The sequence below is a fragment of the Flavobacterium tagetis genome, assembly GCF_016735615.1.
GTDB lineage: Bacteria > Bacteroidota > Bacteroidia > Flavobacteriales > Flavobacteriaceae > Flavobacterium > Flavobacterium tagetis.
The window spans coordinates 1-115,343 of the sequence record NZ_JAERSF010000004.1; the positions used below are offsets into that span (position 1 = coordinate 1).

The 115,343-nt window shown below is 33.0% G+C and carries 121 protein-coding genes and 2 tRNA genes; 78 read left to right on the forward strand and 45 right to left on the reverse strand.

The genetic code is table 11. The annotated features are described in order from the left end of the window. The 4 genes from JI750_RS22065 to JI750_RS17670 all read left to right on the forward strand — a co-directional run. On the forward strand, positions 1 to 264 hold a 264-nt coding region (locus JI750_RS22065), incomplete at its 5' end, for a hypothetical protein (RefSeq protein WP_236673089.1). Between the two features lie 138 nt (positions 265 to 402). Beyond that, the gene (locus JI750_RS17660) at positions 403 to 966 is read left to right on the forward strand and encodes a Crp/Fnr family transcriptional regulator (RefSeq protein ID WP_202005253.1); all 564 of its coding nucleotides are present in this window, start codon (positions 403 to 405) and stop codon (positions 964 to 966) included. Positions 967 to 1,029: 63 nt separating this feature from the next. Then, entirely contained in the window at positions 1,030 to 1,803 is a 774-nt protein-coding gene (gene lpxA, locus JI750_RS17665; RefSeq protein WP_202005256.1) for an acyl-ACP--UDP-N-acetylglucosamine O-acyltransferase, read from the forward strand. Positions 1,804 to 1,849: 46 nt separating this feature from the next. Continuing rightward, entirely contained in the window at positions 1,850 to 2,443 is a 594-nt protein-coding gene (locus tag JI750_RS17670) for a YdeI/OmpD-associated family protein (RefSeq protein ID WP_202005259.1), read from the forward strand. 60 nt (positions 2,444 to 2,503) lie between these two features. On the opposite strand, the gene JI750_RS17675 is transcribed toward JI750_RS17670, so the two are convergent. Then, a complete protein-coding gene (locus JI750_RS17675) occupies positions 2,504 to 3,394 on the reverse strand; it encodes a DMT family transporter (protein ID WP_202005262.1) in 891 nt (296 codons plus the stop codon). 344 nt (positions 3,395 to 3,738) lie between these two features. Here JI750_RS17675 and JI750_RS17680 point away from each other — a divergent pair, with 344 nt between their 5' ends. Beyond that, entirely contained in the window at positions 3,739 to 4,833 is a 1,095-nt protein-coding gene (locus tag JI750_RS17680; RefSeq protein WP_202005265.1) for an acyltransferase family protein, read from the forward strand. A gap of 21 nt (positions 4,834 to 4,854) precedes the next feature. Continuing rightward, positions 4,855 to 5,289 carry a hypothetical protein gene (locus tag JI750_RS17685; RefSeq protein WP_202005267.1) on the forward strand — a complete coding sequence of 145 codons (435 nt, stop codon included), beginning with the start codon at positions 4,855 to 4,857 and terminating at the stop codon, positions 5,287 to 5,289. A gap of 67 nt (positions 5,290 to 5,356) precedes the next feature. Here JI750_RS17685 and JI750_RS17690 read toward each other — a convergent pair whose 3' ends face one another. Next, positions 5,357 to 5,920, reverse strand: a complete 564-nt coding sequence (locus tag JI750_RS17690; protein ID WP_202005270.1) for an adenylate kinase family protein — start codon at positions 5,918 to 5,920, stop codon at positions 5,357 to 5,359. A 167-nt stretch (positions 5,921 to 6,087) separates the two neighbouring features. Then, the gene (locus tag JI750_RS17695; RefSeq protein ID WP_202005273.1) at positions 6,088 to 7,215 is read right to left on the reverse strand and encodes a DUF4932 domain-containing protein; all 1,128 of its coding nucleotides are present in this window, start codon (positions 7,213 to 7,215) and stop codon (positions 6,088 to 6,090) included. A 314-nt stretch (positions 7,216 to 7,529) separates the two neighbouring features. Here JI750_RS17695 and JI750_RS17700 point away from each other — a divergent pair, with 314 nt between their 5' ends. From JI750_RS17700 to JI750_RS17710, 3 genes are all read left to right on the forward strand, one after another. Beyond that, positions 7,530 to 8,585 (forward strand): hypothetical protein, encoded by a 1,056-nt coding sequence (locus JI750_RS17700; RefSeq protein ID WP_202005276.1) that lies wholly within the window; start codon positions 7,530 to 7,532, stop codon positions 8,583 to 8,585. A gap of 215 nt (positions 8,586 to 8,800) precedes the next feature. Then, positions 8,801 to 9,163 (forward strand): MerR family transcriptional regulator, encoded by a 363-nt coding sequence (locus JI750_RS17705; protein ID WP_202005279.1) that lies wholly within the window; start codon positions 8,801 to 8,803, stop codon positions 9,161 to 9,163. A 216-nt stretch (positions 9,164 to 9,379) separates the two neighbouring features. Beyond that, positions 9,380 to 10,087 (forward strand): DUF6090 family protein, encoded by a 708-nt coding sequence (locus JI750_RS17710; RefSeq protein ID WP_202005282.1) that lies wholly within the window; start codon positions 9,380 to 9,382, stop codon positions 10,085 to 10,087. Positions 10,088 to 10,132: 45 nt separating this feature from the next. On the opposite strand, the gene JI750_RS17715 is transcribed toward JI750_RS17710, so the two are convergent. The 6 genes from JI750_RS17715 to JI750_RS17740 form a co-directional block, all read right to left on the reverse strand. Continuing rightward, entirely contained in the window at positions 10,133 to 10,696 is a 564-nt protein-coding gene (locus tag JI750_RS17715; protein ID WP_202005285.1) for a hypothetical protein, read from the reverse strand. Between the two features lie 79 nt (positions 10,697 to 10,775). Beyond that, positions 10,776 to 11,210, reverse strand: coding sequence for an NUDIX domain-containing protein (locus tag JI750_RS17720; protein WP_202005288.1), 435 nt, complete (start codon positions 11,208 to 11,210; stop codon positions 10,776 to 10,778). Between the two features lie 128 nt (positions 11,211 to 11,338). Continuing rightward, positions 11,339 to 11,656 carry a DUF5713 family protein gene (locus tag JI750_RS17725; RefSeq protein ID WP_202005291.1) on the reverse strand — a complete coding sequence of 106 codons (318 nt, stop codon included), beginning with the start codon at positions 11,654 to 11,656 and terminating at the stop codon, positions 11,339 to 11,341. Positions 11,657 to 11,850: 194 nt separating this feature from the next. Further along, positions 11,851 to 11,925 (reverse strand) — tRNA-Val (locus tag JI750_RS17730). A 155-nt stretch (positions 11,926 to 12,080) separates the two neighbouring features. Then, positions 12,081 to 12,155: transfer RNA gene (locus JI750_RS17735), tRNA-Val, on the reverse strand. A 178-nt stretch (positions 12,156 to 12,333) separates the two neighbouring features. Further along, entirely contained in the window at positions 12,334 to 13,560 is a 1,227-nt protein-coding gene (locus JI750_RS17740) for a bifunctional folylpolyglutamate synthase/dihydrofolate synthase (RefSeq protein ID WP_202005294.1), read from the reverse strand. Positions 13,561 to 13,690: 130 nt separating this feature from the next. Here JI750_RS17740 and JI750_RS17745 point away from each other — a divergent pair, with 130 nt between their 5' ends. Continuing rightward, positions 13,691 to 14,386: a MotA/TolQ/ExbB proton channel family protein gene (locus JI750_RS17745; RefSeq protein WP_202005296.1), complete on the forward strand. Its 696-nt coding sequence runs from the start codon at positions 13,691 to 13,693 to the stop codon at positions 14,384 to 14,386. 3 nt (positions 14,387 to 14,389) lie between these two features. Beyond that, positions 14,390 to 14,785: an ExbD/TolR family protein gene (locus JI750_RS17750; protein ID WP_008464192.1), complete on the forward strand. Its 396-nt coding sequence runs from the start codon at positions 14,390 to 14,392 to the stop codon at positions 14,783 to 14,785. A 257-nt stretch (positions 14,786 to 15,042) separates the two neighbouring features. On the opposite strand, the gene JI750_RS17755 is transcribed toward JI750_RS17750, so the two are convergent. From JI750_RS17755 to JI750_RS17765, 3 genes are all read right to left on the reverse strand, one after another. Next, positions 15,043 to 15,948, reverse strand: a complete 906-nt coding sequence (locus tag JI750_RS17755) for an energy transducer TonB (RefSeq protein WP_202005299.1) — start codon at positions 15,946 to 15,948, stop codon at positions 15,043 to 15,045. A 361-nt stretch (positions 15,949 to 16,309) separates the two neighbouring features. Next, a complete protein-coding gene (locus JI750_RS17760; RefSeq protein WP_202005302.1) occupies positions 16,310 to 17,536 on the reverse strand; it encodes a Glu/Leu/Phe/Val dehydrogenase dimerization domain-containing protein in 1,227 nt (408 codons plus the stop codon). A gap of 142 nt (positions 17,537 to 17,678) precedes the next feature. Further along, positions 17,679 to 18,254: a chalcone isomerase family protein gene (locus JI750_RS17765; protein ID WP_111364538.1), complete on the reverse strand. Its 576-nt coding sequence runs from the start codon at positions 18,252 to 18,254 to the stop codon at positions 17,679 to 17,681. A gap of 498 nt (positions 18,255 to 18,752) precedes the next feature. Here JI750_RS17765 and JI750_RS17770 point away from each other — a divergent pair, with 498 nt between their 5' ends. The 5 genes from JI750_RS17770 (at position 18,753) to JI750_RS17790 (ending at position 22,741) form a co-directional block, all read left to right on the forward strand. Continuing rightward, positions 18,753 to 19,895: an acyl-CoA dehydrogenase gene (locus JI750_RS17770; RefSeq protein ID WP_202005305.1), complete on the forward strand. Its 1,143-nt coding sequence runs from the start codon at positions 18,753 to 18,755 to the stop codon at positions 19,893 to 19,895. Between the two features lie 144 nt (positions 19,896 to 20,039). After that, positions 20,040 to 21,017, forward strand: a complete 978-nt coding sequence (locus tag JI750_RS17775; RefSeq protein WP_202005308.1) for a M20/M25/M40 family metallo-hydrolase — start codon at positions 20,040 to 20,042, stop codon at positions 21,015 to 21,017. Positions 21,018 to 21,052: 35 nt separating this feature from the next. Beyond that, positions 21,053 to 21,730 carry an SDR family NAD(P)-dependent oxidoreductase gene (locus JI750_RS17780; RefSeq protein WP_202005311.1) on the forward strand — a complete coding sequence of 226 codons (678 nt, stop codon included), beginning with the start codon at positions 21,053 to 21,055 and terminating at the stop codon, positions 21,728 to 21,730. 27 nt (positions 21,731 to 21,757) lie between these two features. Further along, positions 21,758 to 22,126, forward strand: a complete 369-nt coding sequence (locus tag JI750_RS17785) for a four helix bundle protein (RefSeq protein WP_202005314.1) — start codon at positions 21,758 to 21,760, stop codon at positions 22,124 to 22,126. Positions 22,127 to 22,138: 12 nt separating this feature from the next. After that, positions 22,139 to 22,741, forward strand: a complete 603-nt coding sequence (locus JI750_RS17790; protein ID WP_202005317.1) for a SprT-like domain-containing protein — start codon at positions 22,139 to 22,141, stop codon at positions 22,739 to 22,741. A gap of 71 nt (positions 22,742 to 22,812) precedes the next feature. Here the strand turns inward: JI750_RS17790 and JI750_RS17795 are convergent, their stop codons facing one another. From JI750_RS17795 to gcvP, 6 genes are all read right to left on the reverse strand, one after another. Beyond that, positions 22,813 to 23,574, reverse strand: a complete 762-nt coding sequence (locus JI750_RS17795) for an ABC transporter ATP-binding protein (RefSeq protein ID WP_095931813.1) — start codon at positions 23,572 to 23,574, stop codon at positions 22,813 to 22,815. Beyond that, positions 23,574 to 24,320: an MlaE family ABC transporter permease gene (locus tag JI750_RS17800; RefSeq protein ID WP_202005320.1), complete on the reverse strand. Its 747-nt coding sequence runs from the start codon at positions 24,318 to 24,320 to the stop codon at positions 23,574 to 23,576. Before JI750_RS17800 ends, JI750_RS17795 begins: the two co-directional genes overlap by 1 nt. 79 nt (positions 24,321 to 24,399) lie before the next feature. Further along, a complete protein-coding gene (locus JI750_RS17805) occupies positions 24,400 to 25,248 on the reverse strand; it encodes a glycosyltransferase family 2 protein (protein ID WP_202005323.1) in 849 nt (282 codons plus the stop codon). An 85-nt stretch (positions 25,249 to 25,333) separates the two neighbouring features. Continuing rightward, the gene (locus tag JI750_RS17810; protein ID WP_202005336.1) at positions 25,334 to 25,855 is read right to left on the reverse strand and encodes a methyltransferase; all 522 of its coding nucleotides are present in this window, start codon (positions 25,853 to 25,855) and stop codon (positions 25,334 to 25,336) included. 285 nt (positions 25,856 to 26,140) lie between these two features. Further along, on the reverse strand, positions 26,141 to 27,199 hold the full coding sequence (locus JI750_RS17815) for a 3-oxoacyl-ACP synthase III family protein (RefSeq protein ID WP_202005339.1): 1,059 nt from the start codon (positions 27,197 to 27,199) through the stop codon (positions 26,141 to 26,143). Between the two features lie 354 nt (positions 27,200 to 27,553). After that, positions 27,554 to 30,403 (reverse strand): aminomethyl-transferring glycine dehydrogenase, encoded by a 2,850-nt coding sequence (gene gcvP, locus JI750_RS17820; RefSeq protein WP_202005342.1) that lies wholly within the window; start codon positions 30,401 to 30,403, stop codon positions 27,554 to 27,556. Between the two features lie 194 nt (positions 30,404 to 30,597). On the opposite strand from gcvP, the gene JI750_RS17825 reads away from it, so the two are divergent. Further along, positions 30,598 to 31,410 (forward strand): UbiA prenyltransferase family protein, encoded by an 813-nt coding sequence (locus JI750_RS17825; protein WP_202005345.1) that lies wholly within the window; start codon positions 30,598 to 30,600, stop codon positions 31,408 to 31,410. Positions 31,411 to 31,516: 106 nt separating this feature from the next. Here JI750_RS17825 and JI750_RS17830 read toward each other — a convergent pair whose 3' ends face one another. The 6 genes from JI750_RS17830 to JI750_RS17855 form a co-directional block, all read right to left on the reverse strand. Next, complete coding sequence (locus JI750_RS17830; protein WP_202005347.1) at positions 31,517 to 31,912, reverse strand: DUF1090 family protein; 396 nt, start codon at positions 31,910 to 31,912, stop codon at positions 31,517 to 31,519. Positions 31,913 to 32,180: 268 nt separating this feature from the next. Continuing rightward, on the reverse strand, positions 32,181 to 33,086 hold the full coding sequence (locus tag JI750_RS17835; protein ID WP_202005351.1) for a TIGR01777 family oxidoreductase: 906 nt from the start codon (positions 33,084 to 33,086) through the stop codon (positions 32,181 to 32,183). A 136-nt stretch (positions 33,087 to 33,222) separates the two neighbouring features. After that, a complete protein-coding gene (locus JI750_RS17840; RefSeq protein WP_202005354.1) occupies positions 33,223 to 33,609 on the reverse strand; it encodes a hypothetical protein in 387 nt (128 codons plus the stop codon). 12 nt (positions 33,610 to 33,621) lie between these two features. Beyond that, complete coding sequence (locus tag JI750_RS17845; RefSeq protein ID WP_202005357.1) at positions 33,622 to 33,975, reverse strand: hypothetical protein; 354 nt, start codon at positions 33,973 to 33,975, stop codon at positions 33,622 to 33,624. A gap of 19 nt (positions 33,976 to 33,994) precedes the next feature. Then, the gene (locus JI750_RS17850; protein WP_202005360.1) at positions 33,995 to 34,732 is read right to left on the reverse strand and encodes a YqjF family protein; all 738 of its coding nucleotides are present in this window, start codon (positions 34,730 to 34,732) and stop codon (positions 33,995 to 33,997) included. Between the two features lie 62 nt (positions 34,733 to 34,794). Next, the gene (locus JI750_RS17855; protein WP_202005363.1) at positions 34,795 to 35,298 is read right to left on the reverse strand and encodes a GbsR/MarR family transcriptional regulator; all 504 of its coding nucleotides are present in this window, start codon (positions 35,296 to 35,298) and stop codon (positions 34,795 to 34,797) included. A 138-nt stretch (positions 35,299 to 35,436) separates the two neighbouring features. Here JI750_RS17855 and JI750_RS17860 point away from each other — a divergent pair, with 138 nt between their 5' ends. Then, entirely contained in the window at positions 35,437 to 36,699 is a 1,263-nt protein-coding gene (locus JI750_RS17860) for a cation:proton antiporter (RefSeq protein ID WP_111424351.1), read from the forward strand. A 100-nt stretch (positions 36,700 to 36,799) separates the two neighbouring features. Here the strand turns inward: JI750_RS17860 and JI750_RS17865 are convergent, their stop codons facing one another. The 9 genes from JI750_RS17865 to JI750_RS17905 form a co-directional block, all read right to left on the reverse strand. After that, positions 36,800 to 37,459 (reverse strand): SanA/YdcF family protein, encoded by a 660-nt coding sequence (locus JI750_RS17865; RefSeq protein ID WP_202005366.1) that lies wholly within the window; start codon positions 37,457 to 37,459, stop codon positions 36,800 to 36,802. A 131-nt stretch (positions 37,460 to 37,590) separates the two neighbouring features. After that, complete coding sequence (locus JI750_RS17870; RefSeq protein ID WP_202005368.1) at positions 37,591 to 39,618, reverse strand: M3 family metallopeptidase; 2,028 nt, start codon at positions 39,616 to 39,618, stop codon at positions 37,591 to 37,593. A gap of 103 nt (positions 39,619 to 39,721) precedes the next feature. Further along, the gene (gene purE, locus JI750_RS17875) at positions 39,722 to 40,207 is read right to left on the reverse strand and encodes a 5-(carboxyamino)imidazole ribonucleotide mutase (protein WP_111424354.1); all 486 of its coding nucleotides are present in this window, start codon (positions 40,205 to 40,207) and stop codon (positions 39,722 to 39,724) included. A 73-nt stretch (positions 40,208 to 40,280) separates the two neighbouring features. Next, positions 40,281 to 40,859, reverse strand: coding sequence for an HNH endonuclease domain-containing protein (locus JI750_RS17880; protein WP_202005371.1), 579 nt, complete (start codon positions 40,857 to 40,859; stop codon positions 40,281 to 40,283). Positions 40,860 to 40,861: 2 nt separating this feature from the next. Continuing rightward, positions 40,862 to 42,136, reverse strand: a complete 1,275-nt coding sequence (locus JI750_RS17885) for an AAA family ATPase (RefSeq protein WP_202005374.1) — start codon at positions 42,134 to 42,136, stop codon at positions 40,862 to 40,864. 80 nt (positions 42,137 to 42,216) lie between these two features. Then, positions 42,217 to 43,368: a 5-(carboxyamino)imidazole ribonucleotide synthase gene (locus JI750_RS17890; protein ID WP_202005376.1), complete on the reverse strand. Its 1,152-nt coding sequence runs from the start codon at positions 43,366 to 43,368 to the stop codon at positions 42,217 to 42,219. A gap of 176 nt (positions 43,369 to 43,544) precedes the next feature. Continuing rightward, entirely contained in the window at positions 43,545 to 44,096 is a 552-nt protein-coding gene (locus JI750_RS17895) for a HEAT-like fold family protein (protein ID WP_202005379.1), read from the reverse strand. A gap of 21 nt (positions 44,097 to 44,117) precedes the next feature. Next, on the reverse strand, positions 44,118 to 46,220 hold the full coding sequence (locus tag JI750_RS17900; protein ID WP_202005382.1) for a TonB-dependent receptor: 2,103 nt from the start codon (positions 46,218 to 46,220) through the stop codon (positions 44,118 to 44,120). Positions 46,221 to 46,434: 214 nt separating this feature from the next. Then, positions 46,435 to 47,706, reverse strand: coding sequence for a PQQ-dependent sugar dehydrogenase (locus JI750_RS17905; RefSeq protein ID WP_202005385.1), 1,272 nt, complete (start codon positions 47,704 to 47,706; stop codon positions 46,435 to 46,437). A gap of 186 nt (positions 47,707 to 47,892) precedes the next feature. Here JI750_RS17905 and hpt point away from each other — a divergent pair, with 186 nt between their 5' ends. From hpt to obgE, 4 genes are all read left to right on the forward strand, one after another. Continuing rightward, the gene (hpt, locus tag JI750_RS17910) at positions 47,893 to 48,423 is read left to right on the forward strand and encodes a hypoxanthine phosphoribosyltransferase (RefSeq protein ID WP_202005389.1); all 531 of its coding nucleotides are present in this window, start codon (positions 47,893 to 47,895) and stop codon (positions 48,421 to 48,423) included. Between the two features lie 66 nt (positions 48,424 to 48,489). Further along, complete coding sequence (locus JI750_RS17915) at positions 48,490 to 49,062, forward strand: adenylate kinase (RefSeq protein WP_202005392.1); 573 nt, start codon at positions 48,490 to 48,492, stop codon at positions 49,060 to 49,062. 201 nt (positions 49,063 to 49,263) lie between these two features. Then, positions 49,264 to 50,538: a hemolysin family protein gene (locus JI750_RS17920; RefSeq protein WP_202005395.1), complete on the forward strand. Its 1,275-nt coding sequence runs from the start codon at positions 49,264 to 49,266 to the stop codon at positions 50,536 to 50,538. 59 nt (positions 50,539 to 50,597) lie between these two features. Continuing rightward, positions 50,598 to 51,599: a GTPase ObgE gene (gene obgE / locus JI750_RS17925; protein WP_202005398.1), complete on the forward strand. Its 1,002-nt coding sequence runs from the start codon at positions 50,598 to 50,600 to the stop codon at positions 51,597 to 51,599. Positions 51,600 to 51,713: 114 nt separating this feature from the next. Here the strand turns inward: obgE and JI750_RS17930 are convergent, their stop codons facing one another. Beyond that, positions 51,714 to 52,244: an outer membrane beta-barrel protein gene (locus JI750_RS17930; protein ID WP_202005401.1), complete on the reverse strand. Its 531-nt coding sequence runs from the start codon at positions 52,242 to 52,244 to the stop codon at positions 51,714 to 51,716. Between the two features lie 314 nt (positions 52,245 to 52,558). Here JI750_RS17930 and JI750_RS17935 point away from each other — a divergent pair, with 314 nt between their 5' ends. The 5 genes from JI750_RS17935 to JI750_RS17955 all read left to right on the forward strand — a co-directional run bounded on the left by JI750_RS17935 (position 52,559) and on the right by JI750_RS17955 (position 58,533). Beyond that, positions 52,559 to 54,703: a S46 family peptidase gene (locus JI750_RS17935; RefSeq protein WP_202005404.1), complete on the forward strand. Its 2,145-nt coding sequence runs from the start codon at positions 52,559 to 52,561 to the stop codon at positions 54,701 to 54,703. Between the two features lie 192 nt (positions 54,704 to 54,895). Next, positions 54,896 to 56,251, forward strand: coding sequence for a UDP-N-acetylmuramate--L-alanine ligase (locus JI750_RS17940; protein ID WP_202005407.1), 1,356 nt, complete (start codon positions 54,896 to 54,898; stop codon positions 56,249 to 56,251). Positions 56,252 to 56,389: 138 nt separating this feature from the next. Next, a complete protein-coding gene (gene radC, locus JI750_RS17945) occupies positions 56,390 to 57,079 on the forward strand; it encodes a RadC family protein (protein ID WP_202005410.1) in 690 nt (229 codons plus the stop codon). Between the two features lie 3 nt (positions 57,080 to 57,082). Beyond that, on the forward strand, positions 57,083 to 57,769 hold the full coding sequence (locus tag JI750_RS17950; protein ID WP_202005413.1) for a YjjG family noncanonical pyrimidine nucleotidase: 687 nt from the start codon (positions 57,083 to 57,085) through the stop codon (positions 57,767 to 57,769). Beyond that, positions 57,769 to 58,533 carry a hypothetical protein gene (locus JI750_RS17955; RefSeq protein ID WP_369410039.1) on the forward strand — a complete coding sequence of 255 codons (765 nt, stop codon included), beginning with the start codon at positions 57,769 to 57,771 and terminating at the stop codon, positions 58,531 to 58,533. The genes JI750_RS17950 and JI750_RS17955 overlap by 1 nt, the downstream gene beginning before the upstream one ends. A gap of 14 nt (positions 58,534 to 58,547) precedes the next feature. Here the strand turns inward: JI750_RS17955 and JI750_RS17960 are convergent, their stop codons facing one another. Then, complete coding sequence (locus JI750_RS17960; RefSeq protein ID WP_202005416.1) at positions 58,548 to 59,825, reverse strand: replication-associated recombination protein A; 1,278 nt, start codon at positions 59,823 to 59,825, stop codon at positions 58,548 to 58,550. A gap of 176 nt (positions 59,826 to 60,001) precedes the next feature. Between JI750_RS17960 and JI750_RS17965 the strand changes: the two genes are divergently transcribed. Then, positions 60,002 to 60,766 (forward strand): rhomboid family intramembrane serine protease, encoded by a 765-nt coding sequence (locus tag JI750_RS17965; RefSeq protein ID WP_202005419.1) that lies wholly within the window; start codon positions 60,002 to 60,004, stop codon positions 60,764 to 60,766. Positions 60,767 to 60,823: 57 nt separating this feature from the next. Beyond that, a complete protein-coding gene (locus tag JI750_RS17970) occupies positions 60,824 to 61,327 on the forward strand; it encodes a hypothetical protein (RefSeq protein ID WP_236673092.1) in 504 nt (167 codons plus the stop codon). 1 nt (position 61,328) lies between these two features. Here the strand turns inward: JI750_RS17970 and JI750_RS17975 are convergent, their stop codons facing one another. The 9 genes from JI750_RS17975 to JI750_RS18015 all read right to left on the reverse strand — a co-directional run bounded on the left by JI750_RS17975 (position 61,329) and on the right by JI750_RS18015 (position 76,052). Next, a complete protein-coding gene (locus tag JI750_RS17975; protein WP_202005423.1) occupies positions 61,329 to 62,132 on the reverse strand; it encodes a DUF2490 domain-containing protein in 804 nt (267 codons plus the stop codon). A 52-nt stretch (positions 62,133 to 62,184) separates the two neighbouring features. Then, positions 62,185 to 62,919 (reverse strand): 23S rRNA (guanosine(2251)-2'-O)-methyltransferase RlmB, encoded by a 735-nt coding sequence (rlmB, locus tag JI750_RS17980; RefSeq protein ID WP_202005425.1) that lies wholly within the window; start codon positions 62,917 to 62,919, stop codon positions 62,185 to 62,187. Positions 62,920 to 63,006: 87 nt separating this feature from the next. Continuing rightward, a complete protein-coding gene (locus JI750_RS17985; RefSeq protein WP_202005428.1) occupies positions 63,007 to 63,507 on the reverse strand; it encodes a lipid-binding protein in 501 nt (166 codons plus the stop codon). Positions 63,508 to 63,517: 10 nt separating this feature from the next. Continuing rightward, positions 63,518 to 64,276: a BT_2262 family domain-containing protein gene (locus JI750_RS17990; RefSeq protein WP_202005431.1), complete on the reverse strand. Its 759-nt coding sequence runs from the start codon at positions 64,274 to 64,276 to the stop codon at positions 63,518 to 63,520. Between the two features lie 14 nt (positions 64,277 to 64,290). Then, a complete protein-coding gene (locus JI750_RS17995) occupies positions 64,291 to 65,739 on the reverse strand; it encodes a SusD/RagB family nutrient-binding outer membrane lipoprotein (protein ID WP_202005433.1) in 1,449 nt (482 codons plus the stop codon). Positions 65,740 to 65,755: 16 nt separating this feature from the next. After that, the gene (locus JI750_RS18000; RefSeq protein WP_202005449.1) at positions 65,756 to 68,950 is read right to left on the reverse strand and encodes a SusC/RagA family TonB-linked outer membrane protein; all 3,195 of its coding nucleotides are present in this window, start codon (positions 68,948 to 68,950) and stop codon (positions 65,756 to 65,758) included. A 562-nt stretch (positions 68,951 to 69,512) separates the two neighbouring features. Continuing rightward, positions 69,513 to 70,973 (reverse strand): SusD/RagB family nutrient-binding outer membrane lipoprotein, encoded by a 1,461-nt coding sequence (locus JI750_RS18005; RefSeq protein ID WP_202005452.1) that lies wholly within the window; start codon positions 70,971 to 70,973, stop codon positions 69,513 to 69,515. Between the two features lie 11 nt (positions 70,974 to 70,984). After that, a complete protein-coding gene (locus JI750_RS18010; protein ID WP_202005468.1) occupies positions 70,985 to 74,263 on the reverse strand; it encodes a SusC/RagA family TonB-linked outer membrane protein in 3,279 nt (1,092 codons plus the stop codon). Positions 74,264 to 74,351: 88 nt separating this feature from the next. Further along, a complete protein-coding gene (locus tag JI750_RS18015) occupies positions 74,352 to 76,052 on the reverse strand; it encodes a BamA/TamA family outer membrane protein (RefSeq protein ID WP_236673093.1) in 1,701 nt (566 codons plus the stop codon). Positions 76,053 to 76,234: 182 nt separating this feature from the next. Between JI750_RS18015 and rpsL the strand changes: the two genes are divergently transcribed. From rpsL to ctlX, 37 genes are all read left to right on the forward strand, one after another. Beyond that, on the forward strand, positions 76,235 to 76,618 hold the full coding sequence (rpsL, locus tag JI750_RS18020; RefSeq protein WP_007136570.1) for a 30S ribosomal protein S12: 384 nt from the start codon (positions 76,235 to 76,237) through the stop codon (positions 76,616 to 76,618). 24 nt (positions 76,619 to 76,642) lie between these two features. Further along, positions 76,643 to 77,119: a 30S ribosomal protein S7 gene (gene rpsG, locus JI750_RS18025; protein ID WP_026727879.1), complete on the forward strand. Its 477-nt coding sequence runs from the start codon at positions 76,643 to 76,645 to the stop codon at positions 77,117 to 77,119. A gap of 11 nt (positions 77,120 to 77,130) precedes the next feature. Continuing rightward, positions 77,131 to 79,287, forward strand: coding sequence for an elongation factor G (fusA, locus tag JI750_RS18030; protein WP_111364460.1), 2,157 nt, complete (start codon positions 77,131 to 77,133; stop codon positions 79,285 to 79,287). A gap of 10 nt (positions 79,288 to 79,297) precedes the next feature. Then, positions 79,298 to 79,603, forward strand: coding sequence for a 30S ribosomal protein S10 (rpsJ, locus tag JI750_RS18035; RefSeq protein WP_007803605.1), 306 nt, complete (start codon positions 79,298 to 79,300; stop codon positions 79,601 to 79,603). Between the two features lie 394 nt (positions 79,604 to 79,997). Then, the gene (gene rplC, locus JI750_RS18040; protein WP_144217592.1) at positions 79,998 to 80,615 is read left to right on the forward strand and encodes a 50S ribosomal protein L3; all 618 of its coding nucleotides are present in this window, start codon (positions 79,998 to 80,000) and stop codon (positions 80,613 to 80,615) included. Beyond that, entirely contained in the window at positions 80,615 to 81,244 is a 630-nt protein-coding gene (rplD, locus tag JI750_RS18045; protein WP_202005471.1) for a 50S ribosomal protein L4, read from the forward strand. Before rplC ends, rplD begins: the two co-directional genes overlap by 1 nt. Before the next feature lie 7 nt (positions 81,245 to 81,251). Further along, a complete protein-coding gene (gene rplW, locus JI750_RS18050; protein ID WP_008464286.1) occupies positions 81,252 to 81,542 on the forward strand; it encodes a 50S ribosomal protein L23 in 291 nt (96 codons plus the stop codon). Between the two features lie 9 nt (positions 81,543 to 81,551). Beyond that, complete coding sequence (gene rplB / locus JI750_RS18055) at positions 81,552 to 82,376, forward strand: 50S ribosomal protein L2 (RefSeq protein ID WP_008464287.1); 825 nt, start codon at positions 81,552 to 81,554, stop codon at positions 82,374 to 82,376. A 6-nt stretch (positions 82,377 to 82,382) separates the two neighbouring features. Then, complete coding sequence (gene rpsS, locus JI750_RS18060; RefSeq protein WP_008464288.1) at positions 82,383 to 82,661, forward strand: 30S ribosomal protein S19; 279 nt, start codon at positions 82,383 to 82,385, stop codon at positions 82,659 to 82,661. Between the two features lie 8 nt (positions 82,662 to 82,669). Then, positions 82,670 to 83,083, forward strand: coding sequence for a 50S ribosomal protein L22 (gene rplV / locus JI750_RS18065; RefSeq protein ID WP_007803631.1), 414 nt, complete (start codon positions 82,670 to 82,672; stop codon positions 83,081 to 83,083). Positions 83,084 to 83,088: 5 nt separating this feature from the next. Then, positions 83,089 to 83,847 (forward strand): 30S ribosomal protein S3, encoded by a 759-nt coding sequence (rpsC, locus tag JI750_RS18070; protein WP_008464292.1) that lies wholly within the window; start codon positions 83,089 to 83,091, stop codon positions 83,845 to 83,847. Between the two features lie 19 nt (positions 83,848 to 83,866). Continuing rightward, a complete protein-coding gene (gene rplP / locus JI750_RS18075; protein WP_008464295.1) occupies positions 83,867 to 84,292 on the forward strand; it encodes a 50S ribosomal protein L16 in 426 nt (141 codons plus the stop codon). A gap of 13 nt (positions 84,293 to 84,305) precedes the next feature. Then, positions 84,306 to 84,497 carry a 50S ribosomal protein L29 gene (gene rpmC / locus JI750_RS18080; RefSeq protein ID WP_008464297.1) on the forward strand — a complete coding sequence of 64 codons (192 nt, stop codon included), beginning with the start codon at positions 84,306 to 84,308 and terminating at the stop codon, positions 84,495 to 84,497. 17 nt (positions 84,498 to 84,514) lie between these two features. Beyond that, positions 84,515 to 84,775, forward strand: coding sequence for a 30S ribosomal protein S17 (rpsQ, locus tag JI750_RS18085; protein ID WP_012022485.1), 261 nt, complete (start codon positions 84,515 to 84,517; stop codon positions 84,773 to 84,775). 2 nt (positions 84,776 to 84,777) lie between these two features. Beyond that, on the forward strand, positions 84,778 to 85,146 hold the full coding sequence (rplN, locus tag JI750_RS18090; protein ID WP_007803649.1) for a 50S ribosomal protein L14: 369 nt from the start codon (positions 84,778 to 84,780) through the stop codon (positions 85,144 to 85,146). 11 nt (positions 85,147 to 85,157) lie between these two features. Continuing rightward, positions 85,158 to 85,472 carry a 50S ribosomal protein L24 gene (gene rplX / locus JI750_RS18095; RefSeq protein ID WP_007803650.1) on the forward strand — a complete coding sequence of 105 codons (315 nt, stop codon included), beginning with the start codon at positions 85,158 to 85,160 and terminating at the stop codon, positions 85,470 to 85,472. Between the two features lie 2 nt (positions 85,473 to 85,474). After that, positions 85,475 to 86,026, forward strand: a complete 552-nt coding sequence (rplE, locus tag JI750_RS18100; protein ID WP_012022484.1) for a 50S ribosomal protein L5 — start codon at positions 85,475 to 85,477, stop codon at positions 86,024 to 86,026. Between the two features lie 3 nt (positions 86,027 to 86,029). Continuing rightward, complete coding sequence (gene rpsN / locus JI750_RS18105) at positions 86,030 to 86,299, forward strand: 30S ribosomal protein S14 (protein WP_031456037.1); 270 nt, start codon at positions 86,030 to 86,032, stop codon at positions 86,297 to 86,299. 104 nt (positions 86,300 to 86,403) lie between these two features. Then, complete coding sequence (gene rpsH / locus JI750_RS18110; RefSeq protein WP_008464306.1) at positions 86,404 to 86,802, forward strand: 30S ribosomal protein S8; 399 nt, start codon at positions 86,404 to 86,406, stop codon at positions 86,800 to 86,802. An 18-nt stretch (positions 86,803 to 86,820) separates the two neighbouring features. After that, entirely contained in the window at positions 86,821 to 87,363 is a 543-nt protein-coding gene (gene rplF, locus JI750_RS18115) for a 50S ribosomal protein L6 (protein WP_202005474.1), read from the forward strand. 11 nt (positions 87,364 to 87,374) lie between these two features. Then, the gene (gene rplR / locus JI750_RS18120; protein ID WP_109190655.1) at positions 87,375 to 87,725 is read left to right on the forward strand and encodes a 50S ribosomal protein L18; all 351 of its coding nucleotides are present in this window, start codon (positions 87,375 to 87,377) and stop codon (positions 87,723 to 87,725) included. A 3-nt stretch (positions 87,726 to 87,728) separates the two neighbouring features. Next, positions 87,729 to 88,253, forward strand: a complete 525-nt coding sequence (gene rpsE, locus JI750_RS18125; RefSeq protein WP_111364454.1) for a 30S ribosomal protein S5 — start codon at positions 87,729 to 87,731, stop codon at positions 88,251 to 88,253. A gap of 11 nt (positions 88,254 to 88,264) precedes the next feature. Then, a complete protein-coding gene (rpmD, locus tag JI750_RS18130) occupies positions 88,265 to 88,447 on the forward strand; it encodes a 50S ribosomal protein L30 (protein WP_008464315.1) in 183 nt (60 codons plus the stop codon). Between the two features lie 11 nt (positions 88,448 to 88,458). Continuing rightward, positions 88,459 to 88,911: a 50S ribosomal protein L15 gene (gene rplO, locus JI750_RS18135; protein WP_109190654.1), complete on the forward strand. Its 453-nt coding sequence runs from the start codon at positions 88,459 to 88,461 to the stop codon at positions 88,909 to 88,911. Between the two features lie 13 nt (positions 88,912 to 88,924). Continuing rightward, entirely contained in the window at positions 88,925 to 90,271 is a 1,347-nt protein-coding gene (gene secY / locus JI750_RS18140; RefSeq protein WP_007803669.1) for a preprotein translocase subunit SecY, read from the forward strand. Between the two features lie 7 nt (positions 90,272 to 90,278). Then, a complete protein-coding gene (gene infA / locus JI750_RS18145; RefSeq protein WP_007136545.1) occupies positions 90,279 to 90,494 on the forward strand; it encodes a translation initiation factor IF-1 in 216 nt (71 codons plus the stop codon). Positions 90,495 to 90,506: 12 nt separating this feature from the next. Continuing rightward, positions 90,507 to 90,623: a type B 50S ribosomal protein L36 gene (gene ykgO / locus JI750_RS18150; protein WP_002987490.1), complete on the forward strand. Its 117-nt coding sequence runs from the start codon at positions 90,507 to 90,509 to the stop codon at positions 90,621 to 90,623. Between the two features lie 2 nt (positions 90,624 to 90,625). After that, positions 90,626 to 91,000, forward strand: coding sequence for a 30S ribosomal protein S13 (gene rpsM, locus JI750_RS18155; protein WP_008464322.1), 375 nt, complete (start codon positions 90,626 to 90,628; stop codon positions 90,998 to 91,000). Between the two features lie 8 nt (positions 91,001 to 91,008). Beyond that, the gene (gene rpsK / locus JI750_RS18160; protein ID WP_026727866.1) at positions 91,009 to 91,392 is read left to right on the forward strand and encodes a 30S ribosomal protein S11; all 384 of its coding nucleotides are present in this window, start codon (positions 91,009 to 91,011) and stop codon (positions 91,390 to 91,392) included. A gap of 92 nt (positions 91,393 to 91,484) precedes the next feature. Next, positions 91,485 to 92,090 carry a 30S ribosomal protein S4 gene (gene rpsD / locus JI750_RS18165; RefSeq protein ID WP_008464326.1) on the forward strand — a complete coding sequence of 202 codons (606 nt, stop codon included), beginning with the start codon at positions 91,485 to 91,487 and terminating at the stop codon, positions 92,088 to 92,090. A gap of 21 nt (positions 92,091 to 92,111) precedes the next feature. After that, complete coding sequence (locus JI750_RS18170; RefSeq protein WP_008464329.1) at positions 92,112 to 93,104, forward strand: DNA-directed RNA polymerase subunit alpha; 993 nt, start codon at positions 92,112 to 92,114, stop codon at positions 93,102 to 93,104. Positions 93,105 to 93,166: 62 nt separating this feature from the next. Continuing rightward, a complete protein-coding gene (gene rplQ, locus JI750_RS18175; RefSeq protein WP_008464331.1) occupies positions 93,167 to 93,658 on the forward strand; it encodes a 50S ribosomal protein L17 in 492 nt (163 codons plus the stop codon). A gap of 247 nt (positions 93,659 to 93,905) precedes the next feature. Next, positions 93,906 to 95,015 carry a glutamine-hydrolyzing carbamoyl-phosphate synthase small subunit gene (gene carA / locus JI750_RS18180; protein WP_202005492.1) on the forward strand — a complete coding sequence of 370 codons (1,110 nt, stop codon included), beginning with the start codon at positions 93,906 to 93,908 and terminating at the stop codon, positions 95,013 to 95,015. A gap of 113 nt (positions 95,016 to 95,128) precedes the next feature. Next, positions 95,129 to 96,421 carry a phosphopyruvate hydratase gene (gene eno / locus JI750_RS18185; RefSeq protein WP_008464336.1) on the forward strand — a complete coding sequence of 431 codons (1,293 nt, stop codon included), beginning with the start codon at positions 95,129 to 95,131 and terminating at the stop codon, positions 96,419 to 96,421. Positions 96,422 to 96,574: 153 nt separating this feature from the next. After that, positions 96,575 to 97,852: a citrate synthase gene (locus tag JI750_RS18190; protein ID WP_111379752.1), complete on the forward strand. Its 1,278-nt coding sequence runs from the start codon at positions 96,575 to 96,577 to the stop codon at positions 97,850 to 97,852. A 62-nt stretch (positions 97,853 to 97,914) separates the two neighbouring features. Continuing rightward, on the forward strand, positions 97,915 to 98,829 hold the full coding sequence (locus JI750_RS18195; protein WP_202005495.1) for a dimethylarginine dimethylaminohydrolase family protein: 915 nt from the start codon (positions 97,915 to 97,917) through the stop codon (positions 98,827 to 98,829). 37 nt (positions 98,830 to 98,866) lie between these two features. Beyond that, on the forward strand, positions 98,867 to 99,802 hold the full coding sequence (ctlX, locus tag JI750_RS18200; protein WP_202005498.1) for a citrulline utilization hydrolase CtlX: 936 nt from the start codon (positions 98,867 to 98,869) through the stop codon (positions 99,800 to 99,802). A gap of 82 nt (positions 99,803 to 99,884) precedes the next feature. Here ctlX and JI750_RS18205 read toward each other — a convergent pair whose 3' ends face one another. Continuing rightward, the gene (locus tag JI750_RS18205) at positions 99,885 to 100,511 is read right to left on the reverse strand and encodes a MarC family NAAT transporter (protein ID WP_095931487.1); all 627 of its coding nucleotides are present in this window, start codon (positions 100,509 to 100,511) and stop codon (positions 99,885 to 99,887) included. Between the two features lie 152 nt (positions 100,512 to 100,663). On the opposite strand from JI750_RS18205, the gene JI750_RS18210 reads away from it, so the two are divergent. The 12 genes from JI750_RS18210 (at position 100,664) to JI750_RS18265 (ending at position 115,327) form a co-directional block, all read left to right on the forward strand. Further along, the gene (locus tag JI750_RS18210) at positions 100,664 to 101,029 is read left to right on the forward strand and encodes a CoA-binding protein (RefSeq protein ID WP_202005501.1); all 366 of its coding nucleotides are present in this window, start codon (positions 100,664 to 100,666) and stop codon (positions 101,027 to 101,029) included. Between the two features lie 95 nt (positions 101,030 to 101,124). Further along, entirely contained in the window at positions 101,125 to 101,745 is a 621-nt protein-coding gene (recR, locus tag JI750_RS18215; RefSeq protein WP_202005503.1) for a recombination mediator RecR, read from the forward strand. 71 nt (positions 101,746 to 101,816) lie between these two features. Next, on the forward strand, positions 101,817 to 102,608 hold the full coding sequence (locus JI750_RS18220; protein WP_202005506.1) for a polysaccharide biosynthesis/export family protein: 792 nt from the start codon (positions 101,817 to 101,819) through the stop codon (positions 102,606 to 102,608). A 15-nt stretch (positions 102,609 to 102,623) separates the two neighbouring features. Continuing rightward, complete coding sequence (locus tag JI750_RS18225; RefSeq protein ID WP_202005510.1) at positions 102,624 to 105,071, forward strand: polysaccharide biosynthesis tyrosine autokinase; 2,448 nt, start codon at positions 102,624 to 102,626, stop codon at positions 105,069 to 105,071. A 10-nt stretch (positions 105,072 to 105,081) separates the two neighbouring features. After that, positions 105,082 to 106,065 (forward strand): SDR family oxidoreductase, encoded by a 984-nt coding sequence (locus JI750_RS18230; protein WP_202005513.1) that lies wholly within the window; start codon positions 105,082 to 105,084, stop codon positions 106,063 to 106,065. Positions 106,066 to 106,092: 27 nt separating this feature from the next. Then, positions 106,093 to 107,484 (forward strand): UDP-glucose 6-dehydrogenase, encoded by a 1,392-nt coding sequence (locus JI750_RS18235; RefSeq protein ID WP_202005515.1) that lies wholly within the window; start codon positions 106,093 to 106,095, stop codon positions 107,482 to 107,484. Between the two features lie 64 nt (positions 107,485 to 107,548). Beyond that, on the forward strand, positions 107,549 to 108,013 hold the full coding sequence (locus tag JI750_RS18240) for a UpxY family transcription antiterminator (protein ID WP_202005520.1): 465 nt from the start codon (positions 107,549 to 107,551) through the stop codon (positions 108,011 to 108,013). A 283-nt stretch (positions 108,014 to 108,296) separates the two neighbouring features. After that, complete coding sequence (locus JI750_RS18245; RefSeq protein WP_202005540.1) at positions 108,297 to 109,586, forward strand: nucleotide sugar dehydrogenase; 1,290 nt, start codon at positions 108,297 to 108,299, stop codon at positions 109,584 to 109,586. A 32-nt stretch (positions 109,587 to 109,618) separates the two neighbouring features. Then, a complete protein-coding gene (locus JI750_RS18250) occupies positions 109,619 to 110,626 on the forward strand; it encodes a mannose-1-phosphate guanylyltransferase (RefSeq protein WP_202005543.1) in 1,008 nt (335 codons plus the stop codon). 16 nt (positions 110,627 to 110,642) lie between these two features. Beyond that, positions 110,643 to 111,689 carry a dTDP-glucose 4,6-dehydratase gene (rfbB, locus tag JI750_RS18255; RefSeq protein WP_202005546.1) on the forward strand — a complete coding sequence of 349 codons (1,047 nt, stop codon included), beginning with the start codon at positions 110,643 to 110,645 and terminating at the stop codon, positions 111,687 to 111,689. A 50-nt stretch (positions 111,690 to 111,739) separates the two neighbouring features. Then, entirely contained in the window at positions 111,740 to 114,244 is a 2,505-nt protein-coding gene (locus JI750_RS18260; RefSeq protein ID WP_202005549.1) for an SLBB domain-containing protein, read from the forward strand. A gap of 9 nt (positions 114,245 to 114,253) precedes the next feature. Further along, the gene (locus tag JI750_RS18265; RefSeq protein ID WP_202005552.1) at positions 114,254 to 115,327 is read left to right on the forward strand and encodes a Wzz/FepE/Etk N-terminal domain-containing protein; all 1,074 of its coding nucleotides are present in this window, start codon (positions 114,254 to 114,256) and stop codon (positions 115,325 to 115,327) included. Positions 115,328 to 115,343: the final 16 nt, after the last annotated feature.

The following is a 115,343-nucleotide window of genomic DNA, read 5'->3' on the forward strand; positions in this document are numbered from 1 at the left end:
TATGTCGTCGCCTTTCTTTTGAAAACCCTATCCAATTCGGATGGGGTTTTCTGTTTTTATATGATTTTGGAAAAAGCTGTCTCAGCCAGCCGCGTTAGTGATGGAAGCGGCATCCTTTTGCGGAGTATGCAGGGCTTCTCTTCCCCGCAGACATCCAACCGCAAAAGATACAGCGGACAGCACGGCCCAGAGGGAAACGCCAAAGAAATAAAACTATTTATTCTTGTAGTTGATTTTTGTCTTTTAATTTACATTAATTTTTAGTTTACAAGTAACTTCGTCAGTTTTTTATTAATAGTTCTTTAAAACTATTGTAATAAGCTAAAAATTGCAGTTTCTCGATCGAGTTTAGTTTTTGTATTAATTTCGTTTTAAATTTGATCTATCATGAAAATAAAATAAATGGAAGAGCTAATTCAGATTATAAATAGTTTTCAAGAATTAGATGTGGAAACAGAGGTTGCTATAAAAAGGAGTTTTATCAAAGAAACTTTTCGAAAAGATCAATTTATTATAGTTGAAGGAAAGATTTGTAACAAAATCTATTTTATAAAATCAGGAGCGGTTCGAAGGTTTTGCATCGAAGATGGGGCAGAAGTTACGAAGTGGATTTACACAGAGAATCAATTTGTAACTTCAATGAGCAGTTTTTTTGAGCAAAAACCATCTTACGAGAATTTTCAAACTTGCGAGGATACAATTGTATATTCTCTGTCTTATTCAGCTGAGCAGGTTTTATTAGAATATCCGTTATTTGTAAAGTTTCACATTAAGCAACTTCGATATTATCTTTCTAATATAAATGAATTTAATCACTTATTTCGATTAATGACTGCAGAGAAAAAGTACTTATTGCTTTTAGAATCATTTCCCCAAATTATTAAAAAGGCCAAATTAAAGCACATTGCATCATTAATTGGTGTAAGTCAAGAAACTTTAAGTAGAATTCGAGCATCAATTATTTGATATTACATCAATAAAAAGTATTTAAAGTTTTTCAATTTTTGTATCTAATTAAAATTATAGGAATTGAAAAATACTTTTATTCATAATAATGCTTTTCTTGGAGATAATGTTTATATAGGAAATGGTGTAACGATTGAACACGATGTTATTATTGGTAGTAATACCCAAATAGGAAACAATGTCACGATTCTAAGTGGGTCAAGGATTGGAGAAAATTGTCAGATTCATTCAAATGCAGTTTTGGGCGGTTTGCCACAGGATTTGAAATATAAGGGTGAATATACTCTCTTAGAAATTGGGGATAGCAATATAATTAGAGAATTTGTAACAATTAATAAAGGGACAGTTTCTAAAGGAAAAACTTGTATTGGCAATTCTAATCTCATTATGTCTAATGCTCATATTGGCCATGATTGTACAATTGGCAATAATTGTATTATAGGTTTTAGTGTTGGAATGGCTGGTGAAGTATGTGTTGAAGATTGGGTAAATATAAGCGGATTGACTGCAATACACCAATTTTCGATTATAGGTGAACATGCAATGATTAGCGGTTTGAGTCGAGTAGTTAAGGATGTTCCACCTTACATTGTTGCGGCTCATGAGCCTTTGAGGTTTTCAGGGGTAAATACTATTGGCTTAAAAAGAAGAGGGTTTGACTCTCGCAAAATTGATGAGCTTCGATCAATTTATAGGATTTTATTTCAAGAGAAGAGAAATACTAAATTTGCTTTAGAATTAATTGAAGAAACGTTTGAAGATACTGATGAAAAGATCAAGATTTTAAATTTTGTTCGTCAATCTAAAAGAGGAATTATTAAAGGTCTTGAATTTTAAATATATAAAAACACTAAATTTATATGTTTAATAAATAAACCCATCAATGACAAAATATAGTACAAATTCTAAGGTTGACTTTTATTTTGAAAAGGCAGAAAAGTGGAAGGACGAAATCGAACAAATGAGAGAAATTGTTTTAGACTGTCATTTGTCTGAAGAATTGAAATGGGGATCTCCTTGTTATACTTTCGAAAAGGCTAATATTGTTTTAATTCATTATTTTAAAGAATATTGTGCTTTTTTATTTTTCAAAGGTGCTTTAATGAAAGATCCCGATAATGTTTTGATTCAGCAGTCAGATAATGTTCAGGCGGCTCGTCAAGTGCGATTTACTAATGTTGAAGATGTTTTAGCTAAAAAGGAAATTCTGAAAAAGTATATTTTTGAAGCTGCTGAAATTGAGAAATCTGGGCAAAAAGTAGAACTGAAAAAAGTTTCTGAATTTGAAATTGCTGAAGAACTTCAGAATAAATTTGATTCTGATGTCGATTTTAAGAGAGCTTTTTACGCTTTAACTCCTGGAAGACAGCGAGCATATTTACTTCATTTTTCTCAACCTAAACAATCTAAAACCAGAGAAGCTAGAGTAGAGAAAAATATTTCGAGAATTTTGGACGGGAAAGGATTGAACGATTAAGGAAATATTGATAGAAAGAAAAACTCCTTTGAATAAAAGGAGTTTTTTGTTTTTATAGTTCTAAGAAATTTGCTGTTGAATGGTATTTTTCTTTCTAATAGAAATGATAGATTGAAATAAAACTGAAGTCATCACTAAACTTATTCCAATATAAAAAGAGAAATTGACCGATTGCCCTTCATTAAAAAATAAAAAGGCTAATATTATCGAATAAATTGGCTCTAAGTTGAATGTTAGATTTATAGTAAACGCAGGAATCTTTTTGAGTGATTCTGCAAACATTACATAAAGAGCAACCGTACAGCATGAAGCTAAAATCAATAAATAGAAAATGTCTTTTAAACTTGGAATGAAGATCTGCTCTGGAAAATTATAAAAATAAAATGGCAGAGCAAGTCCTAATACTAAAGTTCCGCCGAGCATCTGATAAAAATTAATGAGTTTGCTATCGTAAAATTGTACCAGTCTTTCATTGTAAATAGTATACAAGGCTGCAAATGCTGAAGAAATTACTCCAAGTAAAATTCCAAGTTGGTAAGAAGAATCAAAATGGAAAATTAGACTTATTCCTAATAAGGTGAGCATGCTTAGTAAAACTTGAGCTAGATTAAATTTCTTTTTATTGAGAATTGGTTCAAAAAAAGCAGTAAAAAAGCTAGTCAGGCAGTAACAAACCACACCAATTGATATGTTAGAATATTTAATGCTGGCATAAAAGAAAATCCAGTGTATAGTAATCAATACTCCAGCCTTAGAGATTTTTAGCGCTTCAGAAAATGACTTCAGCATTTTCAGGTTGTATATTTTTAGAATAAAAAATAGAATAATCGAGGCAAAGAATACTCTATACCAAACTAAAGTGATTTCGTTAAGAGAAATAAGTTTTCCGAAAACGCCAGTAAAACCAGCAAGTAAAACTGCGGAATGCAGTATCAAATAAGACTTTTTCATAAGAAGTTGTCTATCCTTTTTTGAAGGATATATTTTGAATATTAATAATGTAATTGAGGTAAAGACACAAGAAATCGGACTGAAGATTCAGTCAAGTGTCAATACTAAAGAAGAGTATTAATATTTATGGAGGAGGAAGACAACCTTTAAAACTCATGATAAATTTGATTTTTAGCAAAATTAGGAAAAAAGCATTCTGTGAAAAAACGTAAAAAGTTATTTAAATGTGAAACTTCAAACATTTTAACAGTTGAATCTAATAAATCTGATTTTGATTTGAATATTTATTTGTAGAACTTGCAACGTCACCAAATTACCTAATTTATTAAGTATACTACAATCTAATGAGTACAAGCCAATCAACTACAGCAGTTCTTGAAACAAAACAGCATTTTGAAATTTTAGACGGATTAAGAGGTATCGCAGCTTTTGCTGTTGTTGTGTTTCATTTTATGGAATGGATTTTTACCGATCCGAGTCAAAATTTTATTGGACACGGATTTCTAGCGGTTGATTTTTTCTTTTGTCTTTCGGGATTTGTAATCGGATATGCTTATGATGATCGTATTGCAAAAATGGGGCTTCGTAATTTTTTTATATCTAGAATTATAAGGCTACATCCGTTGGTTATTGCAGGATCAATATTAGGATTGCTAGCGTTTTTATTTGATCCTTTTGGAGGTCATTTGGAATTATACAGCACAGGAAAAATTATTTTGACATTTATCTGTTCTATATTTTTAATTCCGTTTCCGGTTATTGCTGATCGTGGTTTCAATTTATTTAGTTTTAATGCGCCAGCATGGTCATTGTTTTGGGAATATATTGCCAATATCGTTTATGCATTTTTCCTTTACCGAATTGCCAGAAGTTTTTTATTGCTACTAACTATAGTGGCTGCAATTGCGATCTGTTATGTCGGGTATAATTCTGGTAATTTGTTAGGAGGTTGGAGTGGTCCAACTTTTTGGGATGGATGTGCGAGAATTTCGTATTCTTTTTTAGCAGGATTGCTTATTTATAGATCCAACTGGATTATTAAAAACAAGCTTGGTTTTGGCGGATTAACTATTTTATTGCTACTGGCTTTTATTATGCCGTCATCTAAATACAATTGGATTTCAGAACCTTTGATTGTATTGCTATATTTTCCGTTGCTAATTTCTTTAGGAGCAGGTGCTGTCTTAAAACCTGGATTAAAAAAAGCATGCATCTTTTCTGGCCAAATATCTTATCCGCTTTATATGACGCATTATGCGGTTTTATGGATGTTTGGAAATTATTATACCAATTATAAACCAGATACAACGCAATTGACTTTGATTATAGTAACTTCTGTGATTCTGTTGGTTGGATTTGCATATTTAGTAATGGTGGTTTATGATATTCCATTTAGAAATTATTTGAATAATAAAAGAAAGCAAAAACTTGTAAGATAAAATTCTAAAAAATAATGAATTATGAGTTTGATAAAAAAGAATCTACTATCATTTGTTTTATTTTTTATATTATTTCAAAATATTGAGGCAAAAGATATAGAGATTACGAGTCATAATTGTAAAGAAAAAGAAGTTAATCAAAGAATTGAATTTAAGTCAAGATATAAATATTTCTTCTTTAGAAGAACTAATCATAAAAAGGTTAAACGGATTGATGAGATTATAGATGAAAATGGAAAAATATTAATAAAAGCTATAATGAAATCAACTGAAAGAGGTGATGAGTATCTGTTTCAAAAATTCCATAGATTATTAATTACCGATAAAGAGATACACGAGGTTACTTGCGTTGTAGGCAAAGAATCGGGAAAAGTGATAGTTTATAATTTTTGCGGTGAAAAGATAAAAGAGTTTAGTTTAAAGTCTGAAGAATTATTCGAAAAGTATAAGTTTTAATGCTTGAAAATGTAAAACTAAAAAACTATCCGAAAAATTAGGCAGTTTTTGGGTTTCATATGCTCTTTTATAAATTATCTTTAATTCGTTTTGTTATTTCTTCAATTGTTCCCATTCCGTCAAAAGTCAAAACTTTAATCTTTGTCTTCATATATTCTATTGCAGGTCTGGTAGAATTTTCAAAAACTTTAATTCTTTTAAGATGAATATTAGCATCTTTATCATCTTTTCTGTTAGAAGTTTCTGCTCTTTTCTTTGCTCTTTTTAGAAGTTCTTCTTTCGGAACATCAATATTAATTACTTTTCCAATTTCCAGATTTTTAGATTTTACAAGTTCCAGTAAATCATTTACCTGTGGTTCGGTTCTTGGATAGCCATCTAAAATTATTCCTTTTGAGGTTAAGTTTTCGTCCAATATTTTACTGAAAAGATCTTTCATAATAGAATCAGGAACCAAATCTCCTTTTTCTTCATATTGAGACATTATTTTTCCGATTTCTGTTTCATTTTGTTTTTCCAAACGGCATCTGTCTCCAGTCGAAATATGCTCAAATTTGAGTTCATCTTTTAAAATTTCACATTGTGTACCTTTTCCAGAATACGGAGGGCCTGTTATTATTAATATTTCCATTTTATTTATAATGTTTTTAATTCTATGTCAATCTTCAAGATTGTCAATGATTTCTTCTTTTTGGCAAGAGTAACGAATTTACGAGAAAAACTAAAGATTCTTTCAAGACCTAAAAAATAAAAAACTCCATTTTTATAAAATGGAGTTTTTTATTCAAAAATTTGCAATTACTGTAAACTACACCATTTGATTAGCTCAGGATATAACTGATCGATTTTCTTTTTCTTGTTTTTATTTCTAATATTTTTCAATTCTTCATTAAATTCTTTCATTTTAATAAAACCCCTGTCAATCATTACCGCATTTACCTCATTGTTGATTTCGGTAAGTAGCTTTGGGTCATTTTTGTATATTTCTTCAGCATATAATATAAAAGCACCGTAAGTCATATATTCATTAAAAACTTTAAAACCATCAGGATAATATTCAATTCCATACGCTTTTGTATTGACCCATTTTTCCCTGTCTTTCAATGCAATGTTTAATTCTTCCTTATGTTTTACACTCGGCTTTTCGACATAATTGTGATCAATTTCAGTAAACATGCTTCTTGTATTAAAAGCTTCACTATTTTTTTCTGATCGCCCTTCTACTTTTTGTATAGTAGGCAAAACCATTTCTATAAGATGAAAATTGTTGTTTTCGTAGCCTCCAGTATAATTAAGGCCATTTATTAATGCAGAAGTGTAGACAATATAACTATCGATTTTTGTGTCGAAGTTCTTTTCTAACCAATTCCATTGTTTGCGAAGATTTGAATATTTCTCATAATCAGAAATTATCTTGTCATAAAAAGCTTTTTCAGAATTATAGAATTCACTAAAATGAGATTTTTTGGCAAAATCTTCGATTTCTTTTTTATAAGTCGTAATCGGATTTACTTCAATTTTAACATTAGCTACTTTATTGGCAGGTAAAATGTAGGCATTGTTTGGGATAAGAACATCATTTTTTAAAAAATAGGTTTGAGCATTTCCAGTAAAGAAAATATACTCAAGCGGATTTTTCATTAAAAGAGAATTCATCGTTTTGATGATTTCTTCCTCTTTATAAGGCTTGAAGTGTTTGAGAACTCGTTGGTAATAATCACCTTTTTGTTCAAACATATCGTCGTTTTCTAAACCAAAATCAGTAATAGCCAACATGATTGTTAGAAGCTCTTTTACTTCGTTGATTTCAACAGTAGATTTCCCTTGATTTTCTTTTTTGAATTCTTCTGTGAAATTTACTTTTTCTTGAGCGAATGCTGTAATAGATAAAATTAAAAAGAAGGCAGATAAAAATTTTGTTTTCATAAAATGGTATTTGTTTTTTTGGGTTCAATTAATTCAAACTTTTGATGATATTAATCAAAAGAATAAAAAATTAGTGTTGTAAATGTCTTATAAAAACTAGTGTAATTCAATATGTTTTTTGTGTTTTTGATGTGGGATTTGTAAGTTTTTGATTTCTAGTAGTTTTGTTTGTTTCTTCGAAAAATGGATTCAGTAATTTTCAAAATAAAAGACAATTCATCTGCTGGAAATGACAATTCGGTCAATAAAAATTGAATGTTGTATTGAATAAAAATACTTTTACATCAAAATCAAAACAACCATAATCCATAACCATGAAGAAAATTTTAAAATTTATCAAAATCACGTTTATTAGTCTGTTGAGTATTATTTTGCTTTTTGTTACCTATTTGTATATCAGCAATAAGTTATTTTTAGAATCTAAGGATGATGATAATGTAAAGTATTTGACAGAAAATAATGTTCAGATAGGAGCTTCTGTCAATGAGAAGTTGTTTGATGCAGATTTTTATAAGTCACAAGTTTTTTTATTAGGAGAAATTCATGGTTATGCCGATAATCAAAAAATAGATCAAGAAATGCTTTTTTTCTTGAATAAAAAAGAGGGGATCAAATATTATATTGCCGAGATGGATAGTTTGACAGCTAAAAAGTTAAGTGTCTTTTTACTTGAAAAACAAAAGAATAAAGCGATTTTGAAAGAAGTTGTCGAATCTATTAAGAGAAGAATCCCGCAGCAAGCTAGCCAGGAATTATTTGATAAATGGAGCGCTGTTCATGATTACAATCAAAATTTGGCTGATTCTCTGAAAATTACGGTTATCGGAATTGATAAAAATTTTGATGATGAATCTAAAGGTTCTAGAGACGAAGCGATGGTAGTTAATTTTAAAAATTCAATTAAAAAGAGGCATCTTGAAAATGAAAAGTTTTACGGACTTTTCGGATATTTTCATACACTGCAAAAGATAACAGAATCGGGTAGAGCAACTTTTGCTGCAGGATTAAAAGATTCGGGAGTAAAAGTAACAAGCTTTGTAAGTTATACAATTGACAGCGAAATGTATCTTCCAAAAAATCCTCAGTTTCCAACTCCTAAAGATGAAAAAGTAGATTGGATAAACGCTGATGGCCCATTAATGTTAGTAAAAGGGATTAATGATTTAAAAGAATTGAGCAAACCAGAATCTATCACGCTTTTTAAGCTTAATTCGAAAAATTCACCTTATCTGAAATCACAAAATTTGATAACGGTAAAATCTAGAGCTTTTGGAGAAAATATTGTGCCTTTAAAAGATGCTTCTGCATCTGATTATTTTCAATATGTGTTTTTGCTAAGAAATTCTAAAGCGCTAACGAAGTTGAAATAAAAATTTTAGGTTGATTTCAAAAAGCTCCATTAGAAATAATGGGGCTTTTTTATGTAAATATTTTTAATTCGATATAACTCCCTGCTTTTGAAATTGATTATATTTCATTTCTTGTGTTTAAAAGTCTTATAAATAAAAACAATTATTATATTTGTAACAATAAAGTGTAGACTATACTCTATGATTTATTGTTTTGTAAAAAAAAATATATAGTTATGCTTGTAAACGAATTATCAAAAAAAACAGGATTGTCAATCCATACTATTAGATATTACGAAAATTTAGGAATGATCAAGGGATTGGCTGATGAAAATGTGACTTCTAATAATTATAAACATTACGATGCTAATACTATTGAGCGTTTAGAAATTATTATAGAAGCAAGAGAAGTGGGGTTTACTTTGGCAGAAATAAAGAAAATATTAATTAGCTGGTTCGAGACAACAGATTCGAAACCAGAAACATTGGAGCTTTTTCAAGCCAAAATAAAAGAGATTGATGATAAAATGAAATATTTTAAACAAACCAAAAGTCTTCTTGAAAAAGTATGTGAAAAAATACAAAGTAATAATGATTGATTTTAAAGTTTAAAAGCGTGTAGAGAACTCCTTAAGAAATTAAGGATTTTTTTATGGTTCTTATTTTGACTATTTAAGAAAAGTTTTATACGGAATTTAAGAAATTAACAAGAGATTTTGCAAATAGTCTTATATTCGCTTTTGAACTCATAGAATTGAATAATGCACTAAAATAAGCTACAAATACAACCAAAGTTAAAATTAGAAAACTAAATTATGCAAGAAGAAATAACCAAACATTCAAACAAAATTTACAAAGCTGTAAAAAAACCAGAACACACATTGGGAGAGAAAGTAAAAGAAATCATAATAGAAATATTTATAATCGTTTTTGCTGTAACGCTTTCAATATGGCTTCACGGTTGGAGCGAGCATAGACACCAGCAAGAAGAAGTGTCTGTGTTTCTTGCTAATTTGAAGAATGATTTAAAGAATGATATAGAAAGTATCGACAGAGAAATACACGCATATCAAGAGACAAACGTAGACTACGAAAAAATTTTGGCATTAACGCCTTCTCAACTTGACAGTATTTATAAATCTAATAGTAAAGTTAATTTTCCAATTCATTCGCATGGGCAAACATTGACGATAGGTAATTATGAAAGTTTTAAATCAAGTGGTAAACTTGGCTATATTGAAGACGAAAAATTGAAACAGAAAATCTTAAACTATTATCAAATATTTGTGCCAGCAGCTAATGAAGTTGATAAAATGTACACTGAGTTTTTGTTTAAGTGTTTTGATAAAGAAATAGAAAATGCCGATAAACCAGAAAAAGAATTATACTCAGATCCAAAATATAAAAAGACACTTTCATATCTTGTTAAACTAGGTAAAAATAACATAAGGGTTTATAAAGAAAATACAAAACCACTTGCAGTTGAGCTTATTAAAGAAATTGAAAAAGATTTGAATAAATAATAATATAAAAAAACTCCATTATTTCTAATGGAGTTTTTTTATGCTTTACTCTTCTATTTCTTCATCTTCATATTTCCAATATTCTGTTCCGTATTTTTCTCTTAACAAATGATATTTTTTAAGACCATTAGCTATAGCTTCGAAATCTTTTTGGTTGCAAAAACCTAATTTTATGTGGTCTTTTGGTCTCGTGTCTCCATGAGTTTCTTCTTTATGTAATTTGAAAAGTATTTTAGGGATCTCATTTTCAAATTTAAAAACTAATAAATTTTTGTGACCGTTATCAACGGTATCGGTTGGTGCCCAGCCTTCATAGATTGATTGAGTTAAAGTGAATTTCTCAAAAACAAACTCATCAGGATCGTTAATGTTGAAAATGCAATCGAATTCTTTATTTATCTTTAAATCTGCATAAGCATACAGTGTAAAAATAATAATTTCGTTTTCTTTTCTTTTCCAGTTTATGTATCTATGATAAAACTCATCTTTATTGCGATCTGCGAATCGTTTAATTGTTGCTTTCTTTGATAATTCAATCGCTTTATCAGACAGATACATGTCAGAAAATAAATATCGATGAATTTTTGAGCAATCTTCTTCGTTTCTCATGTATGTTTTTTAATTAATCCAAAAGTAGAATATTGACAGATATAAAAATACCTGTTGGCAAGAGGAAAGTCTAATGAAATTATTTTATTTGATTAGTAGCTTTTTCTTTCAATTTATCAAACGCAATTATATCTGCTTGTAAAACAAAAGGATTGTTTTTTGATCCAATATCTATCCATTCTAATTTTTCCAATCCCGGAATTTGAACATTTAAATCTTTAATGTTAAGTATTTTGACAGTATAATAAATATTAAGAATCTGTTTGTTGTCTTTGATACGAGATTCAATGAAATCTTCCTGTGTATAATGATGATCTAATATTTCAATCTTTAAGTTTAGTTCTTCATGAAATTCTCGATGAAGACATTCAATAGTGCCTTCTCCAAATTCAAGACCGCCTCCAGGTAATTTGCATATTTGTGTTCCTGCATATTTTTCATGCAATGCTAAAATTTTATTTTCATTTATGCAAAAGGCATAAACTCTAACATTAAATCCTATTAGCTCACTCATAATTTGAATTTTTAATGTTGATGAAAACATTGCTAGCGTGAGAGTTTCCTGTGTGAACTCAATTGTTTTTTTATTATGCGCAATTTTATGCACAAAACTATCTTTAAATATAGTTTAATCCCTGATTTTTACCATTCTCTAGGTGCGATTATTTCTTCTGTATCAGAATCAAATCCGTAAGATTTTGAAATAATATCAAAATCTTGTCCAATTGATTCTCTTGCAACAGTTTCAATTTCACTATTATTCTCGTAAAAATCATCTTGTAATTCGTTTATTTTTATTGTTGCAGAATGTGTTAATTTGTAGAATTCATCAAGATTTTTTGGTGATGTTTTCTCGATCTCAAAACATAGGTCGACAAGTATTATCTTTACTTTGTCAACGAGAAATTTTGGGTAGTACGAGTCTCCATACATATCTTTTAAAAAGATGTACTTTTTCATTTTTTCATTTTTTAAATCTTTCTGGGTTATGATATCTTGATTTTTCGATTGCTGACCATTGCAAGAAATTAGGATCAGAGAAATTATTACTATTATATAATTTTTCATTTTTATAAGTTTTTTGTCGTGTTTGTAAAAGTATTTTTTGAAAAAAGGCATAAAAAAAACTCCTTAATTTCTTAAGGAGTTTTTTGTGGGCGATGAGGGGTTCGAACCCCCGACCCCCTCGGTGTAAACGAGGTGCTCTGAACCAGCTGAGCTAATCGCCCTATTTTACTAGGTTGCTATCGTTTGTGATTGCGAGTGCAAATATACGTTTGTTTTTGAGTTCTGCAAAGAAATTTAAACTTTTGTGAATTTTTAAATATTCTTTTTGGTCTTCTTATTTAAAAGAAAACTCCTTAAATTTCTTAAGGAGTTTTTGTGGGCGATGAGGGGTTCGAACCCCCGACCCCCTCGGTGTAAACGAGGTGCTCTGAACCAGCTGAGCTAATCGCCCTATTTTACTAGGTTGCTATCGTTTGTGATTGCGAGTGCAAATATACGTCTGTTTTTGAGTTCTGCAAACAAAAAACAATAAAAAATAAAACTTTTTTAAAAATAACTTATATCTATTTGTTTATGAATTTGTTATTAAAATGAATTTTTTAAGTTTTTTTCTAAATCAAAAGTATATTTTAGTCCAAAGGCAATTCGGCAACAACAAAAGTGCTTCCGCCAACGTAAATAAAATCATTTGCTGAAGCATTTTTCTTTGCTTCCGCGAAAGCGATTTCAACAGAATCGTATTTTTCTCCAATTAAACTGAATTTTTCAGCCGCATTTTTTAAAGTTTCTGCAAGCAAAGCTCGTGACGAATTCGGATGGCAGAAATAATATGTTGCCTCTTTTGGGAAAAGTGGTAAAATCGATTCTAAATCCTTATCATTTACAACCCCTAGAACAATATGCAGTTTCTCAAATTTTTCGTTTTTAAGCTGATTCATAACAACTGATAATCCATGTTTGTTATGTGCCGTGTCGCAAACAATTTTTGGGTTTTCTCCCAATTGTTGCCATCTGCCTTGTAAACCAGTATTTTTTACCACATGCAATAAACCTTCTTTCAATTGTTCTACTGAAATTTTAAAATCGGTTTCATTATTCAAAATCGAAATCGTCTGCTGAACCGTTTTTTTATTGTGAAATTGATAATCTCCAATCAAATCAGACAAATAAATCTGATCAATCAAATCTGACGCAAAAGAAATAGGCGCATTATTTTGTTCGGCTTTAGCCAAAAAAACAGGTTTAGTTTCATTTGTATATTCGCCAATTACAACAGGAACATTCGGTTTAATAATTCCAGCTTTTTCGCCTGCAATTGCTTCTAGAGTATTTCCTAAAAACTGAGTATGATCTAAACCAATATTAGTAATGACCGAAACCAAAGGCGTAATAATATTCGTTGCGTCCAATCTTCCGCCAAGGCCCACTTCGATAATGGCAATATCTACTTTTTCTGCAGCAAAATAATCAAATGCCAAACCAACCGACATTTCAAAGAAACTCATATCATTGGCTTCAAAAAAAGATTTGTGTTTTGCGATAAATTCAATCACGAATTTTTCTGAGATTTCTTTACCGTTTATTTTAATTCTTTCCCTAAAATCTTTCAAGTGCGGAGAAGTATATAATCCCACTTTATAGCCTGCTTCTTGTAAAACAGACGAAAGCATGTGCGAAGTAGAACCTTTTCCGTTTGTTCCCGCTACATGAATACATTTTAGCTCGTTTTGCGGATTATCAAGATGAGCTGCCAACAATTTGATATTCGTTAAATCTTCTTTATACGCAGAAGCACCTTGCAATTGGTACATTGGAAGCTGATTAAACATCCAATTGGTAGTCTCTTGATAGTTCATTTGTTTAGATAAAATGGTTGTTCATTGAAATAAATTTCGATTTTTGTAGTTTAATATTACAGCGAAAATTATCTTTATTGCAAATTTCAAATATTTTTTAGAATTAATTATTAAAAACCAGAATTAATATATGTTTACTTTTATTCAGTTACAAACAGATACAATCGCAAATGCTTCAAATGTAGTGGTCGAAAAGATCGCGGCACCGCAAAATGAAATTTCAATGTTTGGTTTCATTATGAAAGGGGGAGTGTTCTTAATTCCAATCGCGTTGTTGCTGTTTTATACAATCTACCTAATTTTTGAACGTTACATGTACATTAGTCGAGCGTCTAAAATTGACAGTAGATTAATGCAAGATATTGGTGAAAAATTACATTCTGGAAACATTGAATTAGCAAGAACGATAGTAGAAAGAAATAATACTGCAGCTGGAAATATTTTAAAAGAAGGTGTTTTGGTAATTGGACGACCAATTTCGGAAATAGAAGCTAACATGGACCGCGCTGCCGATATCGAAATTGGCGAAATGGAAAGACATTTAGGTCATCTTGGGCTTATTGCTGGTATTGCGCCAACGCTAGGTTTCATCGGAACGATTTCTGGAGTTATTAAAATTTTCTACAGTATTTCGGTTACTGAAAATATTAGTATCGGAAACATTTCTGGAGGTTTATACGAAAAAATGATCAGTTCTGGTTCTGGATTAATCGTGGGTATTATTGCTTATAGCGCTTACCACTTATTGAACGGAAAGATTGATAATTTTGCTTTAAAAATTCAGAAACAGATTTTAGAATTTGTCAATATAATTCAAAGAGCATAAGCCATGTCTATTAAAAGAAAAAGAAGATTTCACGCCGAAGTTGCGACTTCATCTTTGAGCGATATCATGTTTTTCCTGCTGTTGTTTTTCTTAATTATCTCAACACTGGCAAATCCGAACGTGATTAAGATGACATTGCCAAAAGCTAAAGCGAATGAAAAGACCAATAAACAGTTAATTAGTTTATCGGTTACCGAAGATAAAAAGTTCTACATTGATAAACAGGAAGTCGATTTTGAAAATCTAGAAACCAGTTTAATGTCAAAAATAGGAACAGATAAAGAGCAAACTGTTGTAGTTCGAATTCCGTTTAATCTGCAAGTTCAAGACTTGGTAGATGTTTTACAGATAGGAGTAAAGAACAATTTGAAGTTTGTAATTGCAACTAGTCCGAAATAGTCATTGCGAGGAACGAAGCAATCGCATTAAGGAATGTGCCACAATCTTGTCATTTCGACGAAGGAGAAATCTCCACAAGTAACTCCGTAACGAAAATCCAATCTTTGTAGAGCTTCTCGCGAAGATTTTTCCTTCGTCGAAATGACAAACTGAACGAAAGAAATGAGTCAAACAAGTTCAACAAAAAAGGCTTTCAGATTTCTGAAAGCCTTTTTCTATAATAGCAGATTTAGTGTAAATCTGTGAAATTTGTTTTTTTAATCCAAACTAAAATTATAAATAATTTTTCCAACTTGTTTTGCAGGAGCATCACTATCAGATTCCCATTTTGTATTCATTGCTGCAATTCTTGCTTGATCTAGTAAACATTTTGCGGTATTGGTAGTTCCTTTAATTCCAGCTGTTGCACTTATCGTTTTTCCGTTTTGGTCGACACTTACTTCAACGACAACTTTTCCTTCTTCATTACAAGTATATTTTGGTGCAGGTTTAGATAATGCTTTTCTGTTTCCTAAAGAATATCCAGTTCCTCCTCCAGAACCGCCGCCACTTCCTGCTCCGTAACCGCTTCCGGTGCCAATACCATTTCCGGTTCCGTTACCGCCTCCAGTTCCTCCGCCAGAACCACCACTTCCGTAGTAACCGTTAGAGTTTAAACTCCCGTTTGCTTTTCCTTTATTTCCTGCTGCTTTATCGTCTCCGTCACCACCTTTGTTCGAACCCTTCATAATACTTGCTAATGCATCGTTTGTTGAGTTGGAAACTTTTGGTTTTTCCGGTACAGGTTTTTGTATCGGTTTTTCAACAGGAACAGGTTTCTTCGGTTTCTCTTTTGTCGGAATTACAACATCATTATCGGCAGTTGTATTTTCTTGTGTAATTATCGATTCTTCTTCTGGAGTAGCTTTTGCAGGAGCTTGTTTTACGTTGTTTTTTACATCCAGAACTTCACTTTTATAATTGGCTCCAGAGCCTAAATCGCTGTCTCCAAAATTTATGGTTACACCACCGCCACCTCCGCCGCCATCAGCAAGAGCTACATTATTTTCTGGATTGTATGGAGGCCAGAAACGTATAAAAAACAGCAATAAAATTATTACTGCATATATAGCTGTTGTGAATAGCAATGATTTCTTTTGATCTGAAGAAATTGAGGAACTCATTTAGATACTAAATTTTGAAATGTATTATTTTAAAAACGTTTAAAAGTAGTAAAAATTGTTTAGAATGAAAGAGAGAATTTAATCGCAAAGGGCGCTAAGTTTTTTTAAAATTATAACGCAAAGCACGCAAAGGTTTACGCAAAGCAAAGAAGCGCAAAGTTTTAGTTGACTTAAATTTGAGTGAATCTTGAGATTAAAAGTTCACAAAGCTTTGTCAAGATAAAGCTTTGCGAACTTAATATTTAGATATTGCTTGCGTTTCAAATTAAAATACCTTAGCGTACTTTGCGTTAAAAAATCTATGACAAAAAAAACGAGCCAAACAATAATGTGGCTCGTTTAGAATAAAAGTATAAAAAAATTACACTAACTGTTTCAATGCAATTTCAAAAGCAGTTGCACTGATATTTGTTTTAGATGAATTTAAAGCGTGTGCTTTTACAATCGCATTTTTGATAATTTCTGAAGTATCATTAAAAATTGCCTCATCTGTCATTTGAACTTTTTTCTCCATGAAATAAGCAAAAACTCTTGCCATTCCGCAGTTTGAAATAAAGTCAGGAATCAAACTTACTTTGCTGTCTACTTCTTCCATAATAGAACCGAAGAAAATTTCTTTGTCAGCAAAAGGAACATTCGCTCCACAAGAGATTACTTCTAATCCGTTTGCAACTAAACTGTCAATTTGAGCTTGTGTTACCAATCTTGAAGCAGCACAAGGAGTGAAGATCTTAGCACCAATTGTCCAGATTTTAGAATTGATTTCCTCAAACGGAATCATATTGTCGGCAACTAATTTATTTCCGTCTTTATTTAAAAACAAAGTTCTTATTTCTTCAAAAGAAAAACCTTCTTCTTTTATTAATCCACCATCACGGTCAATAATTCCGATAACTTTCGCACCCATTTCTGCTAAATAAAAAGCTGCTGCAGAACCTACGTTTCCAAAACCTTGCACGATTGCTTTTTTACCTTTAATGTCTCCGCCATAAGTCGCGTAAAAATGACGAACAGCTTCAGCAACACCAAAACCAGTAATCATATCGGCAACAGTATATTTTCTAGTAACGTCTGGTGAGAATTTTGGGTTTTCAATCACTTTAATTACACCTTGACGTAATTGCCCAATTCTATTAATTTTATCTGCTTCTGTTGGTTTAAAGTGTCCATTAAAAACACCTTCCTGCGGATGCCAAACACCACATTCCTCTGTCATTGGAATTACTTCGTGAATCTCATCAACATTCAAATCTCCTCCAGTTCCATAATAGCTTTTCAATAACGGAGAAACGGCTTTGTACCAACGTTGCAAAACACCTTTTTTGCGAGGATCGTTCGGATCAAAATTTATTCCAGATTTAGCTCCTCCAATTGCAGGACCAGAAACTGAGAATTTAACTTCCATAGTTTTAGCCAAAGACAAAACTTCATTCATGTCTAAGCCTTTTCTCATTCTCGTTCCTCCACCCGCAGCTCCTCCACGAAGTGAATTAATAACAGTCCACCCTTCGGCTTCTGTTTCTGAATCTTTCCAATTGAAAACAATTTCAGGTGCTTTGTTTTCAAATTGTTGTAATAAATCTTTCATTTTGTTGTGATATGTTTATTTTGCGTAAATGTATAAAATAGAATAATGCGAATAATGTATTTCGCATCAAATTTATAAAACAAAAAAGAAAAGCCGAAAACTATTTGGTTTTCGGCTTTCGGAATATTTAAAAAATTAAGATTTATTGTCCTAATAAGTGTTTTTTCAAAGTTTCGTCTACTGGTTTATCAGAAAGCCAGATTCCGAATAATGCTTTTTTGAAATCGAATCCAGGAATTTTTCCTTTTAGAACTTCATTTTTACTCACATAAACATTTTGATCTAACGGATTGTATGCTAAAATGAAAACATCTTTTTCAGTAATAGCATCGCTTAAATAACTTTTTAACTGCTCAATTCTTGGACGCAATTGCTCAAGATTTGCTCCCGCAGATTTTTCAAAACCTGTGTTCATAGCTTTTGTCAGCTTGTTTGAAGAAACCATAGAAGAAGTAATTTCGATTCTAACAGCCATTTCAGTATCACTATCAATAATGAATTGCGGATCTTGAGTTAGTTGTGATAAATAAAGTGCTTGAACATAAACTTCCAACCACATTTTTGATCTTCCGCCTGCTCCGTTTAATTGTAATGGTTTGCCTTGAAATTCTATTTTTCTAGGAACTGTCACACCATTAACATCAATTTGAGTTTGAGCTGAAACAGTAGAAAATTGCAAACTAAAAAGGACTGCCAGTAAAAGTAAAATCTTTTTCATATTCTATCAAATTTTTATTTTTAAGGCAAAAATAATAGTAATTTATTAATATTTAGGTCATATTTAAAATGTTTTTTTACTAAAATTTTTATGTTTAATTTTTGTATTACATTAACAATCAATTTAGTAAGAGTAGGTTTACGTACTTTTACTCATTTTAAGAATTGTCTAACTTTTTAGGCAATTGAAAATGGCTTTTTTTAGATTAAAAACACACATTAAGGGCTAATTTTTCAATCAGAAATTTTATAGAAAATGTTATCAAATTAATGCTCTTTTGAAAAAAAAGTTAAATAATAACGAAAACGTTATCGTAATCTTTGCTGATCTATTAATTTTATATGCGCGCATTGTAATTTAAACATTTAAAAAGTATCTTTGGAAGCCTTTGTATTATAAATTAAGGCATCGAAAAATCACAAAAAAACATAAAAAAACAATCAACTAAAGAAATCTGTTTTGAAATCTGGTTGAGAAAAACATTTAAAGTAAACTACTATGGATTTTAATCTTACCGAAGAACATTTAATGATTCAGCAGGCAGCAAGAGATTTTGCTCAAAATGAATTATTGCCGGGAGTTATTGAACGTGACGAAAAACAAATTTTTCCAACTGAGCAAATCAAGAAAATGGGTGAGCTTGGATTTCTTGGAATGATGGTTGATCCTAAATATGGAGGAAGCGGTCTTGACGCTATTTCTTATGTTATTGCAATGGAAGAAATTTCTAAAGTCGATGCTTCTGCTTCTGTTGTTATGTCGGTAAACAATTCATTAGTTTGCTGGGGATTGCAAGAGTTTGGGACTGAAGAGCAAAAACAAAAATACTTGCCAGGTTTAGCTTCTGGACAAATTCATGGCGCATTTTGCTTAAGCGAACCTGAAGCAGGAAGTGATGCAACTTCGCAAAAAACGACAGCAATTGATATGGGAGATCATTATTTAGTTAATGGTACAAAAAACTGGATTACAAACGGAAACACGGCATCAGTATATTTAGTAATTGCACAAACTCATCCAGAATTAAAGCATAAAGGAATCAATGCTTTGATTATGACGAAAGATATGCCAGGTTTTTCAGTTGGTCCAAAGGAGCAAAAAATGGGAATTCGCGGATCTGATACGCACTCTTTAATGTTTTCTGATGTGAAAGTTCCAAAAGAGAATAGAATCGGTGAAGATGGTTTCGGATTTAAATTTGCAATGAAAACTCTTGCTGGAGGTAGAATCGGTATTGCTTCTCAAGCTTTAGGAATCGCTTCTGGAGCTTATGAATTGGCTCTGAAATATTCTAAAGAGCGTAAAGCTTTTGGAACTGAAATTTGCAATCATCAAGCAATTGCTTTCAAATTGGCTGACATGGCAGTTAATATTGAAGCAGCTCGTCATTTATGTATGAAAGCGGCTTGGGATAAAGACAATCATAAAAATTACGATGTGAGTGGTGCGATGGCAAAATTATTTGCTTCGCAAGTTGCAATGGACACTGCAGTTGAAGCTGTTCAGATTCATGGAGGAAACGGATATGTAAAAGAATATCATGTAGAACGTTTAATGCGTGATGCAAAAATTACTCAGATTTATGAGGGTACTTCTGAAATTCAGAAAATCGTAATTTCTAGGGCAGTTATTGCTGGATAAATAAAATTTTAGAATTTAATTTTTAAACCCTTTCGGCTTTTTAGTTTGAAAGGGTTTTTTTATGAATATTGTATTACTTTTCATAAGTTTATGCCTTAAAGTAAATTTTTGTTTCTTACTCAATATTAAATCAAACCAAACATTATGAAAAAGCTATACTTTCTGCTTCCCCTTATTTTTTTAGCGTGTAAATCGGGAACTTCAACGACAAAAGAAAATGAAGTAAAAACAGATTCGAAGCCAATAGAAATTAGCTATAAAGTAAAAGAAAATGAAATCTCAGATTTTCTGAAATATCTTTCTTCTGATGAAATGGAAGGACGTGAAACAGGAACTCAAGGAATTGAAAAAGCAGCAGTTTTTTTGGAAGATTTTTTAAAGAAAAATAAAATCAAACCCTATTTTAAAACCTATAGAGATACGTTGACAAATTTTCAGCCGTCAGCTTTTAATATTGTTGGAGTTATTGAAGGAACAGATCCCGAACTTAAAAAAGAATTTGTGGTATTGAGTGCGCATTACGATCATATTGGTATTGAAAAAAAAGATCAGGCAGATAAAATAAATAATGGTGCAAACGATGATGCTTCGGGCGTAACTTCTGTAGCGGCAATGGCAAAATATTTTAGCGAAACTAAAGTAAATAAGCGTAGCATACTTGTTGTCTTTTTTGCTGGCGAAGAAAAAGGATTATTAGGATCTAAAAGTTTAGTTCAGAAATTGAAAAAACAGAATTTTAATCTTTATACCCAATTAAATATTGAAATGATTGGTGTTCCTATGAAAAGGGATTATCTAGCTTATATTACTGGTTTTGATAAATCGAATATGGCGCAAAAAATAAACGAATATACAGGAAAAAATACAATCGGATTTTTGCCAAAAGAAGCAGAATATCAATTATTCTATCGTTCAGATAATTATTCGTTTTACGAAGTTTTCAAAAAACCATGCCAGTCTATAAGTACTTTTGATTTCGAAAATTTTGATTTCTATCATCATGTTTCAGATGAATTTAAAGTAATGGATATTCATCATATTACTGCATTCACACAAGAATTATTGCCAGCGGTAACAAAAATTGCGGTTTCGCCTACGCAAGAAATAACCATGAATAAATAAGACGCTGTTTTACAGCATTTGATTATTTTTGCGACATGAAAAATATTATCGTTACAGGAACAAGCAGAGGAATTGGTTATGAATTAGCCTTGAAATTTGCTGAAGCTGGTCATCAAGTTTTGGCCATTTCCAGAAAAATACCGCAAGCACTTTTAGAACATCAAAATGTAACTTGTCTATCTGTTGATTTGGCAGATGAAACGGCTTTAGATCAAGTTGAAAATTTCCTTTCTTCAACTTGGAAAAAAGTAGATGCAGTAGTTCATAATGCGGGAGCCTTGCTTCTAAAACCTTTTGCAGAAACTACTCAAGCAGATTTTGAAAGTATTTATAAAGTGAATGTTTTTGCAGTAGCAAATTTGACTCGCATCTGTATTCCGTATTTAGAAAAAGGAAGCCATGTTGTTACCATAAGTTCTATTGGCGGAGTTCGCGGAAGTTTGAAATTTGCTGGATTGGCAGCTTACAGTTCTAGTAAAGGAGCTGTAATTACTTTGACTGAATTATTAGCAGAAGAATATAAAGAAAAAGGAATCTCATTTAATGTTCTGGCTTTGGGTTCTGTTCAAACCGAAATGCTAAACGAAGCTTTCCCGGGTTATCAAGCTCCAATTTCAGCAGAAGGAATGGCAACTTATATTTATGATTTTACGCTTAACGGAAATAAATATTTTAACGGGAAAGTTTTAGAAGTCTCTTCAACTAACCCTTAGTTAATTATAAATTATGAGTTATGAATTATGAGTGAGAGTATTGTGAAAACTAAAAGTTTTGAGTTAGCTGTAAGAGGAGTTAATTTTTATAAATGGCTAGTCATGGAAAGGAAAGAATTTATAATGAGTAAACAATTTTTGCGTTCTGTAACTTCTGTTGGGGCGAATGTTCGTGAAGCTGTCAACGCGCAAAGTAAGCCTGATTTTATTCATAAATTGTCAATCGCTCAGAAAGAATGCGATGAATCAATGTATTGGCTTGAAATTTTAAAAGAAACAAATTATATTTCTTTGATTGAATTTGACTCCATCCATCAGCAATGTAATGAAGTTCTCAAAATCATCAGAAGTATTATAATAACATCAAAGAGAAAACTTATAACTCATAATTCATAACTCATAATTATTTTGAGCGAAACTTTAGCTAAATATATTCCAGAACATGCGGTAAAACCTGTTTTCGATTTGATAGTGGCCAATCAGGTTCACTTGAAAATTGTAAACGAGCGTCAGACGCGTCACGGAGATTATAGAAGAGGGCCAAGTGGAAAGCATGAAATTACGGTTAATGCAAGTTTGAATAAATACCGGTTTTTAATTACGCTGATTCATGAAATTGCTCATTTAGTTGCTTTTGAGAAATTCGGAAGAAATATAAAGCCACATGGAAATGAATGGAAATTCACTTTTCAGCGTCTGATGATTCCGTTTATTCGGCCAGAAATATTTCCAGGACAAATTTTGCCTTTATTGGCAAGACATTTCAAGAATCCTTCAGCGAGTAGTGATACCGATACGACTTTGTCTTTGGCTTTAAAACAATATGACAAGGATAATGATAAGAATTATGTTTTTGAAATACCGTATGGAAGTGTTTTTAGGATCAAGAATGGAAAAATTTTTAAAAAGTTGGCCGTTCGTACCAAACGTTTTGAATGCATCGAAATAAGCTCAGGAAAAACATATCTTTTTAATCCGAATGCAGAAGTGGAGCTAATTAATGTTCAATAAAAAAATCCCAAATTCCAAAGTTTACGACAATAGGAATTTGGGATTTTTTAATATTGAAATTCTAAAAGGTTTTAGCCTTTCAAATATGCTTCTCTTACTTTTTTGAAAAGGTTTGAAGAATAAACAAATTTAACTACCGCCTCATTGTCGGTTGTAAAAATTTCTTCTTTTGTTCCTTGCCAAGCTTTCAGACCTTTCTTTAAGAAAACAATATTCTCACCGATTTCCATTACAGAGTTCATATCGTGAGTATTAATTACAGTTGTAATGTTGTATTCTTTAGTGATTTCTTGAATCAAGTTATCAATCAAAGTCGAAGTGTTTGGATCTAAACCAGAGTTAGGTTCATCACAAAACAAATATTTCGGATTGTTTACAATTGCGCGAGCAATAGCCACACGTTTCTGCATTCCTCCGGAAATTTCAGAAGGCAGTTTCTTGTGTGCATCAATTAGATTTACCCTTTCTAAAACAAAATCAACTCGTTCTTTAATTTGCGCTTTGTTGTTATTAGTAAACATTTTTAGCGGGAAAGCCACATTTTCTTCAACAGTCATCGAGTCAAATAAGGCACTTCCCTGAAATACCATTCCGATTTCAGTTCTCAAGTCACGTTTTTCATCTTTGTCTAAATCAGAATATACTCTTCCGTCAAATTCAATTGTTCCTGAATCTGGCGTGTGAATTCCTAATAACGTTTTTAATAAAACTGTTTTTCCAGATCCACTTTGTCCAATAATCAAGTTGGTTTTTCCAGTTTCAAAAACAGTCGAAACGCCTTTTAAAACTTTGCTGTCGCCAAATGATTTTTCTATATTTTTTACTTCTATCATTATCCTAATAATAATTGAGTTAATATATAATTAAAAAGAATGATACAAACAGAAGTCCATACAAATGATGTCGTACTTGCCTTACCAACTTCTAATGCGCCACCTTTCATGTAATAGCCATGAAAAGATGGAATTGTTGCCAATAACATGGCAAAGATTAAAGTTTTAATAAAGGCATAAGTAATATGAAACGGTATGAAATCTTTCTGAGCTCCCATTATAAAATCGGCACCAGTTGAAAATCCTCCGTAGGCGCAAGCCATCCATCCACCAAAAATTCCTAAAAACATACTAATTCCGATTACGAAAGGATACATTAATAGAGCGATTATTTTTGGAAAAACAAGATAGTTTACTGAGTTTACTCCCATAACTTCTAAAGCATCAATCTGTTCTGTAACACGCATTGTTCCGATACTTGAAGTAATGTAAGATCCCATTTTTCCGGCCATAATTACCGAAATAAAAGTAGGGGCAAACTCCAAGACTACAGATTGACGTGTAGCAAAACCAATTAAATATTTTGGAATTAAAGGGTTAGTTAAGTTTAATGCTGTTTGAATGGCAACAACTCCTCCGATGAAAAAAGAGATGAAGCAAACAATTCCAAGAGAATCAATAATAAGATCATCAATTTCTTTTAGAATTAGATTTTTCATGACAGGCCATTTGGTCTGTTTATTGAAAATTTCTTTCAGCATTAAAAAATATTTCCCGATTTGGGATAAATAGCGAATTAGCATCATAATTTTTAAATATTGGCTAAATTAAGGATTAGTTTACAGTTTACCGTTTCGGCTAGGCAGTTTTTTAATTTTTTTAAGATTAAAAAAGCTTTTGTTTCATTTTTGCAAAACGATATTTTCTAATAAATTTAGCCTGTTCTGGGGTAACTAATAAAGGAGTTTTGGCGCTTTTTGCTTTCATAAATCCTTTAATGTAATCTAAAAATAGAAATGGTTTTTTCTTCATCATAGCCAATTTTGCCGAAGCAATTGCTGTGATCCAAAAACCATATCCTATAGTATAAAAAGCTTCGCCTTGTTTATATCGAGCTGTTTTGTTGTAATTGGCACCAGTTGGTTTTAGATGTTTTACTTGTAAAGATTCGTCTGTAACAATTTTCCAATCGTAATATTTACAAAGTAATTCATCAACAGTATCCCAGCCCATTGCAGGTCGTAAGCCACCAATTTGCTGAAAGGTTTCTTTTCTGTACGCTTTTAAAGCTCCGCGAATATGATCTTTGTCGGTAAGATTTTCTAAAACCCATTCGCCATTTTTATCAATGTAGCAGAATCCGCCAGCCATTCCAATTCTAGAATCTGATTCGAAATGTTTAATAATCGTTTCAAAATAATTTGAAGGAAAAATTAAATCGCCGTCTATTTTTACAATAATATCGTAATCAGAATCCAGTGTTTCAAAGCCTTTCTGAAAAGCCTGAATTACTTTGCTTCCTGGCAAATGAATCGCATCAGAAGTTTTGTTTACAATAGAAATGTATGGATTTTCTTTTGCGAATCCTAAAACAACTTCTTCCGTTTTATCGGTTGAATTATCATTTACGACCACAACTTTTGAAGGCAAAACGGTTTGTGTAATCAAAGATTGTAAAGTCAAGCCAATTAAGTCTTGCTCATTATGTGCCGGAATGACGATGTAATATTTCATAAATTTTCAATTTAAAATTCCAAATTCCAATCTTAACAAGATTGCTAAAATTGGAATTTGGGATTTTTTTTATTGGAATTTGCCGTTAGGCTCTTTCAGCAACAACAATATAATATCTCGGAGTGAAATATCTTAATAATGGTCTGATTCCAAGTTTTTTTACTGGATGCGTAAATTGCAGACGATCTGTTATTTTCCATCCTGTTTTTTCTAAAAGCCAGTCCAGTTGCCAGTCTTCGAATTCATGGTAATGTCTGTCCCACATGTCAGTTTTAGAACGATATGCTGGTGAAAACCATAAACGTAATGGAATTGAAATTAATATTTTATCACATTTTACGTTTTGTAAAATGGTATACGGATTTAGTAGATGTTCGAAAATCTCAAATGCAGTAAAAACAGTATAATCTTCAGTTTGTAAAGCATTATGATCGTTGTCTAAATCTTCGCCCTTTGTATTTTTTACGGTATAGCCATTTTCTTCCATTATTTTAGAAAACGGATTTGGAACTCCAAAATCAAAAATGGTCTCTGATGTGCTAACGTGTTTTTGTAAAAACTCTAATGTAAGTTTGAATCTTTTATTCGGAAACGTTTTTTCGTACATAGTTATTGCGAACGAATCTCTCGTTCATGAATTGTTAATTTGGTCGCAAATATACTAAAAAAGTAATCAGTGTTCAGTTTTTAGTATTCAGTTGCGGTGCTAAGTTTTAAAATGAATTTCTCACAATCCCGATAGCTATCGGGAGCGAAGTCGCAAAGTTTTGATAAAAAAATAAACCATATAAGTAATACAAGTTCAATTAAGAGAAAACTTAATATGTCTTATATTACTTATATGGTTAGAAAACCTTCGCGACTTCGCGATGTTATTTTCTCGACTTTAAATTTAATATCGATAAACAAAGGCATTAATATTCATTCCCGCTCCAACTGAAGCAAAAATAAGAACATCACCTTTATTGATTTCATGGCCTTCAACTTTTCCCTGAAGAATTAAATCATATAAAGTTGGTACAGTTGCAACACTACTGTTTCCTAAATCGTGAATGCTCATTGGCATAATGTCTTTAGGAGCTGTTTTGTCGTATAATTTGTAGAAACGTTCGATGATCGCTTCGTCCATTTTTTCGTTTGCTTGATGAATCAGAATTTTTTTCACTTCATCAATTCCGATGCCGCTTTTATCTAAACAGCTTTTCATAGCGCAAGGGACATTGCTTAACGCAAATTCGTAGATTTTGCGTCCGTACATTTTGATGTATTTTGTATCTGGATCTAAATCTTTATTGTATGATTTTCCGAAGAAAAGGTAATTAGCTTCATCAGTTGCAAAAGTGGCACTCTCGTAAGCTAGTAATCCCGCCTCATCTGTTGAAGCTTCTAAAATTGAAGCTCCGGCGCCATCAGAATAAATCATTGAATCACGATCATGGTCGTCAACAACCCTTGATAACGTTTCGGCTCCAATTACCATTACTCTTTTTGCCATTCCAGATTTGATGAAAGCATTGGCTTGCAAAACACCTTCAATCCATCCTGGGCATCCAAAAATAATATCATAAGCCACACACTTAGGATTTTTAATTCCTAGTTTGTTCTTAACACGTGTTGCCAAACTCGGTAAAATATCAGATTGAGTAGTTCCTGGCTTTACATCTCCAAAATTATGGGCAATGATAATATAGTCTAATGTTTCAGCATCAATTGCAGCATTTGCAATTGCTTTTTCAGCAGCAAAGAAAGCTAAGTCAGAAGCATTGTATTGTGGTTCAGCATAACGGCGATTTTCAATTCCCGTAATGCCTTTAAATTTTTTAATTACAACTTCGTTCGGGTAACCAAATGGAGTTCCATCCTCATTTAAAAAAATATGTTTGTCAAAGTCTGTGTTTTTTACTTCTAGGTTGGGAATGTAACTTCCAATACCGATTATTTTTATTTTCATTTTTCCCTTTAATTATCCGATAAATTTAGTGCTAATGTATAAATAATATTATGATAACTATCATAAAAAATAGTATGCATGCATATAATTATGAAATAACTATTTTTCGGTTGATATATTGTTTTTTCTCTAATGATTTTTTAATATTTCCTAGATTTCAAACGATTGAAGACGATTTTTAAGGTGAAGTTTTTTTGCTTTAATTTTAATTTCGTGATAATAATTTCACAAAAGATTAGCAGAAAGTTATGTTTCTTTAAATCAGATTTCTTCTTTGGTGTTTTGTTTAAAAAAATAAAACCCGACAAGTTTTAAAAACCTGTCGGGTTTGAATATTTATAAGAAAACTAAATTTTAGCTTTCCATGTAAGCTTCGATTGGAGCACAGCTGCAAACTAAATTTCTGTCACCATAAGCATCATCTACACGACGAACCGATGGCCAGAATTTATTGTCAGCAATGTAATCTAATGGATAAGCTGCTTTTTCTCTAGAATAAGGGAAATCCCAAGCATCATTAGTCAACATTGCTAATGTGTGAGGTGCATTTTTTAATACATTGTTTGTGTCCTCAGCTGTTGCAACTTCAATCTCTTTTCTGATTGAGATAAGAGCATCACAGAAACGATCTAACTCAGCTAAATCTTCAGATTCTGTCGGCTCGATCATTAAAGTTCCTGCTACTGGGAAAGAAACCGTAGGAGCGTGGAAACCGTAATCCATCAAACGTTTAGCGATATCACCAACTTCGATTCCGTTTTCTTTAAATGCACGACAATCTAAAATCATTTCGTGAGCCGCTCTTCCGCATTCTCCAGTATAAAGAATTGGGTAGTGTCCTTCGAAACGAGATTTCATGTAGTTTGCATTCAAGATTGCGTGTTCTGTAGCACTTTTTAATCCTTCAGCACCCATCATTGTAATGTAACCGTAAGAGATTAAACATACTAAAGCAGATCCGTAAGGTGCAGATGAAATAGCAGTAATTGCTTGTTCACCGCCTACTTTTAAGATTGGATTTGTTGGCAAGAACGGAACTAATTTTTCGTTCACACAGATTGGTCCAACTCCAGGTCCACCACCACCGTGAGGAATAGCGAATGTTTTGTGTAAGTTTAAGTGACAAACGTCAGCACCAATTGTAGCAGGATTTGTTAATCCAACTTGTGCATTCATGTTTGCACCGTCCATATATACTAAACCACCATTTTCGTGGATTAATTTTGTGATTTCAATAATTGAAGATTCGTAAACTCCGTGAGTCGAAGGATAAGTAACCATTAAACAAGATAAATCATCTTTGTGTTCAATCGCTTTTGCTCTTAAATCTTCTACGTCAATATTTCCTTCTGGAGTAGTTTTCGTAACAATGATTTTCATTCCGGCCATCGCTGCAGAAGCAGGATTTGTTCCGTGAGCAGATGAAGGAATCAAACATACATTACGGTGACCTTCGTTTCTTGACATGTGGTAAGCACGAATAGCCATTAAACCTGCATATTCTCCTTGAGCTCCAGAGTTCGGCTGTAAAGTTGTTCCAGCGAAACCAGTAATTACATTTAATTGCTGCTCTAATTTTTTAAGCATTGTGATGTAACCTTCAGCTTGTTCAACTGGTGCAAATGGGTGAATGCTGTTCCAGTTTGGCATTGAAAGAGGTAACATTTCAGAAGCTGCGTTTAATTTCATTGTACAAGAACCTAATGAAATCATCGAATGATTCAACGATAAATCTTTACGCTCTAATTTTTTGATATAACGCATTAACTGGCTTTCTGAATGATGATTGTTGAAAACATCATGCGTTAAGAAAGAAGAAGTTCTTTCTAATGAAGCTGGTAATTGGCTAGCTTCAGTTAATTCAGAAGCGATGAAAGTTTCTTTACCTAATGCTTCAGCAAAAATTGCAATAATTTGGTTGATGTCAGAAATCGAAGTTGTTTCGTTAAATGAAATCGAAACTGATTCAACATCAGGATAGAAGAAGTTTACTTCGTTTTTCTCAGCAACTGCTTTTACTTTTTGAGCATCAGCTTTTACTAAAATGGTATCAAAGTAAGCTGTGTTGGTTTGGTAAACTCCTAATTTATTTAAAGCTTCAGCAGTAGTAACTGCAGATGCGTGAACTTTGTTTGCAATGTATTTCAAACCTTCTGGTCCGTGGTAAACAGCATACATTCCTGCCATAACAGCCAATAAAACCTGAGCAGTACAAATATTTGAAGTTGCTTTTTCACGTTTGATGTGTTGCTCGCGAGTTCCTAAAGCCATACGTAAAGCACGGTTTCCATTTGTATCAACAGAAACTCCAATGATACGACCCGGCATAGAACGTTTGTACTCATCTTTAGTTGCAAAGTAAGCAGCGTGAGGACCACCGTAACCCATTGGCACACCAAAACGTTGTGTAGTTCCAACAACAACTGCAGCTCCCATTTCTCCCGGAGAAGTTAAAGTTGCTAATGATAAAATATCAGCAGCAAAAGCCACCTTAATCTCATTTTCTTTTGCTTTAGCAACAAAAGAACTATAATCGTTTACCTGACCATATTTTCCTGGATATTGTAAAATCGCTCCGAAGAACTCATTTGAAAAATCAAATGTTTCGTGATTTCCAACAACTAATTCAATTCCGATTGGAGTTGAACGTGTTTGTAAAACTGATAAAGTCTGTGGTAAAATTTCTTCAGAAACGAAGAATTTGTGTGTATTGTTTTTCTTTTGATCTCTTGTACGAACATCAAATAATAAAGCCATCGCTTCTGCAGCAGCAGTTCCTTCATCAAGTAAAGAAGCGTTGGCGATTTCCATTCCTGTTAATTCAATAACTGTAGTTTGGAAATTTAAAATAGCTTCTAGACGACCTTGAGCAATTTCTGCCTGATAAGGTGTGTAAGCTGTATACCATCCCGGATTTTCAAAGATATTTCTTTGAATTGGAGCTGGAACAATAGTTGGGTGATAACCCAAACCGATATACGATTTGAATACTTTATTTTTCTTTCCTAATTCCTGAATATGATTTGCAAATTCATATTCTGTCATTGCAGGATCTAAATTCAAAGGTGCTTTTAAACGAATATCATCCGGAAGGGTTTCGTAAACAAGTTGCTCAATTGAGTCAACTCCAATTGTTTTCAGCATATGCTGAAGATCGGTTTCTCTTGGACCAATGTGTCTTAAAGCAAAAGCATCTGTTTTCATGTAGCTATCTAATGTTTTTAATTGATGTGTTCGTGCACCATTTTACTGTACGAATCACATTTAAAAGTAAATGTGTTGTTTTTTGTGGCGCAAAATTAAGTATTATTAATAATTTAATAGGTATTTTTAACTTCATTTTTTATCAAATTTCTAATCAAAGACTTGGTTTGTTAATAAAATATTAGATTTGAGGTATGATAGTATCAAAACGCTTCTTAGATTTTTACCTGAATAGCAGTATTCATGTGGCTTTGTCATGTTATGCACTTGTACGAATAACGTTTCATGTGTTTCATATTCAATATGATGAGCCGATGGCACTTTTTGTTTTTTTTGGAACAATTGTAGGATATAATTTCGTAAAATATGATGCGCTAGTTCGCGTAAAGAAAAATCCGATTGGGACTCAGCTAAAAATTATTGCTGTTTTGAGTTTTATTTCGGTCGTTTTGGTCGGTTATTATTTTTTCCATTTAAAGAGAATTACGCAAATTGTCTCTGTCGGAATTTTTGCCATAACGGCGCTTTATACATTACCGTTTTTTCCAAATAGAAAAAATGCTAGAAACTGGGCTGGTGTAAAAATTTATATTGTCGCACTTTGTTGGGTTGGAGCAACTTTAGTTTTACCATTAATAAATGCTGAAATTCCGTTTACCACAGATTTTTTCATTAAGTGCATTCAGCGTTTTATACTGGTTTTCGTATTGATTCTCGTTTTCGAAATCTTAGATTTAGCCAACGATGATCCGCATTTGCAAACCGTTCCGCAGACAATCGGAGTGAAACGGACTAAGATTTTAGGATTTCTATTATTGATTCCGTTTTGGTTTTTAGAAGTTTTTATTTCAACATTCAATTATCATGATGCCGTAATAAATTTGATTATGGTCGTCATGCTGATGTTGTTTATTGCTTTCGCGAATCCAAATCGTTCCAAATATTATACTTCCTTTTGGGTAGAAAGTGTTCCCATCCTTTGGTGGCTGATGGTCGTTTTTCTGTAAAGATATTTTGGTCGAGCTATCCGCGCTACTTCAGTAGCCAGCTCCTATCCCTCACGCAAAACGTAAAACGAGAAGATTTATTTTTTAAAAGAAAATCAGCAATAATCTATTTTGTTTTTTGTTCTGCCAAAGCTTTGTTTAATTCAGCTTTAGCTTCATTTAGTTTTTTCCTTTTCTTGTCGATTTTTTCTTTGCTTTCATTGTCTTTGATCGCTTCATTTAAATCTGCAGTTCTTTCGTTTACTTTTTGTTGTTTCTCTTTTACCTTTTTGTCAAGATCTTTATTAACTGTTTTTGTGGTACAGTTTTTCTTGGTCTGCGCAATAGCTTCTTCAACACCTTTTATCTGATTTTGATTTCCCGCTTTTTTTGCAGCAGCCAATTTTGTGTTCAATTCACATAATTTTCTTTCACATCCTTTTAAGGTTGTGCAATTACTTTGAGAAAATCCTATAAAAGAGATAGTAAAAAGAGCTACAGTTAATATCGTTTTTAATTTCATAAGTATATTTTTTTGATTTGTAATTATTCGTTTTTAAGGATAATACTTATAAAATTAAGCAATTTATTTTAATAGCGTTTTTTAGTATCTTATTAATTTAAGTTTGCTTTTTCCACAATCTTGTCATTTCGACGAAGGAGAAATCTCTATAAGAAGCTCGACAAAGATTGGCTTATTGGAGCGGAGTTACTTACGAAGATTTACTTCGTCTGTTCGCTGTCGCTCGGGTCTCCTTAGTCGAAATGACAAAACTGCTTGAATTTAGGTTCTAAATTAAATCTCGAAAAGCCTCATCAATATCTCCAAACTTAAATCGAAACTCATTTTCCAAAAGTCGTTTCGGAATCACATTTCGACTTTTTAAAACCAATTCAGTTTCTGTTCGAATCAAAAAAGACCCAATTTCAAGAAAGAATTTATTCATCGGAATTCCGAAAGGAAAACCAACAGCTTTTCTCATTTTTTGCATAAAATCAACATTTCGAATCGGTTCTGGAGAAACTACATTTATAACTCCAGTAATTTCTTTTTGAATAATAAGATCAACAGCATTAGCAAAATCTTCTTCATGAATCCAGCTTACAAACTGATTGCCAATTCCTTGTTTTCCTCCAAATCCCATTTTTGCTAAAGTTTTTAAAGGAATTAAAGCACCGCCATTTTTACCCAAAACAATTGAAGTTCGAAGAGCCGTTTTTAAAGTCTTTGGTGTTTCAGTTTTAAAAAATGCCTTTTCCCAAGAAAGTGCCACGTTGATAGAAAAGTCATTCCCGATTTCTCCACTAACTTCATCCATTTGTTTGTCTAATGAAAAACGATAAATAGTTGCTGTAGATGAATTAAGCCAATGTTTTGGTGGGTTTTGGCAATTTAAAACTGCTTTATTTAGAATTTTTGTACTGTCAATTCTAGACCAGAGAATTTCTTTTTTGTTCTTTTTCGTATAACGACAATCAACAGATTTTCCAGCAAGATTAATTAAGACTGAAGCATTTTCTAATTCCTTTTCCCAGCCAGTAAAAGTTCTGGCATTCCAGTTTATATATTTAATTCCGTTAATTGTCTGCGATTTTCCTCGGGTTAGAATTACAATTTCTTCAAATTTATCTTTGAAATGATTGACTAAAACTTGTCCAAGAAAACCAGTTCCAGCTGCGATTATGAGTTTTTTCATTTGATGTTTTTTTAGCCGCGACCCGAGCGATAGCGAATAGGCGAAGCAATCATACGAATTTTCACAAATTTAAAAAGTGCATAAAGGAATCTGAAAATTAATTCGTGAAAATTCGTGCGATTCGTGGCAAATAATTTTAAGCTTTAAAAACCAATCTCTCTTCTCCCTGAGCTTCTTTAGCTTTTCTTTTTCCTCTAAAAAAGAAATACAAATTAAAGAATAACATAATGCCAAGATAAATAGAAAATCCACCTATTTTATAACTTAGTCTTTCAATTAATTCCTGATAGCTATCTTGATTTAATTGAAGTTCTAAAATCATTAATGCAAAACCGATATTTAAAAGATAGAATCCGGTTTCAAAAAGTTTATTAGTTGCCTCAGCAATTTCTTCACGGCCTTTAAATATGTCGAGCATAAAGATTTTTCCGTTTTTGAAAAGGGTTTTAGAAACGTAATAAGTTAAAAATAAAGCGACTGGTAAATAAATTCCGTAACCGATTAAGATTTTTGTAGTTTCCATAATATTTGAATTTTAGTTTTTGTGAATTAATTTTTGAACGTATTTGGTTATAATCAAAATGTTGAGGTAATGCAGTATTGAGATAATAAAAATTATGACAGCTGTTTTGATGCAAAGTATTTCGATCAATTGAGCCGAAGAAATAATTTTTTGCCAGGAAATTAAAGTCATTGCACAATAGCCAATGTTTAAAAGATAATAGGCTAGAAGTAAAACCTGATTAATTTTTTGGCAGAGATCTGCGTGGTTTGGAATTAATTCTAAAACAAAAATATTTCCGTTTTTGTAGCAGATTTTTCCAACTTTTAGGATAATGAAAATGGTTATACTGAGGTAAACAAAATACCCAATGATATTAAAATTCATGATTTCCCGATTTATGAGGTTAATACATTTCTTCGAGAACTGTAAGGACCTGCAATTTCCTTTTGTTGTTCACTGTAATTTTTGAACCTTGAGCTAATAAAACAGAGGTTGGCTTTTGAGTTTGAAGAAATCCAAAATCGCTTCCATAATTTTTTTCGAAATCAATATCAATTCGATGATTTAAAACCTCAAATTGTTCCCATCTCGGATGCGTCACTTCATATTCAAAAGTCGTTTCTTCATCGATTTTCGTATATCCGAAGTAATGTTCTGTGATGAATTCAGCTTCAGAGTCAATTTCGATTTTACTTAAATCTTTTTTGGCTGCAATTTCAATCGTGTTCCATTCTTTGCCATTCTTCCATTGATAAATAAAAGTATTGGTATTTTTATTTTCAATGATTTCATGTTTCATTTTCTGAGTTTCATAATGCTCCTGATACAAAGTATTGGCAATAAAAGTGATGGTTTTTTTGGGAACAATTTCTTTAATGAAAACTACTCCGCGTTTCCATTCACCATTTTCGAAACGTTTGACATAAAATCTCAAATTTACTTCTTCAAAATCGACATGAAATGGAACTTTCAATCCCAAAACTTTAGTGTTTTTAAACATAAATCCAACTAAGCTCACATAGCATTTGTTGTTCCAGATATCAATCTCAGTTCCTGCAGGAAGATATTTTTCTAAAATTTCAGCATCGATTTCATAATTGAAAAGTGCTAAGTTTTTCCATTCTGCTTTTAAGAAGTTCATATCAATTGTTTTTTTAAATTTTTAAACTTTCAGAAAAAAATGAAAGTTTGAGTTAAATTTTTTTATTTCATCATTTTCATAACTAGTTTCCCTAACCAGTTATCATTGAATTCAGTCATTTTGTCCAACATATTATCTGCTTTTAAAACAAAGTCATATAATTTAGTCGTCTGATCCACAAAATGTTTTTCCTCTGCCGAATCTTTTGCTTCGATTGTCGAAACTTCTTTTAAGATTTTAAGCGTAGGTTTAATTTCTCTTTTGCTTCTTTCTCTGGAAATTTTAACTGCCAATTCGTCTAAATCTTTTTCAGCTGTGAAAAATTCTTTTCTTTCTCCTGCTTTGTATTCTTTATAAACAATTCCCCAATCCATTAAACTTCTTAAATTCATGCTCGCATTTCCACGGGAAATCTGCAATTCTTCCATAATGTCTTCCATAGAAACAGGTTCGTTCGAAACCATTAATAAAGCGTGAATCTTTGCCATCGTTTTATTAATTCCCCATTGAGAACCTAACGCTCCCCAGGTTTGTACAAACTTATTTTTTGCTTCTTTGAATTCCATGAGTCAAATGTAAGTAAAAGTTTTTAAACTTTCAAAAATAATTGAAACATATTTAACAAATAATAAAGTTATGTTAATTCAACGCACGAAATTTTCGATTAAATAATGACGCGGCTATTTTTGTAAAAATCACATTTTATGGAATTATACTACACATTTTCGGTGCTAATTGTACTAGCATCTTTCTTCGCCTATTTGAATTTAAGATTTTTAAAACTTCCAGGAACCATCGGAATCATGATTATTGCTATGTTGGTTTCAGTTGGAATTCGTCTTTTGGGGGATTCTTATTTTCCTGCAACGACAAAACACTTTTTCGATTTGATAAAAGAATTTGATTTCAACGAAATCCTAATGGGCGCGATGTTGAACTTTCTTTTATTCGCTGGAGCTTTACACGTAAACATGTTTGACCTTAAAGAACAAAAAGTTCCAATCATGATTTATTCGACAGTCAGTGTCGTTTTATCAGCCTTAATTATTTCTGTTTTACTTTATTATATCGCACCGCTTCTCGGAATTACTATTCCTTACATATTTTGCTTGGTTTTCGGAACCTTAATTTCTCCAACAGATCCAATTGTAGTTTTAGGAGTTTTAAAAGAAGCCAAAGTTCCTAAAAGAATAGAAACTAAAATTGTTGGTGAATCATTGTTTAATGATGGAGTTGCAGTTGTAATGTTTGCAGTTGTTCTTAAAATGGCAACCGACCCAACATTTGATGCTACTTTTAGCTCAATTAGTTGGTTGTTTATCAAAGAAGGAATTGGCGGACTTTTATTAGGAGCGGTTTTCGGATTTACAGCGTCTAAGGTGATGAAGAAAATTGACGATTATAAAGTTTCTGTTCTTATAACACTTTCTATTGTAATGGGAGGATTTTTAATTGCCCAAAGTTTACACGTTTCTAGTCCGCTAGCAATGGTGGTGGCCGGATTGATTATTGGGAATTATGGCAAAAAAGTCGCAATGAGTGAAGTGACTAAAGATTATTTAGGGAAATTTTGGGAACTTATAGATGAGATTTTAAATGCTATATTATTCTTATTTATTGGTTTCGAATTGCTATTACTGCCAGATTTGAACAAACAGTTGCTGACAGGATTCGTAGCGATTTTTATAGTTCTTTTTTCAAGACTAACTTCAATAGTTTTACCATGGAAATTCTTTGATATATTTAAATTCTTCGGAATCAAATCAGCATACAATAAAGGTTCTTTGATGGTTTTGGTTTGGGGAGGAATTCGCGGTGGAGTTTCTATTGCCTTAGTGCTTTCTATGCCTGAAGGAGAATATAAAAACCTGCTTTTGGAAGTAACTTATATTGTCGTATTATTTTCAATTGTGGTTCAAGGATTGACAGTTGGGAAATTAGCTAATAGAGTTTTGGAGAAGGAGTAAAGATTTAGAAATAGATACAAGAGCAAAGAAACAAGACTTATGTTCTTTGTCATTAAATTTTTAATTAAAAACCCTGCAAGTTCTTTGCAGGGTTTTGTTTTTATCGTTTATCGTCTTTCGAATAATTCGATTCTCTATTAATATTAATTTCTTCACCTAAAAACTTCGGTTCGCGATTTCTTAAAACATCGAAAAAAGATTTGCATCTCGAAAGAGATTCTCTAAACTGAACATAATTATAACCCAAGTATTCTCCTTTGTTTGCAGAATACCCAGCTGATTTTATGCCCAATTTATTTCCAATGTAAATGGCGCGATTTAAGTGATATTCTTGCGAAATTAAAGTTGCTTTTTTAATCTTAAAAATATGTTTTGCACGATACATGGTTGAATAGGTGTCGAAACCAGCATAATCAATAAATATCTTTGTGGTATCAACACCATGATTATAGCAGTAGTTTTTCATGACTGTTAATTCATCATATTCATCACGGCCGTTATCTCCAGAAAGCAGAATTTTATTGATGCGTTTTGCTTTCCAAAGCATAATTCCGGCATCTAGACGATCTTTTAAATATTTACTTGGCTGATTTCCGTTAATTCCTGCGCCAAAAATAATTCCGACATCATTTTTAGGGAACTTTTTTATGGAATAATAAATGTTCTTTTTAGTTGAAGATTTTACGTAATAGTTTACAGAAACAATGGCAATCAATCCGATAATGGCAAGATAAAGCGCTATTTTAAAATATTTTTTCACGGCTGGTATTTGTAAGATTAAGATTTAAAATACGAAGATAGCTAAAGTAAAATCAAATAAAAAACCGAAGCAGGAAAGCTTCGGTTTCAAAAATATCTAACAGTCTAAGAAGTCTAAAAATCTAAGAAAGTCTAAAGTAATCCTGCTCTTTTCAACAAAGCTTCCGGTTTTGGCTCTTGTCCTCTAAAACGTTTGTATAAAACCATCGGATGTTCTGTTCCTCCTTTAGAAAGTACATTGTCTTTGAATTTTTTAGCGATTTCTTCATTGAAAATCCCATTTTCATGGAAATATTCAAAAGCATCTGCATCCAGAACTTCAGCCCATTTGTAGCTGTAATATCCAGAAGAATATCCGCCCTGGAAAATATGAGAGAATGCTGTACTCATCGCATTTTCTTTAACATCAGGATACAATTGTGTGCTGGCAAATTGTTCTGTTTCGAAAGCTTTTAAGTCAGTGATAGAAGAAGGATCTTGTCCATGCCAAGCCATATCTAATAATCCGAAACTTAATTGGCGTAATGTCGCTAAACCTTCTTGGAAACTAGCACTTTCTTTAATTTTCTGAACGTACTCAATCGGAATAATTTCTCCCGTTTCATAATGATTCGCAAACAAAGCCAAAGCTTCTGGTTCATAACACCAATTTTCCATAATTTGACTTGGCAATTCTACGAAATCCCAGTAAACAGAAGTTCCCGATAAACTTGGATAAACCGTATCAGCTAACATTCCGTGTAATCCATGACCGAATTCGTGGAATAAAGTCGTAACTTCATTAAAAGTCAACAACGAAGGTTTTGTTTCGGTTGGTTTTGTAAAATTACAAACGTTTGAAATATGCGGTCTTTCGTTAACACCGTCTTTTACATATTGCGATTTGAATGAAGTCATCCAAGCGCCGTTTCTTTTTCCTTTTCTTGGGAAGAAATCAGCGTAGAAAATAGAAACTAAATTGTCGTTAGCATCTTTTACTTCGTAAGTCGTAACTTCTTCGTGATATTTATCGATATCAAAAACCTCGGTAAAAGTTAAACCGTATAAATTTTTGGCAACTGTAAAAGCACCGTCTAAAACCTTCTCTAATTGAAAATAAGGTTTCAGTTTTTCATCGTCTAAATTAAAAAGCTGCTGTTTTAATTTTTCAGAATAATAAGCTCCGTCCCATTTTTCTAATTGATCGATTCCGTCCAGTTCTTTCGCGAAAGCGGTTAATTCTGCAAATTCTTTTTGAGCTGCTGGTTTTGCTTTTGCTAATAAATCATTTAAGAAAGAGAAAACTTTCTCTGGACTTTCGGCCATTCTTTCTTCCAAAACAAAATGAGCATGCGTTTTATATCCTAACAAATTGGCTCTTTCATGACGAAGTTTAGCAATTTTCAGAACGTTTTCTTCATTGTTGAATTCGTTCTTTTGAAAACCTTTCGCACCAAAAGCAATTGCCATTTTTTTACGCAATTCACGATTGTCAGCATAAGTCAAAAACGGAACATAACTTGGATGATCTAAAGTAAAGATCCAGCCTTCTTTTTCCTGATTTTTAGCTAATAGTCTTGCGGCTTCGATTGTTCCTTCTGGTAAACCCGATAAGTCTTTTTCATCCGTTAAATGCAATTCGAAGTTGTTGGTTTCTGCTAAAACATTTTCGCCAAATTGCAAACTCAATTTCGATAATTCTTTGTCGATTTCTCTTAATTGGTTTTTCTTTTCTTCGGGAAGATTCGCTCCGTTTCTCGAAAAGCTTTTGTATTTTTTATCTAATAAAGTAGTTTGTTCCGGGTTGAGGTTCAAACTTTCTTTTTGATCGTAAACGGCTTTTACTTTCGCAAATAATTCCGCATTCAAACGAATGTCATTTCCAAATTCTGAAAGCAAAGGAGAAATTTCTTGAGCAATTTTCTGCATTTCGTCATTCGTTTCAGCCGAATTCAAATTGAAGAAAATACTCGAAAGACGGTCTAAAATATCGCCAGAATAATCCATCGCTACAATGGTATTTTCAAAAGTCGGCGCTTCTGGATTATTTACGATTGCATCAATTTCGGCTTTAGCCAAAGCGATTCCTTCCTGAAAAGCAGGAACGTAATCTTCGATTTTAATTTGCGAAAAAGGCGCTGTGTTATGTTTGGTGTTGAAATATTGTGTTAATACGCTCATAAGTAGAGTTTTTTAAAAGTAGTCAGTGGTCAGTTTTTTTAGTGTTCAGTAGTTGTCTTTATGAGAACTGAACACTAAAAAAACTGACCACTGATCACTAAATTTATTTATTAAGACCTTCAGCAGCTTTATTAACCGCCGCTTTCAATTCTTCTTTATAAGAAATAATAGTATCTAAAACTTTTTTGTCGTGACTTCCGATGATTTGCGCCGCTAAAATCCCAGCATTTTTTGCGCCGTTTAAAGCTACCGTTGCAACAGGAACGCCGCCCGGCATTTGTAGAATCGATAATACAGAATCCCAGCCATCAATTGAGTTACTTGATTTTACTGGAACCCCAATTACAGGAAGCGGAGACATCGAAGCCACCATTCCTGGTAAATGCGCAGCGCCACCCGCACCGGCAATAATTACCGAAATACCGCGATTGTGTGCATTTTTGCTGAAATCGAATAATTTTTCTGGCGTTCTATGTGCCGAAACGATATCTACTTCAACTTCTACATTAAATTGTTTTAATATGTCGATTGCATCCTGCATAACTGGCATGTCTGAGATGCTTCCCATTATAATAGCTACTTTGCTCATGTGTGTTTTTGTTTTGTTTGTTTCAAGTTTCAGGTTTCAAGTTTTGCTGAGACTTAAAACTAAGACTGATTTTTTATTTTAGTTCAGGAATCATGTTCCAAATATCAATTTCAAATTCTTCTTGAATTGCTCTTAGATATTTTAAAGATTCTATTTCGTTTTCTATTTTCTCAGTAAAATAATCAAAAGCAGAAATTCCTTTTTCAGCGATTCTTTCTTTTCTTCTTTGAATAAATCTTTTTCTGTTTTTTACAAAAATTTCGTCATTCAAATTCAATAGTTCTATTAAGTTTTTTGCTTCAGTATCTTCAGGGTTATGAAGAAAATAACCGTCATTATATATTAATCTGTTTTCAAAATTTTCATCAATCGGATAAAGAATTGGTTCAATCCAATTGGTAGTTTTAAGATTGTTAGGTTTGTGTTTTACCATAAACCAGTTTTCATATGAATCTTCTTTTAAATACTTTATATTAGGATTGAAATGTTCTATATCGACAGCATCATTAACTCCAATATATTCTTCTGTGTAAGCACAAAAGCTTTTTTGTTCCTTTAGAAGAATCGTAGCTAATTTTTTATTGCTACCTTTTTTATAAATTATTTTTTGAACGACAATTTCTGAATTTGGATTTTTAAAAACTCTTCTCATATTTAGAAATTGTATTCATCACCTAATTTTTCTAACTGTTCTGAAATTTCTTCTTTCTTTTTTGGGTCAGTTTCGAAGTAAATTTTTTGTTTTAAATCTAAATATTCTTGATATTTTTCTTGCCCATATTTGTTGATATAATTAATTCCAAAATCATTGTAAAGCATGTCATTTGGATCATCTCCAATAGGAGAACTTCCTCTGCGAACGGCAACTTTTCCTTCATTATCGAAATATAAAATAAAACGTTCGTCTGGTTCAAATGATGCTGCAAGAAAAGGAGAGTGTGTTGCAACAATAAATTGTGCTTTTGGAGCAAGATTTTGATAATGATCCATTAAATCCATTTGCATGTCTGGATATAATGATCTCTCAGGTTCGTCTATTAAAATTATAGAGTCTTTAGTTTCTAATTTGAACAGAGGTAAAAATGAAAGTAATAATCCTTTAGTTCCTGTGCTAGTATTTTGGATTGGAATTATTTCATCATTTTTTTTGTTTTTAATTGGAATTGAATATTCAGCATTAACTAAATCAACTTCTAAGTTTAGTTTTTTTATTATAGGATTAAATTTTTCAGCAAAAAGATCTAATTGATTGCTATTGTTTTTCTGCCATTTCTGAAATTCGGAACTTAGCTTTTCAGGATAAGCAATAAGGCCTTTGTGAATTAATTCAGACATTTTTTGAGTAAAGTTTTTTCTGTACTCCAGTATGTCATGTATTAGATATAACCAAATTTTGGGATCAGCTTCTTTGTCAAAAATTAATCCATAATTATTAGTTTGATAATAATTGGAAATATCTGTAAGCTCATTACTATGTTTTTCAATTAAATCAACGGGATTATTTGTGAATATATTAATGTTAGTGTCTGAAATTAAATTCGCTTTAAAAAAGAAAAAATCTTTGAGTAAATCTTCGGAAATTAGAAATTCATTAGTTTTGTCCGAAAGCCTACTTGTAAATTTTTTTTTCCTGAAATAAACTTCATTATCTTTTATTTTTAATGAAGATTTGTTAAATAAGAAGTTTATTTCGCCATTGAAATTTATTTCTTCATTTGTATAAACATTTTCGTCAACTTCTAGTTCTATAGCAAAACGTAAACAATCATAAATTAATTCCAATAATCCAGTCTTACCAGTAGCACTTTGTCCAATAAAACATATTTTATCTAAAGGTTGACCTTTACGTTCACCACTTTGATAAGTAAAATCAAACTCTAGATTTTCTAAATGTCTAAATTGATCGATATATAATTTTGAAATTTTCATTTATTGAATTTTTACAAAGCTAATTAAAAAATGACTGTTATTGTAAACTGAGACTGCGACTAAAAACTGACCACTAAAGATTACTGACCACTGATCACTCTAATCGTGTTCTTAACTTCCTGTGCAATTCTTCTTGCTTCAGCCATATTTTCGTTTACGATCGTTACGTGACCCATTTTTCTAAAAGGTCGAGTTTGTTTTTTACCGTAAATATGCGGCGTAACACCGTCCCATCCTAAAATGGTTTCGATGTTTTCATAAATTACATTTCCAGAATGACCTTCGGCACCTACTAAATTTACCATAATTCCAGCAACTTTACTGTCGGTGTTTCCTAAAGGAAGATCTAAAATAGCGCGCAAATGATTTTCGAATTGTGAAGTATAACTAGCTTCAATTGAATAATGTCCAGAATTGTGCGGACGAGGAGCAACTTCATTGACTAAAATTTCATCGTCCTGAGTTTGAAACATCTCTACTGCCAAAAGTCCAACATGATTAAAATTCTCTGAAACTTTTAAGGCAACTGCTCTCGCTTTTTCGGCTACTTTATCATCGATTCTTGCTGGGCAGATTACATATTCAACTTGGTTTGCTTCTGGGTGAAATTCCATTTCTACAACCGGATACGTTTTCATTTCGCCCGATGGATTTCTTACCACAATTACCGCCAATTCGTTTTTGAACGGAACCATAGTCTCTGCAATGCATTCTACATTTGGAAGCGTATCTAAATCTGAAGCTTGACGAACTATTTTTACGCCATTTCCATCATAACCAAATTCAGTGCATTTCCATACAAAAGGTAATTGCAAATCGTTGATTTTAGATTTTAGTTGATCTAAATTTTCGAATCTTTCAAATGGTGCAGTTGGGATATTATTTTTAGCGTAAAAATCTTTTTGAACACCTTTATTCTGAATTCCTTTTAAAGTTTTTGGAGATGGATATACTTTTACACCTTCATTTTCTAATTGCGTTAAAGCTTCAAGATTGACCAATTCGATTTCGAAAGTCAAAACATCGACTTGTTTGCCAAAATTGTAAACTGTTTCATAATCCATTAAATCACCTTGAAAAAATTTGTTGCAGGCAATTTTGCTCGGTGCTTCGTCGCTTGGATCCAGAACGTAAGTTTGTATATCAAATTTTCTGGTGTCAAACAAAAGCATTTTACCTAATTGTCCGCCACCTAATATTCCTAATTTAAAATCAGAAGAAAAATAATTCATTTTGTGTTGTGTTTTTGCAAAGATACTTTTTAATCTTTTTTCAACCAAAATTTCGTTTTGTACTAGTTTTTTCTGCCACGAATTCACGAATTTTTTCTTTCCTTACATTATATATAAAAAAATAATTCGTGAATTGCTTCGCCAATTCGCTATCGCTCGGGTCGTGGCTATTAAAACTATTTTATTTTCTTCAAAACTTCTTTGGCAACGGCCTTGTAAGCTGCGGAATGATCACCGAAATCTTTATCAAGAATCACTTTTAGTTCGGGATGAATCCAGTCGTAGTAATTTCCTAGAATGTATAAAGTTCTGATAGAATACGCTTTTGTGGCAACTTTTGTATCATTAATGAGCCAATCAAAAGAAGCTTCAATACAGTCTTGAAGATTTTCTTCGGAGAGTTTTATTCCGTTTTCGTTTTTCTTATAATGTGATTTTACCAAAAGCTGCGTCACTTTTGCAATCGGACGCATAGCACTTTCATCCCTTAGAATTTTTAAATTCGAACAGAAAAAGTCAAGATGTGGCTGAAGCCAATGCAATTCTTCGTACGAAACAAATTCTAAAATCCAGCAGGCTTTATGATTGTTTTTGTCTTCGGGCGAAAAGCAAATCGAAACCAATTCACTAAAAAGTGAAGGATTTTCTAAAACATTCTGCGCTGCTTTTAGACGGTTTTCTCTATAAGCATTGACATAATCCAGTTTTTTTTGCAGTTCAGAAAGCATTGTTTGAGATTTAATACGTTGCTAAAATAAGTAATTTAATGAGATAATTCCGTAATAGTTTATTGGTAAGCCCGGATAATAAAATCTCGGTTGTGCATTTCCAACTCCTATTGCATTGGTTAAAATCATCGAAGCATATTTTTCATTTGTAACATTATTTATTCCTGCATCCAAATGTGCTTTTAATCCAGATAAAATCTCAAATTGATATCCCGTTTTTAAATTTAGCAAAGAATAAGAATCTGAAAAATTGGCATTTGAATCGTTCATCGGAATTTTATCTGTAAACTGAAAATCGGCAGAAAAATAAAATCCTGAATTGGTATTCAAATTAAAACCAGCACTTGCGGTATTTGCTGGAACTCCAGTTAATTTGTTTCCTGAATAATCATTTCCGTTATCGACAAATTCTTTGAATTCATAATTTCCGATTGAAGCTCCGAGATAAGAATTTAAATTAAAAGTTCTATTGATTAGCCAATTATGATTTAATGAAACTTCGACTCCTTCATGAAAAGTTTTTCCAGCATTTACACCTTCGTATTGATCATCTCCGATTCTTTTGGCAACCAATAAATCTTTAATTTCCATTCTGTAAATGGCAATTTGTGTGTAAAGTTTTTTATTGAAGAAATGCAGTTTTCCGCCCAATTCAAAATTATAACCAGTCTCGGGTTTAATGTCAGAATTGATATTTCCTGTTGAGGTTAAAGTTTCTTCGGTTGCAGGAAGAGAAAATCCTCGGCTTGCGGAAAAATAGAATGTCTGAACTTCATTTGGCTTAAATAAAAAAGAAAGCTGTGGCGAAAAAATGCCATCATAACTATATTTCTCCTTCGGATTATTCGCGGAAGCGGGAAAATCATTCTGAAGTTTGAATTTTGTTTTGTTGTAATTTAATCCTGCTTGAATCTCAAATCGATCGGAAAGCAAAGTTCTGATTTGCGAAAAAATATTGTAAAAATGCCTTTTCTGGTTCGTTGCTGTAAGTTGATCGCCTTGTAAACTTCCATTTCCATTATTTTGTTGATACAGATTTTCGAAAGTATTTCCGCTGTAATTATCTCTGAAATATTCCAGCCCAGTAATAAACTGATTTTTGATTTTTCCGATATTAAAATCTCCCGAAAATTGTGTTCTCGCGCCAGAAGCAAAAGTATATTGACGCAAAATATCAAACGGACGCGGTTCGTTGCTGTCTTTATAGTTGATAAAAACTGAAGTCGAATTTTTTAAGTTTTCATTAATTGAAAAATCATAAGCCAATCCGCCCAAAGTCGATTTGTATTCTTTGAATCCTTTTGAAGCGACCCAAGTTGGAGCTCCGGCTTGCGGATTATTTTCGAAAGTCGTTTTGTTGATTGAACTCGGAATGTACGCTTTCAAATAAGTATAATTCGAAAAATAAGTCAGTTTGCTGTTTTTCTTTCTAAATAATTCTCCGCCAAGCGTAATTCCTTCACGATTGTAAGCGCTGTTTTCACGCCAGCCGTCTGTTTTTAAATTGTGATAACTCAGATTTAAAGAAGCACTTTTTTCATTCAAATTAAAACCGACTCTGTTTTTCAACAATCCAAAAGATCCAAAAATAGAACTTATTTCAGTTTGATGTTTTCCTTTATTGAATGTTTCTGGCGAAATCAAAATCGCTCCGCCCAATCCAGCACCATAAATACTAGAAAGCGGACCCTTTATAACTTCAATTTGATTAATATTTTGAAGATCAATATCGTCAATTACCGTTTCACTGTTTCCAGAAGTTAGCGGAATAGTTCCATAAAAAGCTCTGATTTTATTGGTTCCATATGGAGTTCTCGCGCCAATTCCGCGAATCGAAATTCGGGTTGTAGTAATGTTTGATGATTGCATAAAAACACCAGGAATCGTATTTATGACATTGCTGATATCTGTGGTATTATTTCGAAGTAATTCTTTTTCGGATAAAATGCCAATTGAAGCTGGACTATTTTGCAAATCCCGATTAATATGAAGCGGACTTATTAAAACTTCGTTCAATTTTTGAGTTTTAACCGAATCGATATTTTGGACTTCTTTTTCTTGTGCAATTAAATTTTGGAAAACAGAAAATGCAAAAAGAAGAAGAAAATATTTTTTGAAAATCATGTATGAAATGAGATTAAAGGCGTATTAATTTAACACATAGAAACATAGCATTGATTGAGGCAAAAAAGGCGTTTCAAATTGTATAGTAACTTCTTTTTAAGCAAAAATCTATGTTTCTATGTGTTTAAAATTATCTTTTATATTTTTTAAACTCCGGTTTTGATATTTGGACCGACCGACAGCGGACGGGCGAAGTAATTTAAAAATTGGAGTTTTATTTAACTGTAACTTTCCAAATCGTATTACTGCTGTCATCATTTACTAAAAGCGATCCATCATTCATAACAGTTACTGCAACGGGGCGCCCATAAACTTCTGCTTTTTCATCATTCGAAATAAAGCCAGTTAAAAAATCTTCTGGTTTTCCTGAAGGTTTTCCGTTTTTAAAAGGAACAAAAAGTACTTTATAGCCTGAAATTTTAGAACGGTTCCAAGAACCATGCTGTCCAACAAATGCTCCGTTTTTATATTTCGCAGGAAAAGCATCTTTAGTGTAAAACGCCAATCCTAAAGAAGCAGTGTGAGCACCAACAGGAACATCTGGAACAATTGTTTTTTCTACTAAATCTTTTCTTTCGCCTTTCATTCTTGGATCAGGAATGCTTCCAAAATAAGAATATGGCCATCCGTAGAAACCGTCTCTTTTTACACTTGTAATATAATCTGGGACTAAATCGTCACCTAATTCATCGCGTTCATTTACAGCAGTCCACAATTCTTTGTTGACAGGATTCCAATCCATTCCAACAGGATTTCTTAATCCCGAAGCGTAGATTTTCTCTCCAGTTCCGTCAGGATTAATTTCTAGAATTGCAGCACGACGAACTTCTTTGTCCATTCCGTTTTCTCCATTATTACTTCCAGAACCTACAGATACATAAATTTTATTTCCGTCGGGACTTGCTAATAAGTTTCTAGTCCAGTGATTGTTGTAGCCGCCGGCAGGAAGTTCAAGTATTTTTTCGCCTTTAGTTTCCAGTTTCAACGGATTATTTTTATATGGATAACGGTATAATCCGTCGGTATTGGCAATGTAGAAAAATTCTTTTAGAACCAGCATGCCAAAAGGTTTATTTAAACCCGAAATAAAAATTTCACGAGTTTCAAATTTTCCATCTTTGTCTTTATCTCTTAAAACAGTAATCTGATTTTTACTCGATCTTGTTCCGCTTTCTACTACAAAAATATCTTGGTTCGGTGCAATATAAGTCCAACGCGGATTCTCAAATCCGTCAGCAAATTTAGTTACGGCAAAACCTTCTGGGGCTTTTGGAGTTTTTCCAGCAGGCCATCCGATTACTTTACTATTCTTGGTTTTAGATTCGGTTGCATAAGGCGCAGGAAGCGTAATATCTCCAATGGCAGTTTTTACAATATTTCCAGGCTGTTTGGCTAAGGCTTCTTTTTCTTCTTTTTTTACTTGCCCATTGCAGGCAGTCATTAAGGCTAATAAGGGTATAGAAATTAAGGTTAAGGATTTTTTCATTGGTTTTTTGGAGTTAAATAATTATATCACAACAATTTACGGAAAATTCAGACGCCTTCAAAAAATAATTTGTAAACATTAACTGATATTTAACATTCACAAAAAATATCTCGATACAGTTTATTTTGATAGAAGCTGTTAATTTCTAATTCTTTATCTTTGTCCATTATTTTAAAAAGAAAAATAATGATACAACTTCACGATAAACAATTTGTTCCGTTTATTTCGGCTAAAGAAATTGATTTTGCTTTAACTAAAATAGTAGCTCAGGTAGAAGACGATTTTGGAGATGATACGCCAATTTTTATTGGAGTGTTGAATGGTGCTTTTATGGTTGTGTCAGATTTTCTAAAAAAATATAAAAAGCCATGCGAAGTTTCGTTTATCAAAATGGCTTCATATGAAGGAACAGAAACAACAAATGCCGTTAAGGAATTAATTGGAATCAATCAGGACCTTTCAGGAAGAACAGTAATTATCATTGAAGATATTATTGATACCGGAAATACTATTGAAGAATTAAAGCACTTGTTTAAAGCGCAAAATGTAAAGCATTTTAAAATTGCAACATTGTTCTTTAAACCCGAAGCATACAAAAAAGACATAAAGATAGATTATATCGGAATTCGTATTCCGAATAAATTTATTGTAGGTTACGGACTAGATTATGATGGTTTAGGAAGAAACTTAACAGAAGTTTACAAATTAGCAGAATAACAAAACACAACTAAATATTCATTTAAAAACTTCTGAAAGACAGAAGTAACAACACTCATTTCAATTATGATTAACATCGTTTTATTTGGAAAGCCTGGTGCAGGAAAAGGAACTCAGGCAGAATTTTTAAAAGAAAAATACAATTTAACACACCTTTCTACAGGAGATATTTTTCGTTTCAATTTAAAAAATGATACTGAACTAGGAAAAAAAGCAAGAGTTTTTATGGACAATGGAGAATTGGTTCCTTGCGAAGTAACAACTGCAATGTTAATTGATGAGGTTAAAAAACATCCAGATACAGCAGGATTCTTGTTCGATGGTTATCCAAGAACAATCAACCAAGCTGAAGCTTTAGATAAATTTTTGCCAACAATTGGGTCTAGCGTAACAGCAACAATCGCTTTAGAAGCAGATGACGAAATTTTGGTTGCGCGTTTATTAGAAAGAGGAAAAACAAGCGGAAGATCTGATGACCAAGACGAAGAAAAAATTCGTGTAAGATATCAAGAATACAATGAGAAAACAGCTCCTCTAATTGGATATTATAAAGAACAAGGTAAGTTTCATGCTGTAGACGGTATCGGAACTATCGAACAAATTACAGAACGATTAACGTCAGTTATAGATAATTTGTAGAAGCTTTTCCCAGCTGTACGTTACGAGTCCTCGTTAAAAAAACTATTTTTCTATCCATAAAACGAGCTTCCTTCGGTCGCTGTTTTCTGGCAAGAAAAATTAGTTTTTTTAGCTCCGGGCTCTTCTCTTCCATCTGGGCTATTTTAGATTACGATTACAAATTACATTAACGAGACTATTTTATAACGAATCCCCTATCAATTGGAAATACTAATAATATTTTTTCTAATTCTACTAAACGGAGTTTTCTCCATGTCTGAAATCGCTTTGATTTCGGCCCGTAAAAACAGGCTTGAAACAGCGGCGAAAAAAGGCAACAAAAGTGCTAAAACAGCACTCGATTTAGCCAATTCCCCAAATAAGTTTTTATCGACAGTACAAATCGGAATTACCTTAATCGGAATTTTAACCGGTATTTATTCTGGTGACAAAATCACGGCAGACGTTGAACTTTTTGTAGCTGGTTTTGCAGTTCTTAAACCTTACGCTCATTCAATTGCTGTTGGAATTGTAGTTGTAGTTTTAACTTTTTTCTCATTGGTTTTAGGAGAACTACTTCCAAAACGAATCGGATTAAATTATCCAGAAGCAATTGCAAAAATGGTTGCAATGCCAATGAAAGTGATTTCGATTATTACGGCGCCGTTTATTTGGCTGTTAACTTCTTCAACAGATTTTTTACTGAATGTTCTTCAGATAAAACCAACTGCTGACGGAAAAGTGACTGAAGAAGAAATTAAAGCCATTATTAAAGAAGGAACAGAAGTTGGAGAAGTTCAAGAAATTGAACAAGACATTGTGGAACGTGTTTTCCATATTGGAGACCGAAAAGTAAATTCTTTAATGACACACCGCAAGTCGGTAGATATGTTGCCATTAAAAGCTGATAAAGAAAAAATCAAAGAATTGGTAGTTCAGGATCTTCATGCAGTTTATCCTGTTTACAATGATAATTACGATGATATTGTAGGAGTGGTAACACTGAAAAATATTTTCGCACATATTGAAAAAGATAATTTCGATTTATCATCAATATTATCTGATGCACCCTATTTGATGGAACAGACTACGGCTTATAAAGCTTTAGAAAATTTCAAAAAAACAGGTGTTCATTATGCTTTAGTTTCAGATGAGTATGGTGTTTTTCAAGGTATGATTACATTGAATGACATCCTAGAAGCTTTAGTAGGAGATGCTGCTGAATTCTATAAAGACGAATTCCAACTTATTGAAAGAGAAGATGGTTCATGGTTAGTTGACGGACATTATTCATTACACGATTTCTTGACCTATTTCGAATTGGACGAATTAACAAACGATTACGAAGTAAACACTGTAAGCGGAATGATTATGACTGAACTGTCTCATATTCCAAAAGAAGGAGAAAAATTAGTTTGGCAGAAATTCGTTCTGGAGGTAATCGATATGGACGGTGTTAAGATTGACAAAGTGCTTGTAAGAGCATTAAAAGAGTAGAGAGAATTTGTTTCAATCCCGATAGCTATCGGGACTGAAACTTTACATAAACAAAGAAAATGACAGAAGGAAATTTTGTAGATTACGTTAAGATATATGTTTCTTCCGGAAAAGGAGGAAAAGGATCTACGCATTTACATAGAGAGAAATTTATTGAAAAAGGTGGTCCAGACGGTGGAGACGGTGGTCGCGGTGGCCATGTATATTTAGTTGGGAATAAAGGGCTTTGGACATTATTTCATTTAAAGTTTGCGCGTCATATTAAAGCCGGTCACGGTGGAGATGGTGGTGGCGATCGTAGTACTGGTGCAGATGGAGAAGATAAAATTATTGAAGTGCCATTAGGAACTGTTGTAAAAGACAAGGAAACTGGAGAAACACTTTTTGAAATTACCGAACACGGAGAAAAACAGATTCTAGCAAGAGGAGGGAAAGGAGGTTTAGGAAACTGGCATTTTAGAAGTTCTACAAACCAAACACCTCGTTATGCACAACCAGGTTTACTTGGTGTAGAAATGGATGTTATTCTTGAACTTAAAGTTTTAGCAGATGTTGGTTTAGTTGGTTTTCCAAATGCTGGAAAATCTACATTGTTGTCTGTATTAACATCAGCAAAACCAAAAATTGCAGATTATCCTTTTACGACTTTAAAACCAAATTTAGGAATTGTAGCTTATAGAGATTTTCAATCTTTTGTAATTGCTGATATTCCCGGAATTATTGAAGGTGCTGCTGAAGGTAAAGGTCTTGGACATTATTTCTTGCGTCATATTGAGCGTAACTCAACTTTATTGTTTTTGATTCCAGTTGATACTGCTGACATAAAGGCAGAGTATGATATTTTGGTGAATGAATTGACTAAATACAATCCTGAAATGCTGGATAAAGAACGTCTTGTCGTGATTTCTAAATGCGATATGCTGGACGATGAATTAAAAGCAGAATTGAAAGCAGAACTAGATGTTTCTTTCAAGGGCGTTCCTTATATGTTTATTTCGTCTGTTGCACAGCAAGGTTTAACAGATTTAAAAGATAAGCTTTGGAAAATGCTTAATGAATAATGTTTTTAATTAAAAATATAAAACCCGACAATCAAACATTCTTGTCGGGTTTTTCTTTTTGCACGAAAAAAAACAAAAAGATTAAGATGGGTAAATCTTACCTGTTAACTTTAACTACAATCCGAAGTTTTTAGAAATTCCGATGTTTAGAGTTTTTCCAAAATTAAAACCTAAACGTTCTTGTCTTGGATCATTTTTGCCGTCAAGATTGTCATAGTTAATCCCTCCAATAGAGAAATTTAAACCAAATCCTCTCTTCATATTAATGAATAAAGCTGGAGTAAGGCTTGCGTACATTCCTTTTGCATCATTAGCGTTGGTAGATTGGTATCCAGCACCTAAATCGCCAAAAACAGAGAAAGTCTCTGAAAGAGGTACAGTATAACGTACAAAACCTCCGATTTTGTATTTTTCAGCTGTGTCTACTCCTGTTGTTTTTACATTCATAATAGAACCTTCAACACCAGATGTCCATTGGTCTGCAAATTGATATCCTACTTTTGGAGAGAATTCGAAGTTTTCTAATTTAGAATCTCCGATTTTCTCAGAAGAGAATCCAACATTGCCACCTAATAAGATTGAGTTTTTCTGCGCGCTTGCAATAGTTGTAATTAATACTACGACTGCTAATAACAATTTTTTCATTTTATTTTAATTTTTATTTGGATGGCAAATTTAGCAGAAAATAAATTGTAAGAAATATTTTATTATATATTTTTTATTTTGAAAGTTTATTTTTATAAATAATGATTTTATTTAAAACTTAAAACTGTTTAATCTGATATTTTTATTAGTTTTTGTGGTTTTACTTTTAAAAATTAAATGTTATTCTATATTTTGTAAAAATTATGAATTTCGCAAAATCAGGTCTTGTTAGATTTATTATGTTTTGTTTATGATTGTAAAGCTTATTTTTTTTGCGAAAATGAGCTATATTCGCATCACTTAAACAAAATAACATGAAAAAAGTAATTTTATTCTTGACTATGTCCCTTATGGCTTTTCCTATGAGAGCCGATGAAGGAATGTGGTTTTTGATGTTTATCGAAAGATTGAACCATAGAGATATGGAAAAAATGGGCTTGCAATTGACAGCCGAAGAAATTTACAGCATTAATCACCATAGCTTAAAAGATGCGATTGTACAGTTCAATGGTGGTTGTACTGCAGAAATTGTTTCAAACAGCGGATTGGTATTGACTAACCACCACTGTGGATATAGTGCAATTGCTGAACTTTCAACTGCAGAACAAAATCATTTGAAAAATGGTTTTTGGGCAAAAAGCCGTTCTGAAGAATTAAAACCTAAATCTTTGTTCGTTCGTTTCTTCGTTCGTATGGATGATGTTTCAAAAAGAATCTTGTCAAAAGTAAATGATACAATGACAGAAACTGAAAGAAACAAAGTTATCCAGCAAGAAATTGCTTTAATTGAAAAAGAGAACAGCGAAAACGGAAAATACACAGTTTCTGTTCGTCCTTTCTTTCAAGGAAATGAATATTACTATTTTGTTTACCAAGATTACACAGACGTTCGTTTAGTAGGAACTCCTCCTGAAAGTGTTGGTAAATTTGGTGGAGATACAGACAACTGGGAGTGGCCTCGTCAAACTGGAGATTTCTCTATGTTCAGAGTTTATGCTGACAAAGACGGAAATCCAGCAGCATATTCTAAAGACAATGTGCCATTACAGCCAAAACACCATTTGCCTGTAAGTTTAAAAGGAGTAAAAGAAAATGATTTTGCCATGATCTTAGGGTATCCAGGAAGAACAAACCGTTGGATGCCAGCTGGAGGAATTGAGCAAAACATTAAATATGCTTATCCTGCATGGGTTGAAGGTGCAAAAACAGGAATGGATGTAATGAAAAAGTATATGGATAAAGATGCAACTGTTCGTTTACAGTACGCTTCTAAATATGCTTCGACTGCAAATTACTGGAAAAACCGTCAAGGTATGATCGATGCTTTAACAAAAGCAGGTACAGTTGATACTAAAACGGAACAAGAAGATAAATTCTATGAGTGGGCTACTAAACCAGCAAACAAAGAAAAGTACGAAAATGTAATACCGACTATCAACGATTATTACAGAGAAACAAACTTAAAAGCACGTCACGATAATTATTTGACTCAGCTTTTACGTACTTCAAGCTATGCAACAGGGCCAGCTAATTTAGGAAATGCATTAATTGCTTATTACAAAGAAAACGATGCTAAAAAAGCTGAAATGCTTCCTAAAATCAATGCAATGGTAGAAAGCATTTATGGAGATTTTTATGCTCCATTAGAAAAAGATGTCCTAACAGCTCAATTGAACTTATATGCTTCTAAAGCTGCTGAGTACGGACTTGCTCCAGAAATTGCAAAAATGAAAACAGCTAATAATGGTGATTTTACTGCAGATGTAGCAAAAGCAACAGAGATTAGTTATTTTACAAGCAAAGAAAAAGTATTGGCATTTTTAGCTGATCCAAAACCATTGGCAATTGTACACGATCCGTTGTATATTATTTCTAATGATTTATTGACAAAATATCGTGCTAAAACAGACGACCAAGCAAAAGCTGATGATGGTTTTGCTGCTGCTTACCGCAAATTGGTTGAAGGTTTAAGAGAATCTAAATTAAATGCGATTAAATATCCAGATGCAAACTCTACTTTGAGATTGACTTACGGAAAAGTTCGTGCTTTACCTGCAGATTCTCGTAACGATGCAAAAATCAACAACTATACTACAATGGAAAGTATGGTTAAAAAATACAAAGCAGGAGATCAGGAATTTGACTTGCCAGCTCGTTTATTAGAGTTGAACAAGAAAAAAGATTTCGGACAATATGCTGATAAAGCAGGTTACATGCCAGTCAACTTCTTAACTGATAACGATATTACTGGAGGAAACTCAGGTTCGCCAGTTCTAAACGGAAAAGGAGAATTAATCGGAATTGCTTTTGATGGAAACATCGAAGCTATGGCTGGAGACGTTATTTTCGATTCTAAATTGCAAAGAACTATCAACGTAGATATTCGTTATGTACTTTGGATTATCGACAAATATGCTGGAGCTAAAAACATTATCGACGAATTGACGATTGCTAAATAATCTTTAGTTCTGATTATAAATATCAAACCCGACAGGATTTAAAAACTTGTCGGGTTTTTTTATTGTCTTCTAATTAATTTATCTCCAAAAGCATATTATATTTCCTTATTTTTGAAAAATAATTATGGAGTTTAATAAGTTATTTGCCATTTCGATTAACCGATTAAACAGTTTAACGATTAAACATTTTAAATGAAAACACATTTCATCGCCATTGGCGGAAGCGCCATGCACAATCTTGCATTAGCATTGCATAATAAAGGATATAAGGTTACAGGGAGTGACGACGCTATTTTTGAACCTTCAAAATCAAGATTAGAAAAAAAAGGAATTCTTCCTGCTGAAATGGGGTGGTTTCCAGAAAAAATTACTTCGGATATTGATGCTATTATTTTAGGAATGCATGCAAAAGCAGATAATCCTGAATTATTAAAAGCGCAGGAATTAGGTTTGAAAATCTATTCTTATCCTGAATTTTTATACGAACAATCAAAAAATAAAACTCGTGTTGTAATTGGAGGCTCCCATGGTAAAACTACCATAACTTCTATGATTCTTCATGTAATGCATTATCATAATATTGAAGTTGATTACATGGTAGGAGCACAGTTGGAAGGATTCGACACGATGGTGCATTTGACTGAGGAAAATGATTTTATGGTTTTAGAAGGCGATGAATATTTATCTTCACCAATTGACAGACGTCCAAAGTTTCATTTGTACCAGCCTAACATTGCTTTAATTTCTGGAATTGCTTGGGATCATATTAATGTTTTTCCAACATATGAAAACTATGTGGAACAGTTTGAGATTTTTATCGAAAAAATTACAAATGGGGGTATTTTAGTATATAACGAAAATGACTCTGAAGTAAAACGTGTTGCTGAAGCAGCAACAAACCCTATTAGAAAAATCGCGTATTCAACTCCAGAATATTCTGTAAGCGATGGCGTGACTTTATTAAAAACTCCAGAAGGCGATATGCCGATTGAAGTTTTTGGAGCACATAACTTGAATAACTTGGCAGGAGCAAAATGGATTTGCCAAAATATGGGAGTTGATGAAGCTGATTTCTACGAGGCAATTGCAAGTTTTAAAGGTGCTTCTAAACGTTTAGAAAAAATTGCTGAAGGAAAAGGAAAAGTAGCTTATAAGGATTTTGCACATTCACCAAGTAAAGTAGCAGCAACAACAAAAGCTGTAAAAGAACAATACCCAAACAGAACTTTGGTTGCTTGTTTAGAATTGCATACTTATAGCAGTTTAAATGCTGAGTTTTTAAAAGAGTATGAAGGCGCTTTAGAATATGCTGATATTGCTGTCGTATTTTATTCGCCAGATGCTGTAAAAATTAAGCAGTTAGAAGAAGTAACTTACGAACAGATTGCTACAGCATTTAACAGAAAAGATTTAATTATTTATACCAATCCAGCTGAATTTAAAGAATATCTATTCAATTTAAATTTAGACAATTCTGCACTTTTATTAATGAGCTCAGGAAATTATGGAGGTTTAAACTTTGATGAGGTTAAAGGTTTGATTAATTAGTTAATGTACTAATTAGTCTATTAGATAATTTGCCGATTGTTTCTACAATCGGCTTTTTTTTTTATTAAAAAAACTTGATTTTATTTTTGAGAGATTTTTCTTCTTTTTTAAATATCTTCGCTTCTTAAAATTATTATTATGGAAGGAGGGCATTTCACTATAAAAAATTGGTCTGATGATGATAAACCTCGCGAAAAGTTAATGCTTAAAGGAAAAGAGGCTTTGAGTGATGCTGAATTGTTAGCAATTTTAATTGGTTCAGGAAGTCGTAACGAATCTGCAGTTGCGTTAAGCCAACGTATTCTAGCTAATGTTGGAGGATTAAACTCATTGGCAAAATTATCTATTGCTCAATTAATGAAATTTAAAGGAATAGGAGAGGCAAAAGCCGTTACAATTATAGCTTCTTTAGAGTTATGCGCACGTCGGAGATCAGAAAAAGCAGTTGAAATAACTAAAATAACTTCAAGTAAAAAAGTTTTCGATTTAATGCAACCCGTAATTGGAGATTTATCTCATGAAGAATTTTGGGTGCTTTTTCTTAATAATTCTAATAATGTGATTTCTAAGGTTCAATTAAGCAAAGGAGGAATTGGCGGTACAACTGTCGATGTGAGATTGATTTTTAAATTGGCGTTTGAGAAATATGCTACCGCCTTGATTCTGTGTCATAATCATCCTTCTGGAAGTTTGATACCTAGTGATGCTGATAAACAAATTACAAGAAAAATTCGTGAGGCAGGAAACAAGTTAGATGTTAAAGTTTTGGACCATGTTATTATAACTGAATCAAAATATTATAGTTTTGTAGATGAAGGAATTTTTTAATACATGAATACCAATATTACCGACATCTTTTTCGATTTAGATCACACGCTTTGGGATTTTGATAAAAACTCAGAAATGGCTTTTGATCGAATTTTCAAAACTAAGTATCAGGAAATCGTTACTCAAGATTTCATTAAAGAATATATTCCGATCAATCAAGAATGCTGGAGATTGTATCAGAATGATAAAATTACGCATCAAGAATTGCGTTATAACCGTTTAAAGTATTCGTTTGATGCTTTAAATTATGTGATTTCAGAAGAGAACATCTTGGAAATTGCCAATGATTATATCGAGTTTTTGACCGATAATAATTATCTCTTTGATGGAGCAATTGAAGTTTTGGAATATCTAAAGCCAAAATATAAACTTCATATCATTACAAATGGATTTGCTAATGTTCAGGAAAAGAAAATTAATAATGCTTCGCTTGGAGGTTATTTTAGCACAATCACAAATTCGGAATTAGCGGGAGTTAAAAAGCCAAATAGTATTATATTTGATTATGCATTAAAACTAGCAAAAACTTCAAAAGAAAACAGCATTATGATTGGAGACGATTTTGAAGCGGATGTAAATGGAGCTTTAAATGCAGGTCTAGACGCTATTTTCTTTAATGAGAAAAAAGTTGACGTTTCAGAAAACTATAAACAAATTAACCATTTATTAGAACTAAAAAAATATTTATAATGATGAGAATTAAATTTTTACTTACTGCAATTTTATGTTCAGTTGTTGGATTTGCGCAGTCTATCAATGATTACAAAGCTGTAATTATTCCTTTGAAATATGAGTTTATGAAGACTGATAATCAATATCGTTTGGCAACTTTAAGTAAACAAAATTTGACTAAATGTGGTTTTGAAGCTTTTTATTCAAATGAGCAGCTTCCTGATGGTTACACAGATCGTTGCCAAGTTTTATATATTGATGTAATAAAAGATAGCGCATTTTTAGTTACTAAGCTTATAGTACAATTTAAGGATTGTTTTGGCCAAGTAGTTTTTACTTCTGAAGTAGGAAAAAGCAGAGAGAAAGAATATGAAATAGCTTATAAAGAAGCGTTAGAAGATGCTTTTAAGGGAGTCTTTGCTTTGCATTATAAATATAGCGGTACTCCAGTTGCAACTTCAAGAACATCTGCTCCTGTAAAAACAGCTGTAGCTACAAGTGCGGTTGCTACTGTTGCTGCAACTCAAGTTGTTGCTGCATCTGCACCAGATTTAAAAGATCCAAATTTGTTATATGCTCAACCAACTGAATCTGGTTACCAATTGATTGATAAAACACCAAAAGTGGTTATGAAACTTTTCAAAACTTCGCAACCAAATGTTTATATCGCTACAAAAGATAATGTTCAAGGTTCTTTGATCTTAAAACAAGATGGACAATGGTATTTTGAGTCTTATCAGAATGACAAATTAGTTTCAGAAAAAATTGTAGTGAAATTCTAAATATAAAATATGGTTTAATAGCCGTATTTATCTTTCCAACGGTTCTTTAAAAATTCGCGGGTACTGTTCTCTCTAGAATTGTTTCCAGGATTATAAAGAACCGTTTTCTTTATAGCATCTGGCAGAAATTCTTGCTCTGCAAAATTATTTGCATAATCGTGCGAATATTTATATTCATCACCATATCCTAATTCCTTCATCAATTTAGTCGGTGCATTTCGCAAGTGAATCGGGACTGGTAAATCGCCGGTTTGTTTTACCAATTGCTGTGCATTTCCAATTGCCATATAAGAAGCATTACTTTTGGGAGAAGTAGCTAAATAAATTGCGCATTGGCTTAATATGATACGGCTTTCGGGATATCCAATTGTAGTAACAGCCTGAAAAGTATTATTGGCCATTATGAGTGCAGTTGGGTTAGCATTGCCAATATCTTCGCTTGCCAAAATAAGCATTCTTCTAGCGATAAATTTTACATCTTCACCACCTTCGATCATTCTGGCCAGCCAATAAACAGCTCCATTAGGATCACTACCACGAATAGATTTTATGAAGGCAGAAATGATATCGTAATGCTGTTCGCCAGTCTTGTCATAAAGAACCGTGTTTTGTTGCACAAGTTCTAAAACACGATTGTTGGTAATTGTAATTTCATCACCAGCTGAAGCATTAACGACAAGTTCAAATACATTTAAAAGTTTTCTTCCATCACCACCAGAAATACGCAATAAAGCTTCTGTTTCTTTTAAATTTATTTTTTTTGTTAATAAATAAGTGTCAGTTTTCATTGCGCGCTCTAAAAGAGCCTCTAAATCGGCTTTTGTAAAAGCATTTAGTATGTAGACTTGGCAACGTGACAATAATGCAGGAATCACTTCAAAACTTGGGTTTTCGGTAGTAGCACCGACTAAGGTTATCCAGCCTTTTTCTACGGCGGCTAAAAGTGAATCTTGTTGTGATTTGCTAAATCGATGAATCTCATCAATAAAAAGAATAGGATTTTTAGCTGTGAAAAGTCCGCCACTTTGTTTTGCTTTATCAATAACATCGCGAATGTCTTTTACGCCAGAATTTATGGCACTTAGAATATAAAAAGGTCTTTTTGATTCTTGAGCAATAATTTGGGCCAAGGTCGTTTTTCCTGTACCAGGAGGTCCCCAGAAAATTAATGAAGGAATTATTCCTTTTGATATTTGCTGTGTTAAAGAACCAGTTGGTCCAACCAAATGTTGTTGGCTTATGTAATCTTCTAATTTTTGCGGACGAATACGCTCTGCTAAAGGTGCTTCCATAGATACAAAATTACTATTTTAAGATTTAAATTTCATTCATTCAAAAGTTAAAACAGTTCACAGAGAGAAGGATTGTTCTGATTTGAGACAATTTTTTATCTTGGTATGACAAAATATCAGTAAAATATTTTTGGATAGTTTTTTGAGTTCTGTTAGATGTTATTTTCTAAAAAAATATGAGCGACACTAATTTTAAGTTTTCAAATTCAGTTATCGGACTTCCATTATTTTTTGTCCTTTTTTTATGGGTTGTATATTGGCTTCAAATCCGGTTTGATTTTGATTTTTATCGATACGGAATTTATCCTCGAGATTTTTTAGGGCTTCGGGGTGTTTTGTTCAGTCCTTTTATTCACGAAAATCTAGATCATTTATACAATAACAGTATTCCGCTTCTAATACTGCTGGCGGCGATGCAGTTTTTTTATCCAAAACAGACTTTAGGAGTTATTGGCTACGGTATTATATTTTCAGGATTGATTACTTGGGTGGTAGGAAGAGAGAATTTCCATATTGGTGCCAGCGGATTAATTTATGTTCTGGTTAGTTTTATTTTCTTCAAAGGCATTCAAACTAAATATTACAGATTGGTGGCTTTGTCCTTAACTGTAATTCTACTCTATGGCGGAATGATATGGTATGTCTTTCCAGATGTTGATCAGTCTATTTCCTGGGAAGGACATCTAGCTGGACTTATTACGGGTTTTGTTTTGAGTTTACTTTACAAAGCACCCGAATACGCAAAACCAATCGTTTACGATTGGCAACGTCCAGATTTTGATCCAAGCGGTGATCCGTTTATGAAGCATTTTGATGAGAATGGAAATTTTGTTCCTCTTTCACATGAAGATGAAATGGAGGAGGAGTACTTTTCGTCTAGCCATCCTGTAAATTATATTTTAATTAAAAAAATAGAGCATGAAGAAGAAACAGACCAATAATTTTCTTTGATATAAAAAGAGTAAATTTGTTTAGGTAACAATTTAAATTTGAACATTATGAGAATAAAGTTTATCGTTTTGTTTTCGTTTTTTGTTTTTAATGCAAAGGGCATTGCTCAATGTGAAATAAAGAATAGGGTGCAAGCAGACGGAAGTATGGTCTACTATTTTGAACCAGCAGTCTTTTATACAACAAAAACAAAATCGTTAAAAATTAATATTGTTACAGACAAAGAACATTATTTTGTTGCACTGCAACCCACACCATTTCCAGATAAGAAAGTGGGAAAAAAAATTAAAGATGATTTAGTAATTCATCTTTCAGATAACAAGACTTATAAGTTAGTGCATTACGATACTCAGTATAGACGTAACGATTCTATAATGCAGGTTCTTTATTTGATTGATGATAAAGATCTAAATGCGTTTTCTAATTACGAAGCTGTTAGCGCAGAAATTAATATGCAGGGAACTGAATTTGTGCGAAGCTATAACTTTAAGCTTCATAAAAATGCTATTGTTGAACAGCTTAAATGTTTTTTGAAGAAAGAAGAAAACTAAATTATTCTTCGTCTTTTGCTTCAGGATGTTTTTTGGCTTCGATCTTCTTTTTAAGATTTCGAAAGAAATTATTGAAGGTTATTGTAAGTGAGGCGGCATTGGTGGTTTGATTTCCGTCATTTCTTGGTAAATATTCGTTGCAATAAGTTAGTTCTACCTGAAAATCATCTGAGAATAAATAGCCAGCACCTATATTCAGTCGATTCCTATCAAAGAAATTTCCACCAGTAACATTTGCTCCTGATTTAAAATAGAGTTCATCTGAAGCAATCGCATATACAACACCACCTCTTAATATTTTACTATTAATTGGCTGTATATATTTAATTTGCTGACGATATCTAAAAACATTCTCATAATTATCGTCTTCATTTTGAATATGACGATATTCGGTACGCATTCTTGTGCTTAAAGTATAACCCGTTTTATGAAAGTAATAAATGCCTTGAAGTGCGAAACGCCATTCTGGAGATTCGAACTGACCAATTTCAGGGACGTCTCTATTGTTAAAATAGGCGATGAAAGCCGAAAATTTCCATCTAGGTGAAAAGTAATAATGACCCCAGCCTCTAATAGATCTTTGGATAGTATTTTGGAATAAGTTTGCTGATGATTCAGTGCTGCTATAAGCTGCGGCAAAATCTATTTCAGTTGCCCACTTTTTACTCAAAGTTGTGTTAAACTGAATTTCATTCCAAAACTGATTATATGTAGTGTTTTGTCCGTAGCTGTTTGTAATTAGTAAAACTACAAACAGACATCGGAATATTATAATTTTTGATTTTGAATTAGATTTTGAAAGCATTAATTAAAGGTATTTAATTATTTCATTCGCATCTTAATCTTTCAATTTGTTTTTATGTTCTTTGGCGAACAGCTTCGTATAGAAAAGCGCCACAGGCAACAGATACGTTTAAAGATCCAATTGAACCAAACATTGGCAATTTGGCTTTTTCATCTACTATTTTTAGAACAGAAGGATTTATTCCTCGGTCTTCAGATCCCATAATAATAGCTACTGGTTCAGATAATGATATGTCGTATATGTTTTGATCTGTTTTTTCGGTTGCGGCAACTGTTTTTATTCCAGAACCTTGCAAGTAAAAAATAGCGTCTTTTATGTGTTCAACCTTGCAAATAGGCACGTTGAATACAGCTCCAGCAGAAGTCTTAACTGTGTCTCCGTTTACTGGAGCAGAACCCGCTTTTTGTACAATGATTCCATTTACACCAGTACATTCTGCTGTTCTAATAATAGCACCAAAATTTCTAGCGTCTGATATTTGATCTAATATAAGGAAAAGAGGTTTTTTACCTGACTCAATAGTAGATTCAACTAAATGTTCTAAATCGATAAAACCAATGGGAGAGATCGTTGCTACTGCACCCTGATGATTATTTGGAGTAAGGCGGTTTAGTTTTTCTACAGGAACATAAGAAAAATTAACGTTTGCACGTTTCATTACTTTCATTAAGTCTTTCATAAGCTCTCCAGAAATATCTTTCTGAATGAAAACTTTGTCTACTTCTTTTCCTGCTTGAATTGCTTCTATGATGGCTCTAATGCCAAATATTTGATGTTCTTTTTCCATTGGACAAATATAGGTAATATGTTTATATAAAAAAACCACCCCAAATTAATGGAGTGGTTTAATATTTAGACTACTTGAATTAAAATCCTAGTATTCGTCTTCGTAGAAACCAGTTCTTTTGTGACCTTCATAAAGGATATCATACCCATCATCATCATAATCAAAGTGAGCTCTGAAAGAGATTTTATCTACTTTATGACCGCCTTTAGAAACAGCAGCTCCTTTTTCGATTTTCCCGTCAGTGATTGTAACTTTAGTTCCAGGGTCCTGAATGTTATCAGCAGCAGTTGCTTTAAATGTTCCGGTTTTAGTATCAACCTCTACTTTACATTTGATATAATAACCACGTTTAGCATCATCAATCCACATTGTGTTGTCGTTTGCAGCAGTATTATATGTTGAGTGTAAAGCGTGTTCAACAACTACATGACCATCACTATCTGTTAGAGTGATGTACCAGTCTCCTGCCATTGATTCTACAGATGTTCCTCCCGGATCTGTGTCACCCACTTCATCGCAAGATACAAATGCCGTAAGTACAAACATTACTGCAAGTACACGAGTTATATTTAGTTTTAATTTTTTCATTTTAATAATTTTAAAGTTGTACTTGAGTTAATGTTGCAACAAACTTATAATTAGTTGCCGCATCGGCAGCCCAATCAGTTGTTAGTACAAGTGTTTTGCTATCTGCATCAACAGTTAAACCTGATATTTTTGCAGATCCTCCGAAATAATCACATACTGGAATTCCAGGGAAAGTAAACTCACCAGTAGAAATATCACCTGTAATTGTTCCTCCTACAGCAGCAGAAGTTACACCAATATTTCTTGAGATATCATACCATCCTCCAAAAGCATCAGATACTTGGAAAGAACCATCAGCGTTTTTCCAGATATAAATATATTTAACATTTTCTGAACTTCCTTGAGACGCAGGCATTAGTTGGCCATTTCTCTTAGTTGTAGCAATGTAAACACCTTCAATACTAGTTTTAAGATCTCCAGTTTTGTATACAATTACTTTTCTTGTACTATTACCTGGAAAACCATCTACGTTTGTAGCGCTGTAAGTTTCAGTGTACTCGTCAATTTTACTGGTGTCAAGAGTCTTAGCCCCTCTATATTTTCCAGCAAAAGTGATAGCAAAAGGAATGTCTTGGCCGTTTTCAGTAACAGTAGCTCCTGGCTCAGTATATGTCGAACCTAATTCAACAAATTCTGTACTTTCGCCATTAAGTTCAAATACAGGGTAATTTGTAACCCTAGACACGTTTGCGCTTGAATCAGCATCACAAGAAGTAAGTAGCAAACCACTAACTACTACTGTCATCAGTTTTATGAATATATTTTTCATTTCGTAAATTTTAATTAGTTAACATCCCACCAAACTGGGTCTGTGATCGCCTTAAGAGCAGGTGCATTTGGATTTCTTGTTTTTACACTATTAGGTAAAACAACTCTTTTTGGGAATAAGTTTCCTGTTTGGCTGTTTACAGAAATTGCAAATTGTCCAGGTACGTAAGATTCACTTGTTTGAGCCACTGCAGATACTTTAGGGTATCCTGTTCTATTTTGTTCAAAGAAAGATTCGTATCCATTTCCAGGGAAACTAGCGATCCATTTTTGAGTGATAATAGCTTCGATTTGAGCAGCAGTTCCTGTTGCAGGGAATTCATATTTACCTGCAGGGTCAGTGAAAGGCTTAGCAGCAGCTGCACCAGCTGCAGCAGAACCATAGTACTTAGTGAAGTTTGCAGCAACTCCTAAATTATATTTTGCTTGAGCTCCAGCGCCTCCATAATATCTTACAAGAGCTTCTGCCTGTAAGAAGTAGCTTTCTTCAGCACTAATAAAATAGAAAGGAGTAGTTGCTTTTAAGGTAACTAAAGAAAGATTAGTTGCACTATTTAAGAAATCTCCTTGATTATTAGGATTTCCCGCTCCATAGTATAAATCTTTACGTGGATCAACATTAACTTGTAAGTAAGAATATAACGTTTTACTAGCTCTAAGGTTTCCAGTAGTATTTAACTGTCTTCTGTCAGTTTCATATAATGGGTTACTTCTGTCTGCAGCATCTTCAAATTGAGTCATTGCAGCGTCAACATCTAAAAATTCAGCACCTGAATTAATTAATGTAGTAATTCCTGTTTGAGCTAATGAAGGATCTACTTCTGTTAATCTTGTATATAATTTCAACAATAAAGTATTACCAAATTTTGTCCAATTTTCCATATTTCCACCAAAGATGAAATCATCGTTACCTGGATTGTCGCCATTAGAAGCATTTAGATCTTTTGATAATGCCAATTTTAAATCAGCAATCATTAAGTCATAAGTTTCTTTACCTGTATTGAATTTAGGATATAAGATAGTTGTATTGTTTGCCTCTGCATAAGGAATAGCATCGTATGTGTCTGTTAAAACTTGTGAAGCTTCAACTTCTAATACAGTAGCCATTAGAAAATATTTTGTATTTCCTTCAGCAAGAGCTTGTTGTTTTACAGTTCTAATATCATTTAACGCATCATACATTGCTGCATATGCAGCTTGATAATCGTTAGTTCCAATACTGTACTGGTCAACGTCTTTGTATTGATTAGAAGTATTGTTTTGTGTCCAGAATTGAGACCAAAATCCGCCAATTAAAGCGTAATATGATCCCTGTGCACCTGCTAAACCTGCGATTCCCGCAGGAAAAATAGTGCTATTTGCTTGTCCCGGAGGTAATAAATCCGGATCTCTATTAATGTCAAATGTATCATCACACGACACTAGTAAGAAAAGAGCTGTTATTATTGTTGCTATCTTTTTCATTTTATGATATATTTTTTTAGAATGATAATTTTAAAACTCCACCTACTGATCTTTGTGATGGGTTAGCTCCAAATTCTCCTAAATCTGAAAGTACACCAGTTCCGTAAGTACTTACCTCTGGATCAACATAAGGATTGTCTCCTGGAGTCCACATAAATAAGTTTCTTGCATAAACACCAACTGTAATTTTGTTTAATCCCATGTTTTTGCTAAGTGCAGAAGGGAAATCGTAGTTTAAATTTACCTCTCTTAGACGTACAAAAGTTTTGTCAATTACGTGATTTTTTTCGTATCCAGTGTTAGTTTGTGTATTGTAATAGTTAGCTACGTTAGCAAAAGAAACTGGAGTTGTGTTTTCTACATAAGTTACAGAACCATCTGCAGCAACAACTTCGTTTACAGAATTAGGCACAATGAAAGGGTTTCTATCATTGTAAGTAGTTTCAATACCATTTCCTACGAAATGCGCCAATCTTTTTGTATAAGAATACATTTCTCCTCCTTGTTTCCAGTCTAGAGAGAATCCTAAATTAAAGTTTTTGTATTTGAAAGTATTTTGTAATCCCATTACGAAATCGCGTTGAGAGTTTCCAATATTTTGAGCTTCAGAACTAGCTAAGTTAACACCATTTGTTTTACTTACAATTGGTTGACCAGCTTCATTTGTTTTTGGTACTAGTGAGTAGTATGATCCAATTGGTTCTCCTTTTACAGCTCTAAAAAATACGTTATAAGCTGGTGCTAGATCAACGTATGGAAGTCCACCGTTTATTTCAGTTACTTCGTTCCAGTTTTTAGTAAACGTGTAAGTTAAATTCCAAGTAAAGTTTTGGTTTTTGATTGGGCTTGCAGTAAGAGAAAGCTCAATACCTTTATTTTGGATTGTAGCAGCGTTAATTGTTTTTTGTGTATAACCAGTAGATGGATCTAAAGGTAAGTTAACAATTGCGTCTTTAGTTGTTTTGTGGTATACAGCCACATCATAACTGATTCTGTTTTTTAAGAATGATCCTTCAGCACCAAGCTCGTATTCAACAGTAGTTTCTGGTTTTAACTCTGGGTTACCAAGTCTACCGTTAGATTCGTAAAAACTAACTCCTCCAATTGGAGATGCAATAATACCAAAGTTGGCAGCAGCAGATCCAGGGATATAAGAATTTGCTGTTCTATAAGGATCTGTGTCATTTGCAATTTTAGAAGCAGCACCTCTTAATTTCAAGAAAGTATCTCCATTGTCGATTACAATTGCACCTAAAGATAACGATGGGTAAAAATAAGCATTGTTTCCTATTGGTAATGTAGATGTAATATCTTCTCTACCTGTAATAGTAGCAAAATATCTGTTTTTGAAAGCAAATTCTGCAGAAGCGTAAACTGCTCCAGTTTTTCTTACACTATTAGATTGCGTAATTGTTGGTCTAACAGCAGAGTTGGAAAGTTCATAATATCCAGGAATACCTAAGTTAGTAATTGTATTGAATAATTGATCAGACTCTCTTTTGTTGAAGTTAACACCACCTAAAAGGTTTAATGTCCAATCTTCGCTTAAGTTTGTGTTGTAGTTTAAGTTGAAGAATGTGTCAAATTCAGAAAATTCAGATCTTCCTTCAGTAACTCCACCAACTGTTAAGCTTCCTGCAATGTCTTGTGGGCTTCCTGGTAAATAGTCAACAATAGCTCCATAACTTTTGAATCTTTCAGTTCTAACGTTACCACCAATTTGCCATGTAGCAGTTAATTTGTCAGTAATTTTGTAGCTTAAGTTAGCATTACCAAAAAAGTTACCACCATAAATTTTTGTGCTATTCTCGTTAATTGAGAAATATGGATTTGTAGCGTAAGGAGTAAAGTAATAAGAAGGAGAGTTGAAAGGATTATTTTTGTAATCTTTCAAGTCTACAATACTTACATCAGTAGGGATTTGTAATAAATCTTGTTGTAATGTAGAACCTTGTCCAGCATCATCACCTTGACCAGTGTTTACAACACTTTGATCTTTGTAGATATAGTTTAAAGAAGTTCTTAAAGTAAATCTTTTACCTTTTAAACCTCCATTGAAACCAATAGATTGTTTTCTGTATTCATCAGCATCAGTTGGTACAACACCATCACTGTTTACATTTGAAAATACTAAAGAGAAATCAGATGTATCTCCACCACCGCTTAAGTTTACAGATTGTGTAGACATAACACCTGTGTTGTAGAAGTCTCTAACATTGTTTTTTAAAGCCACATAAGGTTTAATTTGTTGGCTGTTGTTGTAAACAGATCCCCATGGTCTTATTTCTCCATTGAATGCAGGTCCCCAAGAACCATTTTCATTACTGTAAGAGTTAGATCCTGAGTAACCTACTCCATTCCAACCTTGTCCAAATTGAGTTTGGTTATGTGGAACTCTAGCTACTTCACTTAACTCTGTAGAAGCAAGCATGTCAACTTTAATTCCGCTGTTTGATTTTCCTTTTTTAGTTGTAATGATGATAACACCACCACCAGCTCTTGATCCATATAAAGCAGAAGCAGCAGCACCTTTAAGTACTGTCATACTTTCAATATTGTTAGGGTCAAGGTCACTAACACCGTTACCAGCATCGTAAGATCTTGTAGAAGTAGCTACTCCATTATTTCCTGTACCTGTTGGTGTATTGTTGATTGGTGTTCCGTCAATTACATAAAGAGGTCCGTTATTTCCTGTAATTGTGTTCAATCCACGAATAACAACTTTTGTAGAAGCTCCTGGTTGAGATGGAGCAGTAATGTCAACCCCAGCGATTTTTCCAGAAAGAGTTTCAAAAGGGTTCGCATTAACTACTTGAGTAATTGCGTCTGATTTTAAAGTTGTTGTTGCATATCCAAGAGATTTTTTCTCTCTTTTGATACCAAAAGCTGTTACAACAACACCTTCAAGTTCTTGTGCTCCTGCATCTGCCATTTTAACATTTACAGTAGATGAACTTGCAGCCACTTCTTGAGTTTTCATCCCAATGTAGCTAAATACCAAAACTTGGCTTGGTGACACTTTGATCGAGAATTTACCATCAAAGTCAGTTTGTGTTCCTGTTTTAGTTCCTTTAACTAATACACTAACACCCGGTAAAGGCATTCCTGCATTATCAGAAACTGTACCAGAAACAGCTCTTTCTTGCGCAAAAGAAAGTTGCGCGACTAGTACTAATAAAAGCACTAAGAATCCATTGAACTTTAGTTTCATTTTTAAATATTTTGAATTAGTCCGACAAAAATCTTAATAATTTGTTAATCTACCTAATATAAAAAGCTTTTTTTTTAGTTAAATAATGATTTTAAGGTTAGATTTTGTTGTTTTATCGATTATAATCAGCTAAAAATTACAAAACCGTAATTTTTAGTGTTAAATTTGATAATAATTAAAAATTTTATCAACCCTTCAAATGTTAAATTTATAGATGAAGGGTGTTTAAATGTTTTTTTTATAACTTTTATCTTAAAAAAACGTCAAGGCAAAACGGTAAATTTTGTTAAAAAACCGTGAACCTTTAATATTCAGGATTAATACAGGCATAATGTAATTATGTTATTATACTTTTTCTGAACATAAAACAAAATCTTTTGGGTTTTATACAGATTGAAAATATTCTCTTCTTTTTAATGATTTTGATAACTTTTTGTTTTGTGTTTTCTGATATCACTCCAATAATTTGACTCAATGTAAAATTAAAGTTAAGAGGTTTTGAAATAAAAAGCGGTGGCATGTATTATGCAACCGCTTTTCGTTTTTTATAATTTTATAGATTTTAGAACTTATCCCAAAACAATTTAGTTTCAACAGCGTCACCCCCAATTGCGACACTTGCTTCTGTATAGCTTGCTTTATTTAGTGACTGCTCAATAATTGGGTAGGTATAGCGCATTGGAAAACCTGATACAGCATCTGGCGGTGCAACCAATACAGGAAAGTCTAATCTTCTGTAGAATGACCATCCTTCAAATGAGTTATTATAAAAAGCGATCCAGCTTTGAGTTCCTATTTTCTGTTTCCAAGTTCCTGTAGCAGTTGTATAGGCAACATCAGGATTCGTTAAATAAGTTGTAGCATCAGCTTCGGTTCCTCCCCAATCTAAAATAGAAGCGGTTATTGCTGCATTATAGTGTGCTTCTGCATTTGCAGGAGTTCCATATAAAGATCTTTCAGCGGCTTCTGCTAATAGGAATTCGGCTTCAGCATAGTCTAAAATTGTTCCTGGAAAATCCGGAGCCTGAATTGTTGGTGTAATGTGTGTGTTTTGTGAAAATGAATTTGCAGATCCATTCTCTCCACCTATATATTCTATTTCCGGAGTCGATGGGTCATCCATATTGTTGTCAAAGTATTTTGCACGTCTTGGGTCACTCAAATTATTCATCATATCTATTATAGTGCTAGTTGGAACAAAATCGTCACGACCACTTGCAACAAGATCTACATATAGCGGATTAGTGTTCGGTGTAGCTGTAAGATATTTTAGGTCTGCATTGTCGAGATTTGATGTGAATACAAATGGAGCGGCACTTGATACAGTAGCTTGAGCCAATGCACTTTCGGAAGGAATATCAGAAATCGTTATACCCATTCTTAATTTTAGAGTGTTTGCAAACTTAATCCATTTTGCTACATCACCTCCGTATATTCTGTCATTGTCCCCGAAGCTTTTGCCACCAGTATTTAGTTTCGCTATTGCATTGTTTAATCTGCTGATTAGATCTTTGTAAATTGTCAAGCCGTCATCGTACTTTGGTGTTTTGTAGTTAAGATCTATGGCTTGAGAATATGGAATATTGCCGAATGTCTCAACTAATACCGCATAAGTGTAAACATTTAAAACCTCTATGATTGCAAGTTTGTTTTGTTTGTCTAAAGGATTTTCTGTTAAGCCAAGCGGAGTATTAGTAATATTGATAGCGCTTTGATCTAAGTCTTTTAGTACATCTTTGTACAGGAATTGCCAGTGTTGTTCTGGGATTGTTCTTGTAACTAAGTCGTAATTACTTTCGTCTGTGTAAACTGTCTCTGTAAAATATTGATTAATTAGTCTGAATATATTATTGTTGACATTTGTGTTTGTCATTTGGTCTACCAAACTTTTTTGCGCACTTGTAAACAGAGCTTCTCCTGGTACATTTGATGGGTCTTTTACATTCACATTTAATTTTTCTATATCATCAGAGCAGGACGAGAATGTTACTGCGGTTAGTATGATTATAAATATCTTTTTCATGATTTCTTGTTTTAAAATTGGATTTTAATGTTGAAGCTAATGTCTCTTGTAGATGGTAAAGATCCTGTTGAGTAGCCTTGCAAGTTACCTGCTCCTAATCCTGATTCTGGATCTGCATCTGGTAAGTTTTTGTGTATAATCCAAAGGTTTGTTCCAACAACGCTAAAGCTCATTCCGTTCATGAATGTATTTTTTAATACTTTTTCTGGTAAAGAATATGTGATTGCTGTTTGTCTTAGTTTGATATAGCTTGCGTCATATACAAATGCCTCATCTGGTAAGCCTCTTCTATAACCTTGAGCGCCAAATCGGCTTGCCTCAATTCTGGTAGTGTTTGGGGTGCCATCTGGATTTACTCCTGGATTTATAAATCCTCCGCTATCAGATCCAGAAGTTAATGGATTTCTGATAGGGTTTCCAAGTTCATTTAAATATGCAGTGTCGTCTGGCAGACCTGTTGCTAAACCATAATAACGGTCTAGTGAAAATATCTGTCCGCCTTTTTGCATGTCGATTAAGAATTCAAGCGAAAAGTTTTTGTAAGTGAATTTGTTATTTAAACCTGCTGTGTAATCTGGATTTGCATTTCCAATCGCATTATCAGATGTTGAAGTTTTTATATATTGGCCATTACTTGGATCAACAACTCGTTGTCCGTTTAAGTAAGTATATTTTGTGCCATATATTACGCCATATGGCTGCCCGATAGCGGCATTTATTGTTACACCTCCTTGAAAAGATCCTAGTTGCAGATTATCAATTCCGTCTAACAGGTCTAATACTTTGTTTCTGTTTCTGGCAAAGTTTAAGTTTATGTCCCATGAAAAAGTGTCTGTTTTTATAGGTGTACCACTTAAAGTTATTTCAATCCCTTTGTTTTCAATTTCTCCAGCATTAATCAATTCGTATAAGTATCCTGTAGAGGCAGTAAGTCTTAAAGGGATTATTTGATCGATTGAATTTGATTTGTAATAAGAGAAATCAAATCCTAATCTCTTTTTAAAGAAAGAAAGTTCTAGACCTGCTTCGTAACTTTTTGTACGCTCTGGTTTTAGGTTCGGATTGTTTTTCGTGTCTTTTACTGATGCTGATGCTGCTCCAAATGCTGTGTTAACTGCATAGGTGTCTAGGACTCTATCAAAACCAGGGCTGTTTCCAACTTCTGCATAATTAAGTCTTACTTTTCCAAAGGATAGCCAATCTGCTTTTACAAATTTAGAGAATACAAAACTAGTTGAAACGGAAGGATAGTAGTAAGTGCTATTTGCTTCTGGAAGAGTTGAAGAGTGATCCCTTCTAATTGTTCCTTCAAGAAATAAGTAATCTTCATAACCAAAAGATGCGCTGCCGTAAAGACCGTCTACGCCTATTGCTTCATCTCTTTCAACAGGTGCTAATAGTGGGCTTACTGTGTTTTGTAAAGAATATAATTTTGGTATAGCAAGTCCGCCGTTTGTTGCTGCGAATATTGAATTGTAGTAGCTTCTTCTAATGTTTACTCCGACAACACCTTTCAGATTTAATTTTTCGGTAATGTCTGTGTTGTAATTTAGCATAAAGTCATAGTTGTATTCGCTGAATCCAATGTTTTTACGTGAGTAACCTGATGATGCTGGATTTCTATTAAGGGAGCCGTCGCCACCTCCAGTTCCAATACCAAAATCAACAGGTACACTTCCAATAGCTCTTCTTTCTTCTTGTAGCTCATCATATGTATCAACAGAAATTCGGCCAAAAGCATCTAGCCAATTTGCAATCTTATAGTTTAAAGAAACGTTTCCAATGAATCTGCTTCTGCTATCTGATTCGTAATTTTCATAGCGTTGAAAGTATGGGTTGTCCCAAAATGCTGGAGTAGGATCCTGATAAGACTTTGGATTCCATGTTACATTGCGTCCTGTAAGTTCATAAGCTTGTCTTAGACTTTTTATGTCAACATTGGTTTGCCACCATTGTCTAAAATTACCAGCAATATTGTCATTGTATCCTGTGCTGTTTCTACCAATTGTACTTGTTTTTGTAAAGTTTCCATATCCAGCTACAGTCAATCTTTCGTTGATAAGAGTAGATGCGTTCAAAGTGAAAGTATTTCTCTTTAAGCTACTGTTTGGCAATAAGCCAGTTTGGTCAAGGTTATTAGCTCCTATTCTAAGATAACCATTTTCTAAACCTTTGTCGATTGAAATAGAATTGGTAAGGGCTACTGGTTTTTGGAAAAAAGTAATTGGGCCATTTTTTGCTGCCATCCAAGGTGTGGCTTTCATGTAATTTGGGGATTCAGGGTAAAATGCATCCCATTGGTAAACCATTAAATTTGGATTAAAAGCTTGTCCATAAGAAGCGTCTTCTGTTAATGGGGTTACATTGTCTAATACCCCGTCTCCATTTATATCGATACGATCTAAATACGAATCTTCGTCAGGACCATAATAAGGACCATATCCAGCACCATATTGGTTTTGATATTTTATGAAAGTGCTTTTGTCTACAGAGCCAATTGTTACGCCTGAATTAACGGTGATGGAATAGCCTTTGGCTTTTTTGTTTCCTTTTTTTGTTGTTATAACAACAACACCATTAGCGGCTCTTGATCCATAAAGCGCACTGGCAGCAGAGCCTTTAAGTACATTGATAGATTCAATGTCTTCAGGGTTGATGTCTGATGCTGCACTTCCGTAATCATAACCTGCTCCTGATTGTTCCTGATCTCTTGTGTTTGAGTTGTTATTGCTTACAGGAACTCCATCAATTACAAATAATGCTTGGTTGTTTCCTGTTAGAGAAGAATTTCCTCTAATTACAATATTGGTGGAACCTCCAAAGTTTGTGGTTCTTTTTACCTGTACTCCAGATACTTTTCCTGATATTGCATTTACGAAGTTGTCGCTTTTAACTGCGGCTAGGTTCTCTCCTTTAACTTCTTGCGTTGCATAACCGAGAGATTTTTTCTCTCTTGATAATCCTAAAGCTGTAACAACAACTCCTTCTAGCTGTTGTGCGTCGCTTGATAGTTTAGCATTAATTTTTGTTGAGCTAGCTGGAAATTCTTGGGATTTCATTCCAATGTAGCTAAAAACTAAAACTTGACTTGGTGTTGCTTTGATAGAATATTTTCCATCAAAATCTGTTTGTGTTCCAGTTTTTGCTCCTTTTATTAATACACTCACGCCTGGTAATGGCATATTTGCATCATCGGTTACAATACCTGAAACAGTTCTTTCTTGCGCAAAGGTTAGCTGCGCGATTAGTGCTAGTGAAAACACTAAGAATCTGTTAAACTTTGGTTTCATATTTGTCAAATATTTTGAATTAGTAGTGTAATATTCGTAATTTCTTACTAAAATTCCTAATATTTTGTTAACAGATTTTTGTAAAAGCTTAAAATTTAACATTATAACAGATCGTGAGTATACTGTTATAAAATTTTATTTCGGTTTGATTTGTGCTACCATTAGCAATAATTATTTTTAATAAGCCGTTTTTTGTTAGTAGTCCTAAACCTACTCCAGCGCTAATTAGACTGTTGAATTTTTCGCTATTTTTTATTGAAGTTCGATCTTGATAAATTCCATAATCGAGTATGGTGTGTGCGTATAAATTTGAGCTAAGTAAATATCTGTATTCGGTAATGAATAGATTTGCAATATTTCCTTGAAGACTATTTTCTGAGAAACCTCGAATTGAATTTAATCCTCCAAATCTAAAAAGTTCGTTTGTGATGTAATTGTCGCTTTTTAGATATAAGATTTGAGGGTTGATGTAGATAAAGTTTTTTTTATTTAATTCGAAATTGTAAGAGAGATTTAGATTAGTGTAAAATTGATTGGTTGTTTCTTTTATTTCAGTAGTGTTGTTTGTTGTTCTTTTTCCATAGCCAAATAATAGATTTGCATATGATTTTCTTGGAAACAGATTGTTAGAGCTGTTGTTTTTTTTGTGCTCTAGGGTAGAAGTAAAGTATGAGTTTTTGAAATCACTGATTGTTGCGTTGTTAGTATTTTGAATGTCGCTTGATTCTGTTGATTGATACCCGATGTATACTTTAGAATTATAATTTAAATAATAGCCTAGATCTATTGCTGTTTTTGTGTTTTGAAATGTGCTATCCTGTTTAAAGATATTTAGTTGGGCTTTTATTCCTAGTGCTGTTTTGAAAATATATGGAATTTCAAGTTTTGTGTTAAAAGTTGTTTGTTTGTTGCCGTCGCTTTTCCAGTATAGAGAAAATTGTTCGCCTGCATGAAGTGTATTTATTAAAGAGATATCTAAATATCCGTTGAGTTGTATTTTTTTACTATCATCATTTGAAAATCCAATATAGCCGTCAAAAGTGTTTGCTTTTCTTTTGTCTAAATAGGTGTAAACTTTTGTTGAGTCATTGGTAAATAAGATTTCTGGGTATTTAGCCTGAGAAACAAATTCAAAACTATTTATGTCTTCAGAAAGTTTTTTAACAGTTTCTTGATTGAAGGTTTTATTGATGTATTTCCTGTTTAATTGTTTTAATGCTCCTTTAGGAAAATAATCTTTCAAAGAAGGATTTGTGTAATTTACAATAATAGCATTGAGGGTTCTTTTGATTTCAGAGTCAAAACTTAAGTCTGCGTAAATTATTGAATTCTTCTTTTTAATGTTTTCAAGTTTGATTTTTGAGAATGCAAAACCATCTTTTTCTTTATCTGATATTTTTTGGTTTAAGAAATTCTCCAGCTCGGTATAAGGTATGATTATGCTGTCTTTTGTTTTTTTTTCTGAATCATAAAAAAAACTATTTGCTCCTATATATATGTGTATTTCTTTGATTTTTGATTTTATATCTATCAGAGCAGTGTAAGTGGTGTCGTTTGTTTTTTTATTTTCTAGTATTTCAGTGTCTATATAGCCTTGTCTTGTGAGTTTGTTTATTACAGATGAAATTTCATTATTCAGGGATTTTATGTTTTGATGTTTTTTTGTATAAAGAATGGAGTCAATAGTTTGATTTTGGTTTTTATTGATTCCGTTTATGTTAAGGTAGAAAGATTGTGCAAAACAATTTGATGATACGAGTAAAATGAATATGTAATATAATTGTTTCAAATGCAATCGTTTTGTTAGTTAAATGTAAAGCAAATATCTAATGTTTCTTTGTGAAATCATAGATATAAATAATGTTGTTGAAAATTAATGATTTAACGTTTGTATAGTGAAAAATATTTTATACATTTGCAACCCCGTAAAAAGCGGGAATTTAATAAACATAATAATTTTTAGTATTAATTATGCCAACAATTCAACAATTAGTAAGAACAGGAAGAACTCAGATCACTAAGAAGAGTAAATCGGTTGCTTTAGATTCTTGTCCTCAAAGAAGAGGGGTTTGTACGCGTGTTTACACTACTACACCAAAAAAACCAAACTCTGCAATGCGTAAAGTTGCGCGTGTACGTTTGACAAATGGTAATGAGGTGAATGCTTACATCCCAGGAGAAGGACATAATCTACAAGAGCACTCGATAGTATTAGTGCGAGGTGGAAGGGTAAAAGATTTACCAGGTGTTAGATATCATATCGTTCGTGGAGCGCTTGATACGTCAGGTGTTGCAGGAAGAACGCAAAGAAGATCTAAGTACGGTGCTAAACGCCCAAAAGAAGCAAAAAAGTAATTTAAAAACTTTTAAGAAAAAGACATGAGAAAAAGAGCGGCAAAGAAAAGACCACTTTTACCGGATCCAAGGTTTAACGACCAATTAGTAACACGTTTTGTGAACAACTTAATGTGGGATGGTAAGAAATCTACAGCTTTTAAAGTATTTTATGATGCTATTGACATCATCGAGACTAAAAAGCAAAATGATGAGAAAACTTCATTAGAGATCTGGAAAGATGCTTTAACAAACGTTATGCCTCACGTAGAAGTACGTAGCCGTAGAGTTGGTGGAGCTACATTCCAAATCCCAATGCAAATTCGTCCAGACAGAAAAATTTCTATGGCAATGAAGTGGTTAATACTTTATTCAAGAAGAAGAAATGAAAAATCTATGGCGCAACGTTTAGCTTCTGAGTGTTTAGCTGCGGCTAAAGAAGAAGGTGCTGCGGTTAAGAAAAGAATGGATACTCACAAAATGGCAGAAGCTAACAAAGCATTCTCTCACTTTAGATTTTAATTCGTAAAGAAATGGCTAGAGATTTAAAATATACAAGAAATATCGGAATCGCTGCTCACATTGATGCTGGTAAAACAACAACAACTGAGCGTATTCTTTTTTATACTGGAAAGTCACACAAAATTGGTGAGGTGCACGATGGTGCTGCAACAATGGACTGGATGGCTCAAGAGCAAGAAAGAGGTATTACAATTACTTCTGCTGCTACAACTTGTACTTGGAACTTCCCAACTGTACAAGGTAAAGTTATTCCAGAATCATTGCCGTACCACTTTAATATTATTGATACTCCTGGACACGTTGACTTTACTGTAGAGGTAAACCGTTCTTTGCGTGTACTTGATGGTTTGGTTTTCTTATTTAGTGCTGTTGATGGTGTTGAGCCTCAGTCAGAAACTAACTGGAGACTTGCTGATCAATATAGAGTTCCTCGTATGGGATTCGTAAACAAAATGGACCGTCAAGGTGCTAACTTCTTAGCTGTGTGTGGTCAGGTTAAAGATATGTTGAAATCGAATGCGGTTGCAATTACTTTGCCTATTGGTGATGAGGCAGATTTTAAAGGTATTGTTGACTTAGTTAAAAATCAAGCTATTGTATGGCATGATGAAACTCAAGGAGCTACTTTTGATATTGTTGATATCCCAGCTGATATGGTTGATGATGTAAAACACTATCGTTCTATCCTTATCGAAGAGATTGCTACTTATGATGAGAATCTTTTAGATAAATACATGGAAGATGAAAACTCTATTACAGAGGAAGAAATTAACAATGCATTAAGAGCGGCTACTATTGATATGGCAATCATTCCTATGCTTGCTGGTTCTTCTTTCAAAAACAAAGGAGTTCAATTCATGTTAGATGCTGTTTGTAAGTATTTACCATCTCCATTAGATAAAGAAGGTATCGAAGGAATTCACCCTGATGATGCTGAATTGTTAGAAGAAGATCAAACTAAAATCTTACGTCGCCCAGATGTAAAAGAGCCGTTTGCTGCTTTAGCATTTAAAATTGCTACTGACCCATTCGTAGGTCGTTTAGCTTTCTTCCGTGCTTATTCGGGACGTTTAGATGCTGGTTCTTATGTTTTAAATACTCGTTCTGGTAACAAAGAGAGAATCTCTCGTATTTACCAAATGCACGCTAACAAACAAAATCCAATCGAATTTATTGAGGCTGGAGATATTGGAGCTGCTGTAGGATTTAAAGATATCAAAACTGGAGATACTTTGTGTGATGAGAAGAGTCCAATTATCTTGGAATCTATGAAATTCCCAGAGCCTGTAATTGGTATCGCTATTGAGCCTAAAACTAAAGCTGATGTTGATAAAATGGGTATGGCTTTGGCTAAATTAGCTGAAGAGGATCCAACGTTTACTGTAAGAACTGATGAGGCTTCAGGTCAAACTATTATTTCTGGTATGGGTGAGCTTCACTTAGATATCTTAGTTGATCGTATGAAACGTGAGTTTAAAGTAGAGGTTAATCAAGGTGAGCCACAAGTAGAGTATAAAGAGGCGTTTACTAAATCTGCTCAACATAGAGAAACTTACAAAAAACAATCTGGAGGTCGTGGTAAATTCGGTGATATCGTATTTAGAATCGAGCCTGCTGATGAAGTTGATGGTAAAGTTCCTGTAGGATTGCAGTTTGTTAATGAGGTAAAAGGTGGTAACGTTCCTAAAGAATATATCCCTGCTGTTGAAAAAGGTTTCCGTGAGGCTATGAAAACAGGTCCATTAGCTGGATATGCTGTTGATAGTTTGAAAGTAACTTTATTAGATGGATCTTTCCACCCTGTGGATTCTGATGCTCTTTCTTTTGAATTAGCTGCAAGAATGGGTTATAAAGAGTCAGGACGTGCTGCTGGAGCTGTTATTCTTGAGCCAATCATGAAAATCGAAGTTATTACTCCTGAAGAAAACATGGGTGATATCGTAGGTGACTTGAACCGTCGTAGAGGTCAAGTTAATGACATGGGTGATAGAAATGGTGCTAAAACTATTAAAGCTGATGTGCCTTTATCAGAAATGTTTGGTTATGTAACTACATTAAGAACATTATCTTCTGGTAGAGCAACTTCAACAATGGAGTTTTCTCACTATGCAGAAACACCTTCTAATATTTCAGAAGAGGTAATCAAAAAAGCAAAAGGTAACGCTTAATTTTAAGAAAATGAGTCAAAAAATCAGAATAAAACTAAAATCTTACGATCACATGTTGGTAGATAAATCTGCTGAAAAGATCGTAAAAACAGTAAAAACTACTGGAGCGGTTGTAACAGGTCCAATTCCGTTGCCAACTCACAAAAAACTTTTCACTGTATTGCGTTCTCCGCACGTTAACAAAAAAGCGAGAGAGCAATTTGAAGTAATGTCATACAAGAGATTGATTGATATTTATTCATCTTCATCTAAAACTATTGATGCTTTAATGAAACTTGAATTGCCAAGTGGAGTTGAAGTGGAGATTAAAGTATAATTTTTTTATATTTTTCATATAAAAAGCGAGACATTTTTTGTCTCGCTTTTTTTGTTTGTAAAAGTTGGTTTTAATTTGTAAAATTTTAAAGATTTGTGATTCTTTAAGTTTTGTAAAAGCCTTTGTTTTAGAGGGATGTGAGTTTTTTTTGTTGCGATTTTATTAATTAATTGTTATGTGTAAAATGTTTGAGGATGGAGAAATTGGGCTTGGATTTTGGTGTTGATAAAGTTTAGTTTGAAGGCGTTTTGATGCTTGGATTTTGATAATGAGCGATTTAATTTTTGTAACTGTTTGGTTTATTCAATTTTAATATCTACTTTTGCACTCCCTGTTTGGAAATTTCTGTTATTTTCAAATTGAAGGGAATTTTAGTAATTAATAATTAATATTTATGTCTGGGTTAATTGGTAAGAAAATCGGCATGACTAGTATTTTCGACGAAAACGGGAAAAACATTCCTTGTACAGTAATCGAAGCTGGTCCATGCGTTGTTACCCAAGTCAGAACCAATGAGGTTGACGGGTATGAAGCGTTGCAACTTGGTTTCGATGACAAAAACGAGAAACATTCTACTAAAGCTGCTTTAGGGCACTTTAAAAAAGCTGGAACTGTTGCTAAGAAAAAAGTCGTTGAATTCCAAGATTTTGCAACTGAACAAAAATTAGGAGATCTTATTGATGTTACTATTTTTGAAGAAGGAGAATTTGTAGATGTACAAGGTGTATCTAAAGGTAAAGGTTTCCAAGGTGTTGTTAAGCGTCACGGTTTTGGTGGGGTTGGACAAGCTACTCATGGTCAGCACAACCGTTTAAGAGCGCCAGGTTCTGTAGGAGCTTCTTCTTATCCATCTAGAGTGTTCAAAGGAATGCGTATGGCTGGAAGAATGGGAGGAGAAAATGTAAAAGTTCAAAACCTTAGAGTTTTAAAAGTAGTTGCTGAAAAGAATCTACTTGTTGTTAAGGGATGTATTCCTGGTCACAAAAACTCTTATGTAATCATTCAGAAGTAATGGAAGTAAAAGTATTAGATTTCAACGGAAAAGATACTGGAAGAAAAGTTCAACTTTCTGATTCAGTATTCGCAATTGAACCAAATAATCACGCTGTATATCTTGATGTTAAGCAATATCTTGCTAATCAAAGACAAGGTACTCACAAAGCTAAAGAAAGAGCTGAAGTAACTGGAAGTACGCGTAAGATTAAAAAACAAAAAGGAACTGGTACTGCTCGTGCAGGAAGTGTTAAGAATCCTTTGTTTAAGGGTGGGGGAACAGTTTTCGGTCCAAGACCAAGAAGTTATTCATTTAAATTGAATAAAGGTTTAAAAAGATTGGCTAGAAAATCTGCTTTCTCAATCAAAGCAAAAGAGTCAAATATCGTAGTTGTAGAAGACTTTAATTTTGAAGCACCAAACACTAAAAATTTCATTAACGTTTTGAAAGCTTTAGGGTTAGAGAATAAAAAATCTTTATTTGTATTGGGCGAGTCAAATAAAAACGTATATTTGTCGTCACGTAATTTAAAGGCTTCAAATGTCGTAACTAGCTCGGAATTAAGCACTTACGCAATATTAAACGCTAATAATTTAGTGCTTTTAGAGGGTTCTTTAGAGTTAATTGAAGAAAATTTAAGTAAATAATAGGAATATGAGCATCATTATTAGACCTATAGTAACGGAAAAAGTAACCAAAGAAAGTGAAGTTCTAAACCGCTTCGGATTCGTTGTTAACAAAAAAGCAAACAAAGTTGAGATTAAGAAAGCTGTTGAGGCTGCTTATGGAGTAACTATCGTTTCTGTTAACACAATGAATGTGAGACCAGATAGATCTACTAAATACACTAAAAGTGGTTTAATCAGTGGAAAGACAAATGCATACAAAAAAGCAATTGTTCAAGTACAAGAAGGAGAAACAATTGATTTTTACAACAATATCTAAGATAGAAAAATGTCAGTAAGAAAATTAAAACCTATTACCCCGGGTCAGCGATTTAGAGTTGTGAATGGTTATGACGCTATTACAACTGATAAGCCGGAACGCTCTTTGATAGCACCGATAAAAAACTCAGGAGGTAGAAATAGTCAAGGAAAGATGACCATGCGTTATACGGGTGGTGGTCACAAGCAGAGATATCGTATCATCGATTTCAAAAGAACTAAAGATGGAATTCCAGCTACAGTGAAATCAATCGAATACGATCCAAATCGTACTGCATTTATCGCTTTATTAGCTTATGCTGATGGAGAGAAAACTTATATTATCGCTCAAAATGGATTGAAAGTTGGTCAGAAATTAGTTTCTGGACCAGAGTCTCAACCGGAGATTGGTAATACTTTACCTTTAAGCAGAATTCCTCTTGGAACTGTTATATCTTGTATTGAGTTACGTCCAGGGCAAGGAGCTGTTATTGCTCGTTCAGCTGGAACTTTTGCTCAGTTAATGGCAAGAGACGGGAAATACGCAACAATTAAAATGCCATCAGGTGAGACAAGATTAATCTTGTTGACTTGTTCAGCTACAATTGGAGCTGTTTCTAACTCTGACCACCAATTAGTTGTATCTGGTAAAGCAGGTAGAACAAGATGGTTAGGAAGAAGACCTAGAACTAGACCAGTAGCGATGAACCCTGTTGATCACCCTATGGGAGGTGGTGAAGGACGTTCTTCTGGAGGGCACCCACGTTCAAGAAACGGATTGCCAGCTAAAGGTTACAGAACTCGTTCTAAGAAAAACCCGAGTAACAAGTATATCGTAGAACGTAGAAAGAAATAATAAGATATGGCACGTTCATTAAAAAAAGGACCTTTCGTTCATTATAAATTAGACAAGAAAGTTCAAGAAAACGTAGAAAGTGGTAAAAATGCAGTTGTAAAGACTTGGTCTAGAGCTTCAATGATTACTCCAGATTTCGTTGGACAGACTATCGCAGTTCATAACGGTCGTCAATTTGTACCAGTTTACGTAACAGAAAACATGGTAGGTCACAAATTAGGAGAGTTTTCGCCAACTAGATCTTTTAGAGGTCATGCTGGAGCAAAAAATAAAGGTAAAAAATAAAAGAAGCAATGGGAGTTCGTAAAAGAGAAACAGCAGATGCGAGAAAAGAGGCTAATAAGTCTATCGCTTTCGCAAAATTGAATAACTGCCCTACTTCACCTAGAAAAATGCGCTTAGTAGCGGACTTGGTAAGAGGTCAGAAGGTAGAAAGAGCACTTAACATTTTAAGATTCAGTTCTAAAGAAGCTTCAAGAAAATTAGAAAAACTATTATTATCTGCAATCAATAACTGGGAGCAAAAAAATAGTGAAGGTAATTTAGAAGAAGCTGGATTATTTGTTAAAGAGATCAGAGTAGATGGAGGAATGATGTTAAAAAGACTTCGTCCAGCTCCACAAGGTCGTGCACACAGAATAAGAAAACGTTCTAATCACGTAACAATCGTGCTTGGAGCTATCAATAACACACAAAGCAATTCTTAAGCAGCATGGGACAAAAGACAAATCCAATTGGAAATAGACTTGGTATCATCAGAGGATGGGACTCAAACTGGTATGGTGGAAATGATTACGGTGATAAATTAGCCGAAGATCACAAAATCAGAAAGTATATCCACGCTCGTTTATCAAAAGCTAGTGTATCAAAAGTAATCATCGAGAGAACTTTGAAACTTGTAACCGTTACTATCACTACTGCTAGACCTGGTATCATTATCGGGAAAGGTGGACAAGAGGTAGACAAGTTAAAAGAAGAACTTAAGAAAGTTACTGACAAAGAGGTTCAAATCAACATCTTTGAAATTAAAAGACCTGAGTTAGATGCTTATCTTGTGGCTACAAGCATCGCTCGTCAAATCGAAAGCCGTATTTCTTACAGACGTGCAATCAAAATGGCTATTGCTGCTTCTATGCGTATGAACGCTGAAGGTATCAAAGTTTTGATTTCTGGTCGTTTGAATGGTGCTGAGATGGCGCGTTCGGAAGGTTTCAAAGAAGGTAGAATTCCTCTATCAACTTTCAGAGCTGACATTGATTATGCTCTTGCTGAAGCTCATACTACTTACGGTAGAATGGGAATTAAAGTATGGATCATGAAAGGTGAAGTTTACGGTAAGAGAGAACTTTCTCCACTTGCTGGAATGGATAAAAAACAATCTGGTACAGGTGGTGGAAAAGGTGGAGATGCTCCTAGAGGCAAATCTAACTTTAACAAAGGTGGAAAACCAGACGCTCGTAAAAGAAAGTAAATTTTTAAACTAAAGAAAAATGTTACAGCCTAAAAGAACAAAATACCGTAAGGTACAAAAAGGTAGAATGAAAGGTAACTCTCAAAGAGGGCATGAGCTTTCAAATGGAATGTTTGGTATTAAATCTGTACATGAAGATGGAATGTTCTTAACTTCTCGTCAAATCGAAGCTGCGCGTATCGCTGCAACTCGTTACATGAAAAGAGAGGGACAATTATGGATTAAAATTTTCCCAGACAAACCTATTACTAAGAAACCTCTTGAAGTACGTATGGGTAAAGGTAAAGGAGCAGTTGAGTATTGGGCTGCTGTTGTTAAACCAGGAAGAATTATGTTTGAAGTTGGAGGAGTTCCATTGTCAGTTGCAAAAGAGGCTTTACGCCTTGCAGCTCAAAAACTTCCAGTAAAAACTAAGTTCGTCGTTGCTAGAGATTTCGAAGCATAATTTATAATTTATTATGAAACAATCAGAAATAAAAGATCTTTCTGCAGCGGAGTTGCAAGAAAAGCTTAGTCAAACTAAGAAAGTATATGCTGACCTAAAAATGGCTCATGCTATCTCTCCAATTGCTAACCCACTTCAAATTAGAAGCGTTAGAAGAACAGTTGCAAGATTAGCTACAGAGTTAACTAAAAGAGAGTTACAATAATTGTATTCTGCTGAAAGATGGAAGAAAAAAGAAATTTAAGAAAAGAAAGAATAGGTGTTGTTACTTCAAACAAGATGGATAAATCTATCGTGATTTCTGAAGTAAGAAAAGTAAAACACCCATTATACGGTAAGTTCGTGTTGAAAACTAAGAAATATGTTGCACACGACGAAACAAACGACTGTAACATTGGAGATACTGTAAGAATTAGCGAAACGCGTCCTTTAAGTAAAACAAAATGTTGGAGATTAGTTGAAATCTTAGAAAGAGCTAAATAATTATGGTACAACAAGAATCAAGACTAAAAGTAGCAGATAACACGGGAGCTAAAGAAGTTTTAACTATTCGTGTTTTAGGAGGTACTAAAAGAAGATATGCCTCTGTTGGTGACAAAATTGTAGTTTCTATCAAAGATGCAACTCCAAACGGAAACGTGAAAAAAGGAGCTGTTTCAACTGCAGTTGTTGTACGTACTAAAAAAGAAGTGAGAAGAGCTGATGGTTCTTATATCCGTTTCGATGACAATGCATGTGTTCTTTTGAATGCTGCAGGAGAAATGAGAGGAACTCGTGTTTTTGGTCCGGTAGCAAGAGAACTTCGTGAAAAACAATTCATGAAAATTGTATCATTAGCACCAGAAGTGCTTTAATTCGTTTTAAGATGATAAAGCTAAAAATAAAATCAGGAGATATCGTAAGAGTTATTGCTGGAGACCATAAAGGTGCTGAAGGTAAAGTTTTACGTGTTTACCGTGAGAAAAATAAAGCGATAGTTGAAGGTGTAAACATGGTTTCAAAACATACAAAACCAAGTGCTAAAAACCCTCAAGGTGGTATCGTTAAGAAAGAAGCTTCTATTCAAATTTCTAACATTTCTCTAATTGATCCTAAAACTAAGGAAACAACTAGAGTAGGTATTAGAGTAGAAGGAGATAAGAAAGTAAGATTTTCAAAAAAATCTAATCAAGTACTATAGTAATGGCATATACACCTAGACTAAAAGAAGAATATAAGAGTAGAGTAATCTCTGCTCTTAAAGAAGAGTTCGGATATACAAACGTAATGCAAGTTCCTAAACTTGAAAAAATCGTTTTGAGCCGTGGAGTTGGTGCAGCTGTATCTGATAAAAAACTTATTGACTATGCAGTTGATGAGTTAACAAAGATCACTGGACAAAAAGCAGTTTCTACAATCTCTAAGAAAGACGTTGCGTCTTTCAAATTGAGAAAAGGAATGCCTATTGGAGCAAAAGTTACTTTACGTGGAGAAAGAATGTACGAGTTTTTAGATAGACTTATTACTTCTGCTTTACCACGTGTTAGAGATTTCGGTGGTATTAAAGCTACTGGTTTTGACGGAAGAGGTAACTACAATCTTGGAGTTTTAGAGCAAATCATTTTCCCAGAAATTGATATTGACAAAGTAAACAAAATTTCAGGAATGGATATTACTTTTGTTACTACTGCAAAAACAGACAAGGAAGCAAAGTCATTATTGGCTGAATTAGGATTACCTTTTAAAAAGAATTAAGACATGGCTAAAGAATCAATGAAGGCCCGTGAGGTTAAAAGAGAGAAAACGGTAGCTAAGTATGCTGAAAAGAGAAAAGCTTTATTAGAAGCTGGAGACTATGAAGGTTTACAAAAATTACCTAAAAATGCTTCACCAGTTCGTTTACACAACCGTTGTAAATTAACAGGTAGACCAAGAGGTTATATTCGTCAATTTGGTATTTCTCGTGTAACTTTCCGTGAAATGGCTAATAATGGATTAATTCCTGGTGTTAAAAAAGCATCTTGGTAATCTCGCAATAAGTTATTACTTTTGCAAACCAAAAAATAATTTTAATTGATTAAAGGTTCGGGAGACGTGTGTCTCCCGAAAACCATAATCGCAATCAAATACATATGTATACAGATCCTATTGCAGATTATTTGACTAGAGTTCGTAACGCTGTGGCTGCAAACCACAAAGTTGTTGAAATTCCAGCTTCTAATCTTAAAAAAGAGATAACTAAGATCTTATTTGATCAAGGTTACATCTTAAGTTACAAATTTGAGCAGAACACAGTTCAAGGTTCTATCAAAATCGCTTTAAAGTATGATAAAGATACTAAAGAGCCTGTAATCAAAGATATCCAAAGAATTAGTAAACCAGGTTTACGTAAGTATGCTGGTGCTGCCAAATTACCAAGAATCCTTAACGGATTAGGAATTGCTATTGTTTCTACGTCAAAAGGTTTGATGACTGGAAAACAAGCTAAGCAATTAAATGTAGGTGGTGAAGTAATTTGTTACGTATACTAATTTTAAACACTAGATAAGATGTCAAGAATAGGTAAAAGCCCAATTGTAATCCCTGCTGGTGTAACTGTTGAAGTTAAAGACGGTAATATTACAGTAAAAGGAAAAAGAGGTCAACTAGTACAAGAGTTTTCGGACGTTAATGTAACAGTTGAAGGCGATCAAGTTTTAGTTGAAAGATCGTCTGATCATAAAGACCATAGAGCAAAACACGGATTATTTAGATCTTTGATCAATAATATGATTGTGGGTGTTTCTGAAGGTTTCACAAAAGAACTAGAATTAGTTGGAGTTGGTTATAGAGCTTCAAACCAAGGTCAAAAATTAGATTTAGCTCTTGGATATTCTCACAATATTGTTTTAGAGATTGCTCCTGAAGTAACTTTAGAAACAGTATCTGAAAAAGGTAAGAACCCAATCGTAAAATTAACATCATTTGATAAACAACTTTTAGGACAAGTTGCTGCGAAAATCAGAGGTTTCCGTAAGCCAGAGCCGTACAAAGGAAAAGGTGTTAAATTTGTGGGTGAAGTATTAAGAAGAAAAGCAGGTAAATCAGCTTAAAATATAAGATTATGTCATTAACAAAATCTGAAAGAAGACAGAGAATTAAATTCAGAATTAGAAAATCGGTTAGTGGTTCAGCTGCAAGACCTAGACTTTCTGTTTTTAGAAGTAATAAAGAAATTTACGCTCAAATTATTGATGATGTAAATGGAGTTACTATATTAGCTGCATCTTCGAGAGAAAAAGAAATAGGAAAAGGTACTAACGTTGAAATCGCTGCTGCTGTTGGAAAATTAGTTGCAGAGAAAGCGTTAAAAGCTGGGATTGATACCATCACTTTTGATAGAGGTGGATATTTGTATCACGGTCGTATTAAATCATTAGCAGAAGGCGCAAGAGCCGCTGGACTTAAATTCTAATATATTATGTCTAAATACAAAAATGTAGAATTGGTAAAACCTAGTGGTCTTGAACTTAAAGATCGTCTAGTTAGTGTTAATCGTGTTACTAAAGTTACAAAAGGTGGTAGAGCTTTCGGTTTTTCTGCTATTGTAGTTGTAGGTGATGAAAATGGAGTAGTTGGTCACGGATTAGGAAAATCTAAAGACGTTTCTGAAGCAATTGCGAAAGCGGTAGAAGATGCTAAGAAAAATTTAGTTAGAATTCCTTTGAATGGACAATCTGTTCCTCACGAACAAAAAGGTAAATTTGGTGGTGCACGTGTATTCCTAATTCCAGCATCTCATGGTACTGGAGTTATTGCTGGTGGAGCTGTTCGTTCAGTTCTTGAGTCAGTAGGTATTCACGATGTATTGTCTAAATCTCAAGGATCATCAAATCCACATAACGTAGTAAAAGCAACTTTTGATGCTTTATTGCAAATGAGAAGCGCTCATACTGTTGCAAAACAGAGAGGTATTTCTTTAGAAAAAGTTTTTAAAGGTTAATTCAGGAAATTATGGCTAAATTATTAGTAAAACAAGTAAGAAGCAAAATCAACTGTCCTCTTTCTCAAAAGAGAGGGTTGGAAGCTTTAGGTCTACGTAAAATTGGACAAGTTGTGGAGCATGAGTCAAATCCTGCTATCCTTGGGATGATAAACAAAGTTAAACACTTAGTTTCTGTAGAAGAAGCTAAATAACAAATACTGTTATGAATTTAAGTAACTTACAACCTGCTGAAGGATCTACGCACAATCAAAATAAAAGATTAGGTAGAGGAGAAGGTTCTGGAAAAGGTGGTACCGCTGCACGTGGACACAAAGGAGCAAAATCTCGTTCTGGTTATTCTAAAAAGATTGGTTTTGAAGGAGGGCAGATGCCGCTTCAAAGACGTGTACCTAAGTTTGGTTTCAAAAACATCAATCGTAAAGAATACGAAGGTGTTAATTTAGATACTCTTCAATTATTAGTTGATAACGGTGTGATTACTGATTCTGTTTCAATGACAGATTTCGTAGCAAATCGTTTGGCTACTAAAAATGAAATCGTTAAGATTTTAGGTAGAGGAGAATTGAAAGCGAAATTAAAAGTAACTGCCCACAAATTTACCGCTACTGCAAAAGCTGCTATTGAAGCTGCTGGTGGAGAGGCTGTAACTATATAACTTATCTATTAAGATGAAGAAATTTATTGAATCAATAAGTAATGTTTGGAAAATCGAAGAACTAAAGAATAGAATCTTAATTACTTTAGGATTACTTTTAGTATATCGTTTTGGAGCACACGTTACGCTTCCTGGAATTGACGCAACGCAATTGACTGGTTTAGCGGGACAAACTAAAAATGGTCTAGGATCTATTCTAGACATGTTCACCGGGGGTGCTTTCTCTAAGGCTTCAGTTTTTGCCTTAGGTATCATGCCTTATATTTCTGCGTCTATTGTTGTTCAGTTGATGGGGATTGCGATTCCATATTTACAAAAACTTCAAAATGATGGGGAAAGTGGTAGAAAAAAGATTAATCAAATCACTCGTTGGTTGACAATCGCTATCACATTGGTTCAAGGTCCAACTTATATCTATAATTTATACAGAACATTGCCTAGTAATGCATTTTTGCTAGGCTTTAATTCTCCTGAATTTTTGTTCTCTTCTGTTATCATTTTAGTTACAGGTACAATTTTTGCTATGTGGCTTGGTGAGAAAATTACAGATAAAGGTATTGGAAATGGTATTTCATTGTTAATTATGGTTGGTATTTTAGCTCGTTTACCACAAGCTTTTATACAAGAGTTTACTACTCGTGTTACCAATAACAATGGAGGTCCAATGTTATTAGTTATTGAAATTATTGTGTGGCTATTAGTTATCATTTCTTGTGTATTGCTTACAATGGCAGTGCGTAGAATCCCAGTACAGTATGCGCGTCGTACAACTACAGGAGATTACGAGCAAGATTTGGCAGGTGGTAATAGACAATGGATTCCTCTAAAGCTTAATGCTTCTGGAGTAATGCCAATCATTTTTGCTCAAGCAATTATGTTTATCCCTGCAGCTGTGGCTGGATTGTCTAAATCAGATACATCACAATCTATTGTTGGTGCATTTAGTAATATGTTTGGTTTCTGGTATAATTTTGTTTTTGCAACTTTAATTATTGTATTTACATTCTTTTATACTGCAATCACCGTTCCTACTAACAAAATGGCTGATGATTTAAAAAGAAGCGGCGGTTTTATTCCTGGAGTTCGTCCGGGAGCAGAAACTTCTGATTTCCTTGATAAAGTGATGTCTTTAATAACTTTCCCAGGATCTTTATTCCTTGCTTTGATTGCTGTGTTCCCAGCTATTGTTGTAAGTATTATGGATGTACAACAATCTTGGGCAATGTTTTTTGGAGGTACCTCATTAATAATTATGGTTGGTGTTGCAATAGATACTATTCAGCAGATCAATTCATATTTGTTAAACAAACATTATGATGGTTTAATGAAGACTGGTAAAAATAGAAAAGCGGTAGCTTAATATATTTATGGCAAAACAATCAGCAATAGAACAAGACGGATCAATTATAGAAGCATTGTCAAATGCGATGTTCCGTGTAGAGTTAGAAAATGGACATATTGTAATTGCTCATATTTCTGGTAAAATGCGAATGCATTACATCAAATTATTACCTGGTGATAAAGTGAAACTAGAAATGAGTCCTTACGATTTGTCAAAAGCAAGAATTACTTATCGATATTAAAGGATATTCACTATGAAAGTTAGAGCATCAGTAAAAAAGAGAAGTGCCGAGTGCATTATCGTGCGTAGAAAAGGGAGACTGTACGTAATAAACAAAAAGAATCCTAGATTTAAACAAAGACAAGGATAATTATGGCAAGAATAGCAGGGGTAGATATCCCAAAAAACAAAAGAGGTGTTATTGCACTTACCTACATCTTCGGATTAGGAAAAAGTAGAGCTATTGAGATTTTAGAAAAAGCTCAAGTAAGCCAAGATAAAAAAGTTCAAGATTGGAATGACGATGAAATCGGAGCAATTCGTGAAGCTGTTTCATTTTACAAAATTGAAGGAGAATTACGTTCTGAAATTTCTTTAAACATTAAACGTTTAATGGATATTGGTTGTTACAGAGGTATTCGTCACAGATCTGGTCTTCCATTAAGAGGACAAAGAACTAAAAACAACTCAAGAACAAGAAAAGGTAAAAGAAAAACTGTTGCTAACAAGAAAAAAGCAACTAAATAATAAGTAATATGGCTAAAGCAACTGCAAAAAAACGTAAAGTTATCGTTGAATCAACGGGTGAGGCTCATATTTCTGCCACTTTTAATAACATTATTATTTCTTTGACTAATAAGAAAGGTGAAGTTATCTCTTGGTCTTCAGCTGGTAAAATGGGTTTCAGAGGTTCTAAAAAGAACACTCCTTATGCAGCTCAAATGGCAGCAGAAGATTGTGCTAAAGTAGCACTTGAGGCAGGACTTAAAAAAGTGAAAGTTTATGTAAAAGGACCAGGTAACGGACGTGAGTCTGCTATCCGTTCTATTCATAACGGTGGAATTGAAGTTACTGAAATTATTGATGTTACTCCAATGCCGCACAACGGATGTCGTCCTCCAAAAAGACGTAGAGTTTAATTTTTTATTTTTATAGTATAAACAAGGTAGAACATAGATTATCGAAGGATTAGACCTGAATTCATAATTTCTACCTTAAAATTTTTTTTAAAATGGCAAGATATACTGGTCCTAAAACCAAAATCGCTCGTAAATTTGGCGAAGCAATCTTCGGAGATGATAAATCTTTCGAAAAAAGAAATTACCCACCTGGACAACACGGGATGGCTAAAAAAAGAGGAAAAAAATCTGAGTACGCTGTTCAGTTAATGGAAAAGCAAAAAGCTAAATATTCTTATGGAATTTTAGAAAAACAATTCAGAAATTTATTCGAAAAAGCATCAGCGACTAAAGGAGTAACTGGTGAAGTTTTATTACAATTATGCGAAGCAAGATTAGATAATGTTGTTTTTAGAATGGGAATTGCTCCATCTAGAAGAGGTGCGCGTCAAATCGTTTCTCACAGACACATTACTGTAAATGGAGAGGTTGTTAATATTCCTTCTTACCACCTTAAGCCTGGTGATAAAGTTGCAGTTCGTGAAAAATCTAAATCTTTAGAAGCTATCGAACGTTCTTTATCAAATTCAAGTCATGTTTATGAATGGATTACTTGGAACAATGATCTTAAAGAAGGAACTTTCGTTTCTGTACCTGCGAGACTTCAAATTCCAGAAAACATTAAAGAACAATTAATCGTAGAGTTGTACAACAAATAATAATTGACTTAGTCGAAATTTATGGCAATATTTAATTTTCAAAAGCCCGATAAAGTTATCATGATCGATTCAACCGATTTTGAAGGTAAATTTGAGTTTAGACCTTTAGAACCTGGTTATGGATTGACAGTTGGTAATGCACTTAGAAGAGTTTTGCTTTCAGCGTTAGAAGGTTATGCAATTACATCTGTTCGTATCGAAGGTGTAGATCATGAGTTTTCTACTATTTCAGGTGTTGTTGAGGATGTTACCGAAATTATCCTTAATCTAAAACAAGTACGTTTCAAACGTCAGATTGAAGATATCGATAATGAATCAGTTACTATTTCTGTTTCTGGTAAAGATCAATTAACAGCAGGTGATTTTCAAAAATTTATCTCAGGTTTTCAAGTTTTGAATCCAGACCTTGTTATCTGTAATTTAGATTCTAAAATCAAATTGAACTTCGATTTAACAATCGAAAAAGGTAGAGGATACGTTCCTGCTGAAGAGAACAAAAAACAGAATGCTGCAATTGGAACAATTTTTACAGATTCTATTTTTACTCCGGTAAAAAATGTAAAATATGCAATCGAAAATTTCCGTGTAGAGCAAAAAACAGATTACGAAAAATTAGTTTTTGAAATCAAAACTGATGGATCTATTAATCCAAAAGATGCTCTTACTGAAGCTGCTAAAGTTTTAATTCACCATTTCATGTTATTCTCTGACGAAAGAATTACACTTGAGGCTGACGAAATTGCACAAACAGAATCGTATGATGAAGAGTCATTGCATATGAGACAATTGCTTAAAACTAAGCTTGTTGATATGGATTTATCTGTGAGAGCATTAAATTGCTTGAAAGCGGCTGAAGTTGATACACTTGGTGATTTAGTATCGTTCAATAAAAATGACCTAATGAAATTCCGTAATTTTGGTAAAAAATCTCTAACTGAACTTGATGAACTTGTTGCAGTGAAGAATTTAACTTTCGGAATGGATTTAGCTAAATACAAATTAGATAAAGAATAATTTACTTCATATTTTGCTCTCCATAGTGGATTGTAGCAAGATGAAGATAAAAAAAACACGTCATGAGACACGGAAAAAAATTCAACCACTTAAGCAGACAGACTGGACATAGAAAAGCTATGTTGGCTAATATGGCTTGTTCTCTTATTGAGCACAAACGTATTAACACTACTGTTGCTAAAGCTAAAGCGCTTAAACAATTTGTTGAGCCTTTAATCACAAAGTCAAAAGAGGATACGACTCACAATCGTCGTATTGTTTTTGCTTACTTACGTAACAAATACGCTGTTACTGATTTGTTCAGAGATGTTGCCGCTAAAGTAGGTGACCGTCCAGGTGGATACACTCGTATCATTAAAGTTGGAAATCGTTTGGGAGATAACGCTGATATGGCGATGATCGAACTTGTTGACTTCAATGAACTTTACAACGGAGGTAAAAAAGAAGTTAAAAAAGCGAAAAGCCGTCGTGGTGGTAAAGCTAAAAAAGCTGAAACTGCTGCTCCTGAAGCCCCTGCTGCTGAATCAGAAACGACTACTGAAGCTTCTGAATAATTATGAGAGTAATCATTCTATAATATTAAAGGATAAACTAATTTTTAGTTTATCCTTTTTTTTTGATTTTTTTGAAACGAAAGAAATGTAACTTATTTAAAATGATAGGTTTTATTTTTACGAATGAAAGTTTTAAAAAATCTTGGAAGGGCTATTTTAAAGAAGTAAATTTGCAAAATTCTAATTACACTTAAAACCTACGTTTTGGTTTTATAACTTGATTAAAAAAAACAATACAAATTAAATAATGAAATACACAACACGACAAAGCGCCATTTTATTACTTAGTGATGGGACAATCTTTCACGGAAAATCTATCGGAATCAGCGGTAAAACTTTCGGTGAAGTTTGTTTTAATACTGGAATGACAGGGTATCAGGAAATCTTTACTGATCCTTCTTATTTCGGACAAATTATGGTTGCTACAAATACACATATCGGAAACTATGGTGTTAATGATTCTGAGGTGGAATCTGATAGTATTAAAATTGCTGGTTTAGTTTGTAAAAACTTTAGTTTTAATTATTCTAGAGAAAATGCTTCTGGAAGTTTAGAAGATTATTTTGCTAAACAAAACTTAATCTGTATTTCTGATGTAGATACTCGTGCACTTGTGAGTTACATTCGTGATAACGGTGCTATGAATGCTGTAATTTGTACAGATGGTACTTCAATTGAAGACTTGAAGAAAGAATTGGCTAATGTGCCAAATATGGAAGGTTTAGAGTTGGCATCAAAAGTTTCTGCCAAAGAGCCATACTTCTTTGGAGACGAAAATGCTACTTACAAAATCTCGGCTTTAGACCTTGGTATCAAAAAGAATATCTTGAGAAATCTTGCAAAAAGAGATTGTTACATTAAGGTTTATCCTTTCGATTCAACTTACAAAGATATGACTGAGTTTAATCCTGATGGATATTTCTTGTCAAATGGACCTGGTGATCCAGATCCTTTATTTGGAGCAATTCAGGTGGCAAAAGAAATTTTAGCCGATAATAAACCTTTATTTGGAATCTGTTTAGGGCACCAAGTGATTGGTCTTGCAAATGGTATTGAAACTTATAAAATGTTTAATGGCCACCGAGGAATTAATCATCCAGTTAAAAACATCATTACAGGCAAAGGTGAAATAACTTCTCAAAATCACGGGTTTGCTGTTAGAAAAGAACAATTAGAAAATCATCCAGAGTTAGAAATTACTCACTTACATTTAAATGATGGCACTGTTGCTGGAATGCGAATGAAAAACAAAAATTGCTTTTCAGTGCAATATCACCCAGAGGCTAGTCCAGGACCACACGATTCGTCATATTTGTTTGACCAATTTGTGGAGAATATTAAAAGTAGCAAAGTCTAAAACGATGTAGTTAATAAATAAACGGGTTTAATGACTAAAGCTCGCTTATAGTATTAAATATTTTTATAATTTCGAAAAAAAAAAATATAATTTATTAATAAAAAACAAAAATAATGAGTATTATAATTAAAGTTCACGCAAGACAAATTCTTGATTCTAGAGGTAATCCTACTATTGAAGTTGATGTAGTAACTGAAAATGGAGTTTTAGGTAGAGCTGCTGTTCCGTCTGGAGCATCAACTGGAGAGCACGAAGCTGTTGAATTACGTGATGGAGGTAAAGCTTATCTAGGTAAAGGTGTTTTGAATGCAGTGAATAATGTAAATACTATTATTGCTGAAGAATTAGTTGGAACTTCTGTTTTCGAACAAAACACAATTGACCAATTAATGATTGATTTAGATGGTACTCCAAACAAATCTAAATTAGGAGCTAATGCTATTTTGGGTGTTTCTTTAGCTGCTGCAAAAGCTGCTGCTAACGAACTTGGTTTGCCATTATACAGATACGTAGGTGGTGTTTCTGCTAATACGTTACCAGTTCCAATGATGAATATCATCAACGGTGGTTCTCACTCTGATGCACCTATCGCATTCCAAGAGTTTATGATTTTCCCAGTAAAAGCAACTTCTTTTACACATGCTATGCAAATGGGAACTGAAATTTTCCACAACTTGAAAAAAGTATTACACGATAGAGGTTTAAGCACTGCAGTAGGTGATGAAGGAGGTTTTGCTCCAAACTTAGCTGGTGGAACAGAAGATGCTTTAGATACTATTAAATTAGCAGTTGAAAAAGCTGGATATTCTTTCGGTGACGAAATTATGATCGCTCTTGACTGTGCTGCTTCTGAGTTTTATGTAAACGGTAAATACGATTACACTAAATTTGAAGGAGAAACTGGAAAAATCAGAACTTCTGCTGAACAAGCTGAATACTTAGCTGAACTTGCAGCTAAATATCCAATTATCTCTATCGAAGACGGTATGTACGAAGATGACTGGGATGGATGGAAAGCTTTAACTGAAAAGATTGGTGATAAAGTACAATTAGTAGGTGATGATTTATTTGTTACTAACGTTGCTCGTTTATCAACTGGTATCGAAAAAGGAATTGCTAACTCTATCTTGGTGAAAGTAAACCAAATTGGAACTTTAACTGAAACAATTGCTGCTGTAAACATGGCGAAAAATGCTGGTTATACATCTGTAATGTCTCACCGTTCTGGAGAAACTGAAGATAATACAATTGCCGACTTAGCTGTTGCTTTAAACTGTGGTCAAATTAAAACAGGTTCTGCTTCTCGTTCAGACCGTATGGCTAAATACAATCAATTATTGAGAATTGAAGAAGAATTAGGAAGTACAGCTTATTTCCCTGGTTTGAATGCTTTTAAAATCAAATAATTGAACAAATTATATATTGGAAAAAACCATCCGCCGCCGCGGATGGTTTTTTTTTGGACTTTTAACAAATTCATAGCAGTATTCTTTTTTTAATTAGTCTTAAATTCATTAGATTTGATAAATTATTATTTAAAGAATTATTTCCAGTATATTATGTCAAAAATAGCTACATTAGAAATAGATGGTAAGAAGGTTGAGCTTCCAGTAATCACAGGAAGTGAAAACGAATCAGCTATCGATATTAACAAATTACGTGATTTAACAGGTTATATTACTCTTGATCCAGGGTATAAAAATTCAGGATCTTGTACAAGTGAAATTACTTTCCTAGATGGAGAGGAAGGAATTTTGCGTTACAGAGGATATTCAATCGAAGATCTTGCTGAAAAAGCTAGTTTCTTAGAGGTTTCATATCTTTTGATTTTTGGTGAATTACCTACAGCTAAGCAATTAGAAGATTTTGAAAATGGTATTAAAAAACATTCTTTGGTAAACGAAGAAATGAAAAATATCATTGACGGTTTCCCTAAAACAGCTCACCCAATGGGAGTGTTATCTGCTTTAACAAGCGCTTTAACAGCTTTTAATCCAAAAGCAGTTAATGTAGATAATGAAAAAGAAATGTACGAGGCTATTTGTAAAACAATGGCAAAATTTTTAGTGATTGCTACATGGACTTACAGAAAGTCTATGGGTTATCCTCTAAATTACTATGATAACACAAAAGGTTATGTAGAAAGTTTCATGCAATTAATGTTTAAATTGCCTACAGGACCTTATGCTGCAAATCCAGTAATTGTAAACGCTTTAGATAAATTATTTATTCTTCATGCAGATCATGAGCAAAACTGTTCTACTTCTACAGTTAGAATGGTAGGTTCTTCTCATGCTGGTTTATTTGCTTCAGTTTCTGCAGGGGTTTCTGCTTTATGGGGGCCACTTCATGGAGGTGCAAACCAAGCGGTACTTGAAATGTTAGAAGAAATTAATAAAGACGGTGGAGATACTGATAAATTTTTAGCGAAAGCGAAAGATAAAAATGACCCATTCCGTTTAATGGGATTCGGACATAGAGTTTATAAAAACTTTGATCCAAGAGCTAAAATCATCAAAAAAGCAGCAACAGAAGTATTAGAAACTTTAGGTGTTGAAGATCCGATTTTGGATATTGCTAGAAAATTAGAGAAAGCTGCTCTTGAAGATGAATACTTCAAATCAAGAAACTTATATCCAAACGTTGATTTCTACTCTGGAATTATCTACAGGGCTTTAGGAATTCCAACAGATATGTTTACTGTAATGTTTGCAATTGGAAGATTACCAGGTTGGATTGCGCAATGGAAAGAAATGCGTGAAAATAAAGAGCCAATCGGAAGACCAAGACAAATTTATACAGGACATCCTTTAAGAGAATTTAAGTCTAATAAATAAAAAACGAAAGCTTTACTTTACTGTGAAGCTTTTTTTATATTTGCTCAAAATATAATAAAGTTATGTTGCAATTAAATGTAAAGAACGAAACGTCTCGGCTTCGGGCTGTAGTTTTGGGTTCTGCTGTTCATAATGGTCCAACTCCAACTATAGATGAGGCTTATGACCCTAAATCATTGGAACATATTAAGGCAGGGACTTATCCTGTAGAAAAAGATATGGTTGCTGAAATGGAAGCTTTTAATGCTGTTTTTCAGAAGTATGATGTAACTGTTTATCGTCCAGAAATGATCGAAAATTACAATCAGATTTTTGCTCGTGATATTGGATTTGTAATTGATGATGTTTTTGTGAAATCTAATATTCTGCCGGATAGAGAAAGAGAATTAGATGCTATTCAATATGTAATTGATCAGATTGATCCTTTGAAAGTGGTTCGTCCTCCAGAAGAAGTTCATATCGAAGGAGGAGATGTTATGCTTTGGAATGATCATATTTTTATCGGAACTTATAAAGGAAGCGATTATAAAGATTATATTACTGCAAGGACAAATATGCATGGTGTAAATTATATTAAATCTTTGTTTCCTAATAAGATTGTGAAGGAATTTGATCTTGTAAAATCTTCATTGGAAGCGAGGGATAATGCTTTGCATTTAGATTGTTGTTTTCAACCTGTTGGAAAAAATAAAGGAATTATCTACAAAAGAGGTTTTCGCGAAGAAGCAGATTATCGTTATTTGGTAAAACTTTTTGGAAAAGAAAATTTATTTCATATCGAAAGAAATGAAATGTATAATATGTTTTCGAATGTGTTTTCGATAGATGAAAATGTCGTTGTTTCTGAGAAGAATTTTACGAGGTTGAATAACTGGCTTCGTGAAAATGGTTTTACTGTGGAAGAAATTCCATATGCTGAAATTTCAAAGCAGGAAGGTTTGTTGAGATGTTCAACTTTACCATTAATTAGAGACTAAAAATTCGTTTCAAGTTTGAAACAAAAAAAGATAAAAAATGAGACAAACTACTAATGCTATCGTGATGATTCGTCCAGTTGCTTTCAGAATGAATGAGCAGACGGCTGTAAATAATTATTATCAAAAAGTATTAGACGGACTTTTGCCAAGTACGGTTAATGCTAAAGCACAGCAAGAATTTGATGCTTTTGTAGAAAAACTAAGAGCGGTTGGTGTTGATGTAACTGTGGTAGATGACAATATAGAGACTGATACTCCGGATAGTATTTTTCCAAACAATTGGGTTTCATTTCATGAAAATGGAGATGTGGCGCTTTATCCAATGTTTGCTGAAAATCGTCGTCAAGAACGTCGTGAAGATATTTTAGATACTTTAGAAGAAAAAGGATTTGAAATTTCTAATATTATGGATTATACTTCTGCAGAAGAAGATGGCATTTTCTTAGAAGGGACAGGAAGCTTATTATTAGATAGAGCTAATGGAAAAGCGTATTGTGCATTATCACCAAGAGCTGATGAAGAATTGTTTATAGAGTTCTGTGAAGATTTTGATTATGCTCCAGTAATTTTCGAAGCTTTCCAAACTGTTGATGGCGAGCGCAAATTAATTTATCATACTAATGTAATGATGTGTCTAGGAGAAACTTTTGCAGTTATCTGTGCCGATTCTATTGATGATAAGAAAGAGCGTAAAATGGTTTTGGATAATTTGAAAGCAGATAAAAAAGAAGTTATTTTAATTTCAGAAGATCAATTAAATAATTTTGCTGGTAATATGTTGGAAGTTCGTGGGAAAGATGATAAGAGATATATTGTAATGAGCGCATCGGCACATCAAAGCTTGACTCCAAAACAAATTGCACAGTTAGAAAATCACGCAGAGATTTTAAGTTCAAGTTTGGATACTATAGAAGCCTGTGGCGGTGGTAGTGCTAGATGTATGATGGCAGAAGTTTTCTTGCCAAGAGATTAAAATAAGAAGACTTTAATAAAAAAAGAAAAGGGATAGAATCACAATTGATTTTATCCCTTTTCTTTTGGAAAATATATTTGAATTAGAAATTTCCTTTGATGATATTAACAATTGCACTTACAATATATTGAATGCCGATTGAAATAACTATAAAACCAACAATTCTAGAGATTGCCACGATTCCTGAAGCACCTAGTATTCTAGCTAGATAATGAGCACTTTTTAGAATTGCAAAAATGGCTACTGCGATTGCTAAAATTGCTAAAGAAGATATTATGATTTCATTTATCTCGTGATGTTCTTGGTAAAAGGCAATTAAAAGCGACATTGATCCAGGGCCAGCAAGCATTGGTATTGCTAAAGGTGTTAGTGCAATATCATTTCTGTGCTGTGCTTCATTTTCAATTTTTTTGTTGATTCCTCTTTTCTTGTTGAATTTTCCAGAAAGTAAAGAAAAACCAGAATTTACAATTACAATTCCGCCAGCAATTCGTAAGGCGTCTATGCTAATTCCGAAAAAAGTTAAAACATATTGGCCAATAAAATAAGAAACCAATAATATGATGAAAACATTGATTGCTGTCCAAAGAGAGATTCGGGATCTTTCTTTTTGAGAATCATGTTGCGTTAATCCAACAAAAATTGGCACCGTTCCGATTGGGTTTAAAACCGAGAATAAAGCGGCAAATAGATAAATAAATAATTCCATATGATATTGGTTAGTGAAGTAAATGTAGTTATTTTTTAATGCTTTTGTGTGAAATTATGTTATAATAATGTTTTTAATTGTTATCGATTCTGAATCAAAGACATAAAGTTAAATCGTTCTTTTTGATTACTTTTGCAGTCTAAATAAAAACTATGAAAAGTAAAAAAACATTAGTTATAGGAGCATCAACAAATCCTGAACGTTATTCATATAGAGCTGTAAATATGTTGGTAGGAAAAGGACATTCTGTTTTAGCAATTGGTCAAAAAGCAGGTGAAGTTGCTGGAGTAAAAATCCAAACTAAAGCATTACCAGTAAAAAATATTGATACTATTACTTTGTATTTAAATCCTGTTCGTCAACGAGATTATTATAATTATATTATTGAAGCGCATCCTAAAAGGGTGATTTTTAATCCTGGGACAGAAAATCCAGAACTGTATCAATTGTTAGAGTTAAATGAAATTCAAGTTGAAGTAGCTTGTACATTGGTTTTATTGGCTACAAATCAATATTAAATAAAATATTTGATAGTGATTTCTTACTATTATTGAGACTTGAATTTAATGGCTGTAATGTAGGCTAAACCATTAAAAGTATTACTTTTGTCGTCATGGAATTTTCATCAAAATTAATTGAAAAAGCAGTAAACGAAATGTCACAATTACCTGGTATTGGTAAACGTACAGCACTTCGATTAGTTCTTCATTTGTTAAAACAGCCTAAAGAACAAACCGCTTTTTTATCTCAAGCATTATTGAACATGCGTGAGAATATTAAATTTTGTGAAAGTTGCTATAATATTTCTGATACTAAAACTTGTGAGATCTGTGCTAATCCAGTTAGAAATCATGAGACTATATGTATTGTTGAAGATATTCGAGATGTTATGGCGATAGAAAATACTGGGCAATTTAAAGGAATATATCATGTGCTTGGTGGAAAAATTTCTCCGATTGAAGGAGTTGGTCCTAACCAGTTAAATATTTCTAGTTTGGTAACAAAAGTAAAATCTGGAAATGTATCGGAGATTATTTTTGCATTAAGTTCAACAATGGAAGGAGATACAACAAATTTTTATATCTATAAACAAATTGCAGATAGTGAAATTATAATTTCAACAATTGCGAGAGGAATATCGGTTGGAGATGAATTAGAATATGCAGACGAAATAACATTAGGGCGAAGTATTTTACACAGAATCCCTTTTGAAAAAACATTTAAAAATAATTAACTAAACCCCAAATAGCAATTAGACTTTTCCTGTCATTATAAGGAAAAGATCTTTGCAATAACATTGAACGAATGACAAAAAACAGTTTTTTTCTTTTTTTACTAGTTTCAACATTATTTACCTCATGTATTCCGATTAAAGATTTGGTGTATCTTCAGGATAAAAATGATTCAGGCGAACAAAAATCAATTGCAGCGGTAGAATCAAAACCATATAGATTACAAGCTAATGATATTTTAAAAATCAATATTAAAGCAATCGATCCTAAATTAGTATCTATTTTTAATACAACTGATGATCAAAATGGACAAGGAGGAAAAAGTGAATCTGGTTTATATTTTGATGGTTTTACTGTTGATGATCATGGAAATATAAGAATGCCTATTCTAGGAGAAATAAATGTAATTGGCTATACTCTTGAAGAAGTTCGCGTAAAAATTGAAAAGAAATTATTAGAGGAATATTTTAAAAGTGAAGCCAATATTTTTGTTACTGTTAAGCTGGCTGGTTTTAGGTATACTATTAATGGAGAAGTTGGGAGCACTGGAACCAAAACGCTATTTAAGGACAATGTAACCATTTTGGAAGCTGTTGCAAATGCAGGAGATATTACTACAGTTGGTAACAGAAAAGAGGTCACAGTAATTCGTCAAACTCCAACGGGAGTTCAAATGCATGATATTGATCTTACTGACGTGAATGTAATGAAATCGCCATACTATTACTTGCAGCCAAATGATTATATATACGTAAAGCCATTGAGACAAAAAACTTGGGGAACTGGACAAACGGGAATACAATCTATAGGGACAATAATTACATTGTTATCTTTGGCTACAACAGTTTATCTAATTATAAAATAAAAATAGATTTTTAAAATGTTAGACATTAAGGATTTTGCTATTTTTGAAAATCATTCACACTTTGATTTTAAAGGATTTCTGTTGAAAATTGTAAGTTACTGGAAGTGGTTTCTTGCAAGTTTGATTATTACATTCACCATTGCTCACCAGGTAAATATTCGTAAAGAAAAAATTTACGGAATGCAAACCATGATTTCTATTAAAGAAGAAAGCAATCCTTTTTTTACTTCAAATACAAGTTTAGTTTTTAATTGGGGAGGAATTTCAGATCAAGTAAATGGTATTTCTACAATTTTGCAATCAAGATCTCATAATGAGTTAGTTGTAGATAAGCTTCAATTTTATATTGATTATTTAGAACAGGGAAAATACAATTTAATAGATTCTTATGGAGCGGTACCATTTTATGTAGATATTGACAAAACAAAAGGACAGCTTGCAAATGCATTAATTGGCATAAAATTTTTAAGCGAAAATGAGTATCAAATCCAAATTCCGTTTGAAAGCAATACAGTTTCATTAATTACTTACAGTAATAACTCTTATAGTAATACCTCAGTATATCCTACAACTTTTGTCAAAAAGTACAAGACAGGAGAAAGTGTTAATCTTCCTTTTTTAAACTGGAAACTTCAAATAGTTGATAATCCAGGATTTTATAAAGGGAAAGAATATTTTGTTAGATTCAATGATTTTGACGGAACCGTATCGAGATATAAAGGCATAAATGTAGATGCAGGAAAAACTAGTGGATCGTTATTGACCTTATCGATGCAGGGAACAAATAAAAAAAGAATGGTTGATTATTTGAATTCCACTGTAAAGATGCTTATGAAATTGCAATTAGATGGTAAAAACCAATTTGCAACAAACACCATTAGGTTCATAGATAGTACTCTTGTTGCAATGGAATCTCAGCTTAAAGAAACGGGAAACGAATTAAAATCTTTTCAAAAAGATAAAAATATTTACCAGATAGAAGGTGGTGGTTCTCTAGTTTCAGAGAAAATAATGAATTTTGATGTTGAAAAAGATCAAGTTACTAGGAAAATAGCTTACTATAATTCGTTAAAATCATATTTAAATAGTAGCGAGGATTATTCTAGATTGCCGGCACCTTCTGTTGCTGGAATTGAAGACCCTAATATTCTTGCTAATGTTTCCAAACTTATAGCACTTTCTACACAAAGATCAGAAATGGCATATGCTGTAAAAAGTGAAAAAATTTTTAAAGATTTTGATAATCAAATGGCTGCAGTAAAAAATGTTCTTCAAGAGAATATTGTTACGGCAAAGTCTTCTTTGGTTTATGATTTATCTTTGCTAAATGCTAAAATCGGCCAAGCTGAAAGCACAGTTAAAAAACTTCCAGCTGAGCAACAAGAATTACTGAAGATTAAAAGAAAGTATGATTTAAATGATAATATCTATACAGAGTTTCTTCAAAAAAGAAATGAGGCAGAAATTGTAAGAGCCTCTAATCTATCCGATATTCATTTTATTGATCCTGCCAAAGATATTGGTGGAGGTTTAATAGGTCCTAAAACTTCTGTAAATTATGTAATGGCTTTGTTTTTAGGGGTTTTAGTGCCTTTGTTATTTATTCTTGTAATATTTTTTATTAATAATTCAATTCAGAATAGCGAAGATATTAGTAAATTAACTCAGATTCCATTACTTGGCGTAGTTGGTTTCAATAAAGACTCTAGTAGTATGGCTGTTTTTGAAAAGCCAAAATCAGCTCTTTCGGAATCATTTAGAGGTATAAGGTCTTCACTTCAGTTTTTATATAAAAAACAACAGGTTAGTGGTTCTAAAACACTAATGATAACTTCTTCAATTAGTGGCGAAGGAAAAACATTCTGTTCTATTAATATAGCTACTGTTTTCGCATTAAGCGAAAAGAAAACAGTAATTGTTGGTTTAGATTTAAGAAAACCGAGATTAGCAGATGAATTTGAGTTAAAATCATCTTTAGGAGTTGTTAATTATTTAATAAAGCAGAATAGCTTGAAAGAAATTACCAATTCAACACAGATTCCAAATTTAGATGTAATACTTTCGGGGCCAATTCCTCCGAACCCTTCAGAGTTGATTTTAAGTGATGGAATGAAAGAGATGATTGATGAATTGAAACAGAAATATGATTATATTGTTTTAGATACCCCGCCAGTAGGTTTAGTGGCTGATTCGTTAGAGTTAGTTCAGTTTGCAGATGTCACATTATATATTGTAAGACAAAACTATACTAAGAAAGACATGATCACGTTGTTAAATACTAGACTTAAACGTGGAGAGTTGAGCAATGTGAGTATTGTATTAAACGGTTATGAAAATAAAGCAAAATATGGTAGTGGCTACGGATATGGCTATGGCTATGGAGCTTATTCAAATGGTTATCACGAAGAAGAAGTTAAAAGTGGGTTTTGGAAGACATTTTTGAATCGAATTAGAAAAAGCTAAAGTTTGATAAATGGAAAGTAAAATAAAAAATACAATTTTAATTACGGGAGGAGCTGGATTTATTGGTTCAAATTTGACGGAGTATTTTTTAGGCTTAGATTATAAGGTGGTTTGTCTAGATAATTTTTCTACAGGACATCGCCATAATTTAAAAGACTTTTTAGATAATCCAAATTTTAAATTAATAGAAGGTGATATTCGAAATTTGGCCGATTGTAATTTGGCGGTTGAAGGAGTAAATTATGTTTTGCATCAAGCAGCTTTAGGTTCTGTTCCGAGATCAATAAAAGATCCAATTACGACAAATGATGTAAATGTTTCTGGTTTTTTAAATATGCTTACTGCAGCTCGAGATGCCAAAGTAAAACGATTTGTATATGCTGCAAGTTCTTCTACCTATGGAGACTCTCAAGGATTACCAAAAGTAGAAGATGTTATAGGGAAGCCATTGTCTCCTTATGCAATTACGAAATATGTAAATGAATTGTATGCAGAAATTTTTAGTAAGACATACGGATTAGAAACAATTGGGCTTCGTTACTTTAACGTTTTTGGACGAAAACAAGACCCAAATGGAGCTTATGCTGCTGTAATTCCAAAGTTTGTGAAACAATTTATGAATCATGAGAGCCCAGTAATTAATGGTGATGGAAATTATTCTCGTGATTTTACATATATAGATAATGTTATTCAAATGAATGAGTTGGCAATGACTTCTCAGAATCCAGAAGCCATTAACACTGTTTATAACACAGCATTTGGAGATAGAAATACATTGAATGACTTAGTTAAATATTTAAGGGAATATTTGTCGGATTTTGATTCAAAAATTAAGGATGTTCCAGTTGTATATGGCGAAAATCGAGTAGGAGATATTCCTCATTCTTTAGCAAGTATCGAGAAAGCAAAAAGAAATCTTGGTTATAACCCAAAGTATTCTTTGCAAGATGGATTAAGGAAAGCTGTTGAATGGTATTGGAATAATTTAAAATAAATTTAAGATCAAGATAAAATAGATCAAATGAAAATTACAAAAATTTGCTGCATTGGTGCAGGATATGTTGGTGGACCTACAATGGCTGTTATTGCTCAAAAATGCCCTCACATTCAGGTTACGGTTGTTGATTTAAATGAACAAAGAATAGCAGATTGGAATGATCCGAATCCTGAAAATATTCCGATATATGAACCTGGACTTTCTGAAATTGTTGCAGAAGCGAGAGGTAGAAATCTGTTTTTTTCTACTGATGTTGACAAAGCAATAGATGAAGCTCAAATGATATTTATTTCTGTAAATACACCAACCAAAACCTATGGAAAAGGGAAAGGTATGGCGGCCGATTTAAAATATATCGAATTATGTGCTAGACAAATTGCAAGAGTTGCAAAACAAAATAAAATTGTAGTAGAGAAATCTACTCTGCCAGTTAGGACTGCTGAAGCTATAAAAAGCATTTTAGATAATACAGGAAATGGCGTTCAATTTCAAATTTTATCTAATCCTGAGTTTTTGGCAGAAGGTACTGCAGTTACAGATTTATTAAATCCAGATCGAATTTTAATTGGCGGAGATACAACTCAAGAAGGAGAAGAAGCTATTAATTCATTAGTGGAAGTTTATTCCAATTGGGTAAGAAGAGATCAAATTTTAACAACAAATGTTTGGTCATCAGAATTGTCTAAACTTACGGCTAATGCATTTTTAGCACAACGTATTTCTTCAATTAATGCAATGTCAGAACTTTGCGAAAAAACTGGTGCAGATGTAAATGAAGTTGCAAAAGCAATAGGTATGGATAGCAGAATTGGACCTAAATTCTTAAGAGCTTCTGTAGGATTCGGTGGTTCTTGCTTTCAAAAAGATATTTTGAATCTGGTTTATATAGCAAAATCATACGGATTGAATGAAGTTGCAGATTATTGGGAGCAAGTTATTATTATGAACGATCATCAAAAAAGACGATTCTCCAGCAAAATTGTTCAGACATTATATAATACTGTAGCCGATAAGAAAATTACATTTTTAGGCTGGGCTTTTAAAAAAGATACAAACGACACTAGAGAATCTGCGGCAATTTATGTTGCTGATGATTTAATAAATGAACAGGCAAAAATCTCGGTTTTCGATCCGAAAGTTTCAAAAAATAAAATGCTAAGCGACTTAGATTATTTAGAGACACGATCAAGTGAAGATAATCGTGATGCAATAAGCGTTTTTGATAATGCGTATGATGCATGTAAAGGAGCACATGCTATTGCCATTTTAACTGAGTGGGACGAATTTACGACTTACGATTGGAAAAAGATTTATGATTCTATGCATAAACCAGCGTTTATTTTTGATGGAAGAAATATTTTGAATGCTAAGCAATTAGAATCAATCGGATTCGTTTATAGAGGTATTGGATCATAAACCGATTATTGTGTTTGTAAATAAAATGAAGTAAAATGTGTTGCTTCAAGCTAAATGAAAAAGAATGAATTGGTACGTAGTTTATACAAAGCCTAAATGGGAGAAGAAAGTTGCAGATAAACTTAATCAGTTGGGAATAGAATGTTATTGTCCGCTGATTACTCAGATAAAACAGTGGTCAGACCGAAAAAAGAAAGTTGAAACACCTCTTTTTAATTCTTATGTTTTTGTTCATTTATCAGATTCTGATCGTAATTTAGTTTTTCAAGCTCAAGGAGTAGTTAGATATTTATTTTGGTTAGGAAAAGCTGCAATTGTAAAAGATCAAGAAATTGAAATTATTAGAACAAGTTTAAAAGATCCCAATTTGAGTGATGTTTCAGTTTCGGCTATTCAGGTTGGAGATAAAATTAAACTAGAGTCTGGTGTGTTTATCAATCAAAATGCAATTGTTCAGGAAGTCTCTAATAATTACTATGTGCTGGTGCTTGAAGCTTTAGGATGTGTCTTGAAAATAAAATATAAATAACAACGTTATTCAATAAAAAGTAAACAGAAGAGAAGTCTTTTTTTAGATTTTTTTCTTCTGTTTTTTTTATAAAGTAATTATTTACAGCCTGATTAATAACGCATTGTGGTTAAGCGTTTTTTTATTAACAATTTGTTTTTGAGTATTACGGGAAACCGTATTGATTAACTAGAGTTATTATACTATATTTGCGCGAAAATGATTAATTTAGGCATCTGAGTCAGATATTGTGACTTGGAACGGCGAAGCCGTGAATTTTTAAGAGCCTAAAGAAATTAAGAAAATGAAGTTAGAAAAAAATATTAAAATTGCAGTTATTGGTTTAGGCTATGTCGGATTGCCATTAGCTAGACTGTTTGCAACAAAATATTCTGTCATTGGTTTTGATATAAATGAATCGAGAGTTAGTTCTCTGAAATCAGGAACAGATACTACTTTAGAAGTAGAGGATGATGTTTTGCAAAGCGTTTTAGTAGAGAAAACCTCTGAAAAAGAAGGATTATATTGTACTGCCTCTATAAAGGATATTGTTGAATGTAATTATTATATTGTCACAGTTCCTACACCAGTAGACAAAAATAATAGACCAGATTTAACGCCTCTTTATAAATCTAGTGAAACCGTTGGTAAAGTTTTAAAAAGAGGGGATGTAGTTATTTACGAATCTACAGTTTATCCAGGAGTAACAGAAGAACAATGTGTGCCAGTTTTAGAGCAGGTTTCAGGATTGAAATTTAATGAAGATTTTTTCGCAGGATATTCGCCAGAAAGGATTAATCCAGGCGATAAAGAGCATACAGTTGAAAAAATTTTAAAAGTAACATCGGGTTCAACACCAGAAATAGGTTTAAAAGTTGATGCTTTATACAAGTCTGTAATTACTGCCGGAACCCATTTAGCTCCCACAATAAAAGTAGCAGAAGCAGCGAAAGTTATTGAGAACTCTCAGCGAGACATTAATATTGCTTTTGTTAACGAATTAGCTAAGATATTCAACTTAATGAATATCGATACTCAAGAAGTATTAGCTGCAGCTTCAACAAAATGGAATTTTTTGCCTTTTAAACCAGGTCTTGTAGGTGGACATTGTATTGGTGTAGATCCCTACTACTTGGCACAAAGAGCACAAGAGTTCGGTTATCACCCTGAAATAATTTTGGCAGGAAGACGATTGAATGATAGCATGGGCGAATACGTAGCGTCACAAATAGTGAAGTTAATGATTAAAAAAGGCATTTCTGTTAATGGTGCTGAATTGCTAATGCTTGGAATTACTTTCAAAGAGAACTGCCCAGATGTTAGAAATACAAAAATTGTGGATGTTGTTAACGGCTTAAAGGAATATGGAATTTTAGTAACTATATTTGATCCCCTTGCCAATGCACATGATGTAATAAAAGAATATAATTTAGTAACATTAAACTCTATTCCAAACAATAAATTTGATGCAATAGTTCTTGGAGTTTCACATACTGAATTTTTAGAACTGGATTTTGCTAAATTGCAAAAATCAAATAGTTTATTGTATGATGTAAAAGGAGTTTTGGGTACTATAGCAGATAATAGATTATAGGGTCATAAACCCTTTTTTATTTTTTAGAGGAAATGGAAACAAAAGAATCAATAGTACATGTAGTTTTGACAGGTGGAGTAGGAAGTAGATTATGGCCACTTTCTCGTAAAAGTCAACCTAAACAATATTTAGAGATATTTGAAGGGAAATCTTTATTCGAAATGACTATAGAACGAAACAGTCATTTAGCTGATAAAGTGATGGTTGTAGGGAATGTAGATAATCATCATTTAAGTGGAAAAGTGATGGATAAAACTAAAACTTCTTACACAAATATTGTTGAAGCAACACCTCGAAATACAGCAGCGGCAATTGCCTTTGCTGCTTTTGCTTCAAAGTCAGAAGATATACTAATAATTACGCCTTCCGATCATATAATTGATAAAATAGAAGATTATAATAATGCAATTCAAGAAGCAATCTCTAAAGCAAAAGATGGTTTTATTGTAACTTTTGGAATTATTCCAACTAAACCAGAGACTGGTTATGGTTATATTGAATCTAAGGGTGACAAAGTCTTGTCATTTAGAGAAAAACCAAACGAAACTACAGCTAAAGAGTTTATTGCAAGAGGAAACTTTTTATGGAATAGTGGTATGTTTTGCTTTAAAGCTGGTGTTTTATTGGATGAATTAAAGCAATTTCAGCCAGATGTTTATGAAAAATCTAAAGCAGTTTGGGAAGCTTCTGAAAGAGGATTTTTAGATTTAGAATTATCAATGCAAATTCCATCAATTAGTATTGATTACGCTGTGATGGAAAGGAGTAAAAAAATAAAAGTAGTTCCTGCATCTTTTTCTTGGTCTGATCTCGGTTCTTTTGAATCAGTATACGAATATTTAGTTTCAAAAGGACATCCTGTAGATTCTAACGGTAATATGGTAATAGGCTGCGATAGTCATACAACTTTTTTAGGTTTAAGAAATACTATTTTTGTACATACAGATAATGCTAATTTGATTTTGCAAAAAGAAAATTCGCAGGATGTAAAAGATATATATAACGAACTGGAAAAGCAAAATTCGGATTTATTAAATTAATAGAAAGTATTCAAGAATGAAAAAAATTCTAATAACTGGCGGTGCTGGTTTTATTGGTTCTCATGTGGTAAGACGTTTCGTAAACAAGTATCCGCAATATCAGATTTTTAATTTAGATGCTTTAACATATGCAGGAAATCTGGAAAACATAAAAGATATTGAAAATAATTCAAATTATACCTTTGTAAAAGGAGATATAGTAGATGAAAGTTTTATAAATGATCTTTTTAAACTTCACGATTTTGATGGAGTTTTACATTTAGCGGCAGAATCACATGTTGATCGCTCAATTGAAGATCCATTAGCATTTGTAAAAACAAATGTTATTGGAACAATGAATTTGTTAAATGCAGCTAAAAATCAATGGAAAGATAATTTTGCGGGTAAAAGATTTTATCATATAAGTACTGACGAGGTTTATGGCTCATTAGGAGCAACAGGATTATTTACAGAGGAAACTCCTTATGATCCAAATTCACCATATTCAGCTTCAAAAGCAAGTTCTGATCATTTTGTTAGAGCTTATGGAGAAACTTATGGACTTCCATATGTTTTAACTAACTGTTCAAACAATTACGGATCATATCATTTTCCTGAAAAGCTTATTCCTCTTTTTATTAATAATATTATAAACAATAAGTCATTACCTGTTTATGGAGATGGAAATTACACGCGTGATTGGCTTTTTGTGGAAGATCATGCAATAGCAATAGATTTAGTTTTTCATGAAGGAAAGAATCATGAGACGTATAATATTGGCGGATTTAATGAATGGAAAAATATAGATCTGGTTAAGTTACTATGTAAAATAATGGATGGAAAATTAGGACGAGAACAAGGTACTTCTGAAAAACTAATTACCTATGTAAAAGATAGACCAGGTCATGATTTACGTTATGCTATAGATGCTTCAAAAATTAATAGAGAACTAGGTTGGAAACCTTCAGTTACTTTTGAAGAAGGGTTAGAAAGAACTATCAATTGGTACCTGAATAACCAAGAATGGCTTCAAAATGTTACTTCAGGAGCTTATAAGGATTACTATCAAAAACAATACTCATAAAAGAAGATATTAAAATAATAAAAATTCTTTTAAATAATTTTCTCATAAACATGAAAAAAATAATATACGTTCTTGCCCTATTTTTTACTTTATTAATTTCTTTCAATGCAAACGCCCAGGATATTATAAAATCTAAAGACCTTAGTACTGTAAAAGTAGATTATTTATCAGATGATGAAATTGCAAAAATTGTTTCTCAATTAAAAAGTAACAAAGCAACAATTAATGATGTTGAATCTATGGCTTTATCAAAAGGCATGAGCCAAGTGGAATTTGATAAGTTAAGAGCTCGTGTTATTGAATACGAAAGAAAGAATACTTCAGATAAGGATAAAGATAAAAGTAAAAAGGATCAAGATAAATTAAAAAAGACAGATAAGGAATCGGAGTTTGGAAGAAAGCAAGAAAAAATAAAAAATGAAAAAATAAAAGATTCTTTAAATGCTTTAATTTTTGGTTCAGAACTATTTGATAATCCTACATTAAATTTTGAACCAGATTTAAACTTAGCCACTCCTATGAACTACGTTTTAGGTCCTGGTGATGAATTGCAGATAAGTATATATGGTGTCCAAGAATATAATGCCAATATACCAGTAAGCGTTGAAGGGAAAGTAAGTATTGATTATGTGGGACAAATATCCGTTTCAGGAATGTCTATTGAAGCAGCAACGCAGAAAATAAAAGCAGCTATTGCTAGAGTGTATAGCACTGTTCGCTCTGGACAATCTCAGGTGAGTATCAGTTTAGGAAAGATACGTACTATAAAAGTAACAATCGTTGGGGGTAAACAACCTGGTAATTATTCAATATCTTCTTTGGCAACTGTTTATAATGCGTTGCACTTAGCAGGTGGACCTGGAAAGAATGGCAGTTATAGAAATATTGAATTGATACGAAATAACAAGGTTTACAAGAATATTGATATTTATCGATTTTTAATTAAAGGAGATCAATCTGATAATGTCAGTTTAAAAGAAAATGATGTAATTAGAATCCCAGCATATACTCAAAGAGTTACTGTTGAAGGTGAAGTAAAAAGACCAGGAATTTTTGAAATGAGAAAAGGGGAGAAATTTTCTGATTTATTGAATTTTGCATCTGGGTTTAATGAATTTGCTTATACTGCTTCGGTTAATGTTCTTCAAAAAACAGGAAAAGAGTTTAAAGTTCACGATGTAAACGAAAGTGAATACAGTTCTTATGAGCCTCAATCGGGAGATGTTTTTAAGGTTACAAAAATTTTGAACCGATTTGAAAATCGTATTAAGATTGAAGGCGCCGTTTTTAGACCAGATTATTATTCTTTTACTGAGGGAATGAGAATTTCAGATCTTATTATTAGAGCAGAAGGATTAAAAGAAGACGCTTATAGCAAACGAGCGAGAGTTATTCGTTTAAAAACAGATCTAACAACAGAAATTGTTAATGTAGATTTAGGTGCTGCCTTATCAGGTGATTTAAATGCAGATATTGAATTAAAAAGAGAAGATATAGTAACTGTATATTCTATTTTAGAATTTAGAGAGGAGTATAAAGTTACTATAGATGGTGAGGTAAAAAATCCAGGAGAATATGAATATTTCGAGAATCTTACTTTAAATGATTTAGTGGTTCAAGTAGGAGGCTTAACAGGCTCTGCTTCAAAAAGAGTTGAAATTGCAAGGATGATTAAATCTGATGCTATTGATGATGCTGATCCTAAACGTATAGAATTAGTTGAACTAGAGATAACAGCAGATAATAATGAGCAAGTAAAGAATTTTGTCTTAAAACCTTTTGACGTTATTAATATTCGTAGAATGGCAGTTTATGAAAAACCTGAAATGGTTAAAGTAAGTGGAGCTGTTACATATCCAGGGAAATATGTTCTAGCAAATAAGAAAGAGAGAGTTTACAATGTAGTAATGAGAGCGGGTGGATTGACATCTATTGCAAATTTAGATGGTATGAAGATAAAAAGACCGATCAAAGAAGAACAAATAGAACAATTAGAAAGTATAAATCTTAATTTGGAGAAAAAAGAAACATTAGAGAAAAAAGAAGGAGCTTTAGAAGAATCAAATCTTAAAACTAAAGATACTCTCAAATCTAAATTATCAAAAAAATTAAGAGACGAACTAAAGTACACAACAATTCCTGTTAATTGGGAGAAAATTGTAAAGGATAAGAATCACTATTCTAATGTTACATTGTTTCCTGGTGATGAAATAGAAGTTGCTGTCTATAATGAAGGCGTAAAAGTGACAGGAAATGTGTTATTGACTTCAGAAATACCTTATAGAAACGGAAAAGGATTTAAATATTACATTAATTCTGTTGGTGGAGTTGACAGTAAAGGATGGAAAAGAAAAGCTTATATAATTTATCCAAATGGGAAAGCTGCGGTAACTAGTTCATTTTTATTTTTTAGATCTTATCCTAAAGTTGAACCAGATTCGCAAATAGTTGTACCTGAAAAACCTGAAAAGAAGAAGATGACTGCAGGAGAATGGGTTGGGATTGGAAGTGTTTTGGCTAGTCTAGCCTTATTAATTGTTACGGCTTTTAAATAAATTAATTTAATGGATAAAACAGTTGCTGAAAACGATGAAATATCGTTAAAAGAATTAATACAAGAAATAAAACAATGGTATCAGTACTTACTGTCTAAATGGAAGATTATTACATTAGCTGGGGTTGTGGGAGTTGTTTTAGGATTGACTTACTCGTTCATCAAGAAACCTGTCTATACGGCTACTTTGTCATTTGCTTTAGAGGATGATAAATCTGGAGGTAGCGGTATTGGAGGGGCATTAGGACTTGCTAGCTCTTTTGGTTTAGATTTAGGTGGGGGTGGAGGAGGAATATTTACTGGGTCTAATTTAACAGAGTTGTTTAAATCGAGAGCGATGGTTGAGAAAACTCTTTTGTCGCCAATAACTTTAAATGGAAAAGTAATTTCATTGGCTGAAATGTATATCCAAAATAATAATTGGCGTAAAAAATGGAATGAAAGCCCCAAACTAATGAATATTAAGTTTTTGCCAAATGACGATCGCACAAAATTTAATCGTGTTCAGGACAGTATAATGGGCGTGATGTATAAAAATTTATCAGAAGGTGGATTATCTGTTGCTCAAAAAGATAAAAAAGTATCAATCATTAGTATTGATGTTATATCAAAAAATGAACTTTTTGCAAAGTATTTTTGTGAAGCTCTAGCTAGGGAGGTTGGTAAATTTTATGTCGAAACAAAAAGCAAAAAAGCAAGAATGAACATGGCTATTTTAGAGCGGCAAGTAGATTCAATTCGACAAGAATTGAATGGTGCTATTACTGGAGTAGCGGTAGCAAATGATAACACTTTTAATTTAAATCCAGCACTTAATATACGTCGCGCACCGTCAGCAAGAAGGCAAGTTGATGTGCAGGCCAATACGGCTATATTAACAGAGCTGGTAAAACAATCAGAATTAGCTAAGGTTACTTTACGTAAAGAAACACCTTTAATTCAAGTTATTGATAGGCCAATTTTGCCACTAGCTAAAGAGAAATTTGGTAAAGCTAAAGGGGTTTTAATAGGTGGGTTTTTGGCAGGATTTTTAATGATCTTGTATTTAATTTTAAAAAGAATTTTTGTCGTTATTGCAAAATAGAATTTAATAATATATC

Excerpts from the sequence above, each read along its gene's own strand:
- JI750_RS17660 (WP_202005253.1), top strand. The coding sequence starts at position 403 with ATGGAAGAGCTAATTCAGATTATAAATAGTTTTCAAGAATTAGATGTG.
- JI750_RS17670 (WP_202005259.1), top strand. The coding sequence starts at position 1,850 with ATGACAAAATATAGTACAAATTCTAAGGTTGACTTTTATTTTGAAAAG.
- JI750_RS17675 (WP_202005262.1), bottom strand. The coding sequence starts at position 3,394 with ATGAAAAAGTCTTATTTGATACTGCATTCCGCAGTTTTACTTGCTGGT.
- JI750_RS17680 (WP_202005265.1), top strand. The coding sequence starts at position 3,739 with ATGAGTACAAGCCAATCAACTACAGCAGTTCTTGAAACAAAACAGCAT.
- JI750_RS17685 (WP_202005267.1), top strand. The coding sequence starts at position 4,855 with ATGAGTTTGATAAAAAAGAATCTACTATCATTTGTTTTATTTTTTATA.
- JI750_RS17690 (WP_202005270.1), bottom strand. The coding sequence starts at position 5,920 with ATGGAAATATTAATAATAACAGGCCCTCCGTATTCTGGAAAAGGTACA.
- JI750_RS17695 (WP_202005273.1), bottom strand. The coding sequence starts at position 7,215 with ATGAAAACAAAATTTTTATCTGCCTTCTTTTTAATTTTATCTATTACA.
- JI750_RS17700 (WP_202005276.1), top strand. The coding sequence starts at position 7,530 with ATGAAGAAAATTTTAAAATTTATCAAAATCACGTTTATTAGTCTGTTG.
- JI750_RS17705 (WP_202005279.1), top strand. The coding sequence starts at position 8,801 with ATGCTTGTAAACGAATTATCAAAAAAAACAGGATTGTCAATCCATACT.
- JI750_RS17710 (WP_202005282.1), top strand. The coding sequence starts at position 9,380 with ATGCAAGAAGAAATAACCAAACATTCAAACAAAATTTACAAAGCTGTA.
- JI750_RS17715 (WP_202005285.1), bottom strand. The coding sequence starts at position 10,696 with ATGAGAAACGAAGAAGATTGCTCAAAAATTCATCGATATTTATTTTCT.
- JI750_RS17720 (WP_202005288.1), bottom strand. The coding sequence starts at position 11,210 with ATGAGTGAGCTAATAGGATTTAATGTTAGAGTTTATGCCTTTTGCATA.
- JI750_RS17725 (WP_202005291.1), bottom strand. The coding sequence starts at position 11,656 with ATGAAAAAGTACATCTTTTTAAAAGATATGTATGGAGACTCGTACTAC.
- JI750_RS17740 (WP_202005294.1), bottom strand. The coding sequence starts at position 13,560 with ATGAACTATCAAGAGACTACCAATTGGATGTTTAATCAGCTTCCAATG.
- JI750_RS17745 (WP_202005296.1), top strand. The coding sequence starts at position 13,691 with ATGTTTACTTTTATTCAGTTACAAACAGATACAATCGCAAATGCTTCA.
- JI750_RS17750 (WP_008464192.1), top strand. The coding sequence starts at position 14,390 with ATGTCTATTAAAAGAAAAAGAAGATTTCACGCCGAAGTTGCGACTTCA.
- JI750_RS17755 (WP_202005299.1), bottom strand. The coding sequence starts at position 15,948 with ATGAGTTCCTCAATTTCTTCAGATCAAAAGAAATCATTGCTATTCACA.
- JI750_RS17760 (WP_202005302.1), bottom strand. The coding sequence starts at position 17,536 with ATGAAAGATTTATTACAACAATTTGAAAACAAAGCACCTGAAATTGTT.
- JI750_RS17765 (WP_111364538.1), bottom strand. The coding sequence starts at position 18,254 with ATGAAAAAGATTTTACTTTTACTGGCAGTCCTTTTTAGTTTGCAATTT.
- JI750_RS17770 (WP_202005305.1), top strand. The coding sequence starts at position 18,753 with ATGGATTTTAATCTTACCGAAGAACATTTAATGATTCAGCAGGCAGCA.
- JI750_RS17775 (WP_202005308.1), top strand. The coding sequence starts at position 20,040 with ATGAAAAAGCTATACTTTCTGCTTCCCCTTATTTTTTTAGCGTGTAAA.
- JI750_RS17780 (WP_202005311.1), top strand. The coding sequence starts at position 21,053 with ATGAAAAATATTATCGTTACAGGAACAAGCAGAGGAATTGGTTATGAA.
- JI750_RS17785 (WP_202005314.1), top strand. The coding sequence starts at position 21,758 with ATGAGTGAGAGTATTGTGAAAACTAAAAGTTTTGAGTTAGCTGTAAGA.
- JI750_RS17795 (WP_095931813.1), bottom strand. The coding sequence starts at position 23,574 with ATGATAGAAGTAAAAAATATAGAAAAATCATTTGGCGACAGCAAAGTT.
- JI750_RS17800 (WP_202005320.1), bottom strand. The coding sequence starts at position 24,320 with ATGATGCTAATTCGCTATTTATCCCAAATCGGGAAATATTTTTTAATG.
- JI750_RS17805 (WP_202005323.1), bottom strand. The coding sequence starts at position 25,248 with ATGAAATATTACATCGTCATTCCGGCACATAATGAGCAAGACTTAATT.
- JI750_RS17810 (WP_202005336.1), bottom strand. The coding sequence starts at position 25,855 with ATGTACGAAAAAACGTTTCCGAATAAAAGATTCAAACTTACATTAGAG.
- JI750_RS17815 (WP_202005339.1), bottom strand. The coding sequence starts at position 27,199 with ATGAAAATAAAAATAATCGGTATTGGAAGTTACATTCCCAACCTAGAA.
- gcvP (WP_202005342.1), bottom strand. The coding sequence starts at position 30,403 with ATGAAAACAGATGCTTTTGCTTTAAGACACATTGGTCCAAGAGAAACC.
- JI750_RS17825 (WP_202005345.1), top strand. The coding sequence starts at position 30,598 with ATGATAGTATCAAAACGCTTCTTAGATTTTTACCTGAATAGCAGTATT.
- JI750_RS17830 (WP_202005347.1), bottom strand. The coding sequence starts at position 31,912 with ATGAAATTAAAAACGATATTAACTGTAGCTCTTTTTACTATCTCTTTT.
- JI750_RS17835 (WP_202005351.1), bottom strand. The coding sequence starts at position 33,086 with ATGAAAAAACTCATAATCGCAGCTGGAACTGGTTTTCTTGGACAAGTT.
- JI750_RS17840 (WP_202005354.1), bottom strand. The coding sequence starts at position 33,609 with ATGGAAACTACAAAAATCTTAATCGGTTACGGAATTTATTTACCAGTC.
- JI750_RS17845 (WP_202005357.1), bottom strand. The coding sequence starts at position 33,975 with ATGAATTTTAATATCATTGGGTATTTTGTTTACCTCAGTATAACCATT.
- JI750_RS17850 (WP_202005360.1), bottom strand. The coding sequence starts at position 34,732 with ATGAACTTCTTAAAAGCAGAATGGAAAAACTTAGCACTTTTCAATTAT.
- JI750_RS17855 (WP_202005363.1), bottom strand. The coding sequence starts at position 35,298 with ATGGAATTCAAAGAAGCAAAAAATAAGTTTGTACAAACCTGGGGAGCG.
- JI750_RS17860 (WP_111424351.1), top strand. The coding sequence starts at position 35,437 with ATGGAATTATACTACACATTTTCGGTGCTAATTGTACTAGCATCTTTC.
- JI750_RS17870 (WP_202005368.1), bottom strand. The coding sequence starts at position 39,618 with ATGAGCGTATTAACACAATATTTCAACACCAAACATAACACAGCGCCT.
- purE (WP_111424354.1), bottom strand. The coding sequence starts at position 40,207 with ATGAGCAAAGTAGCTATTATAATGGGAAGCATCTCAGACATGCCAGTT.
- JI750_RS17880 (WP_202005371.1), bottom strand. The coding sequence starts at position 40,859 with ATGAGAAGAGTTTTTAAAAATCCAAATTCAGAAATTGTCGTTCAAAAA.
- JI750_RS17885 (WP_202005374.1), bottom strand. The coding sequence starts at position 42,136 with ATGAAAATTTCAAAATTATATATCGATCAATTTAGACATTTAGAAAAT.
- JI750_RS17890 (WP_202005376.1), bottom strand. The coding sequence starts at position 43,368 with ATGAATTATTTTTCTTCTGATTTTAAATTAGGAATATTAGGTGGCGGA.
- JI750_RS17895 (WP_202005379.1), bottom strand. The coding sequence starts at position 44,096 with ATGCTTTCTGAACTGCAAAAAAAACTGGATTATGTCAATGCTTATAGA.
- JI750_RS17900 (WP_202005382.1), bottom strand. The coding sequence starts at position 46,220 with ATGATTTTCAAAAAATATTTTCTTCTTCTTTTTGCATTTTCTGTTTTC.
- JI750_RS17905 (WP_202005385.1), bottom strand. The coding sequence starts at position 47,706 with ATGAAAAAATCCTTAACCTTAATTTCTATACCCTTATTAGCCTTAATG.
- hpt (WP_202005389.1), top strand. The coding sequence starts at position 47,893 with ATGATACAACTTCACGATAAACAATTTGTTCCGTTTATTTCGGCTAAA.
- JI750_RS17915 (WP_202005392.1), top strand. The coding sequence starts at position 48,490 with ATGATTAACATCGTTTTATTTGGAAAGCCTGGTGCAGGAAAAGGAACT.
- obgE (WP_202005398.1), top strand. The coding sequence starts at position 50,598 with ATGACAGAAGGAAATTTTGTAGATTACGTTAAGATATATGTTTCTTCC.
- JI750_RS17930 (WP_202005401.1), bottom strand. The coding sequence starts at position 52,244 with ATGAAAAAATTGTTATTAGCAGTCGTAGTATTAATTACAACTATTGCA.
- JI750_RS17935 (WP_202005404.1), top strand. The coding sequence starts at position 52,559 with ATGAAAAAAGTAATTTTATTCTTGACTATGTCCCTTATGGCTTTTCCT.
- JI750_RS17940 (WP_202005407.1), top strand. The coding sequence starts at position 54,896 with ATGAAAACACATTTCATCGCCATTGGCGGAAGCGCCATGCACAATCTT.
- radC (WP_202005410.1), top strand. The coding sequence starts at position 56,390 with ATGGAAGGAGGGCATTTCACTATAAAAAATTGGTCTGATGATGATAAA.
- JI750_RS17950 (WP_202005413.1), top strand. The coding sequence starts at position 57,083 with ATGAATACCAATATTACCGACATCTTTTTCGATTTAGATCACACGCTT.
- JI750_RS17955 (WP_369410039.1), top strand. The coding sequence starts at position 57,769 with ATGATGAGAATTAAATTTTTACTTACTGCAATTTTATGTTCAGTTGTT.
- JI750_RS17960 (WP_202005416.1), bottom strand. The coding sequence starts at position 59,825 with ATGGAAGCACCTTTAGCAGAGCGTATTCGTCCGCAAAAATTAGAAGAT.
- JI750_RS17965 (WP_202005419.1), top strand. The coding sequence starts at position 60,002 with ATGAGCGACACTAATTTTAAGTTTTCAAATTCAGTTATCGGACTTCCA.
- JI750_RS17970 (WP_236673092.1), top strand. The coding sequence starts at position 60,824 with ATGAGAATAAAGTTTATCGTTTTGTTTTCGTTTTTTGTTTTTAATGCA.
- JI750_RS17975 (WP_202005423.1), bottom strand. The coding sequence starts at position 62,132 with ATGCTTTCAAAATCTAATTCAAAATCAAAAATTATAATATTCCGATGT.
- rlmB (WP_202005425.1), bottom strand. The coding sequence starts at position 62,919 with ATGGAAAAAGAACATCAAATATTTGGCATTAGAGCCATCATAGAAGCA.
- JI750_RS17985 (WP_202005428.1), bottom strand. The coding sequence starts at position 63,507 with ATGAAAAAATTAAAACTAAATATAACTCGTGTACTTGCAGTAATGTTT.
- JI750_RS17990 (WP_202005431.1), bottom strand. The coding sequence starts at position 64,276 with ATGAAAAATATATTCATAAAACTGATGACAGTAGTAGTTAGTGGTTTG.
- JI750_RS17995 (WP_202005433.1), bottom strand. The coding sequence starts at position 65,739 with ATGAAAAAGATAGCAACAATAATAACAGCTCTTTTCTTACTAGTGTCG.
- JI750_RS18000 (WP_202005449.1), bottom strand. The coding sequence starts at position 68,950 with ATGAAACTAAAGTTCAATGGATTCTTAGTGCTTTTATTAGTACTAGTC.
- JI750_RS18005 (WP_202005452.1), bottom strand. The coding sequence starts at position 70,973 with ATGAAAAAGATATTTATAATCATACTAACCGCAGTAACATTCTCGTCC.
- JI750_RS18010 (WP_202005468.1), bottom strand. The coding sequence starts at position 74,263 with ATGAAACCAAAGTTTAACAGATTCTTAGTGTTTTCACTAGCACTAATC.
- rpsL (WP_007136570.1), top strand. The coding sequence starts at position 76,235 with ATGCCAACAATTCAACAATTAGTAAGAACAGGAAGAACTCAGATCACT.
- rpsG (WP_026727879.1), top strand. The coding sequence starts at position 76,643 with ATGAGAAAAAGAGCGGCAAAGAAAAGACCACTTTTACCGGATCCAAGG.
- fusA (WP_111364460.1), top strand. The coding sequence starts at position 77,131 with ATGGCTAGAGATTTAAAATATACAAGAAATATCGGAATCGCTGCTCAC.
- rpsJ (WP_007803605.1), top strand. The coding sequence starts at position 79,298 with ATGAGTCAAAAAATCAGAATAAAACTAAAATCTTACGATCACATGTTG.
- rplC (WP_144217592.1), top strand. The coding sequence starts at position 79,998 with ATGTCTGGGTTAATTGGTAAGAAAATCGGCATGACTAGTATTTTCGAC.
- rplD (WP_202005471.1), top strand. The coding sequence starts at position 80,615 with ATGGAAGTAAAAGTATTAGATTTCAACGGAAAAGATACTGGAAGAAAA.
- rplW (WP_008464286.1), top strand. The coding sequence starts at position 81,252 with ATGAGCATCATTATTAGACCTATAGTAACGGAAAAAGTAACCAAAGAA.
- rplB (WP_008464287.1), top strand. The coding sequence starts at position 81,552 with ATGTCAGTAAGAAAATTAAAACCTATTACCCCGGGTCAGCGATTTAGA.
- rpsS (WP_008464288.1), top strand. The coding sequence starts at position 82,383 with ATGGCACGTTCATTAAAAAAAGGACCTTTCGTTCATTATAAATTAGAC.
- rplV (WP_007803631.1), top strand. The coding sequence starts at position 82,670 with ATGGGAGTTCGTAAAAGAGAAACAGCAGATGCGAGAAAAGAGGCTAAT.
- rpsC (WP_008464292.1), top strand. The coding sequence starts at position 83,089 with ATGGGACAAAAGACAAATCCAATTGGAAATAGACTTGGTATCATCAGA.
- rplP (WP_008464295.1), top strand. The coding sequence starts at position 83,867 with ATGTTACAGCCTAAAAGAACAAAATACCGTAAGGTACAAAAAGGTAGA.
- rpmC (WP_008464297.1), top strand. The coding sequence starts at position 84,306 with ATGAAACAATCAGAAATAAAAGATCTTTCTGCAGCGGAGTTGCAAGAA.
- rpsQ (WP_012022485.1), top strand. The coding sequence starts at position 84,515 with ATGGAAGAAAAAAGAAATTTAAGAAAAGAAAGAATAGGTGTTGTTACT.
- rplN (WP_007803649.1), top strand. The coding sequence starts at position 84,778 with ATGGTACAACAAGAATCAAGACTAAAAGTAGCAGATAACACGGGAGCT.
- rplX (WP_007803650.1), top strand. The coding sequence starts at position 85,158 with ATGATAAAGCTAAAAATAAAATCAGGAGATATCGTAAGAGTTATTGCT.
- rplE (WP_012022484.1), top strand. The coding sequence starts at position 85,475 with ATGGCATATACACCTAGACTAAAAGAAGAATATAAGAGTAGAGTAATC.
- rpsN (WP_031456037.1), top strand. The coding sequence starts at position 86,030 with ATGGCTAAAGAATCAATGAAGGCCCGTGAGGTTAAAAGAGAGAAAACG.
- rpsH (WP_008464306.1), top strand. The coding sequence starts at position 86,404 with ATGTATACAGATCCTATTGCAGATTATTTGACTAGAGTTCGTAACGCT.
- rplF (WP_202005474.1), top strand. The coding sequence starts at position 86,821 with ATGTCAAGAATAGGTAAAAGCCCAATTGTAATCCCTGCTGGTGTAACT.
- rplR (WP_109190655.1), top strand. The coding sequence starts at position 87,375 with ATGTCATTAACAAAATCTGAAAGAAGACAGAGAATTAAATTCAGAATT.
- rpmD (WP_008464315.1), top strand. The coding sequence starts at position 88,265 with ATGGCTAAATTATTAGTAAAACAAGTAAGAAGCAAAATCAACTGTCCT.
- rplO (WP_109190654.1), top strand. The coding sequence starts at position 88,459 with ATGAATTTAAGTAACTTACAACCTGCTGAAGGATCTACGCACAATCAA.
- secY (WP_007803669.1), top strand. The coding sequence starts at position 88,925 with ATGAAGAAATTTATTGAATCAATAAGTAATGTTTGGAAAATCGAAGAA.
- infA (WP_007136545.1), top strand. The coding sequence starts at position 90,279 with ATGGCAAAACAATCAGCAATAGAACAAGACGGATCAATTATAGAAGCA.
- ykgO (WP_002987490.1), top strand. The coding sequence starts at position 90,507 with ATGAAAGTTAGAGCATCAGTAAAAAAGAGAAGTGCCGAGTGCATTATC.
- rpsM (WP_008464322.1), top strand. The coding sequence starts at position 90,626 with ATGGCAAGAATAGCAGGGGTAGATATCCCAAAAAACAAAAGAGGTGTT.
- rpsK (WP_026727866.1), top strand. The coding sequence starts at position 91,009 with ATGGCTAAAGCAACTGCAAAAAAACGTAAAGTTATCGTTGAATCAACG.
- rpsD (WP_008464326.1), top strand. The coding sequence starts at position 91,485 with ATGGCAAGATATACTGGTCCTAAAACCAAAATCGCTCGTAAATTTGGC.
- JI750_RS18170 (WP_008464329.1), top strand. The coding sequence starts at position 92,112 with ATGGCAATATTTAATTTTCAAAAGCCCGATAAAGTTATCATGATCGAT.
- rplQ (WP_008464331.1), top strand. The coding sequence starts at position 93,167 with ATGAGACACGGAAAAAAATTCAACCACTTAAGCAGACAGACTGGACAT.
- carA (WP_202005492.1), top strand. The coding sequence starts at position 93,906 with ATGAAATACACAACACGACAAAGCGCCATTTTATTACTTAGTGATGGG.
- eno (WP_008464336.1), top strand. The coding sequence starts at position 95,129 with ATGAGTATTATAATTAAAGTTCACGCAAGACAAATTCTTGATTCTAGA.
- JI750_RS18190 (WP_111379752.1), top strand. The coding sequence starts at position 96,575 with ATGTCAAAAATAGCTACATTAGAAATAGATGGTAAGAAGGTTGAGCTT.
- JI750_RS18195 (WP_202005495.1), top strand. The coding sequence starts at position 97,915 with ATGTTGCAATTAAATGTAAAGAACGAAACGTCTCGGCTTCGGGCTGTA.
- ctlX (WP_202005498.1), top strand. The coding sequence starts at position 98,867 with ATGAGACAAACTACTAATGCTATCGTGATGATTCGTCCAGTTGCTTTC.
- JI750_RS18205 (WP_095931487.1), bottom strand. The coding sequence starts at position 100,511 with ATGGAATTATTTATTTATCTATTTGCCGCTTTATTCTCGGTTTTAAAC.
- JI750_RS18210 (WP_202005501.1), top strand. The coding sequence starts at position 100,664 with ATGAAAAGTAAAAAAACATTAGTTATAGGAGCATCAACAAATCCTGAA.
- recR (WP_202005503.1), top strand. The coding sequence starts at position 101,125 with ATGGAATTTTCATCAAAATTAATTGAAAAAGCAGTAAACGAAATGTCA.
- JI750_RS18220 (WP_202005506.1), top strand. The coding sequence starts at position 101,817 with ATGACAAAAAACAGTTTTTTTCTTTTTTTACTAGTTTCAACATTATTT.
- JI750_RS18225 (WP_202005510.1), top strand. The coding sequence starts at position 102,624 with ATGTTAGACATTAAGGATTTTGCTATTTTTGAAAATCATTCACACTTT.
- JI750_RS18230 (WP_202005513.1), top strand. The coding sequence starts at position 105,082 with ATGGAAAGTAAAATAAAAAATACAATTTTAATTACGGGAGGAGCTGGA.
- JI750_RS18235 (WP_202005515.1), top strand. The coding sequence starts at position 106,093 with ATGAAAATTACAAAAATTTGCTGCATTGGTGCAGGATATGTTGGTGGA.
- JI750_RS18240 (WP_202005520.1), top strand. The coding sequence starts at position 107,549 with ATGAATTGGTACGTAGTTTATACAAAGCCTAAATGGGAGAAGAAAGTT.
- JI750_RS18245 (WP_202005540.1), top strand. The coding sequence starts at position 108,297 with ATGAAGTTAGAAAAAAATATTAAAATTGCAGTTATTGGTTTAGGCTAT.
- JI750_RS18250 (WP_202005543.1), top strand. The coding sequence starts at position 109,619 with ATGGAAACAAAAGAATCAATAGTACATGTAGTTTTGACAGGTGGAGTA.
- rfbB (WP_202005546.1), top strand. The coding sequence starts at position 110,643 with ATGAAAAAAATTCTAATAACTGGCGGTGCTGGTTTTATTGGTTCTCAT.
- JI750_RS18260 (WP_202005549.1), top strand. The coding sequence starts at position 111,740 with ATGAAAAAAATAATATACGTTCTTGCCCTATTTTTTACTTTATTAATT.
- JI750_RS18265 (WP_202005552.1), top strand. The coding sequence starts at position 114,254 with ATGGATAAAACAGTTGCTGAAAACGATGAAATATCGTTAAAAGAATTA.